The organism is Poseidonibacter antarcticus, from assembly GCF_003667345.1.
In the GTDB taxonomy this organism is placed as follows: domain Bacteria; phylum Campylobacterota; class Campylobacteria; order Campylobacterales; family Arcobacteraceae; genus Poseidonibacter; species Poseidonibacter antarcticus.
Genome location: NZ_RCWF01000003.1, coordinates 115,344 through 230,686, shown reverse-complemented (window position 1 = coordinate 230,686; position 115,343 = coordinate 115,344). Strand labels below are relative to the sequence as shown.

123 protein-coding genes and 1 riboswitch (2 of these 124 cut by a window edge) are annotated in these 115,343 nt (G+C 26.8%); of the genes, 45 read left to right on the top strand and 78 right to left on the bottom strand.

Annotated features, from left to right (window positions below; genetic code table 11):
• The 7 genes from D9T19_RS06125 to ribB all read left to right on the top strand — a co-directional run.
• Positions 1 to 2,036, top strand: the 3' portion of a protein-coding gene (locus D9T19_RS06125) for a helix-hairpin-helix domain-containing protein (RefSeq protein WP_121627341.1). The gene continues 97 nt to the left of window position 1, outside the view; 2,036 of the gene's 2,133 nt are visible here — the last part of the coding sequence; the start codon falls outside the window, past its left edge; its stop codon occupies positions 2,034 to 2,036.
• Positions 2,037 to 2,336: 300 nt separating this feature from the next.
• Complete coding sequence (locus D9T19_RS06120; protein ID WP_121627340.1) at positions 2,337 to 2,879, top strand: YniB family protein; 543 nt, start codon at positions 2,337 to 2,339, stop codon at positions 2,877 to 2,879.
• Positions 2,880 to 3,031: 152 nt separating this feature from the next.
• Positions 3,032 to 3,484: a hypothetical protein gene (locus D9T19_RS06115; protein WP_121627339.1), complete on the top strand. Its 453-nt coding sequence runs from the start codon at positions 3,032 to 3,034 to the stop codon at positions 3,482 to 3,484.
• A 131-nt stretch (positions 3,485 to 3,615) separates the two neighbouring features.
• Positions 3,616 to 4,251, top strand: a complete 636-nt coding sequence (locus D9T19_RS06110) for a hypothetical protein (protein WP_121627338.1) — start codon at positions 3,616 to 3,618, stop codon at positions 4,249 to 4,251.
• Positions 4,252 to 4,343: 92 nt separating this feature from the next.
• A complete protein-coding gene (locus tag D9T19_RS06105; protein ID WP_121627337.1) occupies positions 4,344 to 4,661 on the top strand; it encodes an antibiotic biosynthesis monooxygenase family protein in 318 nt (105 codons plus the stop codon).
• Between the two features lie 71 nt (positions 4,662 to 4,732).
• Positions 4,733 to 4,963 carry an AbrB/MazE/SpoVT family DNA-binding domain-containing protein gene (locus tag D9T19_RS06100; protein ID WP_121627336.1) on the top strand — a complete coding sequence of 77 codons (231 nt, stop codon included), beginning with the start codon at positions 4,733 to 4,735 and terminating at the stop codon, positions 4,961 to 4,963.
• A gap of 125 nt (positions 4,964 to 5,088) precedes the next feature.
• Positions 5,089 to 5,231, top strand: a riboswitch (FMN riboswitch).
• A 94-nt stretch (positions 5,232 to 5,325) separates the two neighbouring features.
• The gene (gene ribB, locus D9T19_RS06095; RefSeq protein ID WP_121627335.1) at positions 5,326 to 5,958 is read left to right on the top strand and encodes a 3,4-dihydroxy-2-butanone-4-phosphate synthase; all 633 of its coding nucleotides are present in this window, start codon (positions 5,326 to 5,328) and stop codon (positions 5,956 to 5,958) included.
• A 27-nt stretch (positions 5,959 to 5,985) separates the two neighbouring features.
• Here ribB and thiC read toward each other — a convergent pair whose 3' ends face one another.
• The 8 genes from thiC to D9T19_RS06055 all read right to left on the bottom strand — a co-directional run bounded on the left by thiC (position 5,986) and on the right by D9T19_RS06055 (position 13,092).
• Complete coding sequence (thiC, locus tag D9T19_RS06090) at positions 5,986 to 7,854, bottom strand: phosphomethylpyrimidine synthase ThiC (protein ID WP_121627334.1); 1,869 nt, start codon at positions 7,852 to 7,854, stop codon at positions 5,986 to 5,988.
• A 174-nt stretch (positions 7,855 to 8,028) separates the two neighbouring features.
• Entirely contained in the window at positions 8,029 to 8,412 is a 384-nt protein-coding gene (locus D9T19_RS06085; protein WP_121627333.1) for a RidA family protein, read from the bottom strand.
• Between the two features lie 64 nt (positions 8,413 to 8,476).
• Positions 8,477 to 9,241 carry an NUDIX hydrolase gene (locus D9T19_RS06080; RefSeq protein ID WP_121627332.1) on the bottom strand — a complete coding sequence of 255 codons (765 nt, stop codon included), beginning with the start codon at positions 9,239 to 9,241 and terminating at the stop codon, positions 8,477 to 8,479.
• Between the two features lie 28 nt (positions 9,242 to 9,269).
• Positions 9,270 to 9,887: a LysE/ArgO family amino acid transporter gene (locus tag D9T19_RS06075; protein WP_121627331.1), complete on the bottom strand. Its 618-nt coding sequence runs from the start codon at positions 9,885 to 9,887 to the stop codon at positions 9,270 to 9,272.
• Entirely contained in the window at positions 9,887 to 10,525 is a 639-nt protein-coding gene (locus tag D9T19_RS06070; protein WP_121627330.1) for a MarC family protein, read from the bottom strand. The genes D9T19_RS06075 and D9T19_RS06070 overlap by 1 nt, the downstream gene beginning before the upstream one ends.
• Positions 10,526 to 11,491: an amino acid ABC transporter permease gene (locus D9T19_RS06065; protein ID WP_121627329.1), complete on the bottom strand. Its 966-nt coding sequence runs from the start codon at positions 11,489 to 11,491 to the stop codon at positions 10,526 to 10,528.
• Positions 11,492 to 11,494: 3 nt separating this feature from the next.
• Entirely contained in the window at positions 11,495 to 12,331 is an 837-nt protein-coding gene (locus D9T19_RS06060; protein WP_121627328.1) for a transporter substrate-binding domain-containing protein, read from the bottom strand.
• Positions 12,332 to 12,363: 32 nt separating this feature from the next.
• Positions 12,364 to 13,092: an amino acid ABC transporter ATP-binding protein gene (locus D9T19_RS06055; RefSeq protein WP_228197973.1), complete on the bottom strand. Its 729-nt coding sequence runs from the start codon at positions 13,090 to 13,092 to the stop codon at positions 12,364 to 12,366.
• 161 nt (positions 13,093 to 13,253) lie between these two features.
• On the opposite strand from D9T19_RS06055, the gene D9T19_RS06050 reads away from it, so the two are divergent.
• Positions 13,254 to 14,141 (top strand): DMT family transporter, encoded by an 888-nt coding sequence (locus D9T19_RS06050; RefSeq protein WP_228197971.1) that lies wholly within the window; start codon positions 13,254 to 13,256, stop codon positions 14,139 to 14,141.
• 72 nt (positions 14,142 to 14,213) lie between these two features.
• Positions 14,214 to 15,326: a glycosyltransferase family 4 protein gene (locus D9T19_RS06045; RefSeq protein WP_121627326.1), complete on the top strand. Its 1,113-nt coding sequence runs from the start codon at positions 14,214 to 14,216 to the stop codon at positions 15,324 to 15,326.
• Positions 15,327 to 15,366: 40 nt separating this feature from the next.
• Here the strand turns inward: D9T19_RS06045 and D9T19_RS06040 are convergent, their stop codons facing one another.
• Positions 15,367 to 16,164, bottom strand: coding sequence for a class I SAM-dependent methyltransferase (locus D9T19_RS06040; RefSeq protein WP_121627325.1), 798 nt, complete (start codon positions 16,162 to 16,164; stop codon positions 15,367 to 15,369).
• A gap of 11 nt (positions 16,165 to 16,175) precedes the next feature.
• On the bottom strand, positions 16,176 to 18,278 hold the full coding sequence (gene recQ, locus D9T19_RS06035; RefSeq protein WP_121627383.1) for a DNA helicase RecQ: 2,103 nt from the start codon (positions 18,276 to 18,278) through the stop codon (positions 16,176 to 16,178).
• Positions 18,279 to 18,391: 113 nt separating this feature from the next.
• Here recQ and D9T19_RS06030 point away from each other — a divergent pair, with 113 nt between their 5' ends.
• The 5 genes from D9T19_RS06030 (at position 18,392) to D9T19_RS06015 (ending at position 23,061) form a co-directional block, all read left to right on the top strand.
• Entirely contained in the window at positions 18,392 to 19,189 is a 798-nt protein-coding gene (locus D9T19_RS06030) for an AbiH family protein (protein WP_162984550.1), read from the top strand.
• 208 nt (positions 19,190 to 19,397) lie between these two features.
• Positions 19,398 to 20,618 (top strand): MotA/TolQ/ExbB proton channel family protein, encoded by a 1,221-nt coding sequence (locus D9T19_RS06025; RefSeq protein WP_121627323.1) that lies wholly within the window; start codon positions 19,398 to 19,400, stop codon positions 20,616 to 20,618.
• A 6-nt stretch (positions 20,619 to 20,624) separates the two neighbouring features.
• On the top strand, positions 20,625 to 21,860 hold the full coding sequence (locus D9T19_RS06020; protein WP_121627322.1) for an OmpA family protein: 1,236 nt from the start codon (positions 20,625 to 20,627) through the stop codon (positions 21,858 to 21,860).
• Positions 21,857 to 21,982, top strand: a complete 126-nt coding sequence (locus D9T19_RS14725) for a hypothetical protein (protein ID WP_265936263.1) — start codon at positions 21,857 to 21,859, stop codon at positions 21,980 to 21,982. Before D9T19_RS06020 ends, D9T19_RS14725 begins: the two co-directional genes overlap by 4 nt.
• Before the next feature lie 140 nt (positions 21,983 to 22,122).
• Complete coding sequence (locus D9T19_RS06015; RefSeq protein WP_121627321.1) at positions 22,123 to 23,061, top strand: hypothetical protein; 939 nt, start codon at positions 22,123 to 22,125, stop codon at positions 23,059 to 23,061.
• A 37-nt stretch (positions 23,062 to 23,098) separates the two neighbouring features.
• On the opposite strand, the gene D9T19_RS06010 is transcribed toward D9T19_RS06015, so the two are convergent.
• The 28 genes from D9T19_RS06010 to D9T19_RS05880 form a co-directional block, all read right to left on the bottom strand.
• On the bottom strand, positions 23,099 to 23,458 hold the full coding sequence (locus D9T19_RS06010; RefSeq protein WP_121627320.1) for a hypothetical protein: 360 nt from the start codon (positions 23,456 to 23,458) through the stop codon (positions 23,099 to 23,101).
• A 14-nt stretch (positions 23,459 to 23,472) separates the two neighbouring features.
• Complete coding sequence (locus D9T19_RS06005; protein WP_162984549.1) at positions 23,473 to 23,751, bottom strand: phosphopantetheine-binding protein; 279 nt, start codon at positions 23,749 to 23,751, stop codon at positions 23,473 to 23,475.
• A 7-nt stretch (positions 23,752 to 23,758) separates the two neighbouring features.
• Complete coding sequence (locus D9T19_RS06000) at positions 23,759 to 24,907, bottom strand: AMP-binding protein (protein WP_121627319.1); 1,149 nt, start codon at positions 24,905 to 24,907, stop codon at positions 23,759 to 23,761.
• A 37-nt stretch (positions 24,908 to 24,944) separates the two neighbouring features.
• Complete coding sequence (locus tag D9T19_RS05995; protein WP_121627318.1) at positions 24,945 to 27,020, bottom strand: MMPL family transporter; 2,076 nt, start codon at positions 27,018 to 27,020, stop codon at positions 24,945 to 24,947.
• A complete protein-coding gene (locus D9T19_RS05990) occupies positions 27,017 to 27,493 on the bottom strand; it encodes a hypothetical protein (protein WP_121627317.1) in 477 nt (158 codons plus the stop codon). The genes D9T19_RS05995 and D9T19_RS05990 overlap by 4 nt, the downstream gene beginning before the upstream one ends.
• Positions 27,478 to 28,218, bottom strand: a complete 741-nt coding sequence (locus tag D9T19_RS05985; protein WP_162984548.1) for a lysophospholipid acyltransferase family protein — start codon at positions 28,216 to 28,218, stop codon at positions 27,478 to 27,480. The genes D9T19_RS05990 and D9T19_RS05985 overlap by 16 nt, the downstream gene beginning before the upstream one ends.
• Positions 28,193 to 28,735, bottom strand: coding sequence for a hypothetical protein (locus D9T19_RS14520; RefSeq protein WP_162984547.1), 543 nt, complete (start codon positions 28,733 to 28,735; stop codon positions 28,193 to 28,195). The genes D9T19_RS05985 and D9T19_RS14520 overlap by 26 nt, the downstream gene beginning before the upstream one ends.
• The gene (locus D9T19_RS05980) at positions 28,736 to 29,428 is read right to left on the bottom strand and encodes an SDR family oxidoreductase (protein WP_121627315.1); all 693 of its coding nucleotides are present in this window, start codon (positions 29,426 to 29,428) and stop codon (positions 28,736 to 28,738) included. It lies immediately after the preceding gene.
• Positions 29,425 to 30,939 (bottom strand): HAL/PAL/TAL family ammonia-lyase, encoded by a 1,515-nt coding sequence (locus D9T19_RS05975; RefSeq protein WP_121627314.1) that lies wholly within the window; start codon positions 30,937 to 30,939, stop codon positions 29,425 to 29,427. Before D9T19_RS05975 ends, D9T19_RS05980 begins: the two co-directional genes overlap by 4 nt.
• A 16-nt stretch (positions 30,940 to 30,955) precedes the next feature.
• The gene (locus D9T19_RS05970; protein ID WP_121627313.1) at positions 30,956 to 31,603 is read right to left on the bottom strand and encodes a beta-ketoacyl synthase chain length factor; all 648 of its coding nucleotides are present in this window, start codon (positions 31,601 to 31,603) and stop codon (positions 30,956 to 30,958) included.
• Positions 31,600 to 32,694 (bottom strand): beta-ketoacyl synthase N-terminal-like domain-containing protein, encoded by a 1,095-nt coding sequence (locus D9T19_RS05965; protein ID WP_121627312.1) that lies wholly within the window; start codon positions 32,692 to 32,694, stop codon positions 31,600 to 31,602. The genes D9T19_RS05970 and D9T19_RS05965 overlap by 4 nt, the downstream gene beginning before the upstream one ends.
• Entirely contained in the window at positions 32,691 to 33,494 is an 804-nt protein-coding gene (locus tag D9T19_RS05960; protein ID WP_121627311.1) for a hypothetical protein, read from the bottom strand. Before D9T19_RS05960 ends, D9T19_RS05965 begins: the two co-directional genes overlap by 4 nt.
• Complete coding sequence (locus D9T19_RS05955; protein WP_121627310.1) at positions 33,491 to 34,618, bottom strand: beta-ketoacyl synthase N-terminal-like domain-containing protein; 1,128 nt, start codon at positions 34,616 to 34,618, stop codon at positions 33,491 to 33,493. The genes D9T19_RS05960 and D9T19_RS05955 overlap by 4 nt, the downstream gene beginning before the upstream one ends.
• Positions 34,611 to 34,880, bottom strand: coding sequence for a phosphopantetheine-binding protein (locus tag D9T19_RS05950; protein ID WP_121627309.1), 270 nt, complete (start codon positions 34,878 to 34,880; stop codon positions 34,611 to 34,613). The genes D9T19_RS05955 and D9T19_RS05950 overlap by 8 nt, the downstream gene beginning before the upstream one ends.
• Positions 34,880 to 36,022 carry an ABC transporter permease gene (locus tag D9T19_RS05945; protein WP_121627308.1) on the bottom strand — a complete coding sequence of 381 codons (1,143 nt, stop codon included), beginning with the start codon at positions 36,020 to 36,022 and terminating at the stop codon, positions 34,880 to 34,882. Before D9T19_RS05945 ends, D9T19_RS05950 begins: the two co-directional genes overlap by 1 nt.
• A complete protein-coding gene (locus D9T19_RS05940; RefSeq protein WP_121627307.1) occupies positions 36,015 to 36,737 on the bottom strand; it encodes an ABC transporter ATP-binding protein in 723 nt (240 codons plus the stop codon). Before D9T19_RS05940 ends, D9T19_RS05945 begins: the two co-directional genes overlap by 8 nt.
• Before the next feature lie 3 nt (positions 36,738 to 36,740).
• On the bottom strand, positions 36,741 to 37,736 hold the full coding sequence (darH, locus tag D9T19_RS05935; RefSeq protein WP_121627306.1) for a BtrH-related acyltransferase DarH: 996 nt from the start codon (positions 37,734 to 37,736) through the stop codon (positions 36,741 to 36,743).
• On the bottom strand, positions 37,729 to 38,139 hold the full coding sequence (locus tag D9T19_RS05930) for a DarG family dialkylresorcinol biosynthesis protein (protein WP_121627305.1): 411 nt from the start codon (positions 38,137 to 38,139) through the stop codon (positions 37,729 to 37,731). Before D9T19_RS05930 ends, darH begins: the two co-directional genes overlap by 8 nt.
• 9 nt (positions 38,140 to 38,148) lie before the next feature.
• Positions 38,149 to 39,294, bottom strand: a complete 1,146-nt coding sequence (locus tag D9T19_RS05925) for a beta-ketoacyl-ACP synthase III (RefSeq protein ID WP_121627304.1) — start codon at positions 39,292 to 39,294, stop codon at positions 38,149 to 38,151.
• A gap of 7 nt (positions 39,295 to 39,301) precedes the next feature.
• Positions 39,302 to 40,213: a dialkylrecorsinol condensing enzyme gene (locus D9T19_RS05920; protein WP_121627303.1), complete on the bottom strand. Its 912-nt coding sequence runs from the start codon at positions 40,211 to 40,213 to the stop codon at positions 39,302 to 39,304.
• A 67-nt stretch (positions 40,214 to 40,280) separates the two neighbouring features.
• Complete coding sequence (locus tag D9T19_RS05915) at positions 40,281 to 40,967, bottom strand: glycosyltransferase family 2 protein (protein WP_121627302.1); 687 nt, start codon at positions 40,965 to 40,967, stop codon at positions 40,281 to 40,283.
• On the bottom strand, positions 40,964 to 41,257 hold the full coding sequence (locus D9T19_RS05910) for an ApeI family dehydratase (protein ID WP_121627301.1): 294 nt from the start codon (positions 41,255 to 41,257) through the stop codon (positions 40,964 to 40,966). Before D9T19_RS05910 ends, D9T19_RS05915 begins: the two co-directional genes overlap by 4 nt.
• A gap of 191 nt (positions 41,258 to 41,448) precedes the next feature.
• Entirely contained in the window at positions 41,449 to 42,387 is a 939-nt protein-coding gene (locus tag D9T19_RS05905; protein WP_121627300.1) for a D-2-hydroxyacid dehydrogenase, read from the bottom strand.
• Positions 42,365 to 43,255 carry a DMT family transporter gene (locus D9T19_RS05900; RefSeq protein ID WP_121627299.1) on the bottom strand — a complete coding sequence of 297 codons (891 nt, stop codon included), beginning with the start codon at positions 43,253 to 43,255 and terminating at the stop codon, positions 42,365 to 42,367. Before D9T19_RS05900 ends, D9T19_RS05905 begins: the two co-directional genes overlap by 23 nt.
• A 92-nt stretch (positions 43,256 to 43,347) precedes the next feature.
• Complete coding sequence (locus D9T19_RS05895) at positions 43,348 to 43,920, bottom strand: TetR/AcrR family transcriptional regulator (protein ID WP_121627298.1); 573 nt, start codon at positions 43,918 to 43,920, stop codon at positions 43,348 to 43,350.
• An 11-nt stretch (positions 43,921 to 43,931) separates the two neighbouring features.
• Positions 43,932 to 44,438 (bottom strand): dihydrofolate reductase, encoded by a 507-nt coding sequence (locus D9T19_RS05890; RefSeq protein ID WP_121627297.1) that lies wholly within the window; start codon positions 44,436 to 44,438, stop codon positions 43,932 to 43,934.
• Positions 44,439 to 44,448: 10 nt separating this feature from the next.
• On the bottom strand, positions 44,449 to 45,312 hold the full coding sequence (locus tag D9T19_RS05885) for a thymidylate synthase (RefSeq protein WP_121627296.1): 864 nt from the start codon (positions 45,310 to 45,312) through the stop codon (positions 44,449 to 44,451).
• A gap of 44 nt (positions 45,313 to 45,356) precedes the next feature.
• Entirely contained in the window at positions 45,357 to 46,334 is a 978-nt protein-coding gene (locus D9T19_RS05880) for a hypothetical protein (protein WP_121627295.1), read from the bottom strand.
• Positions 46,335 to 46,509: 175 nt separating this feature from the next.
• Here D9T19_RS05880 and prpB point away from each other — a divergent pair, with 175 nt between their 5' ends.
• From prpB to prpF, 4 genes are all read left to right on the top strand, one after another.
• Complete coding sequence (gene prpB, locus D9T19_RS05875; protein ID WP_121627294.1) at positions 46,510 to 47,394, top strand: methylisocitrate lyase; 885 nt, start codon at positions 46,510 to 46,512, stop codon at positions 47,392 to 47,394.
• A gap of 57 nt (positions 47,395 to 47,451) precedes the next feature.
• On the top strand, positions 47,452 to 48,561 hold the full coding sequence (locus tag D9T19_RS05870) for a citrate/2-methylcitrate synthase (RefSeq protein ID WP_121627293.1): 1,110 nt from the start codon (positions 47,452 to 47,454) through the stop codon (positions 48,559 to 48,561).
• A gap of 195 nt (positions 48,562 to 48,756) precedes the next feature.
• Positions 48,757 to 51,354 (top strand): Fe/S-dependent 2-methylisocitrate dehydratase AcnD, encoded by a 2,598-nt coding sequence (acnD, locus tag D9T19_RS05865; RefSeq protein ID WP_121627292.1) that lies wholly within the window; start codon positions 48,757 to 48,759, stop codon positions 51,352 to 51,354.
• 126 nt (positions 51,355 to 51,480) lie between these two features.
• The gene (gene prpF / locus D9T19_RS05860; protein WP_121627291.1) at positions 51,481 to 52,659 is read left to right on the top strand and encodes a 2-methylaconitate cis-trans isomerase PrpF; all 1,179 of its coding nucleotides are present in this window, start codon (positions 51,481 to 51,483) and stop codon (positions 52,657 to 52,659) included.
• A gap of 85 nt (positions 52,660 to 52,744) precedes the next feature.
• Here prpF and D9T19_RS05855 read toward each other — a convergent pair whose 3' ends face one another.
• The 12 genes from D9T19_RS05855 to D9T19_RS05800 all read right to left on the bottom strand — a co-directional run bounded on the left by D9T19_RS05855 (position 52,745) and on the right by D9T19_RS05800 (position 64,616).
• The gene (locus tag D9T19_RS05855) at positions 52,745 to 53,128 is read right to left on the bottom strand and encodes a thioredoxin domain-containing protein (RefSeq protein ID WP_121627290.1); all 384 of its coding nucleotides are present in this window, start codon (positions 53,126 to 53,128) and stop codon (positions 52,745 to 52,747) included.
• A 6-nt stretch (positions 53,129 to 53,134) separates the two neighbouring features.
• Positions 53,135 to 53,677 carry a hydrolase gene (locus tag D9T19_RS05850; RefSeq protein ID WP_121627289.1) on the bottom strand — a complete coding sequence of 181 codons (543 nt, stop codon included), beginning with the start codon at positions 53,675 to 53,677 and terminating at the stop codon, positions 53,135 to 53,137.
• An 81-nt stretch (positions 53,678 to 53,758) separates the two neighbouring features.
• The gene (gene hemC, locus D9T19_RS05845) at positions 53,759 to 54,697 is read right to left on the bottom strand and encodes a hydroxymethylbilane synthase (RefSeq protein WP_121627288.1); all 939 of its coding nucleotides are present in this window, start codon (positions 54,695 to 54,697) and stop codon (positions 53,759 to 53,761) included.
• A gap of 12 nt (positions 54,698 to 54,709) precedes the next feature.
• The gene (locus tag D9T19_RS05840) at positions 54,710 to 55,552 is read right to left on the bottom strand and encodes a DsbA family protein (protein WP_121627287.1); all 843 of its coding nucleotides are present in this window, start codon (positions 55,550 to 55,552) and stop codon (positions 54,710 to 54,712) included.
• 67 nt (positions 55,553 to 55,619) lie between these two features.
• The gene (locus tag D9T19_RS05835) at positions 55,620 to 57,551 is read right to left on the bottom strand and encodes a DNA polymerase III subunit gamma/tau (RefSeq protein WP_205588693.1); all 1,932 of its coding nucleotides are present in this window, start codon (positions 57,549 to 57,551) and stop codon (positions 55,620 to 55,622) included.
• The gene (murI, locus tag D9T19_RS05830; protein WP_121627286.1) at positions 57,548 to 58,333 is read right to left on the bottom strand and encodes a glutamate racemase; all 786 of its coding nucleotides are present in this window, start codon (positions 58,331 to 58,333) and stop codon (positions 57,548 to 57,550) included. The genes D9T19_RS05835 and murI overlap by 4 nt, the downstream gene beginning before the upstream one ends.
• A gap of 125 nt (positions 58,334 to 58,458) precedes the next feature.
• Complete coding sequence (gene gdhA / locus D9T19_RS05825) at positions 58,459 to 59,811, bottom strand: NADP-specific glutamate dehydrogenase (RefSeq protein ID WP_121627285.1); 1,353 nt, start codon at positions 59,809 to 59,811, stop codon at positions 58,459 to 58,461.
• Positions 59,812 to 59,947: 136 nt separating this feature from the next.
• A complete protein-coding gene (locus D9T19_RS05820; RefSeq protein ID WP_121627284.1) occupies positions 59,948 to 60,775 on the bottom strand; it encodes a MetQ/NlpA family ABC transporter substrate-binding protein in 828 nt (275 codons plus the stop codon).
• 12 nt (positions 60,776 to 60,787) lie between these two features.
• Positions 60,788 to 61,426 carry a methionine ABC transporter permease gene (locus tag D9T19_RS05815; RefSeq protein ID WP_121627283.1) on the bottom strand — a complete coding sequence of 213 codons (639 nt, stop codon included), beginning with the start codon at positions 61,424 to 61,426 and terminating at the stop codon, positions 60,788 to 60,790.
• Positions 61,426 to 62,382 (bottom strand): methionine ABC transporter ATP-binding protein, encoded by a 957-nt coding sequence (locus D9T19_RS05810; protein WP_121627282.1) that lies wholly within the window; start codon positions 62,380 to 62,382, stop codon positions 61,426 to 61,428. The genes D9T19_RS05815 and D9T19_RS05810 overlap by 1 nt, the downstream gene beginning before the upstream one ends.
• A gap of 118 nt (positions 62,383 to 62,500) precedes the next feature.
• Positions 62,501 to 63,823 carry a transcription termination factor Rho gene (gene rho / locus D9T19_RS05805; RefSeq protein WP_121627281.1) on the bottom strand — a complete coding sequence of 441 codons (1,323 nt, stop codon included), beginning with the start codon at positions 63,821 to 63,823 and terminating at the stop codon, positions 62,501 to 62,503.
• A 196-nt stretch (positions 63,824 to 64,019) separates the two neighbouring features.
• Positions 64,020 to 64,616 carry a peroxiredoxin gene (locus D9T19_RS05800; RefSeq protein WP_121627280.1) on the bottom strand — a complete coding sequence of 199 codons (597 nt, stop codon included), beginning with the start codon at positions 64,614 to 64,616 and terminating at the stop codon, positions 64,020 to 64,022.
• 297 nt (positions 64,617 to 64,913) lie between these two features.
• On the opposite strand from D9T19_RS05800, the gene D9T19_RS05795 reads away from it, so the two are divergent.
• The 6 genes from D9T19_RS05795 to D9T19_RS05770 all read left to right on the top strand — a co-directional run bounded on the left by D9T19_RS05795 (position 64,914) and on the right by D9T19_RS05770 (position 68,317).
• Positions 64,914 to 65,189, top strand: a complete 276-nt coding sequence (locus tag D9T19_RS05795) for a 4Fe-4S dicluster domain-containing protein (protein ID WP_121627279.1) — start codon at positions 64,914 to 64,916, stop codon at positions 65,187 to 65,189.
• A gap of 118 nt (positions 65,190 to 65,307) precedes the next feature.
• On the top strand, positions 65,308 to 65,721 hold the full coding sequence (gene ndk / locus D9T19_RS05790) for a nucleoside-diphosphate kinase (protein WP_121627278.1): 414 nt from the start codon (positions 65,308 to 65,310) through the stop codon (positions 65,719 to 65,721).
• A gap of 26 nt (positions 65,722 to 65,747) precedes the next feature.
• Complete coding sequence (locus D9T19_RS05785) at positions 65,748 to 66,125, top strand: hypothetical protein (protein ID WP_121627277.1); 378 nt, start codon at positions 65,748 to 65,750, stop codon at positions 66,123 to 66,125.
• A gap of 12 nt (positions 66,126 to 66,137) precedes the next feature.
• Positions 66,138 to 66,290: a 50S ribosomal protein L32 gene (gene rpmF, locus D9T19_RS05780; protein ID WP_076088495.1), complete on the top strand. Its 153-nt coding sequence runs from the start codon at positions 66,138 to 66,140 to the stop codon at positions 66,288 to 66,290.
• Positions 66,290 to 67,282, top strand: coding sequence for a phosphate acyltransferase PlsX (gene plsX / locus D9T19_RS05775; protein ID WP_121627276.1), 993 nt, complete (start codon positions 66,290 to 66,292; stop codon positions 67,280 to 67,282). The genes rpmF and plsX overlap by 1 nt, the downstream gene beginning before the upstream one ends.
• Before the next feature lie 36 nt (positions 67,283 to 67,318).
• On the top strand, positions 67,319 to 68,317 hold the full coding sequence (locus tag D9T19_RS05770; protein WP_121627275.1) for a beta-ketoacyl-ACP synthase III: 999 nt from the start codon (positions 67,319 to 67,321) through the stop codon (positions 68,315 to 68,317).
• Between the two features lie 76 nt (positions 68,318 to 68,393).
• Here D9T19_RS05770 and D9T19_RS05765 read toward each other — a convergent pair whose 3' ends face one another.
• The 4 genes from D9T19_RS05765 to D9T19_RS05750 are packed head-to-tail and all read right to left on the bottom strand — an operon-like array spanning position 68,394 to position 70,795.
• Positions 68,394 to 69,293 carry a ChaN family lipoprotein gene (locus D9T19_RS05765; RefSeq protein ID WP_121627274.1) on the bottom strand — a complete coding sequence of 300 codons (900 nt, stop codon included), beginning with the start codon at positions 69,291 to 69,293 and terminating at the stop codon, positions 68,394 to 68,396.
• A 55-nt stretch (positions 69,294 to 69,348) separates the two neighbouring features.
• Complete coding sequence (locus tag D9T19_RS05760; protein WP_121627273.1) at positions 69,349 to 69,669, bottom strand: branched-chain amino acid transporter permease; 321 nt, start codon at positions 69,667 to 69,669, stop codon at positions 69,349 to 69,351.
• A complete protein-coding gene (locus D9T19_RS05755) occupies positions 69,662 to 70,348 on the bottom strand; it encodes an AzlC family ABC transporter permease (protein WP_121627272.1) in 687 nt (228 codons plus the stop codon). The genes D9T19_RS05760 and D9T19_RS05755 overlap by 8 nt, the downstream gene beginning before the upstream one ends.
• A 12-nt stretch (positions 70,349 to 70,360) precedes the next feature.
• Entirely contained in the window at positions 70,361 to 70,795 is a 435-nt protein-coding gene (locus tag D9T19_RS05750) for a hypothetical protein (RefSeq protein WP_121627271.1), read from the bottom strand.
• 42 nt (positions 70,796 to 70,837) lie between these two features.
• Here D9T19_RS05750 and D9T19_RS05745 point away from each other — a divergent pair, with 42 nt between their 5' ends.
• The gene (locus D9T19_RS05745) at positions 70,838 to 71,485 is read left to right on the top strand and encodes a transglutaminase-like cysteine peptidase (RefSeq protein WP_121627270.1); all 648 of its coding nucleotides are present in this window, start codon (positions 70,838 to 70,840) and stop codon (positions 71,483 to 71,485) included.
• Here D9T19_RS05745 and D9T19_RS05740 read toward each other — a convergent pair.
• From D9T19_RS05740 to D9T19_RS05725, 4 genes are all read right to left on the bottom strand, one after another.
• Positions 71,467 to 72,039 carry an aminotransferase class IV gene (locus tag D9T19_RS05740; protein ID WP_121627269.1) on the bottom strand — a complete coding sequence of 191 codons (573 nt, stop codon included), beginning with the start codon at positions 72,037 to 72,039 and terminating at the stop codon, positions 71,467 to 71,469. The two genes, D9T19_RS05745 and D9T19_RS05740, sit on opposite strands and share 19 nt — an antisense overlap.
• Before the next feature lie 44 nt (positions 72,040 to 72,083).
• Complete coding sequence (locus D9T19_RS05735; protein ID WP_121627268.1) at positions 72,084 to 73,136, bottom strand: Cj0069 family protein; 1,053 nt, start codon at positions 73,134 to 73,136, stop codon at positions 72,084 to 72,086.
• A gap of 76 nt (positions 73,137 to 73,212) precedes the next feature.
• Positions 73,213 to 74,178 (bottom strand): aminodeoxychorismate synthase component I, encoded by a 966-nt coding sequence (locus tag D9T19_RS05730; RefSeq protein WP_121627267.1) that lies wholly within the window; start codon positions 74,176 to 74,178, stop codon positions 73,213 to 73,215.
• 2 nt (positions 74,179 to 74,180) lie between these two features.
• Complete coding sequence (locus D9T19_RS05725) at positions 74,181 to 75,059, bottom strand: aspartate carbamoyltransferase catalytic subunit (protein ID WP_121627266.1); 879 nt, start codon at positions 75,057 to 75,059, stop codon at positions 74,181 to 74,183.
• A gap of 96 nt (positions 75,060 to 75,155) precedes the next feature.
• Here D9T19_RS05725 and D9T19_RS05720 point away from each other — a divergent pair, with 96 nt between their 5' ends.
• The 3 genes from D9T19_RS05720 to D9T19_RS05710 all read left to right on the top strand — a co-directional run bounded on the left by D9T19_RS05720 (position 75,156) and on the right by D9T19_RS05710 (position 79,931).
• Complete coding sequence (locus D9T19_RS05720) at positions 75,156 to 77,495, top strand: fatty acid cis/trans isomerase (RefSeq protein ID WP_121627265.1); 2,340 nt, start codon at positions 75,156 to 75,158, stop codon at positions 77,493 to 77,495.
• 80 nt (positions 77,496 to 77,575) lie between these two features.
• The gene (locus tag D9T19_RS05715) at positions 77,576 to 78,766 is read left to right on the top strand and encodes an aspartate aminotransferase family protein (protein ID WP_121627264.1); all 1,191 of its coding nucleotides are present in this window, start codon (positions 77,576 to 77,578) and stop codon (positions 78,764 to 78,766) included.
• Positions 78,738 to 79,931, top strand: coding sequence for a TolC family protein (locus D9T19_RS05710; protein WP_121627263.1), 1,194 nt, complete (start codon positions 78,738 to 78,740; stop codon positions 79,929 to 79,931). The genes D9T19_RS05715 and D9T19_RS05710 overlap by 29 nt, the downstream gene beginning before the upstream one ends.
• Before the next feature lie 20 nt (positions 79,932 to 79,951).
• On the opposite strand, the gene pyk is transcribed toward D9T19_RS05710, so the two are convergent.
• Positions 79,952 to 81,403 carry a pyruvate kinase gene (gene pyk / locus D9T19_RS05705; protein WP_121627262.1) on the bottom strand — a complete coding sequence of 484 codons (1,452 nt, stop codon included), beginning with the start codon at positions 81,401 to 81,403 and terminating at the stop codon, positions 79,952 to 79,954.
• Between the two features lie 128 nt (positions 81,404 to 81,531).
• Here pyk and D9T19_RS05700 point away from each other — a divergent pair, with 128 nt between their 5' ends.
• The 5 genes from D9T19_RS05700 to D9T19_RS05680 all read left to right on the top strand — a co-directional run bounded on the left by D9T19_RS05700 (position 81,532) and on the right by D9T19_RS05680 (position 84,553).
• Entirely contained in the window at positions 81,532 to 82,248 is a 717-nt protein-coding gene (locus D9T19_RS05700) for an OmpA family protein (protein ID WP_121627261.1), read from the top strand.
• A gap of 69 nt (positions 82,249 to 82,317) precedes the next feature.
• The gene (locus tag D9T19_RS05695; RefSeq protein ID WP_205588692.1) at positions 82,318 to 83,328 is read left to right on the top strand and encodes an SAM-dependent methyltransferase; all 1,011 of its coding nucleotides are present in this window, start codon (positions 82,318 to 82,320) and stop codon (positions 83,326 to 83,328) included.
• 1 nt (position 83,329) lies between these two features.
• The gene (locus D9T19_RS05690) at positions 83,330 to 83,995 is read left to right on the top strand and encodes a response regulator transcription factor (RefSeq protein ID WP_121627260.1); all 666 of its coding nucleotides are present in this window, start codon (positions 83,330 to 83,332) and stop codon (positions 83,993 to 83,995) included.
• 12 nt (positions 83,996 to 84,007) lie between these two features.
• Entirely contained in the window at positions 84,008 to 84,208 is a 201-nt protein-coding gene (gene thiS / locus D9T19_RS05685) for a sulfur carrier protein ThiS (protein WP_121627259.1), read from the top strand.
• Positions 84,209 to 84,220: 12 nt separating this feature from the next.
• Complete coding sequence (locus tag D9T19_RS05680; protein WP_121627258.1) at positions 84,221 to 84,553, top strand: YraN family protein; 333 nt, start codon at positions 84,221 to 84,223, stop codon at positions 84,551 to 84,553.
• On the opposite strand, the gene D9T19_RS05675 is transcribed toward D9T19_RS05680, so the two are convergent.
• The 4 genes from D9T19_RS05675 to D9T19_RS05660 all read right to left on the bottom strand — a co-directional run bounded on the left by D9T19_RS05675 (position 84,550) and on the right by D9T19_RS05660 (position 89,195).
• The gene (locus D9T19_RS05675) at positions 84,550 to 85,902 is read right to left on the bottom strand and encodes a DUF3482 domain-containing protein (protein ID WP_121627257.1); all 1,353 of its coding nucleotides are present in this window, start codon (positions 85,900 to 85,902) and stop codon (positions 84,550 to 84,552) included. The two genes, D9T19_RS05680 and D9T19_RS05675, sit on opposite strands and share 4 nt — an antisense overlap.
• The gene (locus tag D9T19_RS05670) at positions 85,895 to 87,115 is read right to left on the bottom strand and encodes a DUF2868 domain-containing protein (protein WP_121627256.1); all 1,221 of its coding nucleotides are present in this window, start codon (positions 87,113 to 87,115) and stop codon (positions 85,895 to 85,897) included. The genes D9T19_RS05675 and D9T19_RS05670 overlap by 8 nt, the downstream gene beginning before the upstream one ends.
• A 66-nt stretch (positions 87,116 to 87,181) precedes the next feature.
• Positions 87,182 to 88,366, bottom strand: a complete 1,185-nt coding sequence (locus D9T19_RS05665; RefSeq protein ID WP_121627255.1) for a YbfB/YjiJ family MFS transporter — start codon at positions 88,364 to 88,366, stop codon at positions 87,182 to 87,184.
• A complete protein-coding gene (locus D9T19_RS05660; RefSeq protein ID WP_121627254.1) occupies positions 88,359 to 89,195 on the bottom strand; it encodes an AraC family transcriptional regulator in 837 nt (278 codons plus the stop codon). The genes D9T19_RS05665 and D9T19_RS05660 overlap by 8 nt, the downstream gene beginning before the upstream one ends.
• 242 nt (positions 89,196 to 89,437) lie before the next feature.
• Between D9T19_RS05660 and D9T19_RS05655 the strand changes: the two genes are divergently transcribed.
• From D9T19_RS05655 to mqnE, 5 genes are read left to right on the top strand one after another with little or no spacing between them, the layout of a single operon-like run.
• Positions 89,438 to 90,532: an aminotransferase class I/II-fold pyridoxal phosphate-dependent enzyme gene (locus D9T19_RS05655; RefSeq protein ID WP_205588691.1), complete on the top strand. Its 1,095-nt coding sequence runs from the start codon at positions 89,438 to 89,440 to the stop codon at positions 90,530 to 90,532.
• Positions 90,529 to 90,765: a hypothetical protein gene (locus D9T19_RS05650; RefSeq protein WP_121627252.1), complete on the top strand. Its 237-nt coding sequence runs from the start codon at positions 90,529 to 90,531 to the stop codon at positions 90,763 to 90,765. The genes D9T19_RS05655 and D9T19_RS05650 overlap by 4 nt, the downstream gene beginning before the upstream one ends.
• Before the next feature lies 1 nt (position 90,766).
• Positions 90,767 to 91,420 (top strand): carbonic anhydrase, encoded by a 654-nt coding sequence (locus D9T19_RS05645; RefSeq protein ID WP_121627251.1) that lies wholly within the window; start codon positions 90,767 to 90,769, stop codon positions 91,418 to 91,420.
• Entirely contained in the window at positions 91,410 to 91,730 is a 321-nt protein-coding gene (locus D9T19_RS05640) for a hypothetical protein (RefSeq protein ID WP_121627250.1), read from the top strand. Before D9T19_RS05645 ends, D9T19_RS05640 begins: the two co-directional genes overlap by 11 nt.
• 7 nt (positions 91,731 to 91,737) lie before the next feature.
• Positions 91,738 to 92,799 carry an aminofutalosine synthase MqnE gene (gene mqnE / locus D9T19_RS05635; protein ID WP_121627249.1) on the top strand — a complete coding sequence of 354 codons (1,062 nt, stop codon included), beginning with the start codon at positions 91,738 to 91,740 and terminating at the stop codon, positions 92,797 to 92,799.
• 21 nt (positions 92,800 to 92,820) lie between these two features.
• On the opposite strand, the gene D9T19_RS05630 is transcribed toward mqnE, so the two are convergent.
• From D9T19_RS05630 to D9T19_RS05615, 4 genes are read right to left on the bottom strand one after another with little or no spacing between them, the layout of a single operon-like run.
• A complete protein-coding gene (locus D9T19_RS05630) occupies positions 92,821 to 94,380 on the bottom strand; it encodes a DUF8569 domain-containing protein (RefSeq protein WP_121627248.1) in 1,560 nt (519 codons plus the stop codon).
• Between the two features lie 21 nt (positions 94,381 to 94,401).
• A complete protein-coding gene (locus tag D9T19_RS05625) occupies positions 94,402 to 95,016 on the bottom strand; it encodes a lysophospholipid acyltransferase family protein (RefSeq protein ID WP_121627247.1) in 615 nt (204 codons plus the stop codon).
• Complete coding sequence (miaB, locus tag D9T19_RS05620) at positions 95,016 to 96,326, bottom strand: tRNA (N6-isopentenyl adenosine(37)-C2)-methylthiotransferase MiaB (RefSeq protein WP_121627246.1); 1,311 nt, start codon at positions 96,324 to 96,326, stop codon at positions 95,016 to 95,018. The genes D9T19_RS05625 and miaB overlap by 1 nt, the downstream gene beginning before the upstream one ends.
• 15 nt (positions 96,327 to 96,341) lie before the next feature.
• Positions 96,342 to 96,584 carry an HP0268 family nuclease gene (locus D9T19_RS05615; protein WP_121627245.1) on the bottom strand — a complete coding sequence of 81 codons (243 nt, stop codon included), beginning with the start codon at positions 96,582 to 96,584 and terminating at the stop codon, positions 96,342 to 96,344.
• A 159-nt stretch (positions 96,585 to 96,743) separates the two neighbouring features.
• On the opposite strand from D9T19_RS05615, the gene nusA reads away from it, so the two are divergent.
• Entirely contained in the window at positions 96,744 to 97,916 is a 1,173-nt protein-coding gene (gene nusA, locus D9T19_RS05610; RefSeq protein WP_121627244.1) for a transcription termination factor NusA, read from the top strand.
• 1 nt (position 97,917) lies between these two features.
• Complete coding sequence (gene cysS / locus D9T19_RS05605) at positions 97,918 to 99,321, top strand: cysteine--tRNA ligase (protein WP_121627243.1); 1,404 nt, start codon at positions 97,918 to 97,920, stop codon at positions 99,319 to 99,321.
• A gap of 99 nt (positions 99,322 to 99,420) precedes the next feature.
• On the opposite strand, the gene rpsR is transcribed toward cysS, so the two are convergent.
• The 5 genes from rpsR to D9T19_RS05580 all read right to left on the bottom strand — a co-directional run bounded on the left by rpsR (position 99,421) and on the right by D9T19_RS05580 (position 103,560).
• Entirely contained in the window at positions 99,421 to 99,678 is a 258-nt protein-coding gene (gene rpsR / locus D9T19_RS05600; RefSeq protein ID WP_121627242.1) for a 30S ribosomal protein S18, read from the bottom strand.
• Positions 99,679 to 99,696: 18 nt separating this feature from the next.
• Positions 99,697 to 100,233, bottom strand: a complete 537-nt coding sequence (locus D9T19_RS05595; RefSeq protein ID WP_121627241.1) for a single-stranded DNA-binding protein — start codon at positions 100,231 to 100,233, stop codon at positions 99,697 to 99,699.
• Positions 100,234 to 100,253: 20 nt separating this feature from the next.
• Positions 100,254 to 100,622 (bottom strand): 30S ribosomal protein S6, encoded by a 369-nt coding sequence (gene rpsF, locus D9T19_RS05590; protein ID WP_121627240.1) that lies wholly within the window; start codon positions 100,620 to 100,622, stop codon positions 100,254 to 100,256.
• An 83-nt stretch (positions 100,623 to 100,705) separates the two neighbouring features.
• A complete protein-coding gene (holA, locus tag D9T19_RS05585; protein ID WP_121627239.1) occupies positions 100,706 to 101,686 on the bottom strand; it encodes a DNA polymerase III subunit delta in 981 nt (326 codons plus the stop codon).
• Between the two features lie 20 nt (positions 101,687 to 101,706).
• Positions 101,707 to 103,560 (bottom strand): RNB domain-containing ribonuclease, encoded by a 1,854-nt coding sequence (locus D9T19_RS05580; RefSeq protein ID WP_121627238.1) that lies wholly within the window; start codon positions 103,558 to 103,560, stop codon positions 101,707 to 101,709.
• A gap of 133 nt (positions 103,561 to 103,693) precedes the next feature.
• On the opposite strand from D9T19_RS05580, the gene ilvC reads away from it, so the two are divergent.
• From ilvC to D9T19_RS05565, 3 genes are all read left to right on the top strand, one after another.
• Positions 103,694 to 104,716 (top strand): ketol-acid reductoisomerase, encoded by a 1,023-nt coding sequence (gene ilvC / locus D9T19_RS05575; RefSeq protein ID WP_121627237.1) that lies wholly within the window; start codon positions 103,694 to 103,696, stop codon positions 104,714 to 104,716.
• Positions 104,717 to 104,892: 176 nt separating this feature from the next.
• Positions 104,893 to 105,831 carry a divergent polysaccharide deacetylase family protein gene (locus D9T19_RS05570; protein ID WP_205588690.1) on the top strand — a complete coding sequence of 313 codons (939 nt, stop codon included), beginning with the start codon at positions 104,893 to 104,895 and terminating at the stop codon, positions 105,829 to 105,831.
• A 78-nt stretch (positions 105,832 to 105,909) separates the two neighbouring features.
• Positions 105,910 to 106,686: a DNA-processing protein DprA gene (locus tag D9T19_RS05565; RefSeq protein WP_121627235.1), complete on the top strand. Its 777-nt coding sequence runs from the start codon at positions 105,910 to 105,912 to the stop codon at positions 106,684 to 106,686.
• Positions 106,687 to 106,688: 2 nt separating this feature from the next.
• On the opposite strand, the gene nhaA is transcribed toward D9T19_RS05565, so the two are convergent.
• The 6 genes from nhaA to D9T19_RS05535 form a co-directional block, all read right to left on the bottom strand.
• The gene (nhaA, locus tag D9T19_RS05560; RefSeq protein ID WP_121627234.1) at positions 106,689 to 107,876 is read right to left on the bottom strand and encodes a Na+/H+ antiporter NhaA; all 1,188 of its coding nucleotides are present in this window, start codon (positions 107,874 to 107,876) and stop codon (positions 106,689 to 106,691) included.
• 68 nt (positions 107,877 to 107,944) lie between these two features.
• Entirely contained in the window at positions 107,945 to 109,249 is a 1,305-nt protein-coding gene (murC, locus tag D9T19_RS05555) for a UDP-N-acetylmuramate--L-alanine ligase (protein WP_121627233.1), read from the bottom strand.
• The gene (locus tag D9T19_RS05550) at positions 109,249 to 109,830 is read right to left on the bottom strand and encodes a hypothetical protein (RefSeq protein WP_121627232.1); all 582 of its coding nucleotides are present in this window, start codon (positions 109,828 to 109,830) and stop codon (positions 109,249 to 109,251) included. Before D9T19_RS05550 ends, murC begins: the two co-directional genes overlap by 1 nt.
• Complete coding sequence (locus D9T19_RS05545; protein ID WP_121627231.1) at positions 109,823 to 110,953, bottom strand: succinyldiaminopimelate transaminase; 1,131 nt, start codon at positions 110,951 to 110,953, stop codon at positions 109,823 to 109,825. Before D9T19_RS05545 ends, D9T19_RS05550 begins: the two co-directional genes overlap by 8 nt.
• Positions 110,954 to 110,973: 20 nt before the next feature.
• Positions 110,974 to 112,401: a COG3400 family protein gene (locus D9T19_RS05540; RefSeq protein ID WP_121627230.1), complete on the bottom strand. Its 1,428-nt coding sequence runs from the start codon at positions 112,399 to 112,401 to the stop codon at positions 110,974 to 110,976.
• 66 nt (positions 112,402 to 112,467) lie between these two features.
• Positions 112,468 to 113,916, bottom strand: coding sequence for a TolC family protein (locus tag D9T19_RS05535; RefSeq protein WP_121627229.1), 1,449 nt, complete (start codon positions 113,914 to 113,916; stop codon positions 112,468 to 112,470).
• Between the two features lie 171 nt (positions 113,917 to 114,087).
• On the opposite strand from D9T19_RS05535, the gene tgt reads away from it, so the two are divergent.
• Both tgt and gatC read left to right on the top strand, forming a co-directional pair.
• Entirely contained in the window at positions 114,088 to 115,212 is a 1,125-nt protein-coding gene (gene tgt, locus D9T19_RS05530) for a tRNA guanosine(34) transglycosylase Tgt (protein WP_121627228.1), read from the top strand.
• Between the two features lie 64 nt (positions 115,213 to 115,276).
• Positions 115,277 to 115,343, top strand: the start of a protein-coding gene (gene gatC / locus D9T19_RS05525) for an Asp-tRNA(Asn)/Glu-tRNA(Gln) amidotransferase subunit GatC (protein WP_121627227.1). 224 nt of this gene lie beyond the right edge of the window; only the first 67 of its 291 coding nucleotides appear in the window; the start codon lies at positions 115,277 to 115,279; the stop codon falls past the right edge of the window.

Genomic DNA, 115,343 nt, shown 5'->3' with positions numbered 1-115,343 from the left:
AGGGTTGTACGATTCCATTTATTGCACGATATAGAAAAGATGCAACAGAAAATGCTACAGATGAAGACCTAAGAGCTTTTGAAGAAGTTTTTAATTATTCGCAAAAGCTTCTAAAAAGAAAAGATGAGATTTTAAATCTTCTTGAAGAAAAAAACTTTTTAAATCCTAAAATAAAAACAAGTATCCAAGAAGTAAAAACACTACAAGCCCTAGAAGATATTTATGCACCTTTTAAAGATAAAAAATCATCAAGAACATCAAATGCAATTGAAAATGGACTTGAACCATTAGCAAATATTATTCAATCATTAAAATATACAAATGAAGAAATAAACCAAAAGGCAAAACAATTTCAAAATAAAAATATTAAATCAATTGATGAAGCAATCCAAGGAGCAAAAGATATAATCGCTCAAAGATATGCCGATGATTTTAAATCAAAAGAAATTGTAAGAAACCTAATTGCGAATTGGGGAGAGATACAAATAAAAGAAGGAAAAGAGTTTGATAAAAATGGTGTTTATTCAAACTTTGCAGAAAAAAAAGAAAAAATAAAATACATAAAATCACACCGAACACTTGCAATTTTAAGAGCTGTAAATGAAAAAGAATTATCAATCAAAATAGATATTGATGAGAAACATCTTTTAGAAAATATTAAAAAGTACAAAATCCCATCGTGGGCAAGTTCTTCAAAAGATATCGTTTTTGAAAGTTATAAAGATGGATTAAAAAGACTACTTCTTCCTAGTTTAAAACGTGAAGCTATAAACACTTTAAAAGAAAAAGCAAGTGCAGATGCTATTGAACTTTTTGGAAAAAACTTAAAAGAGCTACTTCAAACAGCACCTTTAGTAAATCAAGTGATTTTAGGAATGGATCCAGGATTTGTATCAGGATGTAAACTAGCAGTTATTGATGAAAATGGTATTTATTTAGACTCAACTGTGATTTATTGTACAAAACCAAGAGAAGATATAAAAACTTCGAGTAAAGTAGTACTAAACTTAATCAAAAAATACAATATCACTTCAATAGCAATAGGAAATGGAACAGCATCAAGAGAAACAGCCCAATTTATCACAAATCTAATAAGTGAAAACAATCTAGATTTAAACTATGCAATTGTAAGTGAAATAGGAGCTAGTGTTTACTCAGCATCAAAAATAGCAGCACAGGAATATCCAAACCTAGATGTAACAATAAGAGGTGCTATTTCAATCGCAGGAAGACTTCGAGACCCAATGGCAACACTTGTAAAAATTGACCCAAAAGCATTAGGAATTGGACAATATCAACACGATGTAAATCAAAAAGAGTTAGCTTCAAAACTAGAAAATACAACTGTGGATTTGGTAAATAAAGTAGGAGTTGATTTAAACTCAGCATCGTATAAACTATTGTCTTTTATCTCAGGAATCTCAGAAAAACTAGCAATAAATATAATAGAACACAGAGATAATATAAAAAAATTCAATAGTAAAAATGAACTTCTAAAAGTAAAAGGCTTAGGAGCAAAAGCATACGAACAAGCAGTAGGATTTTTAAGAATAAAAGATGGAAAATCAATCTTAGATAATACAGCAATTCATCCAGAAGATTATGAGACAACAAAAAATTTACAAAAAAAATACACTATAGAAGAAATACAAAACATTCAAATAAGCCAAATAGAACAAATAGCAAAAGAGTTAAATACAACACCTCTAAAATTAACAGATATTATAGAAGAGCTAAAAAAACCAGGATATGATGTAAGAAATGAGTTTAATCAAGTAAAATTCTCATCAGATATTACAAAATTAGAAGACCTAAAAGAAGGATATATTTTAAGCGGAATTGTAAGAAATATCACAGATTTTGGAGCTTTTGTAGATATAGGACTAAAAAATGATGCCCTACTTCATATATCACAAATATCAGCAAAAAGAATATCTCACCCAAGTGAAATACTAAGTATAAATCAAAATCTAGAAAATATAAAAGTTGTAAGCGTTGATTTGGAAAAACAAAGAGTTGGATTGAGTTTAAAGTAAGTTTTGATAAAAATAGTAAAATGACTGGTTCATCCTAAAAATTGATGATAGTAGGACATATTAGACTAATTAGCTTGTTATTTCGTGTAGAAAATGATATTTTAAATAATTTTTAAGATGTTTATGAAGCTTTATAAATGTATTAATTTTTAATATTTATATTCTAAAAAGCCTATAATCTAGGCTTTTCTATGTTCTTTTATTGAATAAAATTGAAAAGTTATTAAATAATTTTTTTAAGTCATATTGGGATAAAATGGCTACTAATAAGTAGTTAGCAAAATAACATAAAGGAAAAATTTGAATTATCAACATGCATTAAATAAATCAAGATTAAAAAGAATTATCGGATTTATTATTCTTTCAATAGGAATAATTTCATCAACAATTTCAATATTAAGAATGTTATATTTTAATTTTGATGATGGAACAGCTATTTCTGGAACATTATCCAAAATATTTAAAAATTTAATATCTTTAATATATGAAAATACTCAATTCTTAAATATATTTTGGGAAAATTGTCCAACACCAAATTTAAATCAATTATATACTCAAGATAATATATATTTTATATTATTATATATATTAATATTCATTGGTTCAGCGGTATATAGTTCTGGTAAAAAATTAGCTATTAGATTAAATGAAATCAATACGATGATTGAAAATGAATTAATTCACGAATCTATAAGAGATGGAGAAACAAGAACAAGACAAGAAATGCGAAATAATGCAAACATAAATGATTCAAGTATATTTTCCCAAGTACACCAATTATATATTGCCCCATTAATTATAACAGTAATTGGAGGAGTATTTCTAAAATTATCAGGGTTTTAGATTTGCTAACAAAACACAGGAAGAAGAACAAGTTAATAGAGCGAAATTTTCAAGCTTTTAAATCTCGAATAAATAAAATTTAAAGACCAAACAGTCAAGTCGTTTCGCCACTTGTCCTTCAGTTTAGTCGTTATATCAAAAAGGTAAATAAATTGATATTAAAAGAATATGATGAAAAGAGAATAGAATATATTTTCAAAAGAATAGATACATTACATAAATCAATAATGATTAAATTAACAATATTTACAATCGTTATTGTTAATATATATTTTACAAAATTATGGAACTTATATATAAATTTATTTGAAAAAATTATAGGATGGGTAAAAGATTTACTAAGTAATCATATTCCATTAATTGATTCACTTAAACTTCCAGAGTTACTTTCATATACTTTCTATGGAACATCATTTATGATGGCTTTATTAATTGTAATATTTTGGATATTTTTTTCAACTTTTGAATTATCAGATATAAATAAGTTAAAAAAAGAATTAAAAAGATATGATAATCATTACAATATAAATATAAAAAATATTGAAGATGATACTCTCTTTAAAAAAGTTACTAAAATAATGGATAGAATACTAAATAAAACCTAACAAAGGAAGAGGTCTAAAGTCGGAAAGTCAAAGCTTTTAATTGTCGATTAGATAAAGTTAAAAGACTAAAGTTTCAAGGCGTTTCGCCCACTTGTTCCCCAAGTCAGTCGTTAGCATAAGGAAAAGTAGAATTGATAAACTTTATAAATGAATATTCAGATGCCATCTTTGCACTATTAGGTGCTTTTGGTGGAGGACTAATTTCTTTTTTTGCATCGTGGATGATAAAAAAACGTGAATTTACTCTTCGCCTTTGGGATAAATTACTTGATAAAAGAATCAAAGCACATGAAGATGTAATAACTATGGCACTTGAAATGAGAATTATGGTTGCACTAGGTGGCTTTGATGAAAATAATGAAGTTTTAAGAGTACCAAAACTATTGCAATCTAAAGAAGAATTTGAAAATTGGTTTAGGAAATTTACACAATTAACTTTAAATGGAAGTACCTGGTTAACAACTGAAACAAAAAGAGAAGTAAACTTTGTTCAAGATTATTTGGTTACTTTACATCAATATATATTACAAGTTCCAAGTGAAAAATATTTATCTATTGGTCAAATAATTAGACAGGATTTTATTGAATTATCAGGAGAGCTAGAAAAAAAAGCTTTTAACTTTTTTTCAAAAGAAATACATCAACTTGAATTAAACAATTTAAATGAGCATCATAAATATAAGATTAATGATACTAAAGGACGATTGAATAAGACACTATTAATGACAAAATGGCAATCTATAAAAGATATTATAGATAAAAACTAAATAAAATACTAACAAAACCTTGAAGAGAAATAGTTTACCCTGTGAGTAAAACTATTTTTCAAGTCAAATGTTATATACAAAAGGAAACTAAGATGTCGCAAATAATTGATACACCAAAACCACCGTATTATGCAGTAATATTTACATCAAAAAAAATTGATGAAGATAAAGGTTATAGTAAAATGGCGGATAGAATGGTTGAATTAGCATCTCAACAAGATGGGTTTTTAGGAGTTGAATCAGCAAGAGAAGATTTAGGTATTACAGTATCATATTGGAAAGATGAAAAATCAATCATAAATTGGAAAGCTAATTTAGAGCATCAATCAGCACAAAAGATAGGAAAAGAACTTTGGTATAAACAATATAAAGTTAGAATTGCAAAAGTTGAAAGAGACTACGAATTTTAAATTATGTATATAACAAATTAGTTGACAGAATATTGTAATTACTAATAGAACAATTAGTTAGGAGTAAAATAATGACAACTCTAACAAAAATAGATAATTTTCAAGGTATTAGAATTTCAAAACCATTAATTGAACAAGCACACCTTGAAAATGGATTATTGATAAAACCAATTTTAACTTCAAGAAGAGAAAATTGGAAAAGCAATATTGAAAAAGTTTTATTACAAAATAAAGATATAGAGGATGAAGCAATTATTAATAATTTATTAAATGATAGTGATTTAGAAGATTATCAGTGGTAAATGAAATAAAAAGATTTGAGTATTAACATAAAATAAAAAAGCTTCAAAGGAACAAAATTATCCTTTACTTCAATCGCCACCTCTCTAATCTTCACCTAATAATAATTTAGATAAAATCACTCAAATTTATTTCTCAGGGCAAGGTGAAATTCCTTACTGGTGGTAACTATACTTAATAGAAGTCCACGAGCGCTTTATTTTATAAAGGTCAGCAGATTTGGTGTAAATCCAAAACCAACAGTTAAAGTCTGGATGAAAGAGAAAATAATATGTCTTATAAATGTTAAACATTAGGATAATATTGCTTTAAGCATTAGCCCTGATTCCAATAAGTTTTACTTAAAAATAAAGGTATTACTAAAATGAATCAAAAAATGAAAAATTACGATTTTCGATTGAAAATCGAAGGTGCAATTAAAACTTTACAAGATGGTAAAGGTGTAATTGTTGTAGATGACTACGATAGAGAAAATGAAGCAGATATGATTTTTTCTGCACAACACTTAACAACAGAACAAATGGCACTTTTGATAAGAGAAGGTAGCGGTATAGTTTGTTTATGTTTAACTAAACAAAAAGTCGATGAACTTAAACTTCCAATGATGGTACAAAATAATAACTCAAAGTTTCAAACACCATTTACTATTTCAATAGAATCAAAAGACAATGTTACTACAGGTGTATCAGCACAAGATAGAGTTACTACAATAAAATCAGCTATTTCAAAAGATGGTGTATCAAAGATTGTTTCTCCTGGACATATATTCCCATTAAGAGCAAATGAAAATGGCGTATTAGGACGAGCAGGTCATACTGAATCTAGTATTGATTTAATGAAATTATCAAACTTAGAACCTTATGCTGTTTTATGTGAAATAACAAATGAAGATGGAACAATGGCAAAAGGTGAAGATATAGAAGTTTTTGCTAAAAAACATTCTATGCCAATTTTAAGTGTTCAAGATATTATTAGCTATCGAAGAGATAAAAACTAGAGAGAAATTCTCTAGTTTTTATTATTTTTATTTATATATTTGGCTTCCACTTTCTACAAAATCAGTGGCTTTTTCTTCCATTCCTATTTGTATAGCTTTTTCAACATCTTTTTCACCAATTTCAAAAGCATAATCTTTTATATCTTGTGAAATTTTCATTGAACAAAACTTTGGTCCACACATAGAGCAAAAGTGTGCTACTTTTGCACTTTCAACGGGCAATGTTTCATCGTGATATTCTCTTGCTCTTGTTGGGTCAAAACCGATATTAAACTGGTCATACCATCTAAATTCAAATCTTGCTTTACTCATAGCATTATCTCTGATTTGAGCTCCTGGGAATCCTTTTGCTAAATCTGCTGCATGAGCTGCAATTTTATATGTGATAATTCCTTCTTTTACATCTTCTTTATTTGGAAGACCTAAATGCTCTTTTGGTGTTACATAACATAACATTGCAGTTCCATACCAACCAATTTGAGCAGCACCAATTCCTGAAGTTATATGATCATAACCAGGTGCTATATCTGTAGTTAGGGGTCCTAGTGTATAAAAAGGTGCTTCAAAACAATCTTCTAATTCTTTATCCATATTCTCTTTGATTTTATGCATTGGAACGTGTCCTGGACCTTCAATCATCACTTGACAATCATGCTTCCAAGCAATTTTTGTTAACTCTCCTAATGTTTCTAATTCTGCAAATTGTGCTTCATCATTTGCATCATATAAAGAACCAGGTCTAAGTCCATCTCCTAGTGAAAATGAAACATCATAAGCTTTCATAATTTCACATATTTCTTCAAAATGCTCATATAAAAAACTTTCTTTATGATGATGTAAACACCATTTAGCCATGATAGAACCACCTCTTGAAACAATTCCTGTCAATCTTTTTGCAGTCATTGGAACATAAGCTAATCTAACACCTGCGTGAATAGTAAAATAATCAACACCTTGTTCTGCTTGTTCAATCAAAGTATCTCTATAAACTTCCCAAGTTAAGTTTTCTGCGATTCCATTTACTTTTTCTAAGGCTTGATAAATTGGAACAGTACCGATTGGAACAGCTGAATTTCTTACAATCCATTCTCTTGTTTCATGTATGTTTTTACCTGTTGATAAATCCATAACATTATCTCCACCCCATCTAGTAGCCCAAATCATTTTCCCAACTTCTTCTTCAATACCTGAAGTAGTTGCTGAATTTCCAATATTTGCATTGATTTTAACCATAAAATTACGACCTATAATCATAGGTTCAATTTCTGGATGGTTTATATTTGCAGGAATAATAGCACGTCCCGCTGCTATTTCAGCTCTAACAAATTCACCTGTATAAGTTTCAGGCATTGAAGCTCCAAAACCTTGACCTGGATGTTGAAAACTAAGAAGTTTATCATCTTTGTATGCATCTTTTTTACAATTTTCTCTAATTGCTACATATTCCATTTCAGGTGTAACAATACCTTGTTTTGCATAATGCATTTGAGATACATTTTTACCTTTTAAAGCACGTCTTGGTTTTCTTAAATTTGGGAATCTTAATACATCAAGTTTACTATCATCACGTCTTGCATGAAAATAATCTGAAGTAAAATCTTCAAGTTCACATGTATCATTTCTTTCTTCAATCCATTTACTTCTAAGTGGATTTAAACCTTTGTGTAAATCAATATTCACATTTGTATCAGTATATGGACCTGTTGTATCATAAACATATAAAGGTGCATTAGCCTCTTTTGTTTTATTTGAATGAACAGTATCATCTAAAGTGATTTCTCTCATTGGAACTTGAATATCAGGTCTAGAACCTTGAACATAAATTTTTTTTGAATTTGGTAAGTTTTCGATATATGAAGAATCGATTTTTTTCAGATTTTGCAGCACTGCGCTCATTTTTTAATCTCCTTTTCCTACGCCCGCATTATCGGGTTCAGGTTCAACGAAGCCAGATTAAGGACTTCTTTAGGGTATTATCTCAGCCAATCTACGGCACCCCCACAACAATTATAAAATAAAGTGTGAGTATACAAAGACAAGCATAAGATAATACTTAATTAAAAAATAATTCTAGTTTTTAAAAGCAATTGCATCTACTTCAACTAAAACATTTTTAGGTAAAGTTTTTACAGCAACTGTTGCACGAGCTGGTGCAGTTTCGGCTTTGAAGTATTCTCCATAGATTTCATTAAAAGCTGCAAAATTAGCCATATCAGATAAGTAACAAGTAGTTTTTAAAACATTTTCATAAGAGCTTCCTGCTTCTTCTAAAACTGCTTGTAAGTTGTCCATTACTACTTTTGTTTGAGCTTGAACATCACCTTCTACAATTTCCATTGTTTTAGGGTCTAAAGCTATTTGACCTGATGTAAATACTAAGTTTGCTAATGCTGTAGCTTGGTTATAAGGTCCAATTGCATCTGGTGCTTTTGGTGTTGATATAATTTCTTTCATTTTTCTTCCTTTATTAATTAAAAATGTATTATATTTAATTTATATAAAATTCTTATTATTTATTTTATTTTGGGAAAAATAATTCAAAGTCTTTTTTGATATGTGTTAGGGTTTCATGATTTGTAAGAGTTAAGCCTTTATGTCTTATTGCGGCAACTACAATTGCTTTTGAATAATCCATAACCTTATCATCTTCTAAATATTCATTTATATCTACCCATTTTGCTTCTAATATTTCATCTGTATCTTCAATATTTATTTCATACGATTTTGCATTTGCAATACATAAAATATATAAATTTGATTTATGAAATTGATGTGGATAAAAATGTCCTAAAGATATAATAGAATCAAACTCTACATCAATTCCTGTTTCTTCTTTCACTTCTCTTACAAGTGCTGTTGAAATCATTTCTTTATTGTCAATATGACCACCTGGCATTTTAAATCCAAGATTAGAGATTCTTTCTTTTACTACTAATAATTTATTATTATGTATTACAACTGCACCTACTCCCAAGGTATGATTTGCAGCTGTTGGGATAATCGCATTTGGGAATAATCTTTTTACAACTAAGATATAATCTTCATCACATGAGTGAAAAAAGAAACCTTTTTTAGTAGCTATTGGTATAAAATCAGAGCGACTTATATCAATATAAATCCAAATAAGATTTCTTCTATTTTTTGTATTTTCTATTAAATAATCTAGATTAATTTCAAATTCATCTTTTGAAGTTGGAAGAGATATTTGCTCAATTGTAATTCCATTAAATGGGTCTAATATTGTATTAAAACATCCAATTTTTTCGACACTTGTATTATTCATAATTTCTACCTTTGATTAAATATATTAACTAATATTTAATTAAATCTACTAAACTATAAGATATTAATAACATAATAATACCAATTGAAATATCAAGAATTTTCCATGTAATTGGTTTTTTAAATAGAGGAATTAAAAGTCTTGCTCCAAAACCTAAAAGAATAAACCATACAGTAGATGCACAAACAGCACCTAAAAGGAAATAGATTTTAAAATCACTTTGAATATTTGCACCAATTCCACCAATTAGTAAAACTGTATCCAGATAAGTATGTGGATTTAAAAATGTAAAAACTAAAAGCATTATAATAACTTGTTTTAATGGATTAGTTTTATTTTTACCATCTATTTGTAAACTTGCATTTTTAAAAGCAGATTTAAAAGATAAAAAAGAATAAAAACATAAAAATACAATACCAATTATAGCAATAATATTTATTAATAATTGATTTCCTTGAATAAAAAAACCAAGACCATAAACACCTGCACTTATTAGAATAAAATCAAAAAATATACATAAAAGTACTGATATTAATACATATTGTTTAAGAAGTCCAAGTTTTAAAATATAAGCATTTTGAGCGCCAATTGCAACAATCAGTGAAAAGGTTACTATAAAACCTTTTAAAAATATTTCTGTTATCATTATAAATACATCTTACTTAAGTTTATAATTCCTGAAACTATAAATTGTATTGAAATTGCACCTACAATTAATCCCATCAATTTTGTAATAATATTTTGTCCTGTAAGACCTAAATATTTTTTTATATAAATTGAGTTTTTTAAAACAAGATAAAATAATCCAGCATTTAATAAGAAAGCTAAACTAATAGATAATAAATCTGTAAATGTAGTAGCTTGATGTTTGAAAATAATAATAGTAGTAAATAAACCTGTTCCAAAAGCAATTGGAATTCCAATTGGTATTACAGATAAATCATTATGATTTTGAAGTTCTTTATCTTCTTCTTCTGTTGGTTTTTTATCTGATGTACTTCCATTAACCATTGAGATAGCCATTAAAAGTAAAATCAATCCACCCATTGCTTTTAAAGAATGTTCTCCTATTCCAAAAAGTTTTAGGATAAAATCACCTGAAATTATCACAACAAAAAATGCAATAACTACTGTTAAAGCTGATTTTTTTGCAACTTTATTTATTTGGTCTTTTGTGATATTTGGAGAGAGTAGAGATAGTGCGATTGCACTAACTCCAATTGGATCCATAATTGCAAAAAAAGTAATACCTTGTTGTAAAAAGGCAGAAAAGAAATTTTCCACCTATGACATTCCACCTTTTGCGGTCATATTTTTTTCGATTCTATGTCCAATATAACTTAATGATGATGTAATACATAAATATAAAAGTGCAATTACAATCCAAGTTTCAAAGGGAGAAAAAGTATTTGCAACAATTTCTTTACCTACTTTTGTTAAATCTGTAATAGAAATAACAGATACCAAAGATGAATCTTTTACAAGTGCAATTGTTTCACCAACAAGTGTTGGTAAAGCACGTTTAAAAGCTTGTGGTAAGATAATATATCTCATAGCTTGAAAGTTTGAAATACCAAGAGATTTAGCAGCTTCAAGTTGACCTTTGTCAATTGATTGAATTGCACCTCTTAAAATCTCAGCCATATAAGCACCAAAGAAAATACCAAGAGATAAAATACCTGCAACAAATCTTTCAAGTTCAAAAATATTTGCAACTATAAAGTAGAATAAAAATATTTGAACAAGCAGAGGTGTTCCTCTTACAATAGTAATATAAACAGTTGCAATATCACGTAAAAAAATCATAGAAGACAACTTCATAAGTGCGACTATAATACCTATTATTAACGTTAAAATCATTGCAAAAAATGAGATTTTTAAAGTTACCCAAAGTCCAGATAAAACAGGACCTGGCATCATCTCAGATTTAGATGCAATTACATCACCTTCATAAACATCTTCTCCAACTTTATAATCAAATGAGAAACTACTATCTAAATCTTTTAATTCTACTCTATCATCACCTTGAATAAAGTATTTATTATATTCGAATACTAGTTTTCCATCTGTTAAAGCCTCAATTGAATGAGTCTCTTCATAAACAAAATATTTTGGAACACTATTCCATTTCCAAACATAATTCATATTTGATGAAGCTATATAAAAGAAATACCCTATTGCAACAAAAAACATCAAGGCAAGAAAATGCCCTAATGTTTTATTTTCTGATAATGCTTGTTTTTTAGCCATTTGTTACTGAACTCTTTTTAACCAAGAAGTATCTCTTAACCATTTGTTATTTAATTTTTCATGGAAATCAACAACTTTATCACCTTTAATTTGTGTTAAGAAATTATTTAACCAATTTAAGAAATCAGGATCACCTTTTCTTATTGCCCAACCTAATGGTTCATAAGTTAAAGGATTATCTAAATGAACTAATTTATCTTTTCCTTTATTAGACATAAATAAAATATTATATGGTTGATCATAAACCATACCATCTGCTTTACCATTTAAAACTTCAGATGCAGCATCTGATTCTGTTTCAAAAGTAATAATTTTTGCTTTTTTAAAGAATTTTTTAGTAGCAATTTCACCTGTTACACCTAATTTAGTAACAACTGTATATTCTGGTTTATCTAAATCTGCAGCAGTTTTAATTTTTCCAGCTAATTCTTTTCTAATCATGATTGTTTGACCAACAACTACATAAGGATTTGCAAAGTTAACTTTTAAGTTTCTTTGTTGAGTAATAGTCATCCCTGACATAATAATATCATATTTACCAGTTAATAAACCTGCAATAATACCATCCCATGAAGTAGGAACAAGTTTTAATTTAACACCCATTTCTTTTGCCATTTTTTTAGCCATATCAACATCATAACCTATGATTCGACCTTTTTTATCTTTCATTTCAAATGGCATATAACCAGGTTCCATACCAACTCTTAATTCACCTTTTTGTATGATTTGGTTTAATGTAGACTTTTTCCACAACTCAATATCATCTGCAGATGAATTTGCAACAAACAATGTGCTAATAGCAAATACTGCTACTAAAAACTTTTTAACTAAATTTCTCATGTTTTTCCTTTTTTTAAGTTGAATTTTATTGACTAGTGCGTTAAAATTTCTTTTAGAAACTTTTGTGCTCTTTCACTTTTTGGATTATTAAAAAACTCTTCTGGAGTATTTTCCTCTACAATTGTTCCATGATCCATAAATACTATTCTATCTCCTACTTCTTTTGCAAAACCCATTTCATGAGTAACACAAACAATAGTAAAATTTTCTTCTGCTAAATCTTTCATAACAGATAAAACATCCCCAATTGTTTCAGGGTCAAGTGCGGAAGTTGGCTCATCAAAAAGTATTACTTTTGGTTTCATAGCCAATGATCTTGCTATTGCAACTCTTTGTTTTTGTCCACCTGATAAATCACCTGGATAAGAATCTGCCTTATCACTTAGTTTTACTTTTTCTAGTAAATCTTTTGCGATTTGTATAGCTTCTTTTTTAGATCTTTTCTTTACAAGATTTTGTGCAAGCGTTATATTTTCTAAAATAGTTAGATGTGGGAAAAGATTAAAATGTTGGAATACCATTCCAACTTCACTTCTAATTTCTTTTAAATTCTTTTTACTTGCATGAATATCAATATTGTCAACTAAAATAGTTCCATCATCAATATCTTCAAGTCCATTTATACATCTAATTAATGTAGATTTACCTGAACCTGATGGTCCACATACTACAACTATCTCACCTTTTTTTACAGAAAAATCAATATTTTTTAAAACATGGAAATCATCATAAAACTTATTAATCTTACTCATTGAAATTATATTATCACTCATTAAAACTCTTTTTTTATTTGCATAACTTCCATCATACTAAAGAATTGATTAATTTTTAATATGACTATAGTGCATTTTTTATACAATTTAGTCATAATTTATGTTTAACCTAATTTTGATATAATCGCACCAATTATTTTGGAGTATTTATGATAAAAACAAAACTATATGAATTAAGAGCTGATTTATTGCTTTTAAGTGTTGCTATTGCATGGGGTGTTACATTTTTAATGGTTCAAGAAGCTATTGATTCAACTCCTGTTTATTCTTTTTTATTTTTTAGATTTGGTCTTGCTTCAATTTTAATGTTTTTTATTGCTTATAAATATTTAAATCAGATAAATAAAGAAACAATTTTCTTTGGAATCATATTAGGTTCTATATTATTCTCAGCATTTGCAACGCAAACATTTGGATTATCTTATACAAAAAGTTCTATTGTTGCATTTATTACAGGGCTAAATGTAATTTGTGTGCCATTTCTAGCATATTTTATATTTAAAGATCATGTAAGAAGAAATGTATTTATTGCATCAATTATTGCAGTAATTGGATTATATTTACTTACAATGTCTGGAAAATTAACTTTAGGCTATGGCGAGTTTTTAACACTTATATGTGCTTTTCTTTTTGCATTACATATTATATTTACAGGAAAATTTTCAAAAGAGGTAAATGTTTACTTATTAGTTTTGTTTCAATTAATAACAGTATCCATACTATCTCTTAGCTTTTCACTTGTATTAGATGATACTACTTTTGATTTAGAATATGACTATACATTTTTTAAAGCAGTAATTGTAACAGCAGTTTTTGCAACTGTATATGCTTTTTTAATACAAACATATATGCAACAATTTACAACAGCAACTAAAACTGCAGTAATTTTTACAATGGAACCTGTAAGTGCTTCTGTTTATGGATATTTTGCAGGTGGTGAAATACTTACTAATATACAAATTATAGGTGCAATTCTTATTATATCTGCTACATTAGTTGCAGAAGTAAAATTAAATAAAAAAATAAAAAAAATCTAAAATATTATTATGCTTTATTCATGCAACTATTTACTGCTAAAATTTGTCCTATAAATTACAGGAGATAAATAGATGCAAAAGTTTTTATATATTACAGACCAAGATGAATATACAGAACACAGTTTTATAGGTCCCTTATTTGAAAAATATTTAAATAAACATTTTGATATTAATATAATATATTTTTCACATCATAAAGAGGATTCTGAAATTAAGGATGGTAATAAATTTATTATTCCAAATAAATATAGAAATGATATAATTTCTCAATTAGAAAAAAATAATATAAATCTAAATGACTATGCTTATATTACAGTTAGAAATGATGCAGCTATTTTAAAAGATGTAATCAAAAAAAGACATCAATATAATTATAAAGTTGGTTTTAGATTATCTTTCCCAAAAAGAATTGCAAAATTACAAATAGATGAAGCAAACAATAAAAAGAGTTTCTTTGATATTATTAACAACAAAGTACAGACATATAAAGAAACATCTTTAATAAACGAATGTGATATTTTCCTTCCAACTTCTAGACAAATGAGAGATGATTATTTAAAAGATGTAAAAACAAGAACATTTGTAATCCCTTCTGCTATTGACCCGGATTTAATACAACAGAATATTCATCATAAAGGTGAAGAAAAAAGATTTTTCTATGCAGGTACACTTGATAAATTAAGAGAATTTGAAACAGTACTAAAAGCTTTTAGCCAAATACCTAGTGATAGATTTAAATTAATGGTATCAACAAAAGATCCACAATATGCAAAAGAAATGTTTGATAAATATCCTGAACTTACAAATAGTATTGAAATATATGAAGCTAAAACAAGACAAGATTTAATCAAACTTATTGCAAAAGCAGATATTGGTTTAGCACCTTTACCAAATATTGAACTTTTTAATAGCTCAACACCAATGAAAATATTAGATTATTATTCAAGTGCAATTCCTTGTGTAATGACAAATAATGAAAATAATAATTCAATTTTTACAGATGATGAAAATGCTTGGTTATGTGACTTTACGCAAGATGCTATAAGAGAAAAACTAGAATATATAATAAATCTTTCAAAAGATGAAATTACACTAGTAGGTGAAAATGGTCAAAAAAGATTATTAGATGTTAGAAACTACGATAGAATTGCAGCTGATTTAGCTCATCAATTAAATATATTATAAGAGGTTTCCCCTCTTATAATATAAGTAGTATAAAGGAGTGTTATAAACTCTTTTTATCCCAAGAAATAACAGCCCAATAAGCATAATCTTTTTCTTGTTTTTTATTTAAATCTAAACTATCATAATAATTTTCTAATCTTTTAACCTCATCAGAACTTAATCCATCAATACTCCAAGAAACACTTTGGATAAATTTTTCTTTTGATGTATAAATAGTATTTCGTCCTTCACTTTGAATAAAATTAACACTCGCATTTATTCCCATTTGATATAAAATATTTAACACATAAATATAATCAGGCTTTCTTATAATATCTCGCTGCATTACATCTAAAATCTCTTCACTTACAAATGAACCACCTTTTTTATAGCTAAGCACTACTTTTTTATTTGCTTTGTCATTTAACTTTATTAAAGCTTCTTTCATATCTTTTACTTCCATAGATCGTGAAGCAATTACTAAATCAGCATTTGGAATATCAGCCCAAGAATCGTACCAAGATTTATTTATGATATTTATATTTTCTATGTTTTGCTCTTTTGCATTCTCTTCTAATATTTCAAGCATTACAGGAGAATAATCTAAACTATAAACATCTTTTACCCTCTTTGCTAATAATAAAGATAAATTTCCTACTCCACATCCAATATCTAAAACACTATTTATTTTGATTAAATCAATTTGTTCTAAAAACTGTTCATTATATATTGATTTATGAACTCTTTTATTCATAGAAACAGCTTTTTCATCCCAAGCATTTTTCCCTTTTGCTCTAAATGAAGTAAGTGCTTTTTGTTTTACATATAAGTCATTAAAATCTATATCTTCATAATTCATCTTATTACCTTTTACATTTTTTTCAAAAAATCATATAAATACAAATGCTGTCTTAACTCTTGCATAGTTTCATACTCCAAACCTTTTTCTATCCATTGTTTTATATCATTTGGTATTTCTAAGGGTTTAAGTAACTCTTCTTTTTTTAAAGGTGATATTTTTTCGTGTTCGCTTAATACTGTAAGATGAGATAATATACTTGTAAGTCCTAAATCTCTTTTCATAGCAATATCATTTAAACTATTTCCTTCTTGTATTAACTCATACGTTTCTAAATATGTTTTTGTCAATTTTTTTAAAGGTACTCTTGTTTCAATCTTTTCTTTAAACTCTTCTTTTATCTCAATACAAAGATTTAAAAACTTTTCTCCATACTTATCAAACTTAACAAGCCCTACTCCATTTATATCTAACATCTCTTCTTTTGTAATTGGTAACTTTGAGCTAAACTCTTTTAAGGTTTTATCTCCAAATATTACATAAGCTGGAACTTCATATTCAAGTGCCATTTGTCTTCGTAAGTTTCTAAACTTTTCATATAGTTCTTCATCAAAAGATAGTACTTCTTGTGATTCTTCTTGTTTTACAGCAATTCCTAATTTATCTTCATCAATTAAAAGCTTTTCATTTCCTTTTAATATTTCCATTCCAAGAGAGTTTAGTTTTAATACTCTATATTCACCTAAATTAACAGCTTGTATATCTATTAGTTTATCTGCTATTGCTACCCATTCATTTTTACTTTTATCATGTCCTAAACCATATACTTTTAGTTTATCATGTCCAAACTCTAAAAGCTTTTGATTTTTTGAACCTCTTAATATATCTATAATATGATTTGTACCAAAGCGTTGTTCACTTCTATATACAGCACTTAAGAACTTTTGAGCATCTACACTTACATCAACTTGTACAACTTCACCTTTAGTACAGTTATCACATAAAGTAGCACAATCATCAATCTCATCTTCAAAATAAGCAGCTATGATTTTATGCCTACAGTTATTTGAAACACAGTATCTATACATAGCTTCTAGCTTATCAAGTCCTGTTTGTTTATATGAATTATCAATTGCATCTTCTATTTGAAGTTTTCTTTTTACCTCATCACCTTTTGAGTAAAGTAAATATACATAAGACATAGCACCATCTCTTCCTGCTCGTCCTATTTCTTGATAATAGTTTTCTAAGGTTTTTGGTAAGCTTGTATGTATAACAAATCTAATATTTGATTTATCTATTCCCATACCAAATGCAATAGTAGCAACTACTATATCCACGTTTTCATATACAAAGTCATTAAATACCTCATCTTTAACACTTGCACTTAATCCTGCGTGATATGCTTTTGACTTATATCCATTGTCACATAAAAACTTAGCTGTTGATTCTGCTTCTTTTCTTGTAAATGTATATATAATTCCACATAAGCCCTTATGTGATTTTAGAAAGTTTAATATTTGTGATTTTCCATTTGAAATACGAGGTTCGACTTTTATTTCAAGATTATCTCTTTGTGTTTTTGCTCTATAATGTTTTGCATTTACAAGATTAAGTGAAGAGGCAATATCTGCTTCAACTCTTTTTGTAGCAGTCGCAGTAAACGCAGCAATACAAGTATCAGGGAAAAACTGTTTTAGTCTATTTAAGTTTCTATATTCCGCTCTAAACTCATGACCCCATCCAGATACACAGTGAGCTTCATCTATTACAAAATAGTTAATATTTATACGTTGTAATACACTTACAAACTCATTTGAAGTAAATCGCTCAGGTGCAACATATACAAACTTTAACTCACCTGCTAGAAGTTTTTGCATAGTAAAAGAGTTTTCATCATTTGTTTGTGAAGAACTTATCATTGAAGCACTAATCTCAAGGTCATTTAAAGCTTTTACTTGATCTTGCATAAGTGCAATAAGAGGAGAGATTACAACTGTAACACCATCCATAAGTAATGCAGGTAATTGATAACAAAGTGATTTTCCACCACCTGTTGGAAGGATTGTAAGTACATCTTGCTTTTTTAATATGTCATCAACTACTTCTTCTTGAAAAGAACGAAAGTTGTCATGTCCGAATGTTTCTTTTAGGATTTGTTGTTTTTTATTCATTTTTGATTTTAGCATATCTTGGGTTAGGTGTGTATTTATTAATTTAGTATTTTATTAACTATTTTATTTTAAATTTCTATATAATATTCTACCACTTAAATATTAGGATGAAAATGAAAATATTAATTATAGGTAATGGATTTGATTTGAACTTAGGTCTTAAGACAAGTTACAAAGATTTTATTCAAAGTGAACATTTTAAAGATTTAGTTGCAAAAAAAAATAATATGGCTGAATATTTTAATGAAAAAAATGAATTAAATAATTGGGTTGATATTGAAAATGAATTAACTAACTATTCAATAAAAGTTAAAAATAAAAACTTAGATATAGAAGATAATTTTAATGAAATAAGATTATCTTTAATGAATTATTTAAAAGAAGCACAAGAAAAAGATATAAATCAAGATTCAAAAGCATTTGAAATATTAAAAAAAGAGATTGATAAGGTAGATACTATTTTTAACTTTAACTATACAAATTCAGTATTTAAAGTTTCAGAAATTTTAAATATTCAAAATATAGAAAATAAACATTGCTATATTCATGGGTCAATAGAAGGAAAAGATATTATTTTTGGTGTAGAGGATAAGGCAAGAATAGGTGATGAAGAACATATTTTCTTAAAAAAAGCTTATAATAAAAATTATGGGAAACATAATATAAAAAAAGAATTTAATCGAGAAAATGAGATTATAATTTTTGGTCACTCAATTGGAATAACAGACAGCTCATATTTTGAAGACTATATTAATCAAAGATCAATTGATAACATTCAATCAAAATTTAAATTCTATTATTATGGCGAATCAGGATGGAAAGAAATGATGAAAATAGTTGATAAATATACGTATGGTAGCTTAACTGAATTTAGAGCAAATAATTTTATACATATTGATTCATCAATATAATTAGGGAAGTCACAATTTGTGATTTCCAATATTCAAATTTATCTTTAGAAAGTTAAAATATAAAATCATCTAAAAAACTTTTTATATTTCTTTATACTGCTTTATTTTACAAAATATATCATCATTTATCACTATATTTCTTTCATCATTTGTAATACTATGCTAGAATATTATCTAAAAAAAACTAACTACCATAAGGGACATTTTTATGTTAACAAACGAAGACTTTATAGATTTAAACTCAAAATTTTATACTACTTGTAGACCAGTAGCTCGGATATTTAATCTTCTTACTATTCCTACATTTTTATTTGCTTTAATTATTTTAGGTTATTTAGAACTTTTTCCTTTAAAAGTTGAGATTCATAGTGTTATTTTGATTGGCTTTATTTATTTTATTTACTTATTTTTTATAAAACATAATGCTTATTATGTTTCTTGTAAGTTTAAAACTCAATATCAAGAATTGATTTTTAATTTAAAAAACTATATCAATGCAAATCTTCTTGCAATTGGTGATACTACAAAAGCAAATGGTAGTGCTGATGACTTTTTGAAAGATTATACTAGCAATATTAGGAATACAAATTTTTCATCTATTGCATCTGGTGTATTTCCTACACTTGGTATTTTGGGTACTTTTATCTCAATTGCTTATAGTATGCCTGACTTTTCTTCTGGTACTTCTAGTGCTTTAGAAAAAGAGATTTCACTTTTATTAGGTGGAGTTGGTACTGCTTTTTATGTTTCTATTTATGGTATTTTTTTATCTTTATGGTGGACTTTCTTTGAAAAAATTGGAATGAGTAGGTTTGAGCATGATTGTTTAATTATTAGAGAAAATACAAAATCATTCTTTTGGACAAAGATTGATATTGAATCAATAAATATCAAAAATAATCTTGAAAATTTCAAAAGAATGACTGATATTTTTGAGCAAATTACATCAAAAGATATTTTGGACAATATCAATGAATCAATAGAAAAAAGAGTTTCTATACTTGAAGATATTTTGGAAAAAGAAACTGAATTATCTTCAAGTATTTCTCAAAATATCAGAAATAATGAAGAGTTATCAGATAATATAAAAACAATGACTTTAAGTATTAGTTCATCTATTGCAAGCTTTGAAGTTCAAAAACAACTACACCAAACAAGTACACAAGATTTAAATAAAAATATTGGAAACCTAAGTAAGACTTTGGATAATTTAAGTGCTAAAAATTTACAAGAAATATATCTTAATATCATACAAAGTATTGAAACTATGAAAAACGAAACAGATAAGATTGGATGGAAGTTTCATAAAGAATTAGATGAATATGATTCAAAATTTAGTCAAAGACTAACAAATTCTTTAGAATCAATTGATGAGCAAACTGTTAAAATAATAGAAGATTTACAAGAGTTCAAAGAACTTTCTAAGTAGGCTTAGATGTATAATAAAGAACAAAACAATAATAGCGATGAAAACTTTTGGATATCTTATGCAGATTTAATGGCTGGTTTGCTTTTTGTATTTATTCTTGTAATTGGTGCAATCATTATCAAATATTTATATACACAAAATGATTTACAAGTAATTAAAACAGATTTAGAAAAAGAAAAACTTGCACTAAATTTAAGTGAAGAAGAGCTTTCAAATAAAAAGAAAAAAATTGATGAAATAAATGAAAAAGTAAAAACACTACAAGATGAAAAAGTTCATTTAGCATTTAAACTAGCAAAATCTCAAAATATGTTTGATAAAACAAAAGATGAATTAGAAAAACAAAAAGAACAATCAAAAGAGTTATCAGATATTTTAAATAAAAAAAGTTCTGATTTAGCACTATCTTTAGAACAAATTGAAAAGATCACTGCTATTTTAGAAAATAAAGAAACTATTATTAAAGAAAAAACAGAAGTTTTAGCTCTAAAATCAGATGAAATGGAAAAACTAAAAGCATTATTATTAGGCTTTGAAGTTAAAACAAAAGAGTATGAAGAACAAAATGCTAGTCTAAATACCCAACTTAAAAATAGAAAAAATACAATTACTTTAAAAGATGAAGAACTAGCAATGCTTCAAAAGAAACTTTTAACTCAAAGTAATGAACATCAAAAACTTGTAGAAGAGTTTGATATTACAAAATTAAAAATCAAACATTTAACAGGAATTAAATTAAATGTAATCTCACAACTTAGAGAAAAACTTGGAAAATTAATTAATATTGATGAAAAAAGTGGAGCTATTAAATTTTCTTCAAATATTTTATTTGATCAAGGTGAATATAAAATAAAAGAAGAATCAAAAAAAGAACTTAGCTTAATTTTAGAAAAATACCTAAATGCTCTACTTAAAGATAAGAATATTAGAAAATATATTCAAAGTATCACAATAGAAGGACATACAAATAGTGATGGTTCATACCTAAGTAACTTACAACTTTCACAAAAAAGAGCCTTAGAAGTTATGCAGTTTTTATATGAATCAAATATTGTAGATAAAAATCTAATTAGTAAATATGTTAATTCAAGTGGAAGGTCTTTTTCAAATCTTATTTATAAAAATGGTGTAGAAGATAAAGATAATTCAAGAAGAATTGAAATCAAATTTACAGTCAAAAATGAAAATGCAATAAAGGAACTTCAAAACTTTTTAGGAGATAAGAAGGGAAATAATAAATGAAAGAATATCTACACGAACCTAAAAAATTAAAATTTTTAGCTTTTGAAGTTAGAACAAAACTTGAAAAAAAGAAAAATGCTTCTTTTTTTCAAAAGTTCAAAAAATTTATTTTGAAGAAATAAAAATAAATTAATATTATATTAATTAACTATAATTAACAAAAAAAACTTTTTTTAGATATAATTATTCCTTATATTAATATTTATATGTAGATTAATAACTAATCATAATCTACTTATTTAAATAAAAAAGGGAATTGTATATGAAAAATTTAAAAAGAAATTGTTTATTAATGTTGCTTATTATTGGATTGTTTACGGCTTGTGGAAGAATTAATACAGTACAAACATTTGATAACTCAAACTTTTTTTCGGTAAATAAAGCAAAAGCAAAAATTGAAAGAGCTATTAAAAATGGTGCAGCAAATAAAGGTTGGCAAACAAGAAAAATAAGAAATGGACTTATTCAAGCTAATATACTTGTTAGAAGTAAATATTTTGTATCTGTGAATATAGATTATACTTCAAAAGGTTATACTATAAGTTATAACAAAAGTAGAAATTTAAAATACAATCCACAAACAAATGAAATCCATGGAAGTTATAATAAATGGGTTAAAATTCTTCAAGATAATATAAACTTTCAATTAGAAAGTTTAGGAATGAGCAATGCAACAAACCAATCGACAACTACAACAGTATCTACAGCAAGTAAATCTTATAAAAAAGGTGGCGATTTAAATTTAGAAGGTAAAATAATTTATATTAAACCTTATGTTCGTTTTGCTCCAAACTCTAGAGTTGCACAAAATATAAAAAGTGAATGTACTCTACAAAAATCTCTTAGTCAAAGTATTGTAAAATATGCCAAAAGTAATGGTCTAAATGTTGTTATCAAAAATAATATAACATCTAATGAACTAAAACTTGATGTTCAAATTGAACAAGCTATAAGTTCAGGTAATGCAGCAGTTGGACATAATAAATTTGTAACTATTTCAGGTGCTATTATAAAAGGAAATAAAAAATATTATACTTTTAATGCAGCAAGATTATCGGGTGGTGGATATTTTGGAGTATATAGAACATCTTGTTCTGTATTAAACAGAATAGCATCTGCATTAGGTAAAGACGTTGCTAATTGGTTAGCTAATCCATATGATCAAGCGATGATGGGTGATACTCAACTTATTAGAAAATAAGTTTTTACAAAAGTAAGAAATAATTCCTATTTCTTACTTATTGTACTGCTATTGAAAATATTCCTGTAGCAACAATTTCTTCATTATCAACTACATTAAATGAAAAATATTTAAAATTTCCCAATTTATTATCAAGTAAAATATTTACAATAAACTCTTTTGATTTAAGTTTTTGGAGAAGTTTTACATTTTTAACAGTTACAAGAAAACCCATATTTGAATCACTCTTGTGTTTATCCAAAACTCCTGATGAACTTTGTGTAGCTGCTTCAATTAACATACCTAAAGTTGGTATATATTCAAATTCGATATTAACAGATGCACTAGTAAAATCAGCACCGTTAAGTGATTTAACAAAACGAATAGGTGCAATATGAGGAATTGGAAAATCAGACATTTTAGTTTTAATTTTTATTTATTCTCATTAATATATTTAACTAAAGTTTCTGGTGTAGCAAAAATATTAGCTGATTCTTCAACATTTTTTACTTTTACTCCAAATTCTTTTTCTAAAATAAGAGTTATTTCTATTGCATCAACACTATCAAGTCCTAATCCATCATCACCAAATAATGGCATATCATCAGCAATTTCATCTACACTTAAATCTTCTAAATCAAGTCCTAATATAATTTTTTCTTTTAATTCAGTAGTTGTTACCAATATTCTCTCCAATAATTTTTCTTGCATTGTAACATTATATCTCTTTAAAACCAATCTTCTTACCAACTGAGCTTCTAGTTACTTTAATATTATTATGTATCTTATAAGCAATATTTATTGAACCAAAATATGATTTAAAAAGGCTTCTAAGTTTTTTTGATTCGAGATTAACTTTAGATTCTACATATATATCTAAAATCTCATCTTTAAGAGCTCTATCATCTCTTCTAACTTTTATTAAAACTGCATCAATTTCATCTATAGATTCAATAATAGTTTCAATTTGTTGTGTTGATATTCGTTTTCCTGCAATTTTTATTAAATTAGAACTACGTCCTAATAATTTAAATTTTCCTTCTTTATAAATTTCAACTATATCTTCAGTCTGAAAAGGTTGTTCAACATCTTTTATTACTCCCTTACTTAAAATTCTAGAAGTAACTAAATCAGAAGAGATATTAAGCATACCATCTTTTTCACCAATACTAACACCATCATATGCTGTTAATATTTCTTCATTATCTTTTCTATATCCCATTAATCCTGTTTCAGTAGAAGCAAAAAGTTGCATTACAGAACAATCATAATGTTTATGAAATTCTATTGCATCTTCTAGTGGTAAAGGTGATGTAGATGTTAAAAACAAACTTTTAGGAAATTTTACATCTTTTTTTATTCTATTTAATGCTTTAATAAAAACAGGAGTAGTAACAATTAAAGTACCTTCCTTTTCAGCTTCAATCGCTAATTCTTCAGGTAAAAAGTTTTCCTTTACCCAAATATCAATATCTAATTGCATAGGAACAATTGCTCCAATATCAACTCCATAAATATGAACAAAAGGAACAGTAGTAACAACTCTATTAAACTTCCCATCTTTTATAGTTTTTAATAATGCATCGGATTGTTTTAATGAGTTTTCTCTTTTCTTATAAACGCCAGTTGGTGTTCCTGTTGTACCTGAAGTAAAATATAAGAACTGCATATCTTCTTGATGTAAAATACTTTGATCTAAAGATTTAATATACTCAACTAAAAATGGTTGTGATTTATCATAAATTATAGAAAATATCCCATTTTCAAAACAATAAAGTGCATCTGATAATTGCTCAATTTTGGAACTTGCATTATCAATCTTTTGTACCTCAATATAACACTTTTTATCCATATCGTATATTTTCATTCTTACTCCTAATAATTATTTAATTTTATCATATTTTTTACAAACTAAAATAAAGTAAGAAAAAAACTGAAATAATTCCTATTGTTATTACTAAACCAATTGAATATAAAGCTACTGTACTACTAAAAATAAGTACTCCAAAACCAGAAAAAGTACTAAGTAAAGCATATCTTATTGCCATACTAGTTTTAACTTTGTTTGTAGTTTTATACATATAAATACCGTAATCTATACCAATAGCTAACAATATAACTAAAGCAAATATATGCATAATATTAATCATTCCTAATAAAGAAATAACAAAAAGTACAGAACTAATTGGGAATATCATATAAGACAAGGGATATAATATTTTTGATTTTGCAAGTATAAAAAGAACTAAAATAATAAATACTGTAGAAATCAACATATATTTAATTAAAGTATTTTTCATTTTTTCTGTATCAGATGATAAACTCTTTCCTAAATTTATTACTTTAATATTTCCACTATCTTTTATTTTGTATTTTTTATCTACAAAAGCCATTGTATAATATGTATTTTCATTTTTAATTATCTTGAAGTTTATATTATCAATGTAACTCATATCACATTTCAAATTATTTATCTTAGGGTAAGCATTTTTAAAAATATTATTAAATCCTAGTTCTTTTGATGCTTCATTTAAATATTTTTTTACTTCTCCAAAATTATATTCTTTAATTTTTTCTAACCTTTTGTTACATTTCTTTAAACTATATAAATACTTTCCTATACCTAAAATACCTGGATATAAAAGTGCCGATTCTTCATATCTTTGAAGAAGAGTTTCTTTATCTTTTGCACTTATTAAAAGACTTTGATATTTATTATTATAAAAACCTTCTTTAAATTTTTCTGATATTTTAATTAGCTTCTCATTTTGATAATCAAGATTTTTTAGATTATTGTCAAAACTTAAATTATTGTATACATAAATTAACATTAAACTCGATATTAGAAAAATATATAAGGGGTTTAAACTCTTTATTTTTTTATTCTCTCCTTTAATATTTACAGGAGGAATCTCCAAATATATATAAAGCCAAGAAAAAAGAAAAAAGGAAATGAAAAGAGATATTGCACTAAATATTGCAAGTTGTGAAAATAGTTCAATATCAATAAAACTAAAAATAATAAAAACACCAAAAGTTGTTAAGAATCCATATATAACAGACTTTTGTGTTATAAATTTTCTTTTTATAAATTCATTATGAAAATAATAATGAAACATATAGTCAATAGAGATAGTAGTAATACTAATACCAAAAACTAAAGCTAAAATATTTATCTCATCAAAAAGTAATAAGCTTAATAAAATTGCACCTAAAATTGAACTAGCTATTGTAAAAACTGTATTAAAAAAAAGCTTTTTGTTTTTTAATACAAAGAAATATAGTATTAATAATAATATACTAGAACAAAGCATTATAATTTGAGCATCATTTTTTATATATGATGAGTTTTCCACAAGATAGAAAAATGGAGCAAAGGCAATAATCTCATCATAATTTTTTAAGATTTGATTTATTTTCTTATATACTATCTTACTTTCGTTTGCATTTGATGTGTTAATAGTAGTTTTAGCTTTTAATACATAGCCATAATCTTTTAATTTAAAATATCTTTCATTATCAGTCTCATCCATAGTAAATAAGCCTAAAGGATCATAAGAATTTATAGGTTCATAGATTACGGAAATATTTATTTTTTTACGTATCTCTTCTAATTTTTCTAAAACATCATTTTTTGAAATTTTTTGATTATTAAAATCTGCTAATAAAAAATAATTTTTTATTAAATACTCTCTCATATCTTTTGAAATTTCAATAGATATACTAGCTTCTGATATTTCAGGTAATGCTTTTAATTTATTAGATATTTCATTTAATTCTTGCAAAGATTTTTTATTAAAACCTTTCTTTGAAATAAGTATTTCATTTGAGTATCCAAACTTTTTGGCAATATCAAATAGTTTAATACTATTTTGTGAAAGAAAAATATCTAAAAAATTTGTTGAAAATCTTATATTTGAAGAGAATAATATGTATAATGTTAATAATACTACAAAAATAAAGAAATTTATATATTTCATTTTTTAATTATTTCTATTGTATCTTCATTTGGTAAGAACATTTTAAAACTTATCACTTTTGAATTTTTTACTTTAACTTCTGCATTTTTTATTTGATTTGAAATATCTTCTAAAAAAGTAATATAATATAGATTATCTTCTTTTTTGACATCAAAATCTTTATTAGTTTTCATCTCATCTATATTTCCAAGTCTTGTCATAATATCAATAAACTGTTGTGTAAAAACTTTTGCTCTACCTTTTAATTTATATATTTTTCCAGAAGAATCTTTTATTGAAACATTTTCATTATCCTTGATAATTTCTTTAAAAGAAGGCTTAGAATAAGTGATTATAGTTTTTTCTTCTTCTATATTAATATTACCACTTTTCTTGAACTCATGAGAAACTGCTGAAATATATTTTATCTCATCAAAATTATAGTTTTGTGCATAGAGTGTCAATTGAATAAATAATATTAAGATAAATCGCATAATCTTGTTTTTTCCTCTTGCATAATTTTTTGGGCATAATCTTTCATTTCTATATCACTTGAAAAATCTTTTGGATATAAAGGCTTAAGCATTTTCATATGAATATTCACTTTTTTATCTGTTTTAAAACAAAAACTTTTTCTTGGAAGTAATCTATAAGCTCCTTCAATTACAATAGGAATTATAGGTTTATTCTTTTTCATTGCTAATTTAAAAGCACCTCTTTTAAAAGGTAATAAAGTATCACCTTCATGTCTTGTTCCTTCAGCAAAGTAAATTACGTTTTTACCTTCATCAAGATGTGTTTCAATCTCTTTGAATATTTCACTAAGCTCAGGTAACTGTCTTCCTTTTATATATCTAACTCCTGCTAAGTGTGATATTTTAGCAATCATAGGATATTTAGCTAAATTTACATTAGCAAAGATTAAATATTTTTTTATAAAAGTTGCAAGTGCAGGGAAATCTAAAATTGATTGATGAGTAGAAATAAAAATTGCACCTTCTGGTATTTCATCCAATAAATCTGGTTTTAATACAATATTAGGTGCAAAAATAAAAAACAATTTATAAGAAAGTGAAGCTCCTGATTGAAATACATATTGCGGTTCTTTAACAAAAAGTTTTGATATAAGATATACAATATAACCCGGAATAATCATAACAGTAATTAAACCAAAAAAAATAAAGTGACCAATACTACCTAGTATACATTTTAACAGCATATGTTTTCCCATAAATAATTTGAATAATTAATGATATAAAAAATAAAATATACCAACCAATAGAAGAATAAAAAGCCCATATTTCATTACTTGAAAAATTAACAATATATAAATGAATTATAGTATTAATTAACATAACAACAATCCAATAATCATCACCATTTTCTAAAAACTTGATTTCCTCTTCTTTTAATTTTTTCCTATAAAACTTTTTTGTAAAATTTAGTATCATATATTTTTTATTAAAATGAGAATCTACAAATAAAAATAAAAATATCGTTGATAAAATTACAGGTATATATTTTACAGTTTGTAATGATGAAAAATGATAAGCAATACTAAAAGCTATTATATACATACTTGGTAACAAAATATCCTTATAAGTTTTTCTTTTAAAAAATCTATAAATTAAAAAAATGATTGACATACAAAGATATAATAGAATAACCATTCTAAGCTCAAAATAGTGTAATAATACCACAAATAATGGAGCTAAAAGAATGTTTAAAAATTTCATCTACCGAACCATTCCTCCACTTATATTTAAAGTCTCAGCAGTAATATAAGAGGCTTTATCTCCTAAAAAGAATACACATTCAGCCACTTCATCTGCTTTCCCTATTCTTTTAAGGGGAATATCTTTTTTAATAGTTTTTAAATCTAAATCTTTTGTCATTTCTGATTCTATTAATCCAGGAGCTACAGCATTTACACGTATTTTATATCTTGCAACTTCAATTGCTAAAGCTTTTGTAAATGCAATTATTGCACCTTTTGCAGCTGAATAATTTGTTTGACCGGCATTTCCAACTAATCCTGAAATCGAAGCAATATTAATTATTGAACCTTTTTTGTTTGTTATCATCTTTTTAATCACTGCTTTAGTTACATTATAAGTACCATTTACTGAAGTATTAATAACATCATTCCAATCGTCATCTTCCATCCAAAAAAATAATTTATCTTTTGTAATTCCTGCATTATTTACTAAAACATCAATTTCTAGATTTTCTAATTTTGAATATACATCATTTTTATCTAAGATATCAAAAGCAATAAGTTCAGAATTTTCTAATTCATTTCTTAACTCTTGTGCTTTTTCTTTTTGACTTCTATAATGTAAATAAACAAAATATCCATTTTCATGAAAATATCTTGCTATTGCTTCACCTATAGCACCAGTAGAACCAGTTACTAATACTGTTTTCATACAAACTTACCTTCTTTTAAAAGTTCATTTACTATTTTAATATCTAAATCTTGTCTTCTATCTTCTTCTAGTTTTGTCACATGTTTTCTAATTTCGTTGTAACACTTTTGTAGATGTTTTGAACACTTATCATATCCTCTAATATCAATTGCCTGTGCAATTCCTAAAAAACCAATACTTAACATATTTTCTAAATCGGGAAGTTGTTTACTAAAATTTCTAGCAGCTGTTGTTCCCATACTTACTTTATCTTGATTTAATGACTCTGTTGATCTTGAATATAAAGAAGCAGCATTTGTATTCATAAGAACATCAGCACTTAAAGAACTAAGAGTAACTTGCATAAGTTTAAAACCATGATGAGTAGATTTTTTGTTTAGTTTTAAACTTTCCCCTAAACCTTTATTAAATTTATGATCTACTAATAAGGCAAACTCTTTATCTAAAAGATCTGCTAAATTACCAGCACAAATTCTTAGAGTATCCATTGCATGTGCAATATAACCACCATAAAAATTCCCTGAAGTATATATTTTTTCACCAATTGGATCAATTAAAGGATTATCATTTACTCCATTTATTTCTGTTTGAATCCAATTCTTAGAAATTTCTAAATTATCTCTTATCACTCCTAAAACTTGAGGAGCACATCTAATAGAATATCTATCTTGGATATTTTGATCTTTTTCTGAATGGAATTTTTCATATCTACTAAAAGCTTTATGCATTAATTTTGAATCTTCACATTTTGCTAAGATTTTTGAAGCTGTTGTTATTTGTCCCGAAAATGGTTTACTTTCATGAACAAATGGTTCTAATGGAGTAATATCACAAAGTAGTACTTCATATATAGCAGCAACAAAACTTTCCATACTTTCTAATAAAAGTTCAAATCTTTGAATAGATTTAATCGCAATTGAACTCATTGTTGCTGTTCCATTTATAACAGCTAGTGCTTCTTTTGCTTTAAATACATAAGGCTTAATTCCTAATTCATTATAAACATCAATAGTTTTTCTCTCTTCACCCTTATAATAAACTTCTCTTTCACCTGCAATAACAGCTGCTATATATGATAAAGGAGCTAAATCACCACTTGCTCCTACTGAACCTTGAGAAGGGATAATTGGATATATTTCATTGCTTAATAAAATTTCAAATCTTTTTAATAAGTCATAACTAACTCCACTTTTCCCTTTTGAAAGACTTATCATTCTAACAGTTACCATTATTTTTGAAACTTCAGCACTTAAATTTTCACCTACACCAGTTCCACAAAATCTATAAAGGTTTTTTTGTAGTTCTTCTGCTTCTTCAAAAGCTGCATAATTACTACCAGCTTCTCCATAACCAGTTGTAATTCCATAAATAGGTATTCCACTACTTATTTGTTTAACTAAAAAGTTATGTCCTGAATTAATGAAATCAATAAACTCTTTTTCTTGACTAAGTACTATTTCTTCATTATGTGAAAAACCTTCATAATTTACTATTTTATTATCTACAACCATTTTATTCCGCCTTTTTTTAAAGTTCAATTAGAATTTTTTTAATTCCCTTTTCATTCATATTAACTACACTTACTAAATCTTGTAAAGAACCAATTAACCCTTCAATTGGTAAATTCATTATCTCTTGTGCACCTTCTTCATCTTCTGCAATTTCAAGAACGATAGCAGCTCCTGCTTCAAGATATTTTGTACATCTGTTTATTTGTTCAATATTTTTTATATTAATACACTCTGCACAAATACATAGGACTGGCTCTTTTGAAACTAATGCTTGTAGTGCTGCTACTTTTAATGAATCAAGAGATGTTTTCATTCCTGAAGATATTGTAATAATTTCATCAATATCTTTATTTACTAATGAAAAATATGATGGAGCAGTATTATAAACACTATTTTGAAAAGATGTTGGAGATAACATCTCTTTTTCTAGAACTGCATTTGCAATTTTTGCTGTCTCTTCCAACTCACTAAAACAACTTCCATAAACAATTTTTCCATTTTTAAAATTACATTTATCACTTAAAAAAAGCATTACTTTTGAATTTCTTGTTAATCTTCTTCTAGTCATCATATGAGGAACTAATCTTTTTTCATCTAAATTTTCTATTTTTCTCTCAGCAAAAATTTTTGCTGAAGAAATTATATTTATTGCTACTTTTTTCATTTGCAAACTCCAAATATTAAAGAAGTGTTATTTCCACCAAAAGCAAATGAATTACTAATTATATTTTTGACATCCATTTTAACACTTTGTTTTGAAACATTTATATTTTGATTATCAAGTTCTTTTAATCCAGTTTGAGCAGGTATTACTTTATGCTTTATCACTTCACAAGAAACAATAGCTTCAACTGCACCTGCAGCACCTAAAGTATGTCCAGTAATTGCTTTTGTTGAATTAACATAAGTTTTGTTTCCAAAAAGTTCTTCTACTGCCTTTGCTTCAACATTATCATTTGCAATTGTTGCAGTTCCATGAGCATTTACATAATCAATATCTTCTATTTGAATTCCTGCATCTTTTAAAGCATTAGACATAGAATTTTTAGCACCTGAAGCACTTGGATCTGGATTTGTCATATGATATGCATCACTACTCGCCCCAGCACCTTTAAATTCAATAGAATCATCAGTTTTAACATTTTGGATAAGTAAAACTGCAACAGCTTCTGCAACATTCATTCCATTTCGATTTTTATCAAAAGGAGTACACTTTTTATCAGAAAGAACACTTAATGCATGAAAACCAAGAACTGTTGAACTACATATTCCATCAGCACCTATAACCAATACATTATCATAAGCTTCAACTTCGATAAGTCTTTTTGCTAATAACATTGCATTTGCACTTGATGTGCATGCAGTAGAAATTGCCCTAGAATCATAAAAATTAAATTTTTTAGAAAGATAATCACTTAAAGCATTCATTGAATACCTATTTGGATTTATATTTGTATAACTTTTTTCTCTATAAAAAATTTCTTCACACTCTTGCATTCCACCAACAGAAGAACCTAAAATAAGTAATGTATTTTCAAAATTATCAAGATTTGAATTTTCTAAAACCTTTGAAGTAATATCATCTAATACATTATAAATATTATCATATTTCATTATTCCTAAACCTGCTTTTGCATTAGAAAGATATGATTCAGTAATAGTAATAGCTGATTCTTTGGCATAAATAGCTTCCATCAAACTTTTAGTATCTCCTGCATTGCATAGTAACTCATAATTATTTATATAAACATTCATTTTAAACTCTCTATTTTTAACATTCTATATCTATTATTAAAACAATCAATATAAACTAAGTCATCCTTATTTTTAATTGCATTATTAACCACATAACTTCCCATCGTTTCAAAATAAGCCAAATCTTTTTCAAATTCAAGCTCTTTACATCGACTTGATATAAGAACTTTTTTATCATTTTTTAATAAAATTTCTTTTATTTCATTATAAGAATAACTTATTATATCAAAATCTACTTTTGCAATAGCATTACTCTTCTCTAATGAAAATTTTTGATAATTTACACTACTCACAAGATTACAATCTTCTTTGACACCTAACACCCTTTTCATAATTTCAGCAGGAGTACTAAGTAAATCTATACTACATAGTATAGCATCTTTTTTAGAAGACCTAATCGAAGAATATAAACTAACAAGGGTATTAATATAAGTAAAATTATCAGATATTTGGAAGATACTTTTGCCTTTTATACCTAATGTTGAAGCGATATAATAACTTGTAGTATTTCCCAATAAATTAATAAAATCAAAAATCTTTAATGTTTGATTCTCTTTATACATATAAGTATTTGTTTTTTGAATAATATCTATATTCCCAACGCCAGATGTTACATATAGTTCATTATCCTTATTTATTTCTACTTTTTCTTTTAATAATTGTCCACCATAAACTGCCAAATGAATAAATTTATCTTGTCTTCTTGTATCAATTTTATATTTTTGTTTTAACTCATTTTTTACATCAATAGTTTCTATATCATCTCTGTAAGAACTATAGTTTTGAATATATAATGTCATTTTAACTCTTTTTTAATAATCAAAGAAGTGTTATTACCACCAAAACCAAAATAATTACACATAAAAATTCCACTTTTGCATTCTTCAGGTTCTTTAATTGGAGTGTAATTTTTTAATATAGACTCACTAATATTAAGAGTTTTAGGAAGAAAACCTCTATTAATCGCACCCATTAGAAGAACTAATTCACTAACCCCAGAAGCTCCTATTGTATGTCCTATATATGGTTTCAATGCAGTAAAAGTTATAGAAGTATCAAAAACTTTACTTATTGCATTTATTTCAGATAAATCATTGCTGTAAGAACCAGTTCCATGTGCTTTTAAAGCTCTAATATCTTTAGCTTCTAAATTACAGTTTTTTAAGGCTTCATTCATCACTTCAACACACTCTTCACCACTTTGGCTTACTCCTGTTATCGTTTGAGAATTACAATTACTAAAACCACCTTCTAAGGTCCAAGGAGATTCATCTTTTCCTAAAACAATAGCAGATACAGCCTCTCCTAAAATCAGGCCATCTCTATTTACATCAAAGGGTTTTACTTTTGTATTAGAAATAAGTTCCATTGAATAAAAACCACTACTCATAACAGGTGAAAATATTTCTAAACCTACTACTATTACAGAATCAACTATTTCTGCATTTATGAGATTTTTAGCTTCAAGTAAAGCATTTGCACTTGAAGTACATGCAGTATTAATAGTCATTGTAAATTCATTTAATCCAAATTCTAAACTAAGCTCTTTTGCATAAGAATCAATACTATATTTATTTGAACTATAAGGTGTTTTTTTATGCTCATAAGCACAATTATTAATAGCATCAACAAGATGCCAATCTATTAAGGAAGTACCTATTATAATTGCTGTTGACTCTCTTTTATTTTCATCTATATTTTTTACAATCTTCAAAAAAAGACTTTTTAATACCTTATAAATATCATCTTGATTTTGTTTTACCTCATCTTTTAAAGGAAAAAATGGGATTTGTTTAACTTCATTTTCTATCTCTATAGTTTTAAAAGATGTTGATACGCTACCCTTTTCTATTTCATTAAGTGTATTTTCTAAATCACCCAAACAAGAGTTAATCTCAAAATCAAGTATATTTATACTATCCATTATTCTCATCTATAATATATTGTGCTAATTTTTCAACAGTAGTCACTGTTCTTCTAAAATCTTTAGAATCACCTAATCTAATTCCATATTTTTTTTGTAATCCCATAGATAATTGTAAAGCATCAACAGAATCTAATTCTAAGCCACTATCATCTGAAAAAAGTTCGACATCATCCTTGATACTTTCAGGTTCAATATCTTCTTTTTCACACTCTTCAATAATTAATTTTTTTATATCATATTTTAATTTTTCAAAATCCATTAAAGTCCTTTTTGCATTTTTTTATTTAATATAAATATTGATATTCCTAAAGTAATTAAAGCAAATGTTATTAACATAAATGATTCACCTAATACCATAAAAATATCCCCACCTTTTAGAAATATATCTAAAAAACCATCCAAACCCCAAGACATTGGAGATATATTTGCTAATTGTTGCATTGTTTCAGGCATTATAAATTTTGGTACCATAACACCACCAATAGCTCCTAATAAAATATTTGATATTCCACCTATTGTTGTTGCTTGTTCAGTTGAATTTGCACTTACTGCTATTAAATTTGCAACGCCAATTGCAGCTAAACTTAATGAAAAAGTTAAAAAGAATAAAGCTGGAAGAGAGCCATTTATTACTAATGCAGGAGTATCTAAAAGTGGTACTAGATACATTCCAACTAAAACCATCAATATCATTTGTAATTGAGCAATAAAAAGATAAGGAATAATTTTAGATAAAACTATAGAAAAAACTGAGATATTCATAGAACTTAGTCTTGCTAAGGTATTTTGTTTTTTCTCATTTATAAAAATAGTTGACATTGGGATTATAATAAAAAACATACCAAAAACAATCCAAGTTGGAACACTTTGTTGTGTAGCATTTGGTAAATCTTTTCTCTTATTATATTTAATCTCAAAAAGGTTTTTATCATCTAAACTAACTGTTCCAATTGCATTTGCAGCTTCATCAGAAAATTCTCTTAATCTTAAGTTTATAATATTTAGTTTTAGATTTACTATATGTCTTAGAAACTTTGCTTTAAACAGTTCAATCTCATCACTTTTTAAAGAGTTTTGAATAGATATATTTAATTTTAATTTATTTGATAAATCTTCTTTACCATAACCTTTTGGTATATTTACCAGAAAATCAGCATCTTTTTTTTTAACAATGTCAAAAGTTTTATCTTCATCTATTTTAGTCACTAATTTTTTACTTATAGCACTATTATCATTATCAATTACATTTAGATTAAATTTAACACTCTCTTGGGAAAAGATATCTCTCATAGCAACAGACATAATAAGTATAAATATTGCAGGCATAATAAAAAGTGCCATTAATGCTTGCTTATCTCTTAAAACTAAGAGAAATTCTTTTTTTATCATTGCACTAAACATTATTGTCCTGAGTTAATTCTAAAAAAAACTTTTCTAAATTAGTATTATGGGAAGAATCTTCTTTATATAAAAGATTTTCTAAAGTATCTTGTTTAATAAGTTTTCCATAAGAGATAATTGCAACCTCATCACATATTTTTTCTACTTCATTCATATAATGACTTGTATATACAATAGTTTTACCTTGCTTCTTATAAGATTTTATAAACTCTAAAATATCATTTCTACTTTTGGGATCAATACCAACAGTAGGCTCATCAAAATATATTATTTGTGGATTATTAAGTATTCCAATAGCTATATTTAATCTTCTTTTTTGTCCACCTGAAAGTGTTGAAGCTCGTTGATTAAGAAAGTTAGTTAAAGCATTTATCTCTATTGCATGTTCATAATCTTCTTTTTTTGCATTTTGTATTTTTGCAAAAAAATCTAGATTTTCTTTTACTGTAAGTTTTTCGTAAAAAGCTAGATTTTGGGGAATTATTGAACTTATATTTTTTATCTCTTCTATATCATTTTTTATATCTAGACCAAAAATATTAATCTTGCCGCTATCAAATTGACTAAGTCCATTTAGTATTGATAAAATTGTACTCTTTCCTGCACCATTAACACCTAAAAGTCCAAATATTGTACCTTTTTTTATCTCTAGTGAAAGATTATCTAATGCAATTAAGTCATCATATTTTTTTACAACATTTGAAATTTTTATCATTTATTATAATGCCCTAAACTCCAAAAGTTTATGATAAACCTTTGCTTCATTTTTAGAAATTTTTATTAACATATTATGAATCAAATCTAAATCTATATCTTTTTTAGATTTAATAGATTTTGCAATAACAAGAGCAAATTCTCTCCACTCGTCACCAACTTCCAACATAAGTTTTGATGCTTCTTCTAAAGTTTTATCATTATTAAAAAGTTCACTAGCTTCTTTTAAAAAAGATGCATACATAAATCTAAAACCAGCACCACCTGTTCCTATTTCTTCTTGCATTCTTATTATATTTCCTAAAAATAGTTTTGTATATTTTCTATCTTTAGATTTCAAATCTAATATTGCTTTTGCTAATTTTTCAATACCTTTTAAACCAGCTATTGGAACATATCTTCTTAACATAGTTTTTGATAGTTTTTTAATATTCTTTGTAATAATTGGCTTTAAATCTATATTTTTTGGAACATTTGTTGGATAATATAAAAGACCCTTAGGAGCCATAACACCTTTTGTAAATCTAGCTTTAGATAAAGACTCTTTTGAACATCTTACACTTTTGTCAAATACAGGGTCACTTATCAAATAATCATTCCCCTCTTTCCCATATATTAATAAATTATGAGCATTAAAATGGAAGCTAATCTCTTTTGGAAAATATTCTAACCAATAAACTGAACTTTGCGCCCCAACAATTTCACCTTTTAATAAAAGTTCATCTAACCTTTTTTCACCCTTTTCTTTTGATGAAAAAGTTTCTAGTTTCATATCTATCTTTAGATTTTTTTTAATATTTTTTATAATTGATTTTGGAATGCTTCGATATGCAATAAGTGGCATTCCTCCAATTTTTACAAAAGGAATATATGCAAAATTTAAAGCATTTGATAAGCCAAAAATCATAGGTTCACTAATATTTAATCCATGATGTCTTAGCATAGATGACATAACACCACTTTCACAATGAGCATGGTGTTTATGTTCAAACTTATTCATTATCTACCTTTGGTAATTTTTTCAATTCATCCAAACTTTTACCTAAAGCTTCGCAATATACTAAAGCTCTTTTTTCACTTATTTTTTTAAATGTATCTGGATTAAAATCTCTTTTTATAGTCCATTTAAAAAATCCAGTTGATTGGGCTAATACAATTAAATCCATTCTAGCCTCATACATATAATAATAAAGTGGTGATTTTTCTCCTCTTATTACTAACTTATATGCCTCTATTCTACTTTCATCTAAATCATCTATTGCTTGTCTTGTAACTATTTCTTCTACTTCCCAGCCAGAAGAGCCAATACTTTGAATTGTTCCATCTTTGTTAGAAGCATAGATTGCTTTTTTCATTTTTGCATAAGTTGAACTATCATCTTGCGGAACATTTTCTATATCCATAATTAATTCCTATACAACCTCTAACAACATAAATGCTGTAGAAAATCTTCCACTTTCAGGAATATAACACAATATTTTTTGACCTTTTTTTAACTTATCTGAATTAAAAAGTTCTTCTAAAATTATATATATTGAAGCAGACCCTGTATTACCCTTTGTAGATAAGTTTGTAAACCATTTTTCTTGTGGAATATCACAATTAACATCTTTCATAACATCATATAATTTTTCTCTAAAATAACCTGAAGAATAATGTGGTAAAAACCAATCTATTTCTTCAGGTTTAAATAGATTTTTTTCTAGCATCTCAGTAAGAGGTTTAGCCACAGTATAATCTAAAATATGTTTATTTAATAATTTTACATCTTGTTTTACTGAAAAAATAGATTTTTTCAACCATTCATCAGGTGTGAATTCCCTATAACCTTTTATTGTCCCATCTTTAAGTTTCTCACAACCTGAATACATACAAGTTTCTTCTTGACTTGCATAAGATTTTGAAAATATTTTATCAATTCTTAAAGATAAACAATCACTATTTGGCTTATTACTTACTCCAATTGCACCTGAACCATCACTTAACATCCATCTTAAAAAGTCTTTTTCAAATGTTAGTTCTTTATTTCTTTTAATCATGTCAACTTTTGTTTGAACCTCTGGTTCAAAATTTCGTCCACGCATCGAAGCTGAAATATTTTCACTTCCTGTAGAAATAGCAGAATCAATTTCTCCTGATTTAATAGCTCCATAGGCATACTTTAATGCAGTTAAACCACTCAAACAAATTCCTGCAATACTTACAACCTCAATTGGTTTTAAGTCTGTTTCACCATGAACCATTAAAGCATGACTTGGTAGAAGTTGATCAGGAGTAGTTGTACCACAAGCTAGTAATTCTGCACTATTAATATCAAATCCATTTTTTCCTAACTCTTCAATTGCTAAAGCTGCTAATTTTGCATTTGAATGAGTAGATTCATTTGTAATAGGATCGATTGCATAATATCTTGTTTTTATCTTATTTGATTTTAATACAATTCTTTTTACCAAAGAAGGTTTATTATCAATCATTCCTAAAATACTTTCCATATCATCATTTTTAACGGGATCATTTGGTAAAAAAACTGCCATTTTATTTATATATACATCTATCATATCAATCCTATCTACCACTTGGTTGTTCATATTTTTTTTCTAATTCTGTAAGTTTTTCTTTTTGAAATTTATTTAAAATCTTTCGTACTAAAATATTAAGAGGTACAATGGTAAAAACTAACACCACTAAAAACATCGCATAAATAGTAACTGCAAACTTTCTTCCAAAAGTATTTTTCTTTCCAAAAAAATTAATAATTTTTGCCCAAATTTTTGAACTTCTTGTTGCTATTATTTCTGAAGCAATTAATTTTCCATTCACATTAACAGCTTCTAATCCAGTTAAAAGTGCTTTACCTTCTTTTTCTTTATCTTCTTTTAAAACTTTATTAAGTCTTTGTCCAAATCTTGAAGCATTATCAATATCACTTTGTAAAATACCAGCAGGAGGGAAAAACCAAAAAGGATCTTTATTTCCAGTCATAAGCCATTTTGGAGTTGTAATAAAAGAATAGATTCCTTTTCCTTGATCTGTTAAAGCTACATTATCTATAAGATTTGCATTAAGATCATTTAATAAAGTTTTCATTTTTTCTTGTGCCATAACCCACATATCACGACATGCGATTACTGTAATTACAGGTTTATTATTAAATATCTTTTTTGCTTGTTCACTTTTTAAAAAACCTACAATAGGTGAAGATGGAGCTAAAAACCAAATAGTGTATCCTAGAATAATTAAATCATAATCATCCTCTAAATTTTCTATTTCTTTAACCTCATGCCCTTCAAGTAAGACAGCTTCAGGAAACTCTTGCGAAAATTCATAAAATTTCCAAGGGAATGGGTACTTTTCAATAGGCTCTATTGCTTTCAAATCTACTTGGATTTCAGAGTCAGGTAACTTTGAGATAAAACTATTTATAACATCTTTTAGTTGTCCTGATTGAGAATAATATAAAACTAAGACTTTTTTCATTCGTACGATATCTTCTTTACATATATTTATAAGTATAAATTATAGTAAAAATAATATTAAGCTCTTATTAATACCAAAATGTACCTCTTAGAAGTAAGAATCTCTGAATCATAAGTTTTGAATGAACCAAAGATAATCTTATATTATCCTTGACTTTATCAAAGTGAGATATCCTTTCATTTTCTGGAGGATAGTAGCACTCTACATCAACATCAATTGTTTTTCTTTTTTTATAACAATGAAGAACCAATACTTCAATTTCAAAATCAAATCGTCTATTTGATGTTTTTAATTCTAAAATTGATACGGGATAAATTCTAAAACCACTTTGCGTATCTCCAAACTTCCGTCCTGTTTCCAAATTAACCCAAAAATTACTAAACTTTCGTCCAAATTTTGAACTATCTGGTACATTTTCATTATCAAAATTACGATTTCCGATTACAATAGATTCTTCTTCATAAGCATTTGTTAATTTCGAAATCTCTGAAGATAAATGTTGTTTATCAGCATCCATTGTAACAAAATATTCAAAGCCTAATTCTTTTGCTTTCTTTGCTCCAGTTAATATAGCTTCACCTTTTCCCATATTAATTTTATGAGTCACTAAAGTAATATCTAAATCATTTATTTCTATTTTAGAATCAGAACCATCATCTACAACAATTATTTTATAATCAAACGTTAAAAGGTCATTAATAACATCAAATAAAAAAGGAGAATTATAAACAGGTATTACAATGCAAGTCTTCATAATGTAATACTTATTACATTTTCTTTTTCACAAAAAACTTTAAAATTATTTCCATTTCTTTCATATGTTATTATTTGATTTGGTTTTATTGTTTTTATGAACTTTGCTTTTTTAATTTTTGTAATATTAAAATTAAACAATTCAGAAATAATATCAAAGTTTATAAATCCTGGCAAAATTGGATTACCAGGAAAGTGTGCTTTAAATACAGGATGATTACAATCACTTAGTTTGATAATAGCTTTATTATCATCTTTAAAGACAATCTTATATAAATCATCCGTTAACATTTGATACTCTTAATATATGAAACAAATGGAAAAATGAGAATAACGAATATTTTTATTACATTATCTTCATTTTGGGATTGTTGCTTTATTAGGAAATTTTGCCAACTACTAAGATTCCAATTATTCATAATATTACCTTATAATTTAAATAAAAAAGATTCTATCAAAAATTCACTTAAGTAGCTTAAATATCAAAAGTTAACTTTATTTATAAACTCTTTAATATTTTTTACAACTAAACCTATAAGTCTTCTTCGAGCTTCAACACTCGCCCACCCAATATGAGGTGTTAAAAGTAATCTATTTTTATTTTTTACTTTTAGTAAAGGATTTGACTCTTCTATTGGCTCAACGCTTACTACATCAATCCCACAATAAATCTCTTTTTCATCAATAATTTTTGCTAAGTCAGCTTCATTTATAATTCCACCTCGTCCAAGGTTTAATAAAATTGCACCGTCTTTTATATCTTTCATATTTTCATAATTTAGTAAGTTTTGCGTTTGTTCATTTAAAGGACAATGAATTGAGATAATATCCGATGTTTTTAGTAATTCATCTAATTCAACTCTTTTATATTCACTATTTGAGTTTTTACCACTTGTAGAATAATAAACAACTTCACAATCAAAAGCTTTTGCTTTTGCAGCAAAACTTCTTCCAATATCTCCTAAACCAATAACCCCAACTCTTTTTCCATCAAGTTCAAAGAAAGGTGCATCAATATGTGTAAAGAAATCAGATTTCTGCCAATTGCCTTCATCAACATATTTTTTGTAATAATCTAGTTTTGAAATAAAATGAAATATCATTGAAAAAGCAACTTGAGATACAGAAGAACTAGAATATCCTGCTACATTTTTAACTTCAATTCCATTTTCTTTTGCATAAACTAAATCAACATTATTTGTACCAGTTGCAGTAATAGCAACAAGTTTTATAGAAGAATTATTCATTTCTTCTTTTCCTATAACTACTTTGTTTGTAATTACAATATCAGCATCTTTTACTCTATGTTTTGTTTCACTTGGCAGTGTAATATCATAAGAAATCACATCTCCTAAAGTATCAAAAACAGACACATCCATATCAGAACCTAAAGTAGCTCTATCCAAAATTACTATTTTCATTGTTTTCCTTTTTTGTTTTTTTATTTATAAGTACTATTGCAAATAATACTATTATTATTCCAAGCATCGTAACTAAATCTATTTTCACATTAAATAAAATATATGAGATAAAAACTGCACTAAGTGGTACTAGATAAAAAATAGATGAAACCTTTGAAACATCTGCTTTTTTTATCATTATATATAATAAAGACAAAGCCCCAATACTAACTCCAATGCTCATATACATTAAAGCTAATATAAAGTCACCATTCCAAACTACTCTTATATCTTCAAAATATAAAAAAGGAATAACAAGTAGTGTAGAACTAAGTGTTTGTATTGCACCACCTGAAAAGAGATTCATATGTAAACAAAACTTTTTTTGATATAAATTTCCTATACTTAAACCTAAAAGAGCAATAAATGAATATAAAATACCAATAGATAATTCTAGATTATCTATCTTTTGATATATTACAAAAAATACTCCAATAAAACCTAAGAGTAAACCCAAAATAATTTTATTATTTTTTTCTTCATTTAAAAATTTCCATGCTAAAAGTGCTACTATAATTGGTTGTAATGCAATTACTAAAGCACTTAATGATGCACTAACTCCATAGAAAAGAGAAAGATACACTCCGATTGAAAACGTACCTACTGTTAAAATTCCTGCAATTGCTATATGTATAAACTCTTTTGTATTTTTAGGCCAAGGAACTTTAAAAGCAACTGCAATCAAAAGTAATATCCAAAATGCAATAAAAAATCTAATTGCTAAAAAAGCCATTGGTGAGGCATTTGCCAAACCATATTCAGTAAAGACAAAACCACTACCATATAAAAGTATAAATAAAAATGGCAAAGCAGATTTTTTGATTAACATTTTTCACATCCAATAATTTACTTGACTAACTAGTCAAGTAAAAGAATAGCAAAAGATAACTAGTATGTCAAGACTAATGTATTAAAATAAAATTACTGTTTGATTTTTAGAGAGTTTAAATAAAATTCGAGTTGAGATATGCATGAGATATAAATATCAGATGAATTTGATTTTTTTGCAGTTGCTAAACATCCTTCTATTGAAGCTACAACATAAATTGCCAAATCTTTTATATTTGGGTGTGAGATTTCATTATTATCTAAAGCATTTTGTAATACTTTTTCTATAATTTCTTCAAATTTGAAGTAAACTTTTTCTAAAGCGATTTTAAAATTTTCATCTTTTGATGAAAGCTCTTGCACTAAATTATTTAATCTACAACCATAAGTATAATTATATTGATTTTTTGTCTTTATAAGTTTTATCAAACTATCAATAATATTATCATCAATAGTTAGTAAACTTGCATATTTGTTTTCAATATAGTTGTTTATATGAATTTCAATAACGCAAAGTGTTAGTTCTTTTTTTGATTTAAAGAAATGATACATTGAGCCTTTATTCATATTGGCTTTTTTTAAAATTTTATCTATTGAAGTAGCCTTATAACCATTTTCATATATCTCATCAAATGCCACTTTAACCAATTTACTCTTTGTATCCATCTTTTTTAATCCTAGTCTTTTTTTGTCCAAACTTTAAATTTCCAAGCAGGTGATTTTACTTTTCCATCTTCACTTAAAATTTCTTCATAATCTTTTTGTTCACATAAATCCCAAGTTGAAAAATCAATTGGTTTTAAAAAAGCATCTGCTTTTCCTTTGAAATCTACTTCAGATAAATACATTTTATCAACATAAGGGAAAAGTGTTTCATAGATATTTGCACCACCTATTATAAATAGTTCTTCCTCTGCATTTTTTCTCGCAAAATTAAAAGCATCTTGAACATCACTAAAAGAATGAACTCCATCTTGTGAAAATCCTTTTTTACTTAATACTATTGAAGTTCTATTTGGAAGTGGTTTTCCAATTGATTCAAAAGTTTTTCTACCCATTAATATATGATGACCTGAAGTAATTGTTTTAAAGTTTTTAAAATCCTCACTAATATGCCATAACATTTGATTATTCAAACCAATTTCCCAGTTTTTTCCATACGCCACTATCATTGAAATTTTCATATTATTTCCTTTATACAGCCATTACTGCTTTAATAGATTCATCACATACATAATCAATAAGTTCAAAATCACTCATCTTAAAATCATTTATATCTTTTATATCTGTATTTATTTTCATATTTGGTATTTTGTGTGGAGTTCGTGTTAGTTGTAATTTTACTTGATCCATATGATTTGAATAAATATGTGCATCACCAAAAGTATGTACAAAATCCCCTACTTCAAGCTCACAAACTTGCGCAATCATCATTGTCAATAGTGCATAAGAAGCAATATTAAAAGGAACACCCAAAAATACATCCGCAGATCTTTGATATAACTGACAAGAAAGTTTTCCATCTGCTACATAAAACTGGAAAAAAGTATGACAAGGCGGTAATGCCATTTTATCTAACTCACCAACATTCCAAGCAGAAAGAATAAGTCTTCTAGAGTTTGGGTTAGTTTTAATTTGCTCAATTAATTCAGCTAACTGGTCAATACTACTTCCATCAACTCCTTTCCATGATCTCCATTGCGCTCCATAAACAGGACCTAATTCTTTGATTGTATCAGTATTAGTATAACCTAAGTCCTTACCTTGAGCATCTGCATTTGCAGTCCAAACAGTTTTTTTATCAATAAGATTAGAAGCTTTATCTCCAAAATGAATTTCAGCTAATCTTCTCTCATCAGTTGAGCCTTCAATAAACCAAAGAAGTTCACTTATGATTGCTTTTAAATGTGTCTTTTTAGTAGTTACTATTGGAAAACCATCATTTAAATCAAATCTCATTTGATAACCAAATACAGAAGTAGTCCCTGTACCTGTTCTATCCCCTTTAAAAACGCCTTTGTCTAATATATGTTGTAATAAATCTAAATATTGTTTCATTTTATGCCAATTCCTTAATTATAGAATTGTATCAAATTTTAAATTTAATTCCGTCTTTGTCCTGGTTTTGGTGCTGACACTTCTTTTTGTAAATCAATAGATAAATTATGATAAAAAAGTTCACCATAATCAGTAGTTCTATTTATAACTTCATATGCTTGTACTATTGTATTATTATATTTCAATGCATCTTGAAGTATTTTAATAATTTTTACTGATTCTAAAAAATTTACATGAGAAGGTGCTTCAATAGGTGATGAATAATATTTATGCATTCTTTCAACAAGATTTTTATTTCTAATTTCTATAAATACAGATTCTATTGGTGATTTAAAAAAAAGTATTTTTTGTTTTACATTTATTGAAATATATGTTGTTTCAGTTCCATATATTTTTCTGGAAAATGAATCAAACAAAAATAATTTCTTATTATAGTTATTATTAAACAATTCATATATAACTTCCAAAATCTTGATTTTCTCTTCTCTAGAAAAGAAGTTTCCAATACTTGCAAAACAAAAAGATAAAATAGATTTTATAGAGTACCATTCTGTAGTATCATAATCATATCTAAGCATTTGATCAATTCTAGCTTGCTTTAACTCTTCAATATCTTTACTTGATTTTGTTCTATAAACTTCTTGTACAGCAGTATCTCTATACATAGGTCCAGGGAATTGTGCTTGTATAACAAATCTTCTATTTTGTTCTAGTTCCATTATATATTTTAATCTACCATAATAATCTTCATCGATAATTCTTACTTCTTTTTGAGGAATTTGTGTAATAGACTTTAAAAAATCATCACCACTACACCCCTCTTCCCATATATAATCAGGATATCTAAAAATATTACAAATTTTATCTTTAATATCACTACTTGGTTCAATATCAGTTAAATTATCAATCCACGAAGTTACGGTTCTTCTATCTTTATTTATCAACGAAGCGAACTTTGAAATACTTAAATTTGATCTTTTAAATATTTCAATAAATTTATCAATTGAATTTTTATAATTCATTAGCATGCCTTTATTAAGTTTATTTGTTATTGTACTATTTTACAACATAAAAACAAATATTGTACATAATTACTATTTTATCAAAAAAATTGTAATTTATAATACAAAAGATATACAATCCCCTTATGTAGAATTGATGTATAATTATCACCAATTCAAAATTTAAAGGATGCACATGAGCGCAGGAAAAAAATTTAGAGAAGCATTAAAGGAAGAAACTCCTTTACAAATCGTAGGAACAATTAATGCATATCAAGCATTACAAGCTACTAAAGTAGGACATAAAGCAATTTACCTTTCAGGTGGAGGAATTGCAAATGCATCATATGGTTTACCAGATTTAGGTATGACTATGATCGAAGATGTTTGTATTGATATTAGAAGAATTACTTCAATTTGTGATACACCATTAATTGTTGATGCTGATACTGGTTGGGGACATGCCTTTAATGTTGCAAGAACTGTGAAAGAATTCATTAGATCAGGAGCTGCTGGACTTCATATTGAAGATCAAGTTGCTGCAAAAAGATGTGGACACAGACCTAATAAAGAATTAGTATCTACAGAAGAAATGTGTGATAGATTAAGAGCTGCTGTTGATGCTAAAATGGAATTAGATCCAGAATTTTATATTATTGCTAGAACTGATGCTCACGCAAGTGAAGGTCAACAAGCTGCAATTGATAGAGCATTAGCTTACGTTGAAGCTGGAGCAGATGCAATTTTCGCAGAAGCTATCCATACTTTAAAAGAATACAAAGAATTTACAGACCAAATGTCTGTTCCTGTATTAGCTAATATCACTGAATTTGGTGCAACTCCAATGTTTACAACTGAAGAATTAGCTGAAGTTGGTATTGATATGGTTCTTTATCCATTATCAGCATTTAGAGCAATGAATAAAGCTGCTTTAACTGTATACCAAGAATTAAAAGAAAAAGGTACACAAGAAGGTGTTCTTGATACTATGCAAACAAGAATGGAACTTTACGATATGTTAAATTACCATGATTACGAGCAAAAAATGGATGCATTATTTGCAAAAGGTAAAGCGAAGTAATTTTACTTCCGCTTTATTAATATTAAGAAAAATTAAACATTTAAATAAGGAGAAAATATGAGTGGATTAGCAGGTGTTTCAGCTGGAACTTCAGCAATTTGTACTTGTGGATTAGGTAATGGTCTTAACTATAGAGGTTATGATATTGCTGATTTAGCTTTAAAAGCAGATTTTGAAGAGGTAGCTTATCTATTATTAGTTGGAGAATTACCAAATAAGACTCAATTAGCAGATTTTAGAGCTAAAATTATCGAGGGTAGAGAACTACCACAAAACTTAAAAGATGTATTAAAATCATTACCAGCTTCTTCTCATCCAATGGATGTTATGAGAACTGCTACTTCAGCTTTAGGTTGTATGGAACCAGAAGCTGAAGATTTTTCTGATCAAATGGAAAAAATCACTAGATTATTAGGTGCTTTCCCATCATTTTTAATCTATTGGCATCATTGGCATGTAAATGGTAAAGAAGTTGATTTAAAATCTGATGAAACTACAATAGCTGGTTACATTGTTGAAAGATTAAAAGAAAAAACTCCATTACCTGTTGAAGTAAAAGCTATGAATGCAATGTTAACTTTATATGCAGAGCATGAGTTTAATGCTTCTACTTTTGCAAATAGAATTACTGCTTCTACATTATCAGATATCTATTCTTGTATGACTACTGGAATTGGAACTTTAAAAGGTCACTTACATGGTGGTGCTAATGAAGTTGCAATTAAATTTGTACTTGGATTTACAGATGTTGAAGATGCATTAACTTCAGTTGATGAATTATTTGCTAGAAAAGAAAAAATTATGGGATTTGGACATAGAGTATATAGAGAAGTAGATCCAAGATCTCCTATTGGTTTTGAATTAGCTAAAGAGTTAAAAGAATTACCAACATCTGATCCTAAATTATTTGATATTGCAAAAGCAATCAGAGATAAAGTAAAAGCTGATAAAGGTTTACCTGATAATATTGATTTCTTCGGTGGATTAATTTATCACTATATGCAAATTGAAAGATTATATTATACTCCATTATTCATTATGTCAAGAGCTGCTGGATGGGCTGCACATGCATTTGAACAAAGAGCAAATAATAAAATCATTAGACCTAGTTCTGAATATAATGGTGAAGATCCAAGAGCTTTCGTTGCTATCGAAGATAGAGCGTAATTCTTCTCCTTTTTAAAATAAAAATACTTACAAATACGATTTCAAGTTAGTTTCTATAATTTTAAACTAGCTTGAAATGTGCTAGTGCTACATAACAATTGTAGTTAACTACAAACAGATTGATCACTAGCAAACACTATAGGATGGTCAATTAAAAATACCCCCTATTAAAATCACATAAAATGGATATAAAATATGACAAACGAAAAATATCTTAAAAAACTAGAAGGTTTCGATACAAGCTATTACGATGTAAGAGCAGCTGTTGAAGATATCACTCCTGGTTCTTTTGACAAATTAAACTACATTTCAAGAGTATTAGCAGAAAATTTACTTAGAAAATGTCCAAGTGCAGAATTAAAAGATTCTTTAGTTCAATTAATTGAAAAAAGAACTGATAAAGATTTTCCTTGGTATCCTTCAAGAGTAGTAACTCACGATATTCTAGGACTTACTGCTTTAGTTGATTTAGCTGGTTTAAGAGAAGCTGTTGCAGCAGAAGGTGGAGATCCTAAAAAAGTTAATCCTGTTGTACCTACTCAGTTAATTGTTGATCACTCTTTAGCTGTTGAATGTGGTGGATTTGATCCAGATGCATTCCAAAAAAATAGAGATATTGAAGATAGAAGAAATGCAGATAGATTCCACTTTATTAACTGGACTAAAGAAGCATTTAATAATGTAGATGTTATTCCTCCAGGGAATGGTATTATGCATCAAATCAATTTAGAAAAAATGTCTCCTGTTGTGCATAATATTGATGGTATTGCATCACCTGATACATTAGTTGGAACTGATTCACATACACCTCATGTTGATTCACTTGGTGTATTTGCACTTGGTGTTGGTGGATTAGAAGCTGAAAATGTAATGTTAGGAAACCCTTCTTATATGAGAGTTCCTGAAGTTATTGGTGTAAAAGTTGTTGGTGTGAGAGCTCCAGGAATTACTGCTACGGATATTGCATTAACATTAACTTCATTCTTAAGAGAAAATAATGTAATTTCATCATTCTTAGAATTCTTTGGTGAAGGTTTAAAATACTTAAACTTAGGAGATCGTGCAACTATTTCTAATATGACTCCTGAATATGGTGCAAGTGCTGCTATGTTTGGTATTGATGATCAAACTTTAGATTATTTAACTTTAACAGGTAGAGATTCAAAACAAGTTAAATTAGTTGAAGCTTATGCTAAAGCAAATGGATTATGGGCTGATGAATTAACTAAAGCTACATATGCAAGAGAATTAGTATTTGATTTATCTGGTGTTTCAAGATCAATTGCAGGTCCTTCTAAACCTCATAAATTAGTACCAACAAATACATTAGTAGCTGATGGTTTAATTAAAGATTTTAAAGAAGAAGATGAAAATAAAATTCCAGATGGTGGAATCTTAATTGCAGCTATTACTTCTTGTACTAATACTTCTAACCCTAGAAATGTTATCGCTGCTGGTTTACTTGCTAAAAAAGCAAATGAATTAGGATTAAAAAGAAAACCATGGGTTAAATCTTCATTAGCACCAGGTTCAAAAGTAGTTGAAACTTACTTAAAAGATGCGAAACTTCTTCCTGAACTTGAAGAATTAGGATTTGGTATTGTTGGATTTGCATGTACTACTTGTAATGGTATGAGTGGAGCTTTAGATCCAAAAATTCAAAAAGAAGTTGTTGATAATGATATTTATACAACTGCAGTATTATCTGGAAATAGAAACTTTGATGGAAGAATCCACCCATATGTAAAAGAAGCATTCTTAGCATCACCTGCTTTAGTTGTAGCTTATGCATTAGCTGGTTCTATTAGATTTGATATTGAAAAAGATTCTTTAGGTACAGATAAAAATGGTAACCCTATTACATTAAAAGATTTATGGCCAACAGACGAAGAAATTAATGCAGTTGAAAAAGCTTCAGTTAGACCTGAAATGTTTGCTGCAATTTATGATCCAATGTTTGCAAAAAGTGAATTAAGTGGAATTGAAATTTCACCATTTTATAAATGGAATACTCAATCTACATATATCAACAAACCACCTTATTGGGAAGCTGAATATATGCAAATGCCTGAACTTAAAGGTATGAGACCATTAGGTGTTTTCCCTGATAATATCACTACAGATCACTTATCTCCATCTAATGCAATTTTACCAACATCAGCATCTGGTGAATATTGTTTAAAAATGGGATTACCTGTTGAAGATTTAAACTCTTATGCAACACATAGAGGGGATCATAATACAGCTTCAAGAGCTACATTAGCAAATCCAAAATTATTTAACGAAATGGTTAAAAATGAAGATGGAACTGTTAAACAAGGTTCATTAACTAAAATTATGCCAGAAGGTACTGAAAGTAGAATGTGGGAAGCTATTGAGACTTATACTCAAAGAAAACAACCACTTATTATTATTGCAGGTACTAACTACGGTCAAGGGTCTTCAAGAGACTGGGCTGCAAAAGGTGTTAGATTAGCAGGTGTTGAAGTTTTAATTGCAGAATCAATTGAGAGAATTCATAGAACTAACTTAGTTGGAATGGGTGTATTACCATTACAATTTAAAGAAGGTGATACTAGACATACTTACGCAATTGATGGAAGTGAAACTTTTGACATTGAAGGTGAAATCACTCCAAGAACTGATTTAACAGTTGTTATGACTAGAGCAAATGGTGAAGTTGTTAAATTCCCTGTATTATGTAGATTAGATACTTCAGCTGAAGTTGATGTTTACAAAAATGGTGGTATTTTACAAAAATTCGCTAAAGATGTTATTGCAGAAAGTAAATAATTATTTCTAATTAAACATTGAAAACTTTTAGGGCTCTTGCCCTAAAAGGATTTAAAAGAAATCAAAAGATTTTTTTTCAGTCTTTTTACAAGAACTTAAATACAAATAAAACTAAGGAAATTAACTATGTCTTATCAACCACAATTTAAAGTAAAAGCAACATATATGAGAGGTGGAACTTCTAAAGGAACTTTCTTCAATATTGCAGATTTACCAAAAGAAGCAAAAGAAGATCCAAAAAAAAGAAATAAATTACTTCAAAGAATCGTAGGAAGTCCTGATGTTTACAAAAAACAAATGGATGGTATGGGTGGAGCTTCTTCTTCTACTTCTAAAGCTATTTTAGTTGGTAAATCAGATGTTGAAGGTCACGATGTTGATTATTATTTTTGTCAAGTTGCTATTGATAAAGATTTTGTTGATATGAGTGGAAACTGTGGAAACTTAAGTTCAGCCGTTGGTCCTTTTGCAATTAAAGAAGGTTTAGTTGATAATGTTCCTAATAATGGTGTTTGTTGTGTAAGAATTTGGCAAGCAAATATCAAAAAAACTATTCTTTGTTATGTAACAATGGAAGATGGAATGGTTAAAGAAATGGGTGATTATGAGATTGATGGTGTTGCTTTTCCTGCTGAAGAAATTCAATTAGAATTCGTTGAACCAGTTGATCCTAGTGAAGAGTTATTCCCTACAGGAAACTTAGTAGATGATTTAGAAGTTGAAGGTGTTGGTACTTTTAAAGCTACTATGATAACTGCTGGGATTCCAACTGTATTTGTAAATGCAGATGCTATTGGTTATAAAGGTACTGAACTTCAAGATGATATTAACTCAGATACTGCTGCTTTAGAAAGATTTGAAAAAATCAGAATTGCAGGTGCATTAAAAATGGGTGTTATGAAAGATGCTTCTGATGCACTTACTCAACAACACACTCCAAAGATTGCATTTGTATCTCCTGCACAAGATTTTACAACTTCATCTGGTAAAAAAGTAAAAGCTAGCGAAATGGATTTACACGTAAGAGCTTTATCTATGCAACAATTACACCATGCAATGATGGGAACAGCTTCAGTTGCTATTGGGGTTGCTGCTTGTATTCCTGGAACTTTAGTAAATATCGCTGCTGGTGGTGGAGAAAAAGATACAGTTACTTTTGGTCATCCAAGTGGAGCTATTAAAGTTGGAGCTGCATTATCACAAAAAGATGGTAAGTATATTGTAGAAAAAGCATCTATGAGTAGAAGTGCTAGAATTATTATGGATGGAAATGTTTATGTTCCAGCTGGGACTATGGATTACTAAGTAATTCATAGTTATTTATAATTCTATTTCATAAAAAAAGGGCTAGATATTTTATTTAGCCCTTTTTTATTTCTATGATATAAAATCAAAATTCATCAATACTATCTAAAACTTTTATAATATTTTTTTCTTTTTGAAAACCTTGAAATTCATATTTAATATTTAATTCATTATCTTCTTTATCAACTAAAAATGATGTTGGATAAAACTGCACAGGAAAAGGATATTTTTCTATTAATTTATTATAAATATCAGAATCTTTTACAACTTTAACAATCTGTAAACTATCTCTTTTTTCTTTTATTTTTTCCAGTACATTTATTTGTCTTATACACCAAGGACAAGAAGGTATACTAAATACCAAAATTACCTCTTTGTTAGTATCTATATCCTCAATACTATTTATTTGCTTTGCTTGTATGGCAAATAATGAAGATATAAAAAGGCATAAGACAAATATTTTTCTCATTTTACTCTACTTTATTAAAGATGATATTTCTTTAAATACTGGATTTTTTGCATTTACTGTTAATTCAAATAATAGTGATTCATAAGTTGTTGGAATAACACCTGCTTGAACTAATCTTTTTATAGCCACATCTGTATCATTTTGTTTTCTAGATGTTACACAATCTGTAACTAATACAACTTGAAAATTCTCTTCAAGTAAATCAATACAAGTTTGTAATACACAAACGTGAGTTTCAATTCCTGCAACTATTACAACTTTTTTATTAGATGATTTTAGTGCTTCTAAAGTACTTTCATTTTTACAACAAGAAAAAGATGTTTTTTCAAAATGAGGATCTTCGTCTACAAGTTCTCTTAAACTTGGAATTGTTTCACCTATTCCCTTTTTATATTGTTCATTTACAATAAAAGGAACATTGTGAATTTTTAAACCTTTAACAAGTGTAATAAGATTTTTTTCAATTTCATCTTTGTTTGTTACGTGTGGGTATAATCTTTCTTGTACATCAACTAAACAAAATACTGTATCTTCAACATTAATTCTCATTTTATCTCCTTAAAATATATTATCTATAATCATACACAATATATTTTAAAAAATCTTGGAAAATATTGACAATTTAGCAATTTATTTAAAAGCTACTTTTTCAGCACGTTCTAATAAATCTTTTGCACCTTGGTCTAAAAATGTTTGAGCCAAAGTTTGTCCTATACTTTCATAATTATTAATATCAGCAGTAATATCTTCTGATATTGATTCGCTTCCATCAGGTAATCCAACAATTGCTTGAACTCTAATAGATTCATCATCTAAAATTGTAGCTTTAACACCAATAGGAACTTGACAACCACCTTGAAGTGTATCTACAAAACCTCTTTCAATAGTTGATTCAATTTGTGCATTTTTATCATTTAAAACTGATAATAATTTTACAATTTCAGGATCTTTTGTAGTTTCAACTCCTAATGTTGCTTGTCCCATTGAAGGAATCATTTCATCTGTAGAAATAGGAACAAAATATTTTACTTCGTTTTGAATTCCTAATTTTTGAACACCAGTTGCTGCTAAAATAATTGCATCATATTCACCTGCATTTAACTTTGCAATTCTAGTATTAATATTCCCTCTTAAATCTTTTAGTTCAATATCAGGACGTAAAAGTTTTAAAGCCATTCTTCTTCTTAAACTTGTAGTTCCTATTATTGCACCTTTTGGTAATTCTTCAATTGATGCGTATTTATTACTTAACAAGGCATCTCTTGGATCATATCTTTTAGTAACTGCTGTTAGTTGTAAACCATCTTCAAATTGTGTTGGAACATCTTTTAATGAGTGAACTGCTAGGTGTGCTTCACCTTCTAACATTGCAATTTCTAGCTCTTTTGTAAATAAACCTTTTCCACCAATTTTTGCTAATGGCACATCAAGAATTTTATCACCTTTTGTTACAAACTCTTGAAGTACTATTTCCATATTAGGATAATGTTTTTCTAGTTCACTTTTTACAAATTCTGATTGCCATAGGGCAAGTTTACTTCTTCTTGTTGCAATTACTAATTTTTCCATTTATTTACCTTCTTATTTATTTTTTCCTAAATCTTTATATTTAGTTTTTTGTGTATCTTTTTCTCCATTAATAAATATTGTTGGAGTTCCTTGAACCATTACTTCTTCACCCATTTCCATATCTTTTTCCATAGAATCAATAAGATCAATTGATGAAACATCTTCTTGTGTAAATGATGTTTTAAATACTTTATTAAACCCTGATACTATTTTTTTTACATCTGTTTCTTTTACAGTAAAATAATCATCCCAATTAGTCTCATATACTTTTAATTCAATATCTTTAATACCTTTTTCTTTTCCTAATTCCATTAATTTTGATAAAGGTCCTGATGCTGGATGTAATCTTAATAATGGAAAATGATAATAATATAGAGCAATAGAATCTTTATTTTTATTTACGTGTTTAATTATATCAGGTATGTAATCCATACAAAATGGACATAAAGGATCAGAAAAAACTACAATTTTATCTTTTGACTTATCATTACCTGCAATTAATTTTGATTTATCATAATATTTAGCACTTAAATCTGGTGTCACTAAATCTTTTAAAGATTTCCCATTTTTAGCATCTAATAAATCAAGTGAGATATATCTACCATCAGAAAATACAATATCCTTAGCATTTATAGTTTTGTTATCAACTTTAGCTTCAACATCTAAAATATATCCAAACCAACCATCTAGTGGTAATTCTTTTTTCATATTAATACTAATTTTTTCTATTTCAACATTTGGATTTTGGGCTATTCTTTTCTTTTCAAATTTTATTACATTATCATCACTTACACTCGCAAATAAACTACTTGTTAGTAAAACAGCAAGTGTTAGTACTTTTGATACTTTTTTCATTATAATCAATCCTTCAAATTAAAATTTATACATAGTCTAACTATTTACTATTAATCAAAAGTTAACACTAAGACCTCGTTTTTACAGTTATTTTTCTAATATCGAAGAGTTCTTTTGCCCTATTTAGCATAGGAGAATTTATAACATCATCTAGTTGTAACTCTTTTTGTGCAGGAGTTGGTGCTGAACTTTTATGCATATCAGCAACACATCCTGAACCCATTTCTACTTCTTCAATCATTGATGAAGTATTTTGATTATTTAATTCAATATTTTCTTCTACTCTAGCTTCTTGCTTAATTTTTTGAACTATCTCTTTTTTCTGTTCTCTTTTTGCAACAACTTTTTTATTTAAGGAGGCTTCATCCTTTTTAAAGTCCAATTCAACATCTTTCCCATATACATCTTGTGTAAAAGTTCTAATCAATGCAAAATGTTTATATAAAAACTTTCTATCATCATCTTTTGCATATGAAAGAATAGATAATTTATTGTTTTCATATCCATTAAAAATAAAGTTTTTTTCAAAACATTCACCCAAAGAATAATCTCTATCATAAACTTTTGATGTTAATAATTCATATAAATCATTTTTTTCTTCTATTTTTGGTTCTTCTATAGGAACTACTTCAACTTCTTGCGAAATATTTACTTCTTTATGTTCTTCTTGAATAACTGGTTCTACTTTTATTGAGTCTTGTGTATTTTCTATTTCTTTTGTTTTAGGTAAATCATCAAATGGTGTAGGATAAGACACTTGAGGAATTGAGTCAATTACGGATAAATCAACCATAGAAGTAGATTCTATTAAAACTTTATCAGCATCAGTCACCTCTTCTATTTTTGTTTCAGGGATATTATCTTCTAAAATGTGCTCTTTTTTTGCTATTTCTTTAATAACCTTTTTCTCAATTGGAACAACTTTAGTTTTAATATCTTCTACATCTGAAATTATTTCTTCTAATGTTTTTATATTAGTAGCTTCAATCATTTTCATTAATGTTAAAATCAGTACAAAACCACCATCAGAATTGATTGCTAGAAGTTGTTTAGCATCACCTAAAATTCTAAAAAATCTATCAAAAAATAATAAATCATATCTAGCATCTTTTTCAAGCATTTTATGTTTTAAATAAATACTCATTTCATCACAAATTTGTGAGACATCATAGTTTTCTAACTCTTTTATAATAGGTGATATATCACCTGAAGATAAAACTACTGAAAATACATCATCCATAACTTTTGGGTCAATAAGACCTAACATATCAACTACAGTTGAAGTTGTTATTCTTCCACGTGAAAAAATTATCGCTTGGTCAAGTAATGTTAAGGTATCTCTTAAACTTCCTTGTCCACTTCTTGATATTATTTCTAAAGCATCTGTGTCAAACTCTAAGTTTTCTTCATTTAAAATATGTGCTAAATGATGAATCACATCAGAGTTTGCAATTTTATTAAATCTAAAATGTTGAGTTCTAGATAAAATCGTTGCAGGTAATTTTAAAGGATCAGTAGTTGCTAAAATAAATTTCACAAAACCAGGAGGTTCTTCTAGTGTTTTTAATAAAGCATTAAATGCTTGTGGAGTTAACATATGAACTTCATCGATTATAAATACTTTAAATCTTGCAGAACTTGGTTTATATTTTGTATGTTCAATCAAATCTTTAATATCATCAATACCACGATTTGAAGCTGCATCCATTTCTATAATATCAAGATGTCTATTTTCATTTGCACTTTTACAATTATCACAAACCTCACAAGGTTTTGAAGTTGGACCCTCACTACAAAGTAAAGCTTTTGCCATAATTCTAGCAGTTGAAGTCTTTCCACTTCCTCTAAGTCCAGAAAAAAGGTAAGCATGGGATAATCTATTTGAATCTAATGCTAAAGATAAAGTCTGTGATACTGTGCTTTGTCCTACTAAATCCTCAAATCTATGAGGTCTATATTTTAAAGCTAAAACTTTTCTGTCTTCTTGTATTCCACTCATATTGTACAATTCCTAATTTGAATATTTTTATTTTCTAAAATCTTTTCTATCATATTTATATTAATTTTTCCTGTATGGCATATTGAAATATTTAATGTACCTTGATTTATATGACCTTTTTGCAAACTTAATGATAACAATCTATTTGCTATTGCATTTCCTGTTTCAATTAAATTAATATTTTCTTGCATAATCTTCCTAATTATACTTGAAATCAAAGGATAATGAGTACAGCCTAAAACAATTGTATCAACACTATTTTTTTTCATAGGATTTAACCATTTTACTAGCATTTGATATGTTTTTTCTGAATTAATTTCACCTTTTTCAATTTGCTCAACTAAACCTATGCAAGCTTGTTCAAATAGTTGGACTTTTTTAATATTTGATAAGTCATTTACTAAACCTTGATATTTGCTTCCCTTTAGTGTTGCAGGAGTTGCTAAAACTCCAACTTTTAGACTTTTAGTTATTAAAATTGCGGGTTTAATTCCAGGTTCTGTTCCAATTACTATTAAATTAGTAAAACTATTTCTTAAGTATTTTATAGCTGCTGAAGTTGCTGTATTACAAGCAACAATTAAAGCATCAATATTGTGTTTTTCTATTAAATATTTAGTAATATTATCACAACGATTTAAGATTTCTTCGGGTGTTTTTTCCCCATAAGGAGCATAAGCAGTATCAGCTATATAAAAGATTTCTGCACCTTTAAATATCTCTGATATAGCACTTACAACAGTAAGTCCTCCAAGTCCAGAATCAAATATTCCTACTTTCAATTTGTACCTTTATTTCATAATAAGTAGATATTTTATCATAAGTTTTTAAAGAAATGTATTAGCAGAAAAAATAAGAGATGTAATACCCAAATTTTTGAGTATTACATTTTGTATTTACAATAAATTTAAACTAAACCTTGCTCAATCATTGCATCTGCAACTTTTCTAAATCCAGCAATATTAGCTCCTAATACAAGATTAGAAGGCTCGTTAAATTCTTTTGCAGTAGTACTTGCAGTTTGGAAAATATTTTCCATTATACCATCAAGTTTTGTATCAACTTCTTCAAAAGTCCATTTAAGCATTGATGCATTTTGTGCCATTTCTAATTGACTTACAGAAACTCCACCAGCATTTGCTGCTTTTCCTGGACCATAAGCAATTTTTCTTTCAACAAATAAATCAACAGCATCAGGAGTTGAAGGCATATTTGCACCTTCACAAACACATTTACAGCCATTTTCTAGTAATTTTTTTGCATCTTTTATATTTAATTCATTTTGAGTAGCACATGGGAATGCAGCATAACAAGGAGTTGACCATACATTATTTCTTCCTTTTTCATACTCTGCAATAGGTGTATATTTTGCACTTGGTTTAAACTTTGTATATTCACTTAGACTTAATCTTTTATTCTCTTTTAGCTCTTTTAATAAGTCTAAATCAATTCCTTCTTCATCTAAAATCATACCTCTTGAATCACTACAAGTAATTGGTAAAGCACCTAAATGATATAGTTTTTCAATTGTATATATTGCTACATTTCCAGATCCAGATACAAGACATTTTTTATCTTTTAATGTTTCACCACAATCTGCTAACATATATTTAGCAAAATAAACACAGCCATATCCAGTAGCTTCTTTTCTAGCTAGTGAACCACCCCAATTAAGAGATTTCCCAGTTAATACACCTTCATATTTATTTGTAAGTTTCTTATACATTCCAAACATATATCCAATTTCTCTAGCACCTACTCCAATATCACCAGCAGGAACATCTGTACTAGCTCCAATATGTCTAAATAATTCACTCATAAAAGCTTGACAGAATCTCATTATTTCATTGTCAGATTTACCTTTTGGATCAAAGTCACTTCCACCTTTTCCTCCACCAATTTGAAGACCTGTTAGTGCATTTTTAAAGATTTGTTCAAAACCTAAAAATTTAATTACACCAGCATTAACACTTGGGTGGAATCTTAAACCACCTTTATATGGTCCGAGTGCAGAATTAAACTCAATTCTAAAACCTTTATTAACTTGTATTTCACCATTATCATCAAGCCAATTAACTCTAAATAGTATTTGTCTTTCTGGTTCAACAATTCTTTCTATAATTTTATGTTTTTTGTATTGTGGATATTTTTCAATTAGCGGTTTTAATGAGATTAAAATTTCTTCAGCAGCTTGATAAAACTCATTTTGTGCAGGGCTTGTTCTTTTTAGATACTTAAATATTTCTTTTATGTATTCCATATATTTCCTTTTAAACTTATATAATAATTATTTTAGCGGAAATATATATATTTTATATACAATTGTATGTAATTTATTTATTATTTAATAATATGTATAAATACTATACTAAAAGGGAAGATAAATCCCCTTTTATTTAAAAAGCTTCTACGATAGAACCTTTGTATTTTTCTCTTATGAATTTTTTGATTTCATCTGAGTTTATAGCTTCATCTAAGGCTTTGATATATTCTTTATTTTCATTGCCTTTTTTTACAACTACAATATTTACATAAGGTGAATCTTTTGACTCAATTACAATTGCATCTTTTAAAGGATTTAAATTTGCTGCAAGTGCATAATTTGTATTAATAATAGCAGCATCAACTTCATCTAAAACTCTTGGCAATTGTGGTGCGTCTAATTCTTTGATTTTAAGATTTTTTGGATTTTCCAAAATATCTACAGCAGTTTTAAAATCAACATCCTTAAATGTTAATAATCCTTCTTTAACTAAAATATCTAAAGCTCTACTCTCATTTGTTGGGTCATTTGGAACAGCTATACTTGCACCATCTTTTAATTCACTTAATGCTTTGATTTTATGAGAATATAATCCCATTGGCTCTAAATGAACACTTGCCGTTTTAATTAAATCAGTATTTTTATTTTTATTAAACTCAATCAAATATGGTAAATGTTGGAAGAAGTTAGCATCTAATTCACCTTCATTTACTGCAATATTTGGAGTTACATAATCAGTAAACTCAACTATTTGTAAATCATAACCTTTAGCTTTTAAAAGTGGTTTAACAGCTTCTAAAATCTCAACGTGAGGAACAGGAGTTGCTCCAATTTTAATAACAGTTTGTTTTGTTTCAACTTTTTTTTCAGCACCTTTTTTTGATTCTTCAGAATCATTACAAGCAGTTAATCCAAGAACAACCGTTGCAGCAAGTGCAAATTTTAAAATATTTTTTAACATGAATTTTTTCCTTTATTTTTTTGTAATTTTATATAAATAATCGCCTAAACTTTGTACAACTTGTACTAAGGCGATTAAAATTAGTACAGTATAAATCATCGTATCAGTTTGAAATCTATAGTATCCATATTTGATAGCCACATCTCCTAAACCTCCACCACCAACAGCACCTGCCATTGCAGAAAAACCAATTACAGTAATCAAAGTAAGTGTAATCGCTGAAATAATAGCGGGCATTGCCTCAACTAGCATTACTTTGAAAATAATTTGAAAATCACTTGCTCCAAAAGATTTTGCAGCTTCAATCACACCAATTTCTACTTCTTTTAAAGCACTTTCAATTAATCTTGCAACAAAAGGAGCAGCCCCAATTGTAAGAGGAATAATAGCAGCACTAGTTCCTATACTTTTTCCTATTAAAAACTTTGTAACAGGAAATAACACAATCATTAAAATAATAAAAGGGAATGACCGTAAAGTATTTATTACAACATCAAGAATTGAATATATTTTCAAGTTCTCTCTTAATCCACCTTTTGAAGTTAGTGTTAAAATAATTGCTAGAAAAAATCCAATTATAAGTGCCAAAAATGTAGAAACAAATGACATATAAACAGTTTCACCCAAAGCTGGGAATAAAATATCAAACATTATAATACCTCCCAAATGATTTTATGTTCTTTTATATAACTTAGAACTTTTTCTTTATCTTTATTTTCAATATTTATAACCATATTTCCAACAATATGTGTATTTATCTCTTCAAGTTTTCCCCATACAATATTAAAATCCATATTAAGTTGTCTTGCCATTTTTGTAATAAATGATTGAGAAGCATTATCTTTTGGGAAATAAATTTTTATATTTACACCCTCATTTGGAACAACTTCAATTTCACCTAAAAACTCTTTCATTTTTATATCAGGTTTTAAAAATAACTCTTCTGTTGCATCAAAACCAATAATATTTCCATGCTCCAACAACAAAGCTTTTTGAGCGATTTGTTTCACAACTTCCATTTCGTGCGTTACTAAAACAATAGTAATATTTAATTTTTCATTTATCTGTTTTAATAAATCCAAAATAGAAGTAGTAGTATTTGGATCAAGTGCAGATGTAGCTTCATCTGAAAGTAAAATCTCAGGATCTAATGTCAAAGCACGTGCAATTGCAACTCTTTGTTTTTGTCCTCCACTTAATTGGTTTGGATAAGAATCTTTTTTTTCTTCTAATCCAACAAGTGATAATAAATCATTTACTTTTTTTAAAATCTCATCTTTTTTATATCCCCAAAGTTGCATTGGTAAAGCAACATTTTCAAATACTGTTTTTCGTTGAATTAGTGAAAAGTGTTGAAAAATCATTCCAATATTTTTCCTAAACTCTCTTAATTCATATTTTTTAAGAGTTTTTATCTCTTTATTATTTACTACTAGTGAACCATCAGTATAATTTTCAAGTCCATTTATACATCTCATAAGAGTCGATTTTCCAGCACCACTATGTCCTACTATTGCAAAAATCTCACCTTTTTTTATATCAATAGAAATATTATTTAAAACTTTTGTATTTCCATAGTGTTTATTTAAATTGTTTATATTTATCATAAGTAATCCTTATCAGGTTTGGAATAGTATATAAAAATGTATAAAATATGAATTAAAGAAGTGAGTTTAAAGTAAGTTATTAAAAATGATAATAAAAAAGAGGTTTAAAACCACTTTTTTATTCGTTCATTCCTGCAAAAAATTCTGAATTATTTTTTGTTTTTAGCATTTTAGAATATAAGAATTTAAGAGCTTCAACTTCATCCATTGAAGCAATTGCATTTCTAAGTATCCAAGTTTTTTGTAAAATTTCAGGAGTAAGAAGTAATTCTTCTTTTCTTGTTCCTGATTTAATAATATCAAGTGCTGGATAAACTCTTTTGTTTGCTGCATTTCTTGATAATACAACTTCACTATTTCCAGTTCCTTTAAACTCTTCAAAAATAACTTCATCCATTTTTGAACCAGTTTCAATTAAAGCAGTTGAAATAATAGTTAAAGAACCACCCTCTTCAATATTACGTGCAGCCCCAAAAAATCTTTTAGGTTTATGTAAAGCATTTGCATCAACTCCACCTGAAAGTACTTTTCCAGAAGATGGTGTAACAGTATTATATGCACGTGCTAATCTTGTAATAGAGTCCAATAAAATAACTACATCTTTTTTCATTTCTACAAGTCTTTTTGCTTTTTCAATTACGATTTCAGCAACTCTTACATGATTATGCGCAGGTAAATCAAAAGTAGAAGAATAAACTTCACCTTTTACACATCTTTGCATATCAGTAACTTCTTCTGGTCTTTCATCAATTAATAAAACCATTAATGTACATTCTGGATGATTTTTTGCAATACCGTGAGCTAAGTCTTTTAATAATTCTGTTTTACCAGTTTTAGGAGGTGCAACAATTAAACCTCTTTGCCCTTTTCCCATTGGTGTGAATAAATCAAGCATTCGGCCTGTCATTCTTTTTGATTCATATTCAAATTTAAATTTTTCTGTAGCATATAGAGGAGTTAAGTTGTCAAATAATGGTCTGTTTTTAGATTCTTTTATAGGTAAGTAATTTATAGCTTCGATTTTTAATAAAGCATTGTATTTTTCACTATCTTTATTAGGAGGTCTAACTTGCCCTGAGACAATATCTCCAGTTCTAAGTGCAAATTTTCTAATTTGTGTTGCACTTACATAAGAATCATTTGAGGTATCAGAGAAGTTTCCATCAATTGCTCGAAGGAAACCAAATCCACCATCTTTTATTTCTAGAATTCCAGTAAATAAAATAAATCCACCTGCATCAATTTGAGATTTTAAAATGTTGAACATTAAATCTTGTCTTTTTAATTCTTGGGGATTTTCTACATCTAGTTGTTTTGCAATATTTAAAAGTTCTTCTAATCCAAGTTCTCTTAATTGCTCAATTTTATATCCTTCAACAGGAATATGCGTTCTAGCTTTTCTAGGACTTTTTGTTTTATTCTGAGTTTTTGACTCTTCCATGAGTAATATTTACCTTTTGATTGTACATATTAGAGTATGTAATTTGTAGTTTTGTAGTTTTTTTATTAGTTATAATGCTATTGTAGTATTAATTTTAGAATTTGTCAATAATTTTAGATTTAGTCATAAAATATAGATATAAAAAAAGGTATCAATATAATATTGATACCTTTTTTATTTAAAAAGAAAATAATTTTTATAAATCACCCTCGTGTTTACCTAAGTATTCAGCAACACCTTCAGTTGAAGCTTTCATACCTTCATCACCTTTAGACCATCCAGCAGGACAAACTTCACCATGTTCATTTGTAAATAACATTGTATCTACCATTCTAATCATTTCATCAATATTTCTACCTAATGGTAAATCATTAACTACTGCATGTCTTACAGTTCCATCTGAGTCAATTAAGAAAGAACCTCTTAATGCTACTGCGTCACCAAATAATACATCATAATCTTTTGCAATTGATTTAGATAAATCAGCTACCATTGGAAATTTAACTCTTCCAATTCCACCATTTTCAACTGCTGTTTCTCTCCATGCAAAGTGAGAAAATTGAGAATCAATTGAACAACCAATTACTTGAATCCCACGCTCAGCGAAGTCATCAACTCTTTTTGAGAATGCAATGATTTCTGATGGACAAACAAATGTAAAATCTAATGGCCAGAAGAATAATACTGCACCTTTTTCACCAATATTTTCATATAAATTAAAATCTTCTACTATTTGACCATCTGCAAGTACAGCTGTTGCTGTAAAATCTGGAGCTTTTTTTGTTACTAACATATAATAAATCCTTTTTATTTTTTAATAACCATATTATATACCAAAATTGATTAATTAAAACTACAAATTAGCTTAAATTTATAAATTTAACAAATCTTTATTCTTTAATAATTATTATCCTTAGATAGATTAAATGTAAATATTAAGTTAAAAATAAATATTAATTATAATATTTTATATTAATTTAAATGTTTCATATTTACTTATTTTTCTATTAATATTGATAATATATCTTTTTTAAAGATAGTTTTATAATTAGTGTGATAAAGTTTTTTAAATTTTTATAAGGAGTTATATATGGCAGTAATAATTACAGATATTTGTATTAGTTGTGATGCATGTTTAGACGAGTGTCCTACAGAATCAATAGTAGACAATGATGAGAATCCAACAGGTGAAGATATTTATTATGTAAACCCAGAAACATGTACAGAGTGTATTGGTGATAATGATGCACCAGCATGTGCTGATGCATGTCCAACTGAAGGATGTATTCAATGGGATACTAGAGATTCAGTAGCTAATCCTGTTAGAGAAGGAAAAGTAGCTGGTCAACCTTGTGTTGAAGACTAATTTTAACTAGTTTTTAAATTCTAAACCCCCATAAAAAGGCAAGTAATACCTAATTACTTGCCTTTTTTTTATTTTTTAGATATAATCCGCGACTTAATAAAAATCGAGGAATAACATTATGGAACAAACTTTATCAATCATTAAACCTGACGCAGTAGCAAAAAATGTTGTTGGAAAAATCTTATCAAGATTTGAAGACGCTGGATTAAGAATCGCAGCAACTAGAAAAATGCAATTAAGCCAAGCAGATGCTGAAGCTTTTTATGCAGTTCATGCTGAAAGACCTTTCTTTAAAGACTTAGTAGAATTTATGATCTCTGGACCAGTTGTAGTAACTGTTTTAGAAGGTGATAATGCAATGGCAAAAAACAGAGACTTAATGGGTGCAACTAATCCTAAAGAAGCTGAAGCTGGAACAATTAGAGCTGATTTTGCAGAATCAATTGATGCAAATGCAGTACATGGTTCTGATTCAGTTGAAAATGCAACTAATGAAATTAATTTCTTCTTTGCACAAAAAGAAATTTGTTAATTATTGATTAATTAACTTATTTTATAATGAAAATAGAATTTAAGAAAGTACCACAAACTCCCAAATTATTGGAAGCTGAACTAGATTCAGTTAAAATTGAAGGTACTTTTTGTAAAATATCGCAATCATTAGTAAAAATTGAAGCAAAGTTAATTGGAAATACTAATATTAATTGTTGCCGATGTGGAACAACTGATAATATTCAAGTTAATGAAAAATTAAATTTTTTATTAAGTGATGGTATATTTAAAGATGACAATAGCGAAGATTTAGTAATTGAAATAGAAGATGGTTTAATAGATTTTGATGAAATAATTCAAAGTGAACTTGAAGCTATAAGGAGTGATTACCATATCTGTGAACAGTGTTCTAATGATAATGGTGATTTTGAAAAAGAATTTTAAGGAGAAAATAAAATGGCAGTACCAAAGAGAAGAGTCTCTCATAGTAGAGCGGCTAAAAGAAGAACACATTACAAAATTACACTAAAAAGACCGGTTAAAGATACTGATGGAACATGGAAAATGCCTCACACAGTTAACCCAAATACTGGTGAATATAAAAACTAATGCATACTATAGCAATAGATGCGATGGGTGGGGACTTCGGTCCTGAACCTATTATTGAAGGACTTATTAGCGCTTTAAAAAGTAATAATAATTTCACTGCAATTGCAGTAGGTAAAAAAGATGAATTATTATCTTTAATACCACAAAACTTTTTATCAAGAATTGAAATACTAGATACAGATGATGTAATTAGTATGAGCGATTCTGCTACTGATGCACTTAAACGAAAAGAATCTACAATTTATAAAGCTATAGAATTAGTAAGAGAAGGAAAAGCTGGAGCATTAGTTTCTGCTGGACATTCTGGAGCTTCTATGTCATTAGCTACTGTTAGAATTGGAAGAATCAAAGGTGTATCAAGACCTGCTATTGCAACACTTATGCCTACAAGCGAAAATCAAAATACATTAGTATTAGACGTTGGAGCAAATGTAGACAGTGATGCAAAAAATTTATTTCAATTTGCTGTTATGGGTCAAGTTTATGCAGAAGATGTATTACAACTTGAAGATCCAATTATTGGATTATTATCAAATGGTGAAGAAGAAAGTAAAGGTAATGAAGTTACTAAAGAAGCTTATGGTTTAATATCAAAAGTTCCAAATTTCGCAGGTAATGTAGAAGGTAGTGATATCTTCAAAGGAACAGTTGATGTTGTTGTTTGTGATGGTTTTGTAGGAAATATCCTATTAAAAACTGCCGAAGGTGTTGCTGATACAATCGGAAAAATCATAAAGAAAAGTCTTAAGAGATCATTAATTTCAATTGCTGGTGCAGTACTAATGAGAAAAGTATTTAAAAACTTAAAAGTTAGAGTTGACTATGCTGAATATGGTGGAGCTCCATTACTTGGAGTAAAAGCACCTGTTATTATAGCACATGGTAAATCTAACCCTAAAGCAATACACAATGCTATTCTTCATGCAATTAGTGCAGCAAGCTCAAATCTTAATGATGATATTGAAGAAAGATTAGCTAAATATAGTAAATAAAAGATATTTATTATACTTCTAAAAAAGGATATGTAAATGGCATATGCAGCTTTTAGATCTATTGGAGCATATATTCCTCCAAAGATCATGACAAATGCAGATTTTGAAAAAATAATTGATACTAGTGATGAATGGATTACTAAGCGGACTGGTATTAAAGAAAGAAGAATCTCTGAAGAAAATGAAGCTTCATCTGATTTAGGTGCTAAAGCAGCACAAGTTGCGATTGATAGAGCTGAAATTAACAAAGAAGACATTGATTTAGTAATTTGTGCAACTGTTACACCTGACTATTTATGTATGCCCTCAACTGCGTGTTTAATCGCATCAAAATTAGGACTTCCTCCTGTACAAGCTTTCGATGTAAGTGCAGCTTGTACTGGATTTGTTTATGCAACTTCTATTGCTAAAGCCTTTATTGAATCTGGTATGAAAAAAAATGTACTAATAATCGGTGCAGAAACTTATAGTTCTATTTTAGATTATACAGATAGAGGAACTTGTTTTATCTTTGGTGATGGAGCAGGTGCTGCTATTGTATCAGCAAGTGATAATAAAGATGAAGCAATTATTGATGTAAATTGTTCATCTGATGGAAATCATGAAGATTTAATTAAAACAGCTGGTGGAGGAAGTAAACATCCTTGTAGCCAAGAAGTTTTAGATAATAAACTAGCTTGTATTAAAATGAAAGGGAATGAAACTTTCAAATTAGCTGTTAGAACTTTAACTTCTGATGTTCAGATTATGATGGAAAAACATAATATCACACCTGATGATGTTACACATTTTATTCCACATCAAGCAAACCTTAGAATCATAACAGCAGTAGGAAAAGCTTTAGGATTTAGCGAAGATAAAACTGTTATAACTATAGATAAATATGGTAATACATCAGCTGCTTCTATTCCAATGGCAATGAACTACGCTTATGAGCAAGGAAGAATTAAAGCAGGAGATACTGTTTTATTTGATGCATTTGGTGGTGGTTTAACTTGGGGAAGTGCTTTATTTCCTTTTTCACCTAAGAAATAAATTTAGATATAAAAACTCTTTTAAAAAGGTCAAGTTAAATAACTTGACCTTTTTTTATGTACTTACTTAAAATATATTATTTATAAATATAAACAATATCTGATTTATTTGTATCAATTACCAAAGCTTCATCTTTTTGGATTTTTTCATTTGAAATAGTGATAAATGGAAGATTACTTAATCTTGAAAATCTTAAAGGAATACCTAGGTTTTGTTCAATATGCATAGCTCCTACAAATACCAAAAGCTTGTCATTTGGTTTCTTTATAACTTTTTTAGCTATTTTTACTATATTTTCAGCCATATAAGTATCCCAAGCAACTTGAACTCTATACATTCTTTGTTCACATGGTTCAACACTAATAGAAGGCATTTTATTACAGTGTTTTAAATATGGCATTACTAATTGTTTATGAGCACTTACATTTAAATCTAAGTTATTATAAAAAGCTTTTTCTTCGTTATTCATTTTATCAAACTGTTTTAAAGAGATTTTTTTTCTTGTATCTTTTGACATATTCATACCAAAAAGTTTTCCTTTATTTTTCTTTATAGTTTCATATAATGGCTCTACATATTCCCATTTGTAACTTGTGAATTTATCCCATTGTCTTTTTTCTTTTAATGTATTACTAGTAATTTTCCCATCTGTATAATCTTTTAATAATTTATCGTGTTTAGGAGTAAACCATTCATTTGCTAAATATAAATTTGTACTATTTTTATCTAATTCTTTTAAAAGATTTTCAAAGAACTTATGAGTCTTTTTATTATTATGATGGTCTCCTACAAAAACTATAGGATATTTCTCTATTTCTTTTACTAATTCTTCTATATTTATTCTTTTTGCTTGTTTAATTGAATAAATACCTTCTTCTTTGTCAAGATTATGAGTTAAAGGAGTTGATAAATCTTTGTTTGTACATCCTGAGAATAGATAGATTACAGCTAGTAAAGCTAGTAAAGTTTTTAACATATTATTACCTTTTGTTTTATTTTTATAGAAGATATTAGTATATTAAAATTTGTATTTACAAATATTGAACTAAAAACATATAAAATATTGTTCCAGCAAAAATAGATACTAAATAGTTTTTAAGAATTATGTGTAATATCGCTGTAAATGCTATTGCTCCTAATTCTTTTAATCCATAAGGGAAAAGTGAGAAATCTACATCTTTAACTGAATAAACTATTAAAATTGTCATAATAATTGCAGGGAAAAACTTCTCTATAAAACTTATATAAGATGGTAATTCATTTTTTCTAAAAAATAAAAAAGGAAAGGCTCTTGTAATAATATTTACAATTGTCATTACTGCAATTGCGATATAAATCTCATAATTAGTCATTTTCTATTTTCTTTCTAAATGTAAACATCATAATCAATGCAATTATAATTGAAACTATTAACATTTTATCACTTGGAATAAAAATTAATGAAAATAATGATGCTATTAAACCTATTACAAAAGGTGTTATATTTTGCAAATTTTTATACTGTTCAATACATAAAACAACAAATAATGCTGTAAGAGAGAACTCTAAGCCTGCTGTATCAAACTTGATATTTGTACCAACAATTGCTCCAAGTGTTGATCCTATAAACCAATATGATTGATTAAATGCTGTTAAAAAGAAATAATACCATCTCTTTTTTAATTGTTCATCATCTTTAATTGTAGTTAAAAGTGCATAGGTTTCATCTGTTAATCCAAAGATTAGATAAGGTTTTAGTTTTCCTGTTTTTTTGAATCTCTTTAATAGAGATAAACCATAAAAAGATTGTCTTATATTTACAAAAAAAGATGCAATTGCAATATCTACAAAACCAGCTTTTACATTAAAAAAACTAATTGCAACAAACTGCAAAGCTCCAGCATAAATAAATAGTGACATTAAGGGAGCTAAATACCAATCGTAGTCAAAGGATAATAATAATAATCCAAAAGCAAAACCTAAAACACTATATCCCATCATTACAGGAATTGATACTTCAAAGGCTTTTTTTATTTCTTTTTTATATTTCAAATCTATTGTTTATTATTTGAATTTTTTATTGTTTGGGTTATTTTTAAATACATTCATTGAGTTTTCTTCTTGATTCTTATTAAACCTATCAACAGTTGCAACTGAATTTATATATAATATTGACTCATCTACAACTATTTGAAAAACAGAATGTAAAGGAATTTTTGCAACAGAACCAAAGTTTTCACTTCCATATCCAGCTTCAAATGAAATAAAAGCATCATCAATTTCAACTGTTGTAAAAGTATAATTACTTAAAACAAATAGAGAAAATTTTGCTAATTGGTCTTTAATTGAACTTGGTAATTCTGGGTTAAATGTAATTGCATCAACATTTGCTGTAATTGAGAATTCTTGATTATTATCTAATAAAAAATCAATTGTTTCATGTACTTGTTTACATACTAAATCTTTATATTCTTCATTTTCTATAATATCTGTAATCATTTATTTAATATCCATTTATATAATTTACTGATATTATAACTTATGAAACAAATAATTATGCTTATTTTAATAACATTTACTACTACAAATATATTTGCTTACGAATTCAAGCTAAATAAGAATGATTTAAATTATATACATAATTCTGCAAAAAAGAAATTTATATTAAATAGATTAGCAAAATATCAATCTTTAAAAAAGAAAGTACAAAACTACTCATTAATCAGAAAGCTTTCACATATAAACACATTTCTGAATAAGACATTTTCAAAATATGATATTGATGCAAATTTATCAATTGACTATTGGGCGACACCTAAAGAGTTTTTGTTACAAGGTTTTGGAGATTGTGAAGATTATGTTATTGCAAAATATTTTACACTACTTGAACTAAATATTCCAAAAGAAAAGTTATATTTTGCTGTTGTAAAAGTAAAAGGTCAAAAAACTAATCATATGGTACTTTTATATCTTGAAAATAAAAACTCAACAGCTCTTGTTTTAGATAATTTAAGTTTTAGAATACTGCCATTTCCTAAAAGAAAAAACCTAAGTCCAATATTTGCTTTTAATGAAATAGATGCTTATAAACTTACAAAACAAAAATTTACAAAAAAAGTCAAAATAGATTGGGGAAAAGAAGATAAATGGAACAATCTACTAACAAGAGTTTATAAACTTAATGAATAATCATCTTTTATATCAAATCCAATCATTGCATTCATAAGTGCAATTTTTTTAGCTTTTTGTAACATTTCTAAATTTATATCTTTTTGGATAAGTTCATTTTTATTTATAAGTCTAGCTCTTGTTGTTCCACTTAAAAGATAAGATTTTGAAGTAATCCAAGTACCTTCATATAAAATTGCAATATTTGCAATACTTGTATCTGTTACAATATTATTCTTTATAATAATGATTTCATCATTATTTTGTCTTTGTTCAAAAAGAGTGTTTAAACTTTCTCTATCTAGAAATTTTTTATTATAAGAAATTTCATCATTATATATTATTTTAAAACTCTTAATATCTCTTTTTTTATATTCATCGTATTGAACATCTAAAATACCACTATCATCATAAGTCACTTTACATTTTAAAAGTTTAGATGAAGGAGGATAAATATATTCATTTAAGTTTATATTTAAACCTATTGTATTTGCTATTCTTTTACAGTGATAATCTAAGTTAAAAACTTCAAAATCATCACATTTTATTGTTTCAAAATATTTATTATTTTCCACTATTACTCTTTATAATTTTTATATAAAGAATAATATCAAATTTATCAATCTTTTTTACTCTTTTTTACTTTTGGAGCGAAAACTTTTGCTACTTCTTTTGCATATTGTAACTCTGAGGTAATACCTACACAAGAACAATTTATTTCAGAAAGTATATATTTATCACTTCCATCTTTATTATAATCCATAATATAATCCATTGTCCATAATAATGGATAATTTTTGCCATTTAGATATGGTTTTATATCTTTTAAACCATTTATTGTTAAATCAATTACATCTTTCCATTTTGGATCACTTGGTGATTCATATTTATATTTTGCACCAGAAAATAAAGTAGCAGAAAATTCACCCTCTTGTGGTTTTTTATGAACTACTGAAATTGCCTTATCATTTACTAATAAAACTCTAATTTCACCCTCACTTATTCTTTCTAAATATCTACAACCTACAAAGCCTGTTTTTCCATGAAAATATGCAGCATATTCTGATGTTGTTTCTTCAAATTTTGCTTCAAAATTATGTAAAAATTCATTTATATCATCATAATAGTATTTTTTATTATTTACAGCCTCGACTGAAAAAATAGAGCCATCATCTTTTTTTGAAACCAAATAAACACCCTCACCTGTTGATCCATAATTTGTTTTTAAAACTCTAATTCCGTGTTTATCTAAATCAGCTGGAAATTTTCTAGCAAACTCTGTAAAAGTATGATAAAAGAAAGTTTCATCATCACCTAAAGATGTTCCTTTTAACTTTGCTAAGATATCCTTAAAATCTAAATTTATCATAACATCAGGATGTGTATGAATATCAATTCCAGAATTACCCAAAGCTTTTAAAAATTGAAAATATTCATCTGCTTCTTTTAAATTACCAGGATTAATTCTACTAATTACTGAAATAGCTTTTTCTTTTAAATAATCTAATAATTCATATTTTCTATTTGGTCTATAAAAGACAATCTCTGTTTTATATGTTGAAACTTCTTCAATTGCTTCTAAAATTGGTTTAGTATCGGGTCTAAATCCATCAAAACCTTTATCACTACCTTTTGCATATTCAATTATAAAAATAGTATTTCTAGCGTTCATATTACATCCTATATTTAATATATTGGTGTAATATTAAAATTAAAAAATTACAATTGGGTTACTTTTGATTTAATAGTTAAAAAGGTAGATAAATTTTATCAAGGAGTTCTTGATATTCTAAAAGTGCATTTGAATCACAGGTAATTCCACCACCACTTTTATAGTAAGTATTTTTATATAAATCTTCTTCAATGAATCTAATCATTACAGAAGAATCAAGGTTGTTTCCATCATACACACCAAATATTCCTGTATAAAAATCTCTATTATAATCTTCAATACTTTCTAAGATCTCAATAGTTTTTTTCTTTGGCGTTCCTGTAATTGAACCAGCTGGTAATAAAGAAGTTAAAATATTTCCTATTTTTTCATTCCAATTATCTTCTAAATTTCCTGTTATTTTTGAGCTTACTTGTAAGAGTTCTTTATTTCCTGCATTAATTTTATCAATATATCTAAACTTTTCTACTCTAACTTTTGAAGTTACTATTGATAAATCATTTCTTAATAAATCAACAACCATTGTATGCTCAGCCATTTCTTTTTTATTAGCTAATATCTCTTCTTTTGCATTAGGTATTGAAGCATCAATTGTTCCTTTCATTGGATGAGTTGAGATTTTATTTTTTTCTATTTTGATAAATCGTTCAGGTGAAAAACATACAAAATTGTCATTTTTATTTTGAAATCTTAGTTTAAACTTTGCATTTGTATGTTTATAAATATCATCAAGATTATGTGATGTTTGTATTTTTGTTTTTGAAGTTAAATTACAAAGGTAGGTATTCCCATTTTTTATTTCTTCTTGTAAAATATCAAATTTATTTTTGTATTCTTTAAAACTTATAGGGAATTTCTCTAATTTGATTTTAGTTTCAGTTTTTGAATTCTCTTTTGAATTAATTTTATACTTGATAGTATTAGGAAGTTCGTGAAGTTTTTTAATATAAAATTTACTTAAATCATATGAGATAACAAATAAAAATGGCTCTTTTATAGAACCATATTTATTTAATTTTTCTCTTATTATCTCTTTATTCAAACTTAAGCTAATATAAGTTTTTTTAAAACTGCTGCTCTAATAGCAACCCCATTTGTAACTTGTTGTAAAACTTTACATCTTGGATCTTTTAACATTTCATCTGTAATATCAATATTTCTATTTACAGGACCTGGATGTAGAAGTAAAATATTTTTATCCCCCATTAACTCTTTTGTAATACAATAATCTTTTGCGTATTCATTTAATGATTCAAAATAAGTTAAATTATGTCTTTCTAATTGACTTCTTAAACTCATAATAATATCTACTTCATCAACTATCTCAGCAACAGTATTATATTGTTTAAAATCATTACTTTCATATTTAAAACAATCAGGTGCAACTAAACTTACATCTATTCCAAATCTTGGGAGTAATCTTCTATTTGATCCTGCAACTCTTGAATTTCTAACATCTCCAACAATTGCAATTCTTTTACCTTCAAGTTCTCCTTCATAATGTTCATACATTGTGAATAAATCTAAAAGAGCTTGAGTTGGATGAGAGTGTCTTCCATCACCTGCATTTATTATAGGGCAATCAACATATCCAACTAAAGATTCTGGTAATCCACATTCACTATGTCTTATAATAATAGCATCTGGGTTCATAGCATTTATATTTGCTACTGTATCAAAAATAGTTTCTCCTTTAGAAGTTGATGATGTCCCAACATCCAAAGATACTACCTCAGCACCTAATCTTTTAGCTGCAATTTCAAATGAACTTCTAGTTCTTGTTGAGTTTTCAAAAAACAAAGTTACTATTATTTTGCCTTTTAAAATATCATTTGGTTCAAATTTTAAAAATTCTCTTGCGTTATCAAAAAGTGATAAAATTTCATCTTTTGTGAAATCTGAAGTTCTAATTAAATGCTGCATTTTATTCCTTAATTTTAATTTGAATTGTATCAAAAAGCTCTTTAAAAATTAGAAGAATTATGTATAATGAATAACTTTATATTAGGAAAAAATTATATGAAACTACACTTACTTTTACTATTTGTTATTACACTTCTTTTTACAGCTTGTTCTATTAAACCTCTTGAACCTATTAAGTTTGAAACTGTAAACAAAGAAATATCATTTGTAAATGAAATCAAACCCATACTAGATAAGAGATGCGTTTCTTGTCACTCTTGTTACAACTCTCCTTGTCAATTAAAACTTTCATCTTTTGAAGGTTTACAAAGAGGTGGTTCAAAAGAAGATATTTATGCAAATAGATTAAGTGCAGCAAATCCTACAAGATTATTTACAGATGCAATAAACGAAAAACAATGGAGAGAAAAAGGTTTCTTTTCTGTTACAAATGATTTAAAGGATTCAAAAGAATCAATTATGATGCAATATCTTTTCCAAAAAGATAAGAATCCTTTAAATATTGGTGAATATTCGCCTGAAACTGATGAAGTAACTTGTTCAAAAGATAAAGATGAATTAGCAGAATTTTTTGATGATAATCCACATAAAGGAATGCCTTATGGTTTTCCTGCACTAGAAAAAAAAGAGTATAATCTTCTTATGACTTGGTTAAAACAAGGATATAAAGATGACACTCCTAAAAATATTATTCCAAAAGATGAACAAATACAAATATCAAAATTTGAAGAGTTTTTTAATAATAAAGATATAAAACATAAAGTAAGTGCTAGATATATTTATGAGCATCTATTTTTAGCACATATATCTTTTGATGATAAAAGTAAAAACTTCTATGAATTAGTTCGTTCAAAAACTCCAAGTGGAAAAGATGTACAGATTATTGCTACAAAATTCCCATATGACAATATAGAAGGTGAATTTTTTTATAGATTTAGAAAGATAGAATCTACAATTGTTCATAAAACACATATGGTTTATAAGCTCAATAATAAAAAACTATCAAGATATAAAGAGTTATTTATAAATAAAAAATGGGATGTAAAACCATATCTTGCAAGTTATAATTCTAATATAACTGCAAATGCTTTAGAAGTTTTTGAGCAAATTCCTGCAAAAAGTAGATATGAGTTTTTACTTGATGATGTTCATTATATTATTATGAATTTTATTAGAGGTCCTGTTTGTAAAGGACAAATTGCACTAAATGTAATACAAGATCATTTTTGGGTTATGTTCTTAGACCCTAAATATGATGTATCATTACAAGATAGATTTTATTTACACGATAATATCAAAAATTTATTTATCCCTAATCAATATGGAGAAAACCCAAGTATTTTAAAAACAACATCTATTTTAGATAATTATGAATTAGCTAAAAAGTATGAAATTAATAAATCTAAGATATATAAACAGTATTATCCAAATGGATTAGATATAAACTCTATTTGGAAAGGTAATAAAAAAGATACAGATAATAAAAATGATTCTATACTTACAGTATATAGACACTTTGATTCAGCATCTGTACTTAAAGGTGCATTAGGAAATATTCCTAAAACTTTATGGGTAATTGATTATCCATTATTAGAAAGAATTTATTATTCACTAGTAGCAGGATTTAATGTATTTGGAAATACAGCTCATCAATTAATGGTTAGAACGCATATGGATAGACTTAGAATTGAAGGTGAAAGTAACTTCTTGGAATATTTACCAAAAGAATCAAGAAAAAAATATTTTAATTCTTGGTATGAAGGTTGGTTAGCATCACAATTAAGTGTTTATGTACCATCATCAATGCAAAGTCCTATAAAATATACTACAAGTGATTATAAAGAAGAATTTGTAAAAGATATATTTGATTACTTAGATATTAAAAAAGATTCTATAAACTTTATTGAAGAAAATTATAAAAATTCTGAGATTAAAAAAGTATATAATTCAAAAGAAGAAATAGAAGAGACTTTTAAATCATTAACTACTCCTAATTCATCAGAGATAATAAAAGCTTTTACAGATTCCAAAGCTAATCTTGCACACATTAGAATTAAAATGAATAATCAAGAAAATTTAGTTTATTCTATGATAATTAATAGATGGCATAAAAATGTTGCTTTATTATTTGATGAAGAATCAAGGCTTGATTCTTCAAAAGATACAGTAAATTATATAAAAGGATTTGTAGGTTCTTATCCAAATATGTATGTAGAAGTAAAACAAGATGATTTAAGTGAATTTTTTAATCTTATAAAGAATTATCAAGATACGCCAAGTGATAATAAAAAGATTTTAAAGTATGTAATAAATAGAGCTAATCCAAAGTTTTGGGTTAGTTTTGATTGGTTTAATAGTGAATTTAAAAAGCAAGATAGTTTAAATTATGGTCTAATGGATTTAAATAGATATTTAAGCAAAGCAATTAATAATTAATGTATTAATAAATCGTTTAAATATTTTTGATATAATCTATTTAAAAGTTAAAAATACGTATATAAAAATTAGGAAACAAAATGATTGAACAAATTGATAAAGAGTATGTATTACATACTTATGCAAGAAACTATGTTAATTTTAAAAGAGGTGTAAATGCAACACTTTTTGATGAAAATGATAAAGACTATATAGATTTCACAGCAGGAATTGCTGTTGTTAGTGTAGGACATGGTAATAAAAGAGTTGCAGATAAAATATATGAACAAGTATCAAATATTACTCATATTTCAAACCTTTATGCAATTGAACCACAAGCACTTTTAGCAAAAAGATTAAGTGAGTTATCAGATATGGATATTAGAACATTCTTTGCAAATAGTGGTGCTGAGGCAAATGAAGGAGCTATTAAAATAGCTAGAAAATATGGTGAAACACATTTTAAAGAGAAAAAATATAAAGTAATTACATTAACTAACTCTTTTCATGGGAGAACAATAACAACAGTAAAAGCAACTGGTCAAGATGCTATGCATACTCCAAACTTTTCTCCATATCCTGATGGTTTTTCTCATCTTAATAGTATTCAAGATATTTATACTTCAATTGATGATGAAACAGTTGCAGTTATGATTGAATTAGTTCAAGGAGAAGGTGGAGTTCAACCTTTTGATAAAAAAGAAATTCAAAAGTTAGCAAAATTTTTAAAAGAACAAGATGTATTATTAATCATTGATGAGGTTCAAACAGGTGTATACAGAACGGGTGAGTTCTTAGCTTCAAATCTTTATGAAATCAAACCAGATATTGTAACTTTAGCAAAAGGTTTAGGTGGTGGTGTTCCAATTGGTGCAATTATGACAACTCATAAAGACATATTCTCTCCTGGTGATCACGGTTCTACTTTTGGTGGAAACTATTTAGTAACAGCAGCTGCACTTGAAGTTTTAGATATTTTAGAAGAAATAAAAGATGATGGAAGTTTAGATGCAACTATTATCTATTTTAATTCAAAATTAAATGCAATTTATGAAAATAATAAAGACCTTTTTACAGCAAATGTTGGATTAGGATTAATGAGAGGTCTTAGAGTAAAAGATGCCCAAACATTAGCCCTTATTATTAAAACTGCTTTTGAGTATGGAGTGTTAGTATTAAAAGCTGGACAAAATACACTAAGATTCCTTCCTGCATTAACAATTTCAAAAGAAGAAATGAATGAAGGTTTTAAAAGGTTAGAAAATGCACTTAATAAAATCAAGCAAGGTTAAACTACTATTATGTAGTTTAATCTTCACAAACCTTTTTGCTTCAGATATTCTAAATGATAATTCAATATTATCAGAACCTAGAAAGAAGACATTTGATTTATCAAAAGAACAAATAAAAGAAGACAGTTCCAAATTAAAAAAAGATTGGATAAACCCAATCACATATAAATATACAAAAAATTTAGGTGAAGATTACAAAACATCAAAATCTGTAATTTCTATAGATCAACCAATTTTCCAAAGTGGTGGAATTTATCAAGCTATAAAATATGCCCAATCAACATATAACTATGCATCATTAGAAATTCAACAAGAACAAAAAGAATTAATCAAAAAAGCTGTAAATCTTTTATTTAATATTGAAAAAACTAAACTTAATATAAAAAAAGCAAAATATACTCTAGAAAATGCAAAAATTGATGTTGAAAGAAAAAAAGAACAAGTACTAAATGGATTTCTAGATGCATCATTTTTAGATGATGCTCTTTTAACACTAAATAGTACAAAAAATTCTTTAGTTGATTTAAAATATTCAAAACAAGAATTAATTAATAATTTTAATGCTATTTCATCAAAAGAATATACTACTTTTAAACTACCAACATTTAAGCTATTTTCAAAAGAAGAATATCTTGAAAATAATATAGAAATAAAAAAAGCAAAAGCAGATATCACAAAAAAAGGTAATTTTGCTTATATGACAAAAGCCAAGTATTTACCAAGTGTAAATGCTTATTATACTTATTCTAAATATCATGATACAGATGATAATACAAGCTTAGATAAGGAAAATAATCAAACATTTGGATTAACTGTATCTGTACCATTTGATACAAGAACTTTTAATGATATTGAAAGTAAAAAAATTGATTATCTAAAATCTAAATTAGATTTACAAAATACACTTACAGATGAAAAAATATTTTTCAAAACTAGTATAGATAAAATCAATATGATTAATGAAAGATTACAAATTACAAGAGATGATTTAGAAGTTTATGATTCAATCTTAAAAATTATAAATGAAGAAAAAGAAGCTCAACTAAAAACACAAAGTGATTTAGAAACACTACAAAACTCTCAAAAAATAAAATCAATAGATTTGAAAACTTACGAGATTGATAGACAATTAACTTTACTAGATATGTATGTAAAACTTAAATAAAAGTTTTACATACAATATTACTATTTAGATTTTTTCTCTTTAAAATTTAAATAATATTCAATTTCTGAAGCAGTTAATATTTTAATAGTATTAGTACTTCCAGGCATTCCAACAGGATAACCTACAGTTGCTACATAAGGTCCTTCTTTTTCTAATAAACCTTTTTCATCTAATAACACTAACATTTTTTGAAACATTTTTGAAGCTTGCGCTTCTTTAATTGTACCAACAGGATGAACACCCCAAATTGCTGTAAGAGAATTTAATATTTTTTTCTTATGTGTAAATGCGAAGATTGGTGTTTTTGGTCTATATCTTGACATTTTAATAGCTGACTTCCCTGAACTTGTAAGTGCTAAAATACCTTTAGCATTTAAATCATCTGCTAATTTTGTAACAGTTGCTTGAATAACATCAAATTTATCCAAATATGGAAATTTATCTTGTTTATTATAATTATAAATATCTTCAGTTCTTGAAATAATATTACTCATAGTATCAACAACATTTATTGGGTCTTCCCCTACTGCACTTTCTTCAGAAAGCATTACAACATCAGTTCCATCTAATACAGCATTAGCAACATCTGATATTTCAGCTCTTGTAGCTCTCTCATTTTCAGTCATTGATAAAAGCATTTGAGTTGCTGTAATTACAGGCATACCTACAGTATTTGCTTTTTTAATAAGCATTTTTTGGATTGTTGGAACATCATAATAAGGAACTTCAATACCTAAATCTCCCCTTGCAACCATCAATCCATCACTAGCTTCTATAATTTCATCAATATTTTCAACTGCATCAAATTTTTCAATTTTAGCAATTAATTTTCCTTTATATCCATTTAAAAGTTTTCTAGCTCTTTGCATATCACTTCCATTTTGTACAAATGAAATAGCAAAATAATCTACATGGTTTTCAACACCCCACGCAATATCTTTCTCATCTTTTTTTGTAATTACATTAATATCAATTACTGTATTTGGGAAGTTTACACCTTTTCTAGAACTTAGTATTCCATGATTTTCTATTTTAGCTTTTACTTCACCTTCAACTTGAATAACTTTTGCTCTAATAGTTCCATCATAAAGATATATATATTCATCAATTTTTACTTTTTTTAAAATATCTGGATAATTTATTGATACAACATACTCTTTATCAGCTTTTTTATATCCTACAATCTCATCTTTTTGAAAAGTAACAATATCACCTCTTAATAGTTCAAAAGGTTCTTTTAAATCACCAACTCTTACTTTTGGTCCTGAGATATCTTGTAATATACCTACAGTTGTATTTAAATTCTTCATTGCAGTTCTAATATTATTTAAAGTATTTAAGTGATATTCGTGACTTCCATGTGAAAAGTTTAGTCTAAACATGTTTGCACCTGCTTTAATTAATCCTTCAATTATTTCAAGGCTATGGCTTGCTGGGCCTAAAGTTGCTAATATTTTTGTTCTTTTATCCATATACAATTCCTTAATTAATTTATCATTATTATAACACAAATTTATTACATATTAATTACTAAATTGTATAACAAATATTTCACAATGATATGGTAAAATACCCCAATATTCATATTAAGGATAATTAAATGAAAATAAAATTAATGATATCTTCAATTGTTGCAGCAGCTATGATTAGTGGTTGTGCCACAAAAACAGGAAATCAAACAATAGATAATAATCAAAGTGCAATTATAGGTACAACATTAGGAGCACTTGCAGGAATTGCTCTAGGAAATAATATAGGTGGTGGAAGTAAAAGTAGAAATAAAGTAATTGGCGCAGTAGCAGGTGCTGCTATTGGTGGAGCTATTGGTTATAATTTAGACCAACAAGCAAAAGAAGTTGCTAACAGTTTAGATACAAATGTTAATAATAATCCAAATGCAGCATTAGACCCAAATCAAGACTTAATTGTATCAAATACAGATAATTACGTAAAAATTATGTTTAGAGATGCCATGATGTTTGAAACAAATTCAGCAACACCAACTATGAGTGCAAATTCTAAAATTTTAAAAGTAACAAGTGTACTTGAAAAATATCCAAATACCTTAGTTCAAGTAACGGGGCATACAGATAGTAGAGGTACTCATTCTTATAATAAAACATTATCAGAACAAAGAGCTTCAAATGTTGGTAATATTATTTATAATTCAGGTGTACAAAATCAAATTTTCTCAAAAGGTTGTTCTTTTGATAAACCTATAGCTCCTAATAATAATGCTACTAATATGGCCCTAAATAGAAGAGTTGAAGTTTATTTATATCCAAATCAAGAATCAGTAATTGATACGTGTAAATAAAAAGAGAAATCTTTTTATTTACACCCTCGCTTTCTTTATCTACTCAATCAAATTTTGCTATAATTAACAATGATAAAATTTAGTGAATACTTTAATGAATGGCTGTATGGAAATGATGGCTATTATGCTACATATAAACAAATAGGGAAAGATGGTGATTTTTTTACATCTGTTTCTACTTCATCATTTTTTGGTGGAGCAATTGCAAAAAAAATTATACAAACAATAGAAAGTGGATTTTTACCCAAAAATACTACAATATTAGAAATTGGTGCGCATCATGGATATTTGTTAGCTGATGTAATTCAATTTATTTATACTCTTAAACCTGAACTTCTTGATACTTTAAATTTCAGTATTGTAGAAAGATTTCCTAAGCTTCAAGAAAAACAAAAAGAATATATAAAAGAATCATTTGGTGATATAATCAAATTAAAACATTATGATCATTTAAGTGAAGTTAAACTTGACAATGCTTTTGTATTAGCAAATGAAATATTTGATGCGTTTTCATGTGAATTAGTTTATACAAATGATAAAAATATTTTACAACAAGCCTTTGTAGAAAATCACAAAATCAAGTTTATTGATTGTGTTGATGAAAAAATAATAAATCATTGTAAAAAATATCAAATTACAAAAGGTGAAATGGGAATTGGATATGAAGAGTTTATTAATACACTTTGTAAAAATATAAAAAGTTTTGAATTTTTAACTTTTGATTATGGAGATAGATACCCAAGAAATGACTTTTCTACAAGAGTTTATGAAAAGCATGAGGTATATCCAATATTTGAAGAAGATTTAGACCTAAAAAAATTATATAAAAAATCTGATATAACATATGATGTGCATTTTAATCATTTACGTGATTGTTTCAAAAATAACAATATAGATAATATTGTTTTTAATACTCAATTAAAAGCTTTAGTAGAATTTGGAATCATTGAATTGCTAGAAATTTTAAAAGCAAATGTAAACGAGTCAAGCTATCTTAGACAAACACAAAAAGTTAAAACATTACTAGAACCAACTGGTATGGGAGATAGATTTAAAATTTTAAATGTAAAACGGAGTTAATATGAGAATTTTACTATTAGAAGATGATGTAATGCTAAATAGATCAATTACTCAATATCTTCAATCAACAAATCATGAAGTAAGAACTGTACGAGATGGAAGAAATTGTCTTAGAATTCTAGAAGAAGAAAATCAATTTGAACTATTAATATTAGATATTAATGTACCTGATATAAATGGATTTGAAGTATTAGAAACATTACATGGAAGAAGTATTCTTGTTCCAACTATTTTTATATCTGCACTTATAGATATTGAAGAAATCTCAAGAGCATTTGAACTTGGATGTTATGATTATTTGAAAAAACCCTTTCATCTTAAAGAGCTTACTTTACGTATAAATAAAATTACACAGTCACAAATTGTTCCAAAACAAAATAAAAAACTTTCTTCTAAATATAGTTTCAACTCAAATACTTTAACTCTTTTGTATAATAATATGGCACAAACTCTTACAAAAAGACAAATACAAATTATTCAACTTCTTGCAAGATATAGAAATTCAACTGTTAATTATGATATGTTTAGAGAGTTTGTATGGCAAGATAATGATATTGATAATGCAACAATTAGAGCAGAAGTTAATAGACTAAAAAAAGTATTACATGAAGATTTTATTATAAATATAAGAGGTCTTGGATACATGATTGAATATGAAAAAGAATAATAAAGGTATTAAATGCAATTAATAATAAATGGTGAAAATAAAAGTTTTGATGATACTTTTTCACTACAACAAATAATGATAAACTTAGAAATTGGAGATAAAGTAATGGCAGCTGCTGTTAATATGGAAATAGTAAAAAAAGATACTTGGAATGATTTTATTCCAAAAAATGACGACAAAATTGAATTACTTCAATTCGTTGGTGGTGGTTGAGAATAAATTTTTATGAGTAAACATAAAGGCGATGAAGCAGAAAAAAGAGCTATATCTTATTTAGAAGATTTAGGCTACAAAATAATTGAACATAATTTTTATGCTAAAAAATTAGGTGAAATAGATATTATTGCAGTAAAGAATAATATCTATCACTTTTGTGAAGTTAAATCAGGAAATGACTATGAAAGTGCTATTAATAATATAACACCTTCAAAATTATCTAAAATAAAAAGAAGCCTTAACTACTATTTACAAATTAAAAAACTAAATGTTGCTTATTGTATTGATGCCATAATAGTTACACCTACTAATATTGATTTACTTGAAAATATTACACTTTAATTTTTTTGCCTTCTTTCATAAGTCTTTTCAAGAATAAGCATTAACTCTTTTTTATTAGTATCACTATTTTTTTTAGCAAGTTTTAAAATTTCTTTTTTGTCATCAAAAATTTCTTCTGCATTATCTTGATTTTTAAAATCACTTCTATTTGCATGAGATCTTTGCGCAATTAATTCAGAAAAAAGATATAACTTTGTAAATAAAGACATTCTCCAATTCAAATTTGTAATAGGACCATAAACAGTTTGTTCTTTTACTCCAAAGCCTTTTGTTTTTTTGCTTATTAATTCTGTTCCAATTAATGATGCAGTCCCAGCAGAAATTGCACCTATTCCAGAACCTAATAAAGTACCAAGGCCCATACTTCCAAATAAATCAACACCAAATCCAATAGAACCACCTGAAACAGCACCCAAAGAAGTTGCAATTGCAATTAATGTAGATTTAGGAAGACCAAAGATTTTAGTAAAATTCTCTGAATCTATTTCTATTCTTTTTAGCTTTTGAATATCACTATTTAAATTATAAAAACCCCACTCTTTTGCAATAATATTATAAAATTTATCTTCTTGTTTTTTTATATCTTTAAAAAAATCATTTTTATGATTTTGAGAATTCTTTGTATATGTAAACTCTTTTTTATATGTAATTATTTTATAAAAACTATCTACTAATTCTTCAAAAGTAAATTTTATTCTTCTTTGAAAGTCTTTATTTAAAATTAAAATAGAATGACTTAGTTGTTCTTTAATTTTACTATCTTCTATTTTTAATTTCATTGATTCTAATAATCTTATCTTATCTTTAAAAGAAGAATTTAATACATTATAATCTAAAGAATCAATAAAATATAGCTTTGTAATACTTTCCCAAGTATGTTTATTATCTTCTTCTCCTATTTGATTAAAAATAGCAAAAGAAGGAAGATTTGTCTTTGTAATAATATCTATTTGGCTTTGATATTCACTTCTATATGATTCAGAACTATTTATTAAATAAAGAATAATAGGCTTTTGTCTTAGGATTTTATAGATTTCAATATCTTTCTTATACTCTTCATTATTTTCATATTTTTTTATAAAAGCTTCTAATAAAGAGTCAAAATCAGTATATTTATCTTTATTTTCATCATTAAAATCTAATAATTCTTCATAATTATCAAAGCCAGGAGTATCATATAATTCATAGATTATTTCATCATCAATTTTTAAAGGAAAACATTTTGAAATAGTTGTTTCTCCTGATTTACTTGATATTTTAATATTATCATCATAGGCAAGAGTTGAAACTAAACTACTCTTTCCTTTATTTGGATCACCTATAATTGCTATTTTTAAATTATTATTCATTTGGAAGCTCAATATTTATCTCTTTTTCTTTTAAAAATCTTTTCCACTCTAATATATTTGAATCTTCAAAAACTTCTGATCCATTATCATCTACAAAACATAAATATAAAGAACAATGGCTTAATTTTCTCATCATATTTATAGCTATCATTTTAGGTGAACTTTGGACATTTATTATAATTAAAACATTAGAAGTAAAATCTTTAAAATTCATATTTCTATGATAACTTTCAATATCAATATTTAGATATCTTTCATCATTTTTTATTGCATTTATTGCATTTTCATTTAATGAATAAAGTAAAATTTTTGAATACTTAGATTCCATTTGTTCCTTTGTATTTTTTATATCAATACTACCATTTTTTCTTTTCAAAGAAGAGTTGTAAATTTCTTCTTTTTCATAATCTGTAGTTGTGATTTTTGGCTTAAGATATTCTAATATTCTTTTTGATTTACTATTATATAAAAAAGAATTTTTTAGTGCCTTTTGTGAAAAATAAAAAGCAAGAATCAAACTTATTGTTCGAGGTATTAAAATCCAAAAAACAAGCAAACTAATAAGAAACCATAACCAAATAGAATTACTACTGGCATTTTTAGATGATTCAATTATTAATTCATGACTAGGAATAAGACCTGGAAAAATCATTTTTATTGGATAGGAAAAAAAATCTATTATAGAAGTAAAGAAATTATTACTAAGCCATGTAGTTGCAAAATAAAATTTATAACTTTCAATTGCTGTTAAAAACAATAATATAACTATAGATAAAACTGAAAAAATAATAGATATACCTTGTAAATAAAAGCAAGAAACTTTTTTTATTCCTTCTTTTACAATTTCATCTTGTATTTTTTCTGTAATAAAACTAAAACATGAATTTGAACTTCTTTTATATAGAATACCTACAAGTGAAATAGTCATTAATCCAAAAGGTATGATAATAATCACTAATATAAAAAATAAAATATTGATTTGATTAGTACTTTTATCTACATATCCTAAAGACAAAATTAATGACAAAATAATAGGTATAAAAAAATAAATATACTTGAATATTTCCTGATTTTTATTTTTATTTAAATCATCTGAAATTTTTATTAATTTCTTATAATCATCTTTTTCTTTGTTATACTTACTTTTGGATAAATCAATTAAGTCTAAATCACTTAAGTTTTTTCTTCTTCGTATATATACACTTAAGTTCATTTCTTTCCTTTTAAATGTTAAAACACATATTATATATATTATTTTAACATTTAATACTTAATTAATTTAAGAAACATAACTTTTAAATTTTTTTGCTCCTAAAAGTAATACTACTCCAAATAAAACTATTACAGCTGTTAAGTATAATGCATAGTCATAGTTTCCAGTCCATTGAGTTAAACTTACTGCATAAAGAGGGGCTGTTACTTGCCCTATTCCATAAGCAGTTGTTAAAGCGCCCATTAACATAACTGGATTTTTCCCTGCAAGTTTTCCACCAAGATTCATAAACAATGCTACAAGTCCTGTAAATGTTCCTCCATATAATATTCCACAAAAAAGATTTAAGTACATATTTGTAGTCATAGTAGGTATTAAGATACCAACAATTTGAATAGACATTGCAATAATAATTACATTAACACTTCCATATTTATGTGCTAATTTCATCCAAATAATAGCAGCAGGAATTCCTGCAAGTCCTACAAGAAGCCAAGATAATCCAGCAACTGTTTCTAATCCTGGAATTGATTTTAAAATTGTAGGAAGAAAAGTACCTTGAATTACAAAACCAACACCTTCTGTAAAATATGCAGCGATTAAAATTACAACAAAAGGTGAAAATAAAGATTTGTTTATTGGATGTTTTTCATTATGTGCATTAATTTTTTTATCAAAAGATAATATATATAAAGGATAAAATGTCACAAGTGTACCAATAATCGTAAGAACAATCCATGAAGTTTGCCATGAAGAAATAGATAATACATATCTACTTATAATATCAGATAAGGCTAAAGCACCCCCAATTCCTGAAAAATATATTCCCATTGCTTTTGTTTTATCATTATAATTTAGTTTTGTCATAACAATAGCAGCACCAACGACTAATGCCATTGCAGCACCAAACCCAGCAATAATTCTACCAATTATCCATAATATTTCATTAGTTGTAATACCCATAATTAAAGTTGTCAAAATACAAAGGACTATTCCTATACGAAAATATTTAACTTTAGTATTTATATCTTTTATGAAAATTGCAAAAATTGATCCACCCAAATAACCAACATAATTTAAAGATGCCAATACTCCTGAAAAAGTTAAAGATAAAGTCTCATCTCCTAACATTGAAGGTAAAAGAGACGTATAAGAGAATCTTGCCACTCCAACACCAATAAAAAGCCCTATAATTCCTGCTAATAAAATATTAAAATTTTTATTTCTATCTAATAAATTTAAACTATTCATCTCTACCCTTTTTTATACTTATTTGTATATCATTTTGATAAGCTTTTGGTGTTAAAGCAAAAACTTTTTTAAAAACATTTGTTAAATGACTTTGATCATAAAAACCAACGTCAACAGCAGCTTGGGAAATATCAACACCATCGCTAATTAATTTTTTTGCTCTATGAACTCTTTTATTAACTATATACGCATTTGCCGATAAGCCAAAATCTTGATTACAAATTCTAATAATATGATAAGGACTTACATTTAATTTTTTTGCAATTTTTGACAAAGTTAATTTTGAAGATATATTTTCTTCAATATATTCTTTAAACTCTTTTGCAATTTTAGTAGTTTCATCAATTTTTAAAAATATCTTTTCTTCAATATATTTATTAAAGATATTTTTAAAAAAATTAAATACCTTTAACTCTTTTTCTATAACATCATTGTTATCTCGTAAAATATTAAATAATTCAAAAAATTCTTGATTTATATTCAAATCTTCTATTATATTAGGTAATGCAATTATGTCTTTTGAATTAAATATTTGATTTTGTAAGGTTTTATACCAATTTCTATCTATATAAATTACATAATAATCTTCATTTTTTTTATCACAAATAGAATAATGTACTTCATTTGGATTAATTACGATTAACTTATTTTTCTTTAAAATTAACTCTTTTTCATTTACAATATATTTTGCACTACCTTTTTTTAAAGCTAAAATACATATCATATTGTGATAATGTTTTTGTGAACATTCATAAAAAGTTGTACTATATTTTAATTCTATAAAAGGAAGTTCTTTTATTTTAAAAATTCTATTATTATTTTTCATCATTTGAGTATCTTACATAAATTAATATTTAAAAGTCTTGGAAAATATTGCTATTAGCATTATATAAAGAGAAAGAAAGATTTTAATCAAACTTTCACCTTTTATTTTGGATTATATATAAAAATTAGTGAAAAGAGTATAACTACTATTAATAGCATTAAACTAGCATAATAATTACTTTTAAATTATTCAACTTTTATTTAGTAATCTTTCGTTACCATTGCTAAACACTTATGGAGAACTTTTTGTATTCAAAAGAACTATCATCTATTAAAAAATCAAACCGTTTTAGAACTCGTGAAGTATTTGCTAAATCAATAATTGACTTAGCTTCAAATGACTATTTAGGATTATCTACAAATAAAGATATTTTTAAAAAAGCATATGAAAGAGTCCTTGAAGAACAATATACAAGTCCCAAAGCATCAATGTTAGTAAATGGTTATAATCAAATTCATAAAGATTTTGAAGATGCCTTATGTAAAGCTAATAACTTTGAAGCTGCAGTAACAGTTGGTTCTGGTTTTCTTGCTAATATTTCAATGATTGAAGCATTATGTAGAAAAAATGATACTTTATTTATTGATGAAGAATATCACGCTAGTGGAATACTTGCAACAAAACTTTTAAAACCTGAACAAGTTATTGTGTTTAATCATAATGATTATAATGATTTAGAAAATAAAATCCTAGAAAATAAAAGAACTGGAAGAAATATAGTAGCAATTGAAGGTGTTTATTCGATGGGTGGAGATTTGGCACCTAAAGAATTCTTTGATATTACTCAAAAATATAAAGCATTACTAATAGTAGATGAAGCTCATAGTAGCGGAGTTATTGGAGACAATTTACTTGGAATATTTGACTATTATAAAATAAAACCAACAAAATATCATATTAAGATGGGAACATTAGGAAAAGCCTATGGTTCTTACGGTGCGTATATTTTAGCATCTAACCAAATTGTAGACTTTTTAATAAATCGGGCTAAACCTATTATTTATTCAACGGCCCCATCATTGTTTGATATTGCACTTGGATTAGAATCTTTAAAGTTTATAAAAGAGAATAAGAAAGCCTTAAAAGAAAAGATAAATAAAAATTTAACTATCATAAGCAAATTATTAGATATAAAATCAAATAGTTTAATAATTCCTATAGATATAGGAGATAATAAAAGAGTAAAAGAAATACAAGCACTTTTACAAGAAAAATCTTATTTAGTTGGTGCAATTAGACAACCAACAGTTAAGAGTGCAATTATTAGACTTATTGCAAAAGTAGATATAAAAGAAGATGATTTAATAAAAGTATGTAAAATTTTGAAGGAATTAAAATGAAAATTATATTAATAAGTTTACTTACATTATCTGCAGTTTTTGCAGAAACTACTATAAATATGAAGAAATGTGAAGTATTAGAGATGTCACCATATACAAAACTATTTTCATGTCATAAAATTGACTATTTAGTTGAATATAAAATTGAAGTTGATTTAAGTGAAGCAGATAGTATCAATAAAATTACTATTATAACTCCTACATCTCAAAAAGTAATCAAAATAGGAAAATAAAATGATAATAAATGATTTAGTAAAAGGAAATAAGAAATTTAGAGAAGTTAGTTTTCCTAAATTTGAAGGTAATATTAAAGAATTAGTTGAAAATGGACAAAGACCTGATGTACTTTTTGTTGGTTGTAGCGATAGTAGAGTTACTCCTGATTTAATGCTTGATACAGAACCAGGTGATATGTTTATTTTAAGAAATGTTGGGAATTTTGTACCTCCATATACTCCTGATGAAGATTACCATGGTAGTTCAGCTGCTATTGAATATGCAGTTTCAGTATTAGGGGTTAAGCATATTATTATCTGTGGACATTCACATTGTGGTGCATGTAAAAGTTTATATCATGATGTTGGTGATTCACCTGATTTAATACACGTAAAAAAATGGCTAGAACTTGGGAAAAGAGCAAAAGAATATACTCTTTTAGCAATCCAAGATAAAAGTGATCAAGAAAAATTATATAGAGCAACAGAGCGAATTTCTGTAGTACATCAATTAGAAAATCTACTTACTTTTCCTGATGTTGAAAGAAAAATTAAAAATGGTGAATTACAAATCCATGGTTGGTATTATAGAATTGAAGATGGTACTATAGAATATTACGATGGTGAAGAATGTTCATTTATGCCACTAATAGAAGATATTAATGAAAAATAATGAAGTAAGAAAATTACCAAAAAAAACTATTATCATAATAATAGTTTTAATATTAGCAGGTTTCGCAGTATTTATGACACTTAAAACTTTAAAAGAAGAAAAAATTACTGAAATTTTAGTAACATTAGGTCATAAAGATATAAAAAATCTAGAGGTTATAAATAAATTAAAAGTTGAAGATAAAGAAACTAGATATAAAAGTAAAGTATATAAAGTTAGATTCTATGATAAAAATCTAAATAAAACGTGTATTGGATTTATCCATATGGATAGATATAATAAAAATAGTGAAGATCTTGATTGTAAATAGGAATAAAATGAGTATTATAGAAAAATTAGAAAACAACGAACGGCTAAGTTATGAAGATGCGATTAAACTCTATGATTTGGATTTATTTGTACTTGCAAAATATGCAAATAAAATTAGAGAACAAAAACATGGTAAAAAAACATATTTTAATATAAATAGACATATTAATCCAACAAATGTTTGTAAAGATGTATGTCAATTTTGTGCATATAGTGCAAGTAGAAAAAATCCATTACAATATACAATGACTCATGAAGAAATTCTTGAAGTTGTTAGAACTTCATTAAAAAATGACATTAAAGAAGTTCATATTGTATCAGCACATAATCCAAAGACAGGTTTACAATGGTATATGGATGTATTTAAAAAGATAAAAGAAAACTTTCCATCTATTCATGTAAAAGCATTAACAGCTGCTGAAATCCACTTTTTAAGTACTGAATATAATCTTTCTTATGATCAGTTAATCGCAATGATGATTGATCATGGAATTGATTCAATGCCAGGTGGCGGTGCTGAAATTTTTGATGAAAAAGTTCGTAAAAGAATATGTGGTGGAAAAGTTACTTCTGATCAATGGATACAAATTCATAGAACATGGCATAAAGCAGGAAAACAAAGTAATGCAACAATGCTTTTTGGACATATAGAAAGTAGAGATAATAGAATTGACCATATGATTAGATTAAGAGATTTACAAGATGAAACAGGTGGTTTTAATGCCTTTATTCCTCTTGTTTATCAAACTAAAAATAATTTCTTAAAAATTGATGCTCCTTTAACTGGTGTAGAAATTCTAAAAACTTATGCAATTGCTAGAATAGTTTTAGACAATATCCCTAATATAAAAGCTTATTGGGCTACATCAACTGTTAAATTAGCACTTATAGCTCAAGAATTTGGCTCAAATGATGTAGATGGTACTATTGAGAAAGAATCAATTCAAAGTGCGGCAGGAGCAACTAGTGCTAAAGGTGTTGCAGTAAAAGAATTTGTTGATTTAATTAAAAATACTGGTTTTATTCCAGTTGAGAGAGACTCTGTTTATAATGAACTAAAAACTTGGTAAAAGTTTTTAGTTTATCTTTTATTATTTAGATTGATTAAATACCAATTTAAATTCTATTTCTAAACCATTTATAGTTTTTATCATTCTTATTGGATACATTACATTTATAGAATAAAGTTCATTATTTAGCATTTCTATTGTTCTAAATAATTCAGTGGGAGTTTTTACTAACATATTAATAGAATAATAAAACTTTGTAATATCTTCATTTCTACTTGAATTAAATTTAATAATAGTATTTTCAGGAAATAATATTTTTAACTGTTCACTAACTCTACTTATAGGCATAAATTCATCTGTTATATATTTATCAGTATATGTTTTATAAACTACACCCTCTAAATTTAAAGCATTTGAAGCAATTATTTTGGCATCAAGCATATTCTTTTTATCTTTGTTTTTATCTTCTATTTCAATATCTACTTGATTATAAATATCTTTTAATGCAGGCTCAACAGATTTAATAAAACTATCATCATTTAATAATGTAGCATTAAACTCTAAAGAATCCTTAGTAAGTTTAAAATCTTTTAAGACAATATCATAAGGTATTCTATCAAAAATAGATTTTATTTGTTTTTCAATTCTATCATTTAGATTTACATGATCTGGTAAGTCAATGAATTTATTTAAAAGGGGTGTAGTTGATTCTTTTGTTTCATTTATATTATTAAATAATTTATAAATAGTAAGAAATGCTAATAAAAAAAATATTGCAATAAATATATTATTAAAATTAGTTTTTTTAGCTTTTTTTCTAGGTTTAATAAAACTCTTTTTCAAATGTTTATCTTTTGTTAATGCAAAAATTTCTTCATCAATATTAACAGGGTGATAATCAATAGCTAAAAGTAATTCATCACTTAATTGTGTAATCAATTCATTTGATAATTGTTTTAAAGCATATAAAATTACAATTTTTTCAATAAATACATCTTTTGATTCTTCATAAAAATCATCAAGTGTATCATGTATTATTTCATTTAATTCTAAATAATAAATTTCATCAAAAAGTTTCTGACCTGCAATATCATCTTCATAAAAATGAGTTTTCTTTATAGATTCAAAAGTAGGTAAATCAGCAGTTTTATTAAATACAATTGAACCATTATTACCTAAAATTAATATAAATGCTTTATTATTAAATAGAAAAATTAGTAATTGATTTTTACAAATATTTTGCTCTAGGTGTAAATTTAAAATATGAAAAGCTGAATATATATAATCCACACCAGTTTTTTCAAAGTAATTTTTAGTTTCAAATAAAGTCGTTTTTAAAACAGCAATATCAAATTCATTGTTAAATTCTGATATTTCACAATCTTTTAACTTAGAAGATATGGATTTAGGAACAAGTCTTGTTGTATCACTTATAAGAAGTGTTGAGATATATGTATTTGTTATCTCTTTTTGCGAAGCATTTAATTTATGAGCAATATCAAAAGAAAGAATATCATCATTAACTAAAAATACTGAATTATTTGCTTCAATAATTTGATTATTGCTTAATTTCTTGTAGTCAAGCTTTAATTGTGTATCATATTTAATAGCATTGATGTATAAAAATTCTTTATTAAACATATACTTCCTACTTTAAATTTTTTAAGACATTGCGTGAATCATCATTTTATTTCTGATAAACTCTTTAGCCTCTTCAAACTCTAAACCTTCAATACTATAAGGTTCTGATAAATAAAAATCTATTTTTCCAAAAGGTTTTGGTAAAACAAATTTATCCCAAGATTTAAATTGCCAATATTTACTTGGCTTCGAATTTAAAACAATTATTCTAGCATTGCTTTTTTGTGCAATTGCAATAATACCATTAGCAACTGAAAATCTAGGACCTCGTGGACCATCAGGAGTAAGTGCAACATCACAACCATTTCTTATTTCTTTAATTGTACTAATTAAAGCTTTAGCAGCACCTTTAGAAGATGAACCTCTAATTAATCCCGTACCTAAAAGAGAATATATTTTTGCAATTATTTCACCATCTTTATTATGACTAATCATTGCTTTTACATTTCCATTTGGTCTGAATTTAAAATAATTTGTAGGTTGGGCTAATAAATCTCCATGCCATGCAACAAATATGAAAGCTTCGTCATCTTTAATTATTGGATGATGAAATACTTTTTTATTTGTTGCATAAATGAACTTTACTAAAAAGTATAAGATGTAAGGTAAAATATTTATTTTAAAATATTTTTTCATTACTCTATAATTTCACCTTTTAATGAAGTCCTAGTATTAGATATAATTTTTACATTTACAAATTTACCAAGAAGTTCATCACTTCCTTTTGCAAATACTTGTAAATAATTATCTGTAAATCCACAAACTTCACCATTAGGTTTTAAGCTTTCAACTAATACATTTAAAGTTTCTCCAACATATGTTGGCATAATAGCCTCTAAATGTCTTTTATGAACTTCTATTAAATTAGTTAATCTAGAACTTCCAATTTCATCTGGAACTGCTTTATCTTCCATATTTAAAGCTTCTGTCCCAGGTCTTGGAGAATATTTAAAGTTAAAAATTTGATCAAATTTTATTTTATTTACAACATCTAAAGTATCTTCATAATCTTCATCACTCTCTCCTGGGAAAGCAACAATAATATCTGTTGTAATTCTTAAATCAGGAACTAAATCTCTTAATTTACTTGCTCTATTTATAAACCATTCTTTTGTATATCCACGTTTCATTGCTTTTAGTATTTCAGTAGAACCACTTTGTAATGGCATATGAATACATCTTGATATTTTTTTATTTCTTGCAAATTCTTCAATAAAATCATCATCCATATGTAGAGGATGAGGAGATGTAAATCTAATTCGTTCTAGTCCATCAATTTTTGAAACTTCTTGTAAAAGTTTAGTGAATGTAGATTTTTCCCTACCATCGCTAAATCTTCTTCCATAAGAGTTTACATTTTGTCCTAGAAGCATAACTTCAACAGCACCCATATCAACTGATTTTTGAACTTGGTCAACAATCATTTCAACAGGTATTGAAATTTCTTCACCACGAGTGCTTGGAACAATACAGTAAGTACATTTTTTATCACAACCAATTGAAATATTTACACTTGCTCTATATTTATTTGTTTTTGCAGTTGCAAATTCGTATGTTGATTCATCATGATCGATACTGATTTCAACAGAACCTTTAATATCAACAACATCTTTAATTTTGGAAATATTTCTTGCACCTACAACAAAATCAACATATGGTGCTCTTTTTATAATATCTCTACCTAAATGTGATGCGGTACAACCACAAACACCAATCTTAGCACCATCTTTTTTCTTTTTATTAAACTGACCAATTTCCGAAAATAGCTTCTGTACAGGCTTTTCTCTTACAGAACATGTATTAATGATAATTAAATCAGCATCTTCCATTATATTAGTTTGAGAGTAATCTTTATGTTTTTCTAACTCAGCTGCGATATGTTGACTATCTGTGTCATTCATTTGACAACCAAGTGTTTGAATAAATAATTTTTTATTTGAACTCATAGCTTTTATCACCTTTTAAAGTGCATGAACCTCATACATATACTCATCATCAGCTAATCCATATTTTACTTCTCTAAAATATACGTTTACGCCTTCATTTTCTAAAGCATCAACCAATGCCATCATATCTTTATGTGAGTTATCTCTATCAAAATAGAATATTTTCTCACCATCTTTTTTTAAATCTTCTTTAATTTTATCTAGTTGCACTTTTTTAGGTTTTTCACTTAATTCAGTTCTTGCAAATAATAATTCCATATATTAAGCCTTTTATTTTTAATTAGCTAATTATTTTATCTTAAATTTACTTTAATTTTTATAAAAGGAGATTTAGATATAATATCTGTCTACACTACATTGGAAATCAAAACATTACATTTCAATGTCAACAAATAAAAAGTTAACAGAAGGTTATTAATGGACAAAATTATAGATATTTTAGACTCAATTGCATATGAAAAAGGTCTAAAAATTGAAGATGTTGAAAATGCACTCAGAGAAGCATTAATCAAAACAGCAGAGAAGATGGTAGATGAAACATTAAGATTCGATGCAAATATAGATAGAGAAAATAAGAAATTACACTTATCACAAAAAATCGAAGTATTAGCAGTTGGTGATGAAAAACTAACTGGTGAAGTTGAAGATGAGTATGGAAAAGAAATTAATGCAGAAAATTTTATTGATTTAGATGAAGCAAAAGAAATTGATGCGGATTTAGAAATCGGTGATTTTATTGATTATGATTTAGAATTTGAAAATATGGGAAGAAATGCAGCAACTATTTTACATAGTAATTTTGAATATAGAATACAAAGATTTATAGAAGAAAATCTACTTGGAAAATACAAAGATAAAATAGGAAAAGTTGTATCTGGTGTTGTTACAAGAGTGGATAGACAAGAAAACACTTATATCGAAATTGGTGAAGTAAAAGGTATGCTTCAAAGAAAAAGTAGAATCAAAGGTGAAACTTTTAAAGTTGGAGATACAGTAAAAGCTGTTGTAAGAGGAGTTAATATTGATAAAACTAATGGTTTAATTATTGATATTTCAAGAACTTCTCCAAAATTCTTAGAGTGTTTATTAGCACTTGAAGTTCCTGAACTTAAAGATGAAAAAGTTCATATTGAAGCTAGTGCTAGAATCCCTGGGTCTAGAGCTAAAATTGCATTAACTAGTATTGACCCACAAATTGATCCAATTGGTTCAGTAGTTGGTGTAAAAGGTGTAAGAATTTCAGCTGTTTCTTTCCAATTAAGTGGAGAAAATATTGATTGTGTTGAATATTCAGCAATTCCTGAAATGTTTATTTCGCGAGCCCTTTCACCTGCAATTATTTCATCTGTTAAAATTGAAAAAGCACCTGGATTTAATGAAAAAGGTAAAGCAATTGTTACAATACCAAGTGATCAAAAATCAAAAGCAATTGGTAAATCTGGTTTAAATATTAGATTAGCTTCTATGCTTACAAAATATGAAATTGAATTAGTTGAAATTGAAGGTTCAACTCCTACTGATGAAGGTAAAAATAAAAGAAACGAAGAAAAAACAACTGATACATCATCATTAGAAGCGTTATTTAAATAAGATGAAAAAGATATATATTTATGATTCAGTAAAAAAAGAAAAAGTTGAATTTCAGTCAATAGAAGATAAAAAAGCAAAGATTTACGTATGTGGACCAACAGTTTATGATGATTCACATTTAGGTCATGCAAGATCAGCTATTGCCTTTGATTTACTTCATAGAGTTTTAAAAATAAATGGCTATGAAGTAACAATGACAAAAAATTTTACAGATATAGATGATAAAATCATAAAAAAGATGTATCAAACATCTAGAACCTTAGAAGATATTACAAGTGAATATATTAATGCCTATAAAGCTGATATGAGAGCCTTAAACGTTCTAGATAATACACTAGAACCAAAAGCTACACAAAACTTAGAAGTTATGAAAGAGATGATTAATAACCTAATCTCAAAAAACATAGCTTATGTAATTTCAAATGGTGTTTACTTTGATACATCAAAAGACTCAACTTATGGATGTATTTCTCATCGTGCAAGTGATGAGAATTCACAAGCAAGAGTTGAAATTAATACTGAAAAAAGAAACTCTTCTGATTTTGCACTATGGAAATTTGCTAAAGATGAAGATGTAGTTTTTGAAGCAAGTTTTGGAAATGGACGTCCTGGTTGGCATATTGAGTGTTCAGCTATGATTGAAAAACATCTTGCATATAAAAATACACCTTATCAAATAGATATTCACGGTGGTGGGGCTGATTTACTTTTCCCTCATCATGAAAATGAAGCAGCCCAAACAAGATGTTCATCAAATCAAGAAATAGCAAAATACTGGATGCACAATGGTTTTGTTAATATTGATGGTGAAAAAATGAGTAAATCACTTGGTAATTCATTTTTCTTAAAAGATGTACTTAAATCTTATAGTGGAGAAGTTATTAGATTTTATTTATTAACAGCACATTATAGAACTGATTTTAACTTTAATGAAGAAGATTTACTTTCATCAAAAAAGCGACTAGATAAACTGTATAGAGTTAAAAAAAGAGTTTATGGAGTAGCTTTAAGTGAGGTAAATAAAGAGTTCAAAGATAAAATAATTGATGCTTTAAATGATGATATAAATACATCAAAAGCAATATCTTTTATTGATGAAATGATTTCATCTGCAAATGATAAACTTGATATTAATCCAAAAGATAAAGCATTAAAAAAAGAACTTGTTGCAAATATAGAATTTATTTCAGAAGTTCTTGGAATTGGAAATAACGATGCTTATTCATATTTTCAATTTGGAATATCAAATGAAGAAAAAACTGAAATAGAAGAACTAATAGAAAAGAGAACAGAAGCAAAAAAAGCAAAAGATTTTGATACTGCTGATAAAGTAAGAGATGAAATATCTAACTTAGGTATTTCTCTTATGGATACACCAGCAGGTGTTGTTTGGGAAAAGGTTTAGAATATTCTAAACCTTTTTTGATTAAATATAGTTTATTCAGACATAAAAAAAGGGAAGATGCATATGCATCTTCCCTTTTTTTTAAACTTTAACTAGATACTATCTAGAAAAAGCTGGATCTGTAATATTTTTAGTATTAACAATATATGGAACTAATGCCATATGTCTTGCTCTTTTAATTGCTTTTTCTACCATTTCTTGAGAATTTTTAGAGTTTCCTGTAAGTCTTCTAGGCATAATTTTACCTCTTTCACTCATAGAAATCTTTAATAAATCAGAATTTTTATAATCAATGAAATCAATTTTCATTTCAGTATATTTACAATATTTTTTTCCGTACTTTCTTCTTTCAGCCATGTCGTTTTCCTTTATATGTTAAAACGGTATTTCGTCTTCATCTATATCTATTTCAGGTATTTTTTGCTCAGGCATAGTTGATGCTTGATTATTACCACCATAGTTGTTTTGAGAACCTTGAGTATTCTGAGTATTAGATGTATTATTATATTGATTTTGTGCTGGCTGATTATACGATCCTTGAGGATTATAACCTTGGTTACCACCAGCATTATTATTCATTGAATCACTTTTTGAATCTAACATTTTCATAGTTTCAACTCTTAAAGAGTGTCTATTTCTATTAGTTCCATCTTGAGCAGTCCATTGTTCAAATACAAGTCTACCTTCTAATAAAACTTTAGAACCTTTTCGTAAGTATTGATTAGCAACTTCAGCAGATCTTCCAAACATATTAAAATCCAAGAAACAAACTTCGTCTTTTTGTTCTCCAGATGCAGATTTAAACTTGTATGATGTTGCAATAGCAGATTTTGCAATTGCTGCACCAGATGGTAAATATCTTAATTCAATATCTCTTGTTAAATTCCCTACCATAATTACTTTATTATACATACTTAAGTCCTTAGTTTAATTTACTTAGCAGCTTTAGCAGCAGTTTTTGCAGCAGCAGCGTCACTCATTTTAGTCCAAGCAGCAATCTCTTTTTTACTTTCATATTTAATAAAAATGAATCTCATGATATTTTCATTGATTCTGTAATTTCTTTCGATTTCTGCAATTCCAGCTGGTTCACCTTTGAAATATGCAACAAAGTAGTAACCTCTTTTGTTTTTTTCAATTTCGTAAGCTAATTGTTGAGAACCCATGTTATCATATGCAATGATTTCTCCACCATTCTTTTCAATTGTAGCTTTTACACTATCAATTTGTGCTACTGTTTCTTCTTCTGTTAAAGTAGGTTTAACAATAAACATTGTTTCGTAATGTTTTAATTTAGACATCTAATTTTCTCCTTATAGATCATGCCAGTATTCTAGTTTTCACTAATATCAGCAAGGGTACTTTTTTTATAAAGTCACGGATTTTACCCAAATAAAACTGTAAACTTTCTTAGGCTTGCTTGTAAATATAAATTTGATTTATCTATTTTTGAACTTTTTAGTTCTAATTCAATATTTAATAAAAATTCTAGCATCTTTTGAAATTTTTCAGGTTTTATATTTATTGCTAGTTTAGACTTTTTTTCCCAAATTTTTTTTGGAGGATTAAATCCTAATATTTCTTTTGGATTAGGTGCTCCAATTGCTCTTGTATATGATGAAATCATAAAAAGTTGTTGAATAAAAGATGTTACTTGATTTATTAGAAAAATCTCATTTACACCCTCTTCTAATAATAAATTTATATCTTCACTTATATCTTTTCCATTTAGTAAATCATGTAAAAAATCTTCAAATGATACAATTCCAATACCAAAACAATGTGTATTTATTATATTTTGGTTTATTTTTTCATCTAATATTGCTAACTTTGATAAATCGTTTATACATAAAGACAAATCATTTTTATGCATAAAATATAAATGATTTAATGCGGACAACTCATAATTAATATTTAGTTTTTTTGCTTCATTTTCAATAAGTCTAACTGCTTCATTATCATTTGGAGCAAACATCCGTACAACCACGGAATTTGTTTTAGGTGAAAAACTTTTTTCCATCGTTTTAAAATCACTATCTCCAATACATGAAAAAATTACTGTACTATCCATATTAGTATTACAAGCTTCTACTAATGTATCAACTTCTTTTTTAGGAAGTTTTTTTTCACATTTTATTAATAAAATATTATTAGACGAGAATAGTGAAGATTGAAGCAACTTATCTTTTGCATATTTAAAATTATATTCATCAAAATATAGTTTTTCAATCTCATCTTTATTACCTAAAGAATTTGCAACAATATTCGTATAATAATCAACTAAATAAGTTGATTGTCCATAAAACATATATGCATTAAATTTTTTATTTTGTCTTAAATGATTATCAAATTCGTTTCTATACATTGTCTATATTATTTCCTAATTTAATATTTAATACTTGCTATGATTTCTTTAGTCATAAGATCTACACTTTTAATCTTCACTTTTAATTTAGTGAATAACTTTTGACCTTTAATATTATCAATAGTAACTTTTAAACCAGAAATACTATCATAAGAAACTGCTCTATTCCTATCTGTATCTACTATTTTAACTTTTATATCACTTCCAATATTATCATTTGCCCATCTTGCATATTTTCTATCTTCATAATCCCAAACAAGTTGTGCAACTTTTCTTTCATTTAAAGAAATATGACTACATATATCATCAATATTTTCAGGTGTTTGTTTTGATTTTAATATTCTATGTAAAATTAAATCTGAATACCTTCTAATTGGCGAGGTAAAATGAGAATAAGAAGAGAATCCTAAACCAAAGTGACCTAAATTTTTTGAGCTATATTTTGCTTGAGTTTGTGATTGAATAATTAATTCATCAATTTCTTCACTCATCATTACATCACTAGCTTTTTTTTGAATATGTGTAATTGTATCGTGTACATCATTTTGTACTTTTACTTTTACACCTAAAATATTTACATCATCTACTAATCTTGAAATAGCTTTTAAAGACGGCTCTTCATGAATTCTATATATTCCTACATTATTTACTTTTTTACTAGCTTCAATATTTGCTAAAAGCATACACTCTTCTACTAGTTGATGAGAAGCAGTTGATTTTTCACTCTCAACAGATACAACTTTAAAGTTTTTAAGTTTTAATCTTAACTCAGTTGTTCTAAAATCATAACCTTTTTCTAATCTTTTAGCTCTAAAACTTTTCGTGATTTCATATAAAGGAATAAGATAATCAAATATTGTTTTATCTGTATCTCCATATTGATCTAGTTTTCCATCTAAAACTCTATCAATTCTTCCATAAGAGTATTTTCTATGTGATTTTATAATAGCTTCAAAAAGTTGTGATTTTTTCGCACATTTATTTTTTAAATCTAACTCTATTTTAAACACATAAGAATATCTTTCAACACCTTCTTTTAAAGAACACATATCTTCACTTAGTTCATTTGGAAGCATTGGCAAAACTTTTCCAGGTAAATAAATAGAAGTTGATTTTAAAAATGCAATTTTATCTAAAGCACTTCCCTCTTTTACAAAATATGAAACATCAGCAATTGCAACATATAAAACCTTTTCATCTTTATCATAATAAATAGCATCATCATGATCTTTTGCAGAGTTTGGATCAATTGTACAAAAAGGCAAATGAGTTAAATCAACTCTTTGCTTTTCATCATCCATTTTTGCTTTCACTTCAATTGGTTTTTCTAATCTAATTACTTCATTATAAAGATGTAATGATATTAATTCATCAACTTTAGCATCTTTAACATTTCCTAAATTTTTAATTAAATCAAAAGATTTGTTATCAACTAAAAGTACTTCGCCATCTTCGTATTTAAAAGCACCTTTATTTTCTAATTTGATATTTTCTTTTACTGTATAAAAAGATTTCTCTTTTATATAAACTAAAATATCATTTCTTTTACCATCTAAAACTTCAACGATTTTTGCTTTAATTCTAGATCTTGGATTAAAAATTCTTTTTGCTAATACCAAATCACCATTATAAGCACCATTTAAATTGTCAAATTCTATTTTGATATTTTTATGCTCACTTAATAAGTCTTCAAGTATTACTAGGTTTTTACCTACATTTACAATTGCGACTTTATATTTTGAATTAAGTTCATAGTTATTGTCATCTAATTTAACTATAATATCTTTTTTAATAAATTTTTCTATTTCAATTAATTCACTTTTAGTATAAGTATTATCTTGTTTTTGTATTTTTGTAAAAAGCTCTTTTAGCAATTTTATTCCTTCTGTATATATAGTGTAATCCTATCTAAAATATGTTAAGTATTTGTATGTTTTATATCAAATTACCAAGTTTTTAACTTTTTTTCAGTATAATCTCTAAAAATTTTATAATAGAGGAACAATAATGGCATTAAATGTATACTATGACAAAGATTGTAATATTGATTTAGTTAAATCAAAAAAAGTAGCAATGATTGGTTTTGGATCACAAGGTCACGCACACGCAGAAAACTTAAGAGATTCTGGTGTTGAAGTTGTTGTTGGATTAAGAAAAAATGGTTCATCATGGGCTAAAGCTGAAGCTAAAGGTTTCGACGTTAAAACTGTTGCAGAAGCAACTATTGGTGCAGATATTGTAATGATTTTATTACCAGATGAAAATCAATCTGAAATTTATTACGCAGAAATTAAACCAAACCTTAAAGATGGTGCTTATATAGCATTTGGACATGGATTTAATATTCACTATGGAAGAATTATTCCTGATGCAAAAACAAATGTAATGATGATTGCACCAAAAGCTCCAGGTCACACAGTTAGATCTGAATTTGTTAAAGGTGGAGGAATTCCTGATTTAATCGCAGTTGAAACTAACCCAAGTGGAGACACTAAAGAAGTTGCATTAGCTTATGCTTCAGCAATTGGTGGTGGTAGAACAGCAATTATTGAAACAACTTTCAAAGATGAAACTGAAACAGATTTATTCGGAGAACAAGCTGTATTATGTGGTGGAGCTATGTCTTTAGTTCAAGCTGGATTTGAAACATTAACAGAAGCTGGTTATGCTCCTGAAATGGCTTATTTCGAATGTTTACACGAATTAAAATTAATTGTTGACTTAATGTATGAAGGTGGGATTTCTGATATGAGATATTCTATTTCTAATACTGCTGAATACGGAGATTACGTATCTGGAAAAAGAGTTATCAATGCTGAATCAAAATTAGCAATGAAAGAAATCTTAAAAGAAATTCAAGATGGTACATTTGCTAAAGACTTCATCTTAGAAGGACAAGCTGGATACCCAAGAATGAATGCTGAAAGAACAAATGCTAAAGCTTCATTAATTGAAAGAACTGGTAATGACTTAAGAAAAATGATGCCTTGGATTTCTTCAAGTAAAATCGTTGATTTAGAAAAAAACTAATTTATAGATTAAGGAAGTTTCTTCCTTAATTTATTTCTTTCTTATATATGAATAATAAAAAAACTAAACGAAAACAAAAAAAAACATCTTCATCAATTTCTAAATCTAAATTAGTAAAAATTTTTCTACTAATATTTTTATTTGCATTAATAGCTAGTGCATTAAGCTATTTTATAATGACGAATGAGAGTTCAAATAAAAGTATTAATAACAATATTTTAAAATCAGAATCTAATGATATTAAAAAATATCAAGATAAAAAATTAGATGAATATTTTGAAAAAATTAAAACTCCAAAAATTGAAACTCCAAAAAAGAAACCTGAGGAGAAATTTGAAGAAGTAACAGAAGAGTCAAAAAAAGATTTTATTGATAAAGAATCAAAACAAATAAAAACTGTAAAAAAAGTTAAGCAAAATGAAGAAAAAAAGAAAATAGTAGTAAAAGAAGTAAATAAGAATGATAAACCAAAACTTATTATTATTCTTGATGATATAACTACAAGTAGACAAAAAAAAGCTATTTTAGATATTGGTTACCCTGTAACAATGTCTTTTCTTCCTCCACAAAAAGGACATATACATTCAGCTAAAGTTGCACAAGATATACCTGTTTATATGATTCATTTTCCTATGCAAGCTTCTCCTAGATTTAAATCTACTGAAATTACAACTTTAAATATAAATGACTCTTATGCAAGAATTGAAAGTATTGTTAAAAACTTACGAAAACTCTATCCAAATGCTATATATACAAATAACCATACAGGTTCAGTATTTACCCAAAATGATAAAGCTATGGATAAACTTTTTAAAGCTCTAAAAAAATACAACTTTGTTTTTGTAGACAGTAGAACATCAGCAAAATCTGTTGCAAAAAAATATGCAAAAAAATATTCTATGCCTTATATTGTAAGAAACACTTTTCTTGATAATAAAAGAGATTATGTATACATACAAAATCAATTAAAAAAAGCTATTAAAATAGCAAAAAAAAGAGGTTATGCTATTGCAATTGGACATCCTCATTCTATGACAATCAAAGTATTAAAAGAATCTAAAAGCTTATTAAAAGATGTTCAAGCTGTTTATATAAATAAACTTCCTTACCTTTAATATCTAAGAATTATTCATTTAAGCTTTACAATATATAATAAACTATATTATAAATATAGTTTATTTATTAGGATTTAAATGATTAATAAAGTCACATTTAATATAGAAGAACTAAATAATATGAAAAAGTATCCTAAAGAACTTTTTTATATAGGAAATACAAAACTTTTAGAAAAGAAAAAAGTATCTATAATAGGTACTAGACGTCCAAATGCTTATACTAAAGAGTTTACTCATAAATTAGCATCAAAACTATCAAGCTTAGATATTTGTATTGTAAGCGGTGCTGCTATGGGTGTTGATGCTATTTCACATTTTGCAGCAAGGGAAGACAATACAATTGCAGTAGTTGCAAATGGTTTAGATATAAGATACCCAAGTGTAAATAAAAATCTAATTTCTAATATTGAAGAAAAAGGCTTAGTTCTTTCAGCTTATAAAGAAGGTGAAAAAGCTAGGAATTATACTTTTGTACTAAGAAATGAAATAGTTGTTGCTCTTGGTGATATTTTAATAGTTACCCAAGCTGATTTAAAATCAGGAAGTTTAACTTCTGTGAATTATGCACTTAAAATGGGTAAAAAAGTCTATACTTTACCTCATAGAATAAATGAGAGTTTAGGAACACAAGACTTAGTAAAAAAGGGTTTAATAGAACCTATTTATGATATTGATGAGTTTATTCAACAATTTACTAATACTTCACAAGTAACAAAAATCAAAGATAAAGTCCTTGATTTTTGTGATACAAATCCAAGTTATGAGGAAGCTATTTCAAAATTTGGAGATACAATACTTGAATATGAATTAGAAGGTAAAATCAAAATTGAAAATGCAAGAGTGTCAATAATTTAGAATTATTCACTCACTTGTTTTTTCCCTTTTACTTTTAATAAAATCAAATACCCGATAAGTCCAGAAAGAATTGAACCTATTAAAATTGCCAATTTATCTGTATATGAGAACATTGAAGAATCTGCAAAAGCTAAAGAATCAATAAATAAACTCATAGTAAATCCAATTCCTGTTAATACACTAATTCCATATACTTGAGCCCACGAAGTTCCATTAGGTAGCTTTGCTAGATTAAATTTTACTGCTAAATATACAAAAGAAAATACTCCTAATTGCTTACCAATAAAAAGTCCACAAATAATTCCTAATGAAACAGGATTTACAATTTCATTTAATGATAATGATCTTAAATCTATACCCGCATTTACGAAAGCAAAAATTGGTAAGATATAAAAAGCAACCCAAAAATGTATATTATGCTCTAATCTTTTTACAGGTGAAACTCTTTTATTCTTTTCATTTTGGACATTAAGAGGAATAGTAAAAGCTAGAATAATTCCAGCTAATGTCGCATGAACACCTGATTTTAAAACAAAAATCCATAGTATAATTCCTACAAGAATATAGACACTCACTGCTGTAATTTTCATTCTATTCATTATAAAAAGAATAATAATACATAATAATGCCAAACTCAATGAAAGTACAGATACATCAGCAGTATAAAAAAATGCAATTATTAAAATTGCTCCTAAATCATCAAAAATTGCTAAGGCCATCAAAAATATTTTAAGAGAAACCGGAACTCTTTTTCCCAAAAGTGAAAGAATACCTAAAGCAAATGCAATATCTGTAGCAGTGGGTATTGCCCAACCTTTTAATGCAAATTCATTATTATAATTAAAGAAAACATAAATTAAAGCAGGAACTAACATTCCTCCAACAGCGGCAATTGCAGGAAGTGCTATTTTTGAGAAAGATGATAAATGACCTAAAATTAGTTCTCTTTTTATTTCTAATCCAACAAATAAAAAGAATATTGCCATTAATCCATCATTTACCCAAAGGATTAATGGTTTTGATATTTCTAAAATAGAACCAATTTTAAATTCTATTTTAGTATGTAAAAAAGTATTATAAAATTCTGATAAAAAAGTATTACTAAATATTAATGCAAGTATGGTAATACCCATCAAAAAAATACCAGGAGTTGATTCTTTTTCTAAAAACTTTCTAACTAAAATCTTCATAATATTTGCCTTTTGTGCTTAATATATAATTTTAGTATAAAGTACTTTATTAAATATTAAAACAAATATTAATGCCTTAATTGATAAGTAATATCACCTGCTCCAACACCTAAAAATATACCTTCATCATAACTTTTGATAATTTTTTCATCTTTAATTAAATCAATTCTTCCTTGTGTTGCAACAATTCTATCAGCAAAGATTGGATTATATACTGCAAATTCTTTTGGAAAATCAATATCGATCTTTTGTTCACCTGGAATTGTCCAAAGAGGAAGAATAACTAACTCATCACATCTTCTAAAGCATTTTTTAAAACCTTCAAGATTATCATTTGTTCTTGAGTATTTATGTGGTTGCCATAAAACAATTCTATTATTTAGATTTGTTAAATTATCATATAACTCAACTGATTTCATAGTTGCTTCAATTTCTGTTGGATGATGTGCATAATCATCAATTACAACAAATTTATCATTTGCTTGAATAATATCAAATCTTTTTTTAATACCTTTATATTTTAAAAGATTAATTCTTATACTTTCTACATCAAGTTCATTTAAAGCGGCTAAAATTGCTAAAGAAGCATCTATAGCAATATGATAACCAAATCCCCAAACTTCAAATGTACCTAAATCTTTTAAGTCAAATCTTGTACAAGGTTCTTTGTCTTTTAATGTATAAGATAAATTTTTTATATCTGTACTTGGATAAAGATATGTTGCATCTTTAATTTTTAGTTTCTTAATATCTTTATCTTCACCATTTAAAACTCTTTTTTTTGCAAGTCCTATAAATCTTTCATAAGACTCGTAAAATTTATCATAATCATAGTGATAATATTCCATATGCTCAGGCTCTGCATTTGTTACAATTGCACAATATGGATTAGAAAGTAAGAAAGATGCATCAGATTCATCTGCTTCAAAAGCAACTAAATCATCTACATATCTAAAGTTTGAACCAAAATCTTTTGAAATTGCACCTATAAGTGCTGAACTTTGTAAGATTGAAGCTAAAATTGCTGTTGTTGTTGATTTACCATGAGCACCTGCTACACAATAATTTTTCTTATCTCCTAAAATAATAGGAAGTGCTTCTTTTCTTGAAAGTGTTCTAATTTGATTAAGTCTAGCTTCTATTAGTTCTGGATTTTCATCTGTTACTGCTGCTGAGTATATTACTAAGTCAAAATCATCTTTTATATTTGAAGCTTTTTGAGGACAAGAAACTTCTATTCCCTCTTTTTGAAGCTCTTTTGTAATTGGTGAGTCTTTCATATCTGAGCCACTTATAGTGTGACCATCATTATTTAAAAATCTTGCTAAGGCAGAAAGACCTATTCCACCTATTCCTATAAAATGTACTTTCATTAGCTATCCAATAAATGTTTTAAATTTTTATACTCATTTTCTAGTGTTTGTTTATTATCGTTTAAAAATTCTTCTGTATTGAATTTAAAACTCATAATAAAATATCCATATTTTTCTTCACTTGGTTCTTTATCATTATCAACGCTTACATCGTAGAAAAAATCTAATTGATTTTTTGTTGATAAAACAATAATTAATACATTTAAAGCTTTTTCTAACTCTTCATCTTCAATAATATTAGCCAATACAAAAATCAACTCTTTTGCACCATCAAAATTATCATATGACCATTTTTCAATTGCATGTTCATAAAAAGCTCTTACATATAATAAATTATCATCTTCAAGTTTTAATTTTTCATTTTTATTAACAATTTTTTCAACATTTGCAAATGATGTTTTTAAAATTTGTTCATAAAGTTTATTTATTTTCTCTTCATCTAAATCAAGAACTAACATAGAATCTAATGTTTCATACATTGCTGAAATATTTTCTTCTTCTATTGATTTAACTCTTGTTTCTTCAAGATATTTTATAAAATCTGGGTTTGTTCTAGCTTCGTGTAATTGCTCCTTATCCATCAATAAAGTCCTTTAATCTTTTTAATACTTCTTTAGTTTTTTCCGCATTTTCAACAAGTGCAATACGAACATAACCTTTTCCAATTCCTTCTCTTCCTAAAAAAGATCCTGGCAATACTTTAATATTTTTTTGTCTATATAATTCTCGTGCAAATTTTATTTCATCTTCAACTTCAAGCCAAATATAAAAAGTCGCTTGTGGTGGTTTTATACCTAAAATATCATATGCTAAATCAAAATTCTTTTTATAAATACTTCTAAAATATTCAACATGTGTTTCTTCATTCCAAGCAGCTGCTGCTGCGTATTGAAGAGGAACAGGTGAAGCACAACCTACGTATGTTCTATATTGCATATAATCTTTTAATATATTTGCATCACCTGCAATAAATCCACTTCTTAATCCAGGGGCGCTACTTCTTTTTGAAATTGAGTTCATTACTAAAACATTTTTAAAGTCATCATTTCCAACTAAAATAGATGCTTCTAAAAGTGATGCTGGTTTATTATTATCATCAAGATAAATTTCAGAATAACACTCATCATTTATCAAAATAAAATCATATTTTAAAGCTTTTTCTACCCATTCTCCTAACTCTTCTTTACTCATTGAAGCTGATGTTGGATTATTAGGGAAGTTTAAAACAACTAAATCACATTTTTCTAATTGTTCAACACTAAGTTGTGCTTTAAAGTCATTTTCTTTTACTAAATCAATATAAATTACTTCAGCCCTACTAGCTATTGCTGCACCTTCATAAATTTGGTAGAAAGGATTTGTAAAAGCAATTACAGGGTCTTTTATATCAAATAATGCAAACTGAGGAAAGTTAAATAAAACTTCTCTTGTTCCAAATGTTGGTATTATCTGTGAAAAATCTAAACTTACATCAAATCTTTTATTTACAAAGTTAATCATTGATTGTTTTAATTCAGGAATTCCAGCTGATGCTGGATATTTTTTCAATAAAGATGTATTTTCTTTTAAAGTATCTTGAATAAAATCTGGCGTTTCAAACTTAGGTTCACCAATAGTTAAAACAGATAATTCATAATCTTCATTAGCTTCAACATCTGCTAAAATCTCACTTAATCTTTCAAAAGGGTATTTTTCAAAATTCATTTATTTTTTTCCTTAATATATTATTCTTCAACTATTGGAATTAATAATTGGTTATATTTATTCATATCAAAAGAGATAAAATCTGTATTTGTATAAAAGAATTTCCATGAAAATCTTTTTTTCATCATTTCTTCTTTTAATGGCAAAATTTGAAGCATGTTTTTTTGCTTTTTTAATTCTCTTATTGGATTATCACTACTTGAGACAATTTCAATTCTTTCATTAAATATTTTTGCTAAGTTTTCAAAATGATCTAATAAATTTGTTTTGTCTTCTTCTTCACCAACAGGATCTAAGTCATAAATCTTTGTCTTTGTTTTAATTTGACTAGCAACATCAAAAACAATTGGTGAAATTTGTTCATATGAATGGGTATCATTTAATAAAACAACAGTTTGTTTTATTGATTTTACTTTTTCATTTCCTAATTTAAAAATAGGTATTTTCAAATTAATTATATTTTTTAGAGATTCTTTATGTTTAAACATTTCTTGTGTCAAAATCATCATTCCAATATCATACTTTCTAAAATCTTCTTTTAAAATTTTATAAAAGCCCATATTTGAATAATCAATTCTTACAATAATACTATCAAAATATTTAAATTTATTTTTTATATGATTCATAATAGCAGGTGTTGTCGGTCGTGTTATTCGTACAATTAATTTATTATTTTTAAATTTTTGATTTAAAGTTTTAGCTTCTTCTACAGCTTTTTTTACACTAACTTCATCTTGAAGATAAAGATCTAAATATAAATATAAATTTTGTCCAAAAGGCATAGGAAACTGCCCTTGTGTTTTTCCAATTGCATTATAAACTTGCATTAAAACATAAGGTTTTCCTATTACTAAAATAACATCATTTGGTTTTAAAACTAAAGAAGGTTTTATATTTATAAGCTGTTGATTTCTATAAAGTGCAAATATTTTCCACTCTTTTTGTTCAATAGATCCAATATATCTATATGCATAAGAACTCCCAAAAGGAACTCTTATCTCCATAATTTCACCCTGTTTTAATCCAATATTTTGAGCAACAACTGGAATATTTGGAAGTCTCTCTACCATCCCATTAGCTAAAACTTCTATTCCTTTATATACATTTATATATGGATCGTCGAAATCTAATCCCCAATAATCTAATACAATCATTTGTAAATTTTGTTTATGATTTCTTATATTCTTTGTTACACTAATCATTTCATCTTTTGAATTTAGTGCAATTAAAACTTCTGTATGAATATTTTTATCTAATACCATTGCCAGCTTAGAGTTAGAAGTTGGGTCGAATTTATAAAAAGTAAAGTTTGAAGGCTTTTGTACAGGGAGGATAACATCGCTCATATATATAATATCGTAAGCGTTATCGCCAGTATTAGCTTCTACGATTCGATGCATTAATTTTTTTGCAACAATACCATCTAAAATAATTAAGATCTTTTTCATTTTGGTATTATATCTTTTTTAAATTAATAGTAGATTTATATTTTGAAGACAATTTATTATCATCTTTTATCTTACTTCTTCACCAATTAATTTATCAATCTTCGCTAAAGAAAGTAAATAATCATGTACATATTTTAAATAATCTGCTTTAACATAAGACTCCATATATTGAGATTGAATAACTTCTTTTGATTTTACTGCATCAATTTGATAAGCTCTGACATTAAGGTCTTTATTAGCACGTGCAAGTTTTTTTGCTTTTTTTAATGTTTGTATTTGTTTAAAACCAATAAGAGCATTATTAAGTTCATTTTTTATTTGTAATGCAATTACATCTTTTACCATATCTTGTAATAAAAATAATTTTTTTCTCTCTAATCTTTTTTCATTTACCATATTTGTAGTTTTGAAACCATTGAATAATGGCATATCTGCAGCAAATCCTATATTCCATGAATTCTCTTTATCATCACTCAAATATCCATATTTATAAGAATTATAAGTGTGCGAAACTTCACCCATTAATGCAATTTGAGGATAATGTTCAGATTTTCTTTCTTTTATTTGTTGATTTGATACTTTTAATGCAATATCCATTTTTCTAATATCATGATTAGTTTTATATGCTTCTTGAATAAGTTTTGATAAAGGATATTTAGGAGGTAATAATTCATTATTTGTATATTCTGCTTGAATATCACTATCCCAAGGTAAACCCATAGCATTAGCAAGTGCTGATTTAACCATAAATTTATTTGCTTGAATTTTTGAAACAATTGATTCTATTAATGCAACAGTAACTTGTATCGACAAATAGTCAGTTTTTTTAACATTTAAAGACTCGCCACTTTCATAAAACTCTTTTGTTAAAAAAGAGATATAAGTCATACTATCTAATGTCGACTTGGCTAACTTATATAATTCATTTGTTAAAACATAACCATAAAAATACTTTTTTATATCATAAATTACATTTAAATCATTTCTCCTCATCCTATTCATTGCTAATAATTTATTTAATTTAGCTTGTTCAATAACTGAAGATATTTTTCCACCAGTAAATAGAGGATACAAAATATTTAAAGAAGCTTTTATCGTATCTCTTCCTAAAGCTTTTGAATCAATGTCTGCACTAATCGAACCTTCAGGAAATGCACTCGCAGGAGTTAAACTTAGTTCAGACTGTGTTGCTGATCTTAGTAATGGATCAGAAATAGTTAAAGTATTAGCTAAAGATAAAGTTTTAGTTAATTCAGAAGACAAAGTAAAACTACCTCTTTGCTTAAATATTAAATCCTCTTTTACTCTTTGTCCAACAACCATTGCATTTATTGCTGGATAATTAGCACTTAGAGCTTGTTTATATTGAACATTTGCTATTTCTAATGCTACTTCAGAAATTTTACTTTGGCGATTGTTTTCTAATGCAATATTTATAGCTTCTGATAAGGTAACTTTTTTTATATCTGCAAATACTATATTTGAAAAAATAAATAAACACAGTAAAACTTTCATCAATATTCCTTACTTAGATCTATATAATTATGAGTATAACAGAAAAAACATAATTAATTTAAACAATTTAAATAAATATTATCCAATAAACTAAGCTATAAGTAACTAATAGATATTTATAAATTAATTTTAGATATAATCACTTAATTTTAAAAAAGGTTTATATATCTAATGCAATTTCAAATAGACGCAACATCACACCACAAGACAAGAGCTTGTACAATTAAAACAGCTCATAGCACAATCCAAACACCAGTTTTTATGCCAGTTGGTACTCAAGGTACAGTTAAGACACTTGATGCAAATGATATGCTAGAACTTGGTGCTAAAATAATCTTAGGGAATACTTATCATTTATACTTAAGACCAGGAAGTAAAATAGTTAAAAAAATGGGAGGACTTCATGGTTTCTCAAAATTTCCTAACTCATTTTTAACTGATTCTGGTGGATTTCAAGCATTTTCATTAAGTAAAAATACAAAACAGCACGAAGATGGAATTATGTTCAAATCACATATTGATGGAAGTATGCACTTCTTTTCACCTCAAAGTGTTTTAGATACTCAATATGATTTAGGTTCAGATATTATGATGATTTTAGATGATTTAGTAGCCTTACCAAATACAGATGAACGAATTGAAAAATCAATAAAAAGAACTACAAAATGGGCTCAAGAAGCAATAACTTATCATAAAGAACAACAAGAAAAAGGTATTGGAATAAATCAAAATATCTTTGCTATTATCCAAGGTGGTACAAGTAAAAAGTTTAGACAAATGAGTGCTGAACAACTTTGTTCTCTAAGTGATTATGATGGTTATGCAATTGGTGGATTAAGTGTTGGTGAACCAAATGAAGAAATGTATAAAATAGTTGAATGGACTACTGATTTTATGCCAAAAGATAAACCTAGATATTTAATGGGTGTTGGGACTCCTGAAGATTTAATTGAAAATATCGAACGTGGTGTTGATATGTTTGATTGTGTAATGCCTACAAGAAATGCTAGAAATGGAACACTATTTACAACATTTGGAAGAGTAAATATTAGAAAAGCAGAATTTAAAGAAGACTCTTTGCCAATTGATCCTGCTTGTGATTGTTATACTTGTAAAAACTTTTCAAGAGCTTACTTAAACCATCTATTTAAAGCAGGTGAAATGACTTTCTTTAGATTAGCTTCTATACATAATATTCATTATTACTTAACACTAATGAAAGAAGCTAGAACTGCTATTTTAAATGATAATTGGCTAGAATTTAAAGAAGAATTTTATAGAAAAAGACAAAAGTAAAACAAAGAAGAGTTAATCTTCTTTTAGATAAAATACAAAAATATATAAACCAATAAGGAATAAAATGACTGTTGATGATAACTTAATTGCAAAACTATCAAAACTATCTAGTTTAGAAATAGATGAGTCAA

Coding starts and splice junctions, on each gene's coding strand:
- D9T19_RS05595 (WP_121627241.1), bottom strand. CDS start 100,233: ATGTATAATAAAGTAATTATGGTAGGGAATTTAACAAGAGATATTGAA.
- D9T19_RS05665 (WP_121627255.1), bottom strand. CDS start 88,366: ATGAATAGTTTAAATTTATTAGATAGAAATAAAAATTTTAATATTTTA.
- D9T19_RS05545 (WP_121627231.1), bottom strand. CDS start 110,953: ATGAATTTTGAAAAATACCCTTTTGAAAGATTAAGTGAGATTTTAGCA.
- rpsF (WP_121627240.1), bottom strand. CDS start 100,622: ATGTCTAAATTAAAACATTACGAAACAATGTTTATTGTTAAACCTACT.
- D9T19_RS05855 (WP_121627290.1), bottom strand. CDS start 53,128: ATGAGAAAAATATTTGTCTTATGCCTTTTTATATCTTCATTATTTGCC.
- D9T19_RS06045 (WP_121627326.1), top strand. CDS start 14,214: ATGCAAAAGTTTTTATATATTACAGACCAAGATGAATATACAGAACAC.
- D9T19_RS05715 (WP_121627264.1), top strand. CDS start 77,576: ATGATTGAACAAATTGATAAAGAGTATGTATTACATACTTATGCAAGA.
- D9T19_RS05615 (WP_121627245.1), bottom strand. CDS start 96,584: ATGGAATTATTATTTGCAAGAACTGAATTAAGTGAAAAACCTAAAAAA.
- D9T19_RS05700 (WP_121627261.1), top strand. CDS start 81,532: ATGAAAATAAAATTAATGATATCTTCAATTGTTGCAGCAGCTATGATT.
- D9T19_RS05750 (WP_121627271.1), bottom strand. CDS start 70,795: ATGATTACAGATATTATAGAAAATGAAGAATATAAAGATTTAGTATGT.
- D9T19_RS05815 (WP_121627283.1), bottom strand. CDS start 61,426: ATGTTTGATATTTTATTCCCAGCTTTGGGTGAAACTGTTTATATGTCA.
- D9T19_RS06065 (WP_121627329.1), bottom strand. CDS start 11,491: ATGGCTAAAAAACAAGCATTATCAGAAAATAAAACATTAGGGCATTTT.
- D9T19_RS05800 (WP_121627280.1), bottom strand. CDS start 64,616: ATGTTAGTAACAAAAAAAGCTCCAGATTTTACAGCAACAGCTGTACTT.
- D9T19_RS05720 (WP_121627265.1), top strand. CDS start 75,156: ATGAAACTACACTTACTTTTACTATTTGTTATTACACTTCTTTTTACA.
- D9T19_RS05890 (WP_121627297.1), bottom strand. CDS start 44,438: ATGAAAATTTCAATGATAGTGGCGTATGGAAAAAACTGGGAAATTGGT.
- D9T19_RS06060 (WP_121627328.1), bottom strand. CDS start 12,331: ATGAGAAATTTAGTTAAAAAGTTTTTAGTAGCAGTATTTGCTATTAGC.
- D9T19_RS05955 (WP_121627310.1), bottom strand. CDS start 34,618: ATGGATAGTATAAATATACTTGATTTTGAGATTAACTCTTGTTTGGGT.
- D9T19_RS06075 (WP_121627331.1), bottom strand. CDS start 9,887: ATGATAACAGAAATATTTTTAAAAGGTTTTATAGTAACCTTTTCACTG.
- D9T19_RS05535 (WP_121627229.1), bottom strand. CDS start 113,916: ATGAAAGTTTTACTGTGTTTATTTATTTTTTCAAATATAGTATTTGCA.
- D9T19_RS05850 (WP_121627289.1), bottom strand. CDS start 53,677: ATGAGAATTAATGTTGAAGATACAGTATTTTGTTTAGTTGATGTACAA.
- D9T19_RS06005 (WP_162984549.1), bottom strand. CDS start 23,751: ATGCAAGAAAAATTATTGGAGAGAATATTGGTAACAACTACTGAATTA.
- holA (WP_121627239.1), bottom strand. CDS start 101,686: ATGTATAGAAACGAATTTGATAATCATTTAAGACAAAATAAAAAATTT.
- gdhA (WP_121627285.1), bottom strand. CDS start 59,811: ATGGAATACATAAAAGAAATATTTAAGTATCTAAAAAGAACAAGCCCT.
- mqnE (WP_121627249.1), top strand. CDS start 91,738: ATGAGTATTATAGAAAAATTAGAAAACAACGAACGGCTAAGTTATGAA.
- D9T19_RS05640 (WP_121627250.1), top strand. CDS start 91,410: ATGAAAAATAATGAAGTAAGAAAATTACCAAAAAAAACTATTATCATA.
- plsX (WP_121627276.1), top strand. CDS start 66,290: ATGCATACTATAGCAATAGATGCGATGGGTGGGGACTTCGGTCCTGAA.
- rho (WP_121627281.1), bottom strand. CDS start 63,823: ATGGAAGAGTCAAAAACTCAGAATAAAACAAAAAGTCCTAGAAAAGCT.
- D9T19_RS05930 (WP_121627305.1), bottom strand. CDS start 38,139: ATGGATATAGAAAATGTTCCGCAAGATGATAGTTCAACTTATGCAAAA.
- D9T19_RS05950 (WP_121627309.1), bottom strand. CDS start 34,880: ATGGATTTTGAAAAATTAAAATATGATATAAAAAAATTAATTATTGAA.
- D9T19_RS05920 (WP_121627303.1), bottom strand. CDS start 40,213: ATGAAAAAAGTCTTAGTTTTATATTATTCTCAATCAGGACAACTAAAA.
- D9T19_RS05945 (WP_121627308.1), bottom strand. CDS start 36,022: ATGTTTAGTGCAATGATAAAAAAAGAATTTCTCTTAGTTTTAAGAGAT.
- D9T19_RS05680 (WP_121627258.1), top strand. CDS start 84,221: ATGAGTAAACATAAAGGCGATGAAGCAGAAAAAAGAGCTATATCTTAT.
- D9T19_RS05910 (WP_121627301.1), bottom strand. CDS start 41,257: ATGTTAACGGATGATTTATATAAGATTGTCTTTAAAGATGATAATAAA.
- D9T19_RS14520 (WP_162984547.1), bottom strand. CDS start 28,735: ATGAAATTTTTAAACATTCTTTTAGCTCCATTATTTGTGGTATTATTA.
- ndk (WP_121627278.1), top strand. CDS start 65,308: ATGGAACAAACTTTATCAATCATTAAACCTGACGCAGTAGCAAAAAAT.
- D9T19_RS06080 (WP_121627332.1), bottom strand. CDS start 9,241: ATGAATAATACAAGTGTCGAAAAAATTGGATGTTTTAATACAATATTA.
- rpmF (WP_076088495.1), top strand. CDS start 66,138: ATGGCAGTACCAAAGAGAAGAGTCTCTCATAGTAGAGCGGCTAAAAGA.
- D9T19_RS05900 (WP_121627299.1), bottom strand. CDS start 43,255: ATGTTAATCAAAAAATCTGCTTTGCCATTTTTATTTATACTTTTATAT.
- D9T19_RS05820 (WP_121627284.1), bottom strand. CDS start 60,775: ATGTTAAAAAATATTTTAAAATTTGCACTTGCTGCAACGGTTGTTCTT.
- recQ (WP_121627383.1), bottom strand. CDS start 18,278: ATGAATAAAAAACAACAAATCCTAAAAGAAACATTCGGACATGACAAC.
- D9T19_RS05725 (WP_121627266.1), bottom strand. CDS start 75,059: ATGCAGCATTTAATTAGAACTTCAGATTTCACAAAAGATGAAATTTTA.
- D9T19_RS05550 (WP_121627232.1), bottom strand. CDS start 109,830: ATGGATAAGGAGCAATTACACGAAGCTAGAACAAACCCAGATTTTATA.
- D9T19_RS05995 (WP_121627318.1), bottom strand. CDS start 27,020: ATGAAATATATAAATTTCTTTATTTTTGTAGTATTATTAACATTATAC.
- cysS (WP_121627243.1), top strand. CDS start 97,918: ATGAAAAAGATATATATTTATGATTCAGTAAAAAAAGAAAAAGTTGAA.
- thiS (WP_121627259.1), top strand. CDS start 84,008: ATGCAATTAATAATAAATGGTGAAAATAAAAGTTTTGATGATACTTTT.
- thiC (WP_121627334.1), bottom strand. CDS start 7,854: ATGAGCGCAGTGCTGCAAAATCTGAAAAAAATCGATTCTTCATATATC.
- D9T19_RS05885 (WP_121627296.1), bottom strand. CDS start 45,312: ATGAAACAATATTTAGATTTATTACAACATATATTAGACAAAGGCGTT.
- D9T19_RS05870 (WP_121627293.1), top strand. CDS start 47,452: ATGAGTGGATTAGCAGGTGTTTCAGCTGGAACTTCAGCAATTTGTACT.
- D9T19_RS06040 (WP_121627325.1), bottom strand. CDS start 16,164: ATGAATTATGAAGATATAGATTTTAATGACTTATATGTAAAACAAAAA.
- D9T19_RS06015 (WP_121627321.1), top strand. CDS start 22,123: ATGAAAAATTTAAAAAGAAATTGTTTATTAATGTTGCTTATTATTGGA.
- D9T19_RS05985 (WP_162984548.1), bottom strand. CDS start 28,218: ATGCTGTTAAAATGTATACTAGGTAGTATTGGTCACTTTATTTTTTTT.
- D9T19_RS05840 (WP_121627287.1), bottom strand. CDS start 55,552: ATGAAAAAAGTATCAAAAGTACTAACACTTGCTGTTTTACTAACAAGT.
- D9T19_RS05965 (WP_121627312.1), bottom strand. CDS start 32,694: ATGAATGTTTATATAAATAATTATGAGTTACTATGCAATGCAGGAGAT.
- D9T19_RS05695 (WP_205588692.1), top strand. CDS start 82,318: ATGATAAAATTTAGTGAATACTTTAATGAATGGCTGTATGGAAATGAT.
- D9T19_RS05565 (WP_121627235.1), top strand. CDS start 105,910: ATGATTAATAAAGTCACATTTAATATAGAAGAACTAAATAATATGAAA.
- D9T19_RS05975 (WP_121627314.1), bottom strand. CDS start 30,939: ATGGTTGTAGATAATAAAATAGTAAATTATGAAGGTTTTTCACATAAT.
- ribB (WP_121627335.1), top strand. CDS start 5,326: ATGAATCAAAAAATGAAAAATTACGATTTTCGATTGAAAATCGAAGGT.
- D9T19_RS06010 (WP_121627320.1), bottom strand. CDS start 23,458: ATGTCTGATTTTCCAATTCCTCATATTGCACCTATTCGTTTTGTTAAA.
- D9T19_RS05650 (WP_121627252.1), top strand. CDS start 90,529: ATGAAAATTATATTAATAAGTTTACTTACATTATCTGCAGTTTTTGCA.
- nusA (WP_121627244.1), top strand. CDS start 96,744: ATGGACAAAATTATAGATATTTTAGACTCAATTGCATATGAAAAAGGT.
- prpF (WP_121627291.1), top strand. CDS start 51,481: ATGTCTTATCAACCACAATTTAAAGTAAAAGCAACATATATGAGAGGT.
- D9T19_RS05960 (WP_121627311.1), bottom strand. CDS start 33,494: ATGACATTATATATTCAAAACTATAGTTCTTACAGAGATGATATAGAA.
- D9T19_RS05660 (WP_121627254.1), bottom strand. CDS start 89,195: ATGATGAAAAATAATAATAGAATTTTTAAAATAAAAGAACTTCCTTTT.
- D9T19_RS05940 (WP_121627307.1), bottom strand. CDS start 36,737: ATGATAAAAATTTCAAATGTTGTAAAAAAATATGATGACTTAATTGCA.
- D9T19_RS05735 (WP_121627268.1), bottom strand. CDS start 73,136: ATGAACGCTAGAAATACTATTTTTATAATTGAATATGCAAAAGGTAGT.
- D9T19_RS06100 (WP_121627336.1), top strand. CDS start 4,733: ATGACAACTCTAACAAAAATAGATAATTTTCAAGGTATTAGAATTTCA.
- D9T19_RS05690 (WP_121627260.1), top strand. CDS start 83,330: ATGAGAATTTTACTATTAGAAGATGATGTAATGCTAAATAGATCAATT.
- D9T19_RS05905 (WP_121627300.1), bottom strand. CDS start 42,387: ATGAAAATAGTAATTTTGGATAGAGCTACTTTAGGTTCTGATATGGAT.
- D9T19_RS05765 (WP_121627274.1), bottom strand. CDS start 69,293: ATGTTAAAAACTTTACTAGCTTTACTAGCTGTAATCTATCTATTCTCA.
- miaB (WP_121627246.1), bottom strand. CDS start 96,326: ATGAGTTCAAATAAAAAATTATTTATTCAAACACTTGGTTGTCAAATG.
- D9T19_RS05785 (WP_121627277.1), top strand. CDS start 65,748: ATGAAAATAGAATTTAAGAAAGTACCACAAACTCCCAAATTATTGGAA.
- D9T19_RS05710 (WP_121627263.1), top strand. CDS start 78,738: ATGCACTTAATAAAATCAAGCAAGGTTAAACTACTATTATGTAGTTTA.
- rpsR (WP_121627242.1), bottom strand. CDS start 99,678: ATGGCTGAAAGAAGAAAGTACGGAAAAAAATATTGTAAATATACTGAA.
- D9T19_RS14725 (WP_265936263.1), top strand. CDS start 21,857: ATGAAAGAATATCTACACGAACCTAAAAAATTAAAATTTTTAGCTTTT.
- D9T19_RS05625 (WP_121627247.1), bottom strand. CDS start 95,016: ATGAAAAAATATTTTAAAATAAATATTTTACCTTACATCTTATACTTT.
- prpB (WP_121627294.1), top strand. CDS start 46,510: ATGAGCGCAGGAAAAAAATTTAGAGAAGCATTAAAGGAAGAAACTCCT.
- D9T19_RS05990 (WP_121627317.1), bottom strand. CDS start 27,493: ATGCGATTTATCTTAATATTATTTATTCAATTGACACTCTATGCACAA.
- D9T19_RS06105 (WP_121627337.1), top strand. CDS start 4,344: ATGTCGCAAATAATTGATACACCAAAACCACCGTATTATGCAGTAATA.
- darH (WP_121627306.1), bottom strand. CDS start 37,736: ATGAATAAGTTTGAACATAAACACCATGCTCATTGTGAAAGTGGTGTT.
- D9T19_RS06025 (WP_121627323.1), top strand. CDS start 19,398: ATGTTAACAAACGAAGACTTTATAGATTTAAACTCAAAATTTTATACT.
- nhaA (WP_121627234.1), bottom strand. CDS start 107,876: ATGAAGATTTTAGTTAGAAAGTTTTTAGAAAAAGAATCAACTCCTGGT.
- D9T19_RS06020 (WP_121627322.1), top strand. CDS start 20,625: ATGTATAATAAAGAACAAAACAATAATAGCGATGAAAACTTTTGGATA.
- acnD (WP_121627292.1), top strand. CDS start 48,757: ATGACAAACGAAAAATATCTTAAAAAACTAGAAGGTTTCGATACAAGC.
- D9T19_RS05980 (WP_121627315.1), bottom strand. CDS start 29,428: ATGAAAACAGTATTAGTAACTGGTTCTACTGGTGCTATAGGTGAAGCA.
- D9T19_RS05810 (WP_121627282.1), bottom strand. CDS start 62,382: ATGATAAATATAAACAATTTAAATAAACACTATGGAAATACAAAAGTT.
- D9T19_RS05675 (WP_121627257.1), bottom strand. CDS start 85,902: ATGAATAATAATTTAAAAATAGCAATTATAGGTGATCCAAATAAAGGA.
- D9T19_RS05630 (WP_121627248.1), bottom strand. CDS start 94,380: ATGTTTAATAAAGAATTTTTATACATCAATGCTATTAAATATGATACA.
- D9T19_RS06050 (WP_228197971.1), top strand. CDS start 13,254: ATGATAAAAACAAAACTATATGAATTAAGAGCTGATTTATTGCTTTTA.
- D9T19_RS05745 (WP_121627270.1), top strand. CDS start 70,838: ATGAAACAAATAATTATGCTTATTTTAATAACATTTACTACTACAAAT.
- D9T19_RS06030 (WP_162984550.1), top strand. CDS start 18,392: ATGAAAATATTAATTATAGGTAATGGATTTGATTTGAACTTAGGTCTT.
- D9T19_RS05670 (WP_121627256.1), bottom strand. CDS start 87,115: ATGAACTTAAGTGTATATATACGAAGAAGAAAAAACTTAAGTGATTTA.
- D9T19_RS05645 (WP_121627251.1), top strand. CDS start 90,767: ATGATAATAAATGATTTAGTAAAAGGAAATAAGAAATTTAGAGAAGTT.
- D9T19_RS06085 (WP_121627333.1), bottom strand. CDS start 8,412: ATGAAAGAAATTATATCAACACCAAAAGCACCAGATGCAATTGGACCT.
- ilvC (WP_121627237.1), top strand. CDS start 103,694: ATGGCATTAAATGTATACTATGACAAAGATTGTAATATTGATTTAGTT.
- D9T19_RS05835 (WP_205588693.1), bottom strand. CDS start 57,551: ATGAGTGGAATACAAGAAGACAGAAAAGTTTTAGCTTTAAAATATAGA.
- D9T19_RS06000 (WP_121627319.1), bottom strand. CDS start 24,907: ATGAAAATATACGATATGGATAAAAAGTGTTATATTGAGGTACAAAAG.
- D9T19_RS05925 (WP_121627304.1), bottom strand. CDS start 39,294: ATGATAGATGTATATATAAATAAAATGGCAGTTTTTTTACCAAATGAT.
- D9T19_RS05915 (WP_121627302.1), bottom strand. CDS start 40,967: ATGAAGACTTGCATTGTAATACCTGTTTATAATTCTCCTTTTTTATTT.
- D9T19_RS05970 (WP_121627313.1), bottom strand. CDS start 31,603: ATGAAAAAAGTAGCAATAAATATAATTTCTTCAGCAAAAATTTTTGCT.
- D9T19_RS05880 (WP_121627295.1), bottom strand. CDS start 46,334: ATGAATTATAAAAATTCAATTGATAAATTTATTGAAATATTTAAAAGA.
- tgt (WP_121627228.1), top strand. CDS start 114,088: ATGCAATTTCAAATAGACGCAACATCACACCACAAGACAAGAGCTTGT.
- pyk (WP_121627262.1), bottom strand. CDS start 81,403: ATGGATAAAAGAACAAAAATATTAGCAACTTTAGGCCCAGCAAGCCAT.
- D9T19_RS05570 (WP_205588690.1), top strand. CDS start 104,893: ATGACGAATGAGAGTTCAAATAAAAGTATTAATAACAATATTTTAAAA.
- hemC (WP_121627288.1), bottom strand. CDS start 54,697: ATGGAAAAATTAGTAATTGCAACAAGAAGAAGTAAACTTGCCCTATGG.
- murC (WP_121627233.1), bottom strand. CDS start 109,249: ATGAAAGTACATTTTATAGGAATAGGTGGAATAGGTCTTTCTGCCTTA.
- D9T19_RS05760 (WP_121627273.1), bottom strand. CDS start 69,669: ATGACTAATTATGAGATTTATATCGCAATTGCAGTAATGACAATTGTA.
- D9T19_RS05795 (WP_121627279.1), top strand. CDS start 64,914: ATGGCAGTAATAATTACAGATATTTGTATTAGTTGTGATGCATGTTTA.
- D9T19_RS05895 (WP_121627298.1), bottom strand. CDS start 43,920: ATGGATACAAAGAGTAAATTGGTTAAAGTGGCATTTGATGAGATATAT.
- D9T19_RS05770 (WP_121627275.1), top strand. CDS start 67,319: ATGGCATATGCAGCTTTTAGATCTATTGGAGCATATATTCCTCCAAAG.
- D9T19_RS05540 (WP_121627230.1), bottom strand. CDS start 112,401: ATGAAAAAGATCTTAATTATTTTAGATGGTATTGTTGCAAAAAAATTA.